Below are 115,343 nucleotides of genomic sequence, written 5' to 3' on the forward strand. Positions count from 1 at the left end.
GGCTCGGGAATTTCCCGATGGAACAACCGTCTTCGGCATTTGTTCCATTGACGCTACATATTGGTCCTCCTAGAGTCATCGCCATGATGACTCGTCTCCCATCCCCCTGCGTGTTGGCGCGCGTTTCGAAGCGTGCGTCGTATCGCGTCCTGCGCGAGTAGTCCGTCGCACCCCCAACGCGTAGCGCCGCGACCGGTTTCGCTTCGCGTGATTTTCCCCTGTCGCCCCATGCCTGACGACGCGCCCGCCGACTGCGCGTCGAGGTGTCGTGCGCCCTGACGTCCGAGCCTCCCGCAACGCCGCATCGGCTTGCAACGAGGCTCCGGCGTCCGGCGCCGAGGGGAGGCTGTTTTTCCGAATCGCAGCAAACCCAAAGCCCGAAGTCCTCACGCCCTTCAAGCCAAGACCATAAGACTCATGAAGACCACTCAACGCAAAACACTGAAATCGATGACCCTCGCCAGTGCCGCGCTGGCGCTGACGGCCGCCGCGACATCCGCGCTCGCGCAATCGAGCGTCACGCTCTACGGCCTGATCGAAGGTGCTGTCGTCTCGCAGAATCACGCCAGCCCTGACGGCGGCCGCGTCTATTCGCTGAACCAGTCCGGCGAGGGCTTCCTGTCGGCCAGCCGTTTCGGCCTCCAGGGCATCGAGGACCTCGGCGGCGGCATGAAGGCGCGCTTCGTGCTCGAAAACGGCTTCAATTCGCAAGCCGGAACGTTCGATCAACAGGGGCAACTCTTCGGACGCCAGGCCTTCGTCGCATTGCAAGGCGGCTGGGGTGAACTCGCATTCGGGCGTCAATACACGGGCGCCGTCGTCGCGATCTCCATGGTCGATCCGATCTTCATCGGTGCGCCGCCCACCAACTCGTGGCTCGTTTTCCTTACCGGCCAGCGCTATAACAACGCGCTCACCTGGACGAAAAAATTCGGCCCCTTCGGCATGAACCTGCAATACGCCTTCGGCGGCATCGCAGGGCAGGGCTCCGCGCGCTCGTCGGCCTCGGGCGGGGTGTCCTGGGAACAGAACGGCAACGTCTTCACCGGACAGTTGCAGCAGACGCACGACTCTCAGAGCCGTACCGCGAAAACCTGGTCGCTCGGCGCCAAGGTCAGCTACGGACAATGGAAATTCCACGCCGACTACCTGCAAAGCCAGCGCGACCCCGGGTTCGACGTAACCAACGGCGGCGTTGACTACGCGTCGATCACCAACATGAGCACCGCCGCAACGCCCACCACCGTGGCGGCCATCGGCTCGGTCTTCTCCGCCGCCCGACGCGATCAGTTCTTCACGCTCGGGGCGAGTTACCTGCTCAATCCGTCGTGGCAATTCATCGCCGCCTACATGTACGACAACACCAGTGCCGTGAACTTCAGCGGCAAGCGCCAAACGCTTTACGGCGTCATCGACTACTTCCTCTCGAAGCGCACCGACGTCTATTTTGCGACCGCTTACGAACGCGTCGACGGCGGCTGGGCGGGGCTGTTCGGCACGTCCACCACCAACTGGACCGGCGGCAACGGCGTGAAGCTCAACGGATACGATAACCAGATGAGCTATTACGTCGGCTTGCGTCACCGCTTCTGAGCGGCCGCCGGGCGCCGCGGGTCGTACGCTCGACGCCCGTCCTGCGCACGGGCGAGCAGCACGCCACGCGAGCCCGATATCGCCGCCGCAAACGCGTGCCGCGCAGCTCACGAGCCATGCTGCGCGGCACCGTGAAGGTCCTTGTTCCGCCTGGGCTTGAAGCGCCTCCGCGCATCGCCGGAAAATCCTCGCACAGGGCTTAGGTGTTTTCCCGATGGGACATTTTGTCCGTTTATTTGTTCTATTGACCGGACATTATGACACTTCCAGAATCGTCGCATGGATACCCCACTACCGCTGCCGAAGTACCACCAGATCTACCTCGTGTTGCGCGAGCAACTTCAGGAGGGACGTTTCGATCGCGACGGCGTGCCCGGCGAGCACCTGCTGGCCGATCAGTTCAGTGTGGCGCGCATTACGATCCGCAAGGCGATGGAGATGCTCGTGGCCGATGGGCTCGTGGTGCGCCGCCCCGGGCTGGGGACGTGGCCGCTGCATGCCGGACAACGCACCGGCGGCGGCAAGGGCCCCGGTATCTCGCGTGAGAAGGCGCATCTGACCGGTCTGCTCGAGAACATCGTCAACATGGGCCTGCGCACGAACGTAGCCGTGCTCGAATCGTCTGTGGTCGGTGCGAGCGACGCCGTGGCGGAGGCGCTCGCGCTCACCCCCGGCGCTCCGGTCTACAAGAGTGTTCGCGTGCGCAGCACGCAAGCCGGCCCGCTGTCGTACATCACCACGCACGTGCCGAAGGACATCGCCGAGATTCGCAGCGACGACCTCGAACGCAAGCCGCTGCTCATGCTGCTCGAAGAGGCCGGCGTCGAACTCGGTGGCGCGACCCAAACCATTTCCGCGCGCCTGGCCGATGCCATCGTGGCGCGCCACCTCGACATTGCCGTCGGCTCCGCGTTGCTCGCGGTCACGCGCCTGGTGCGCGACGTCGCCGACCGCCCGGTGCAACTACTGCAAGGCCTGTATCGCCCCGATCGCTACCAGTACCAGCTTCAACTCTCGCGCGTCGGCGACATCGACGCCAAGGTCTGGGTCAGCGAAGAACTGTCTGCCCAATTCCACTGATCAAGTCCGGAGACCCACACATGAGTTCGCGTCGCACGTTCCTGCGCCAATCCACCGCCATGGCCGCCCTGGCCGCCACCTCCAGCGCGCCGTGGTTGGCGCACGCCGCCGGAAAACCCGTCAAGATCGGCGTGCTGCACCCGGTCACCGGCGCACTCGCCTATTCGGGCCAGCAGTGCCGCCTCGGCGCCTTGCTCGCCATCGAGGACATCAACGCGGCCGGCGGCATCAAGTCGCTTGGCGGCGCACCCATCGAGGCCATGCTGGGCGACGCGCAATCGCGTCCCGAAGCCGGCTCGGCCGAAGTCGAGAAGATGAACGAAGCCGGCGTGTCCGCGATCGTCGGCGCCTACGCGTCGGCGATTTGCCTGGCCACCACGCAAACGGCCGCGAAGTACGGCCTGCCGCACGTGGTCGATGTCGGCGTCGCGGATCAGATCGTCGAGCGCGGGCTGACCAACACGTTCCGTTTCGGCCCTGGGTATCGCATGTGTTCGATGCGCGCGGTCGACGATCTCGCCGCGCTGAACAACGCGGCAGGCAAGCCGGCGAAGACCGTGATGATCGTGCACGAGGAATCGCTCTTCGGCACCGGCACGGCGGCGCTGTTACAGAAGGAACTTCCCGCGCGCGGCTTCGAGATCAAGGAAGTGATCAAGCACGCCAATCCGACGCGCGACTTCAACAATATCGTGCTGCGCATGCGCTCGGTCAATCCGGACATTGTGATTCCGGCGAACTACTACAACGAGTACGCCTTGCTGCTGCGCGCGATGAAGCAGCAGAAGGTGCGTCCGAAAGCCATCTACTCGGTGCTCGGTGGCGCGGCGTCGAGCTACAAGTTCCTCAAGGAGTTTCCGGACATCGCCGACGGCATCATCGACTGCAACCACTGGTTCAACCCGAAGGACCCGCGCGTGGCGACGCTCAAGAAGCGTACAGAAGCGAAGGGCGCCTACTTCAGCTATGAAGTGTTCATGACGTACACGGCCATGATGCTGCTCGCCGACGCGATCGAGCGTGCGAAATCAGTGGACCGCGCGGCCATTACGGCGGCGCTCGCGTCGAGCACGTTCAAGGATCACCTGATGCCTTACGGCCCGACGAAGTTCGAGAAGGGCCAGAACCTGGGGGCCCAGCCACTGCTCACGCAGGTCTCGGGCGGCGACATCAAGGTCATTCTGCCGGACAGCTACCGTCAGGTCGCGCCGGTCTTCCCCCTCAAGGCCTGACGCGATGTTCGACCCGGTCATTCTCCTGTCGGCCGTGCTCAACGGCCTGACGACCGGCGCGGTCTATGCGCTCATCGCGCTGGGCCTCACGCTGGTCTACGGCGTGCTGCACATCATCAACTTCGCGCACGGCGCGGCGTTGATGGTGGCGCTGTACGCGGTCTGGCTGCTCAAGGAAAAGCTCGGCATCGACCCGTACGTCGCGCTGCCGTTTGTCACGATGGGCATGTTCGCACTGGGCTACGCACTGCAGCGCGTGGTGATCGAGCGCGCAAGCCACGGCAAGGACGAGAACATTCTGCTGGTCACGCTCGGCCTGGCCATCGTGCTGGAGAACCTCGCCCTCGTGTGGTTCAAGTCCGACACCCATACGATCGACACGCCGTACACACTGGCCACGGTCGACGTTGGCCCCGTCATGCTCGCCGTGCCGAAGCTGATCGCATTTGGTGGGGCGCTCGCCGCGGCGGCCGTGCTGTTCTGGATCATGCGCGCCACCGATCTGGGCCGCGCGATTCGGGCCGTCGCCAAGGAAAAGCATGGCGCGAAGCTCATGGGCATTGACGTGGAGCGGGTGTACGCCCTGTCGTTCGGGATCGGCATGGCATGCGTGGGCGCGGCGGCGTGCTTTCTCATGCCGGCGTACTACGTGAACCCGCAGGTCGGTGGCGGTTTCGTGCTGGTGGCCTTCACCATCGTCGTGCTGGGCGGCATGGGGAGCTTCGTGGGCGCGCTGGTAGGCGGTTTGCTCATCGGCGTGGTCGAGTCGCTCGGCGGGCTGTGGCTCGGCGATTCGCTCGGGCAGATGGGCATCTTCGCCATTTTCATCATCGTCGTGCTGCTGCGTCCGCAGGGGCTGTTCGGTGCACGGGCATGAACCGGGGGAGCAGGAGCCAACGATGAAAGATCTTCGAATGATTGTGCTGTTCGGCGTGGCGATGGCCGCGCTGCTGCTCACGTTGCAGTCGGGCGTGTGGCTATCGTTCCTGATGATGACGTTTTACGCCGTGCTGCTCTCGCAGTCGTGGAACATGCTCGGCGGGTTCGGCGGCCAGTTGTCGTTCGGCCACGCGCTGTTCTTCGGCGTGGGGGCGTACGCCCAGGCCATTGCGCAGTTGCAATGGGGCTGGAACCCGTGGCTCGCCATGCCGTTCGCGATAGCGATGGGCACGGCGGTTGCCGTGGCGCTCGGCGCGGTGACGTTTCGTTATGGCCTGAAGGGGTCGTATTTCGCACTGGTTACGCTGGCCTTTGCCGAGGTGTTCCGCATTCTGGCCGTGTCGCTGCCCTTTACCGGCGCGGGTGTGGGCCTGATGGTGCCGCTGCGCCAGGGCGTGGGTAATTTGCAGTTTGCTTCCCCGCGCGGTTATGCGGCGTTGCTGCTGGTGTTCGTGATGGCGGCGCTACTGGTGACGGCCTGGTTGCGGCACTCGCGTTTTGGGGCGTGGCTGCAGGCCGTGCGCGACAACGAGAATGCGGCCCGCGCCGTGGGCGTGAACCCGCTGCGCGTGAAGCTGGGTGCGATTGCGCTGTCGGGCGGCTTCATGGCGGCGGCGGGCATGTGCTACGTGCAAATGTTCCAGTACATCGACGCCGGCATCGCGTTCGGCTCGACCATCTCGGTCGAGGCGCTGGTGGGTGCCATTGTCGGCGGGCTCGGCACGCTGTGGGGCCCGGTGCTCGGCGCGGCCGTCCTCTACGCGCTGGGTGAATTTACGCGCAACCTGTTCGGCGAATTGCCCGGCCTGTCGATGGTGATCTACGGCGCCGTACTCATCCTGATCGTGATGTTCCTGCCGCGCGGCATGACGGGCGCCGGGGCATCGATCCGACGCGTGCTCGGCATGGAACGCAAGGTCGTGGCGCAGGGAACTGCGGCGGACGAGACGCGTAACGCATCGCGTGAGGAGAACGCCCGTGTCTGACATTCTTCTGAAGGCCGAAGGCCTGTCCATTACGTTCGGCGGCCTGAAGGCGGTGCAGGACGTGAGCTTGTCCGTCAGGGCCGGCACGCTGACCGCCCTCGTCGGTCCGAACGGCGCGGGCAAGACCACACTGTTCGGTTTGCTGTCCGGCTTTCTGACGCCGGGCGCCGGACGCGTGGAGTTCCAGGGGCGCGACATCACCGGGCAGGCACCGTACGAGACGGCGCGCCAGGGGCTCACCCGCACGTTCCAGATCGTGCAGCCGTTCGGGGCGCAGACCGTGCGCGAGAACATCGCCGTGGGCGCCCATCTGCATCTGCGAGAGCGCCGCGCCGCGCTGCGCGACGCGGAGGAAATCGCCTACCGAACCAATTTGCAGGCGCAGCTCGACAAGCCGGCGGCGGACCTCACCGTGTGCGGACGCAAGCGGCTTGAGCTCGCGCGCGCGCTGGCCACCCGCCCGCGCCTGTTGTTGCTCGACGAAGTGCTCGCGGGGCTCAATCCAAGCGAGATCGACGAAATGATTCCCGTGGTGCGCGATATCGCCGCGAGCGGCGTGACGGTGCTGATGATCGAGCACGTCATGCGCGCCGTGATGAGCCTGGCCGAGCACGTCTGGGTGCTCGCGCAGGGCAAGCTGATCGCGTCGGGCACGCCTCGCGAGGTGACGACCGACCCCGCCGTGATCGAGGCCTATCTGGGGCATGGCACGGCGGCGCGGCTCGCTGCGCAAACCGGAGGTGCGCAATGACCCATCTGCTCGAAGTCGAAGGCCTGCGCACCGGTTACGGGCGTGTCGAGGTGTTGCGCGGTGTCGATCTCGCCGTCGGCGAAGGCGAGATCGTCGTGATGCTCGGCAGCAACGGCGCGGGCAAGTCGACGCTGAACAACACGCTGTCTGGCATCAATCCGGTCTGGGGCGGGCGGGTTCGCTTCGACGGGCACGATCTCACCGGCCGGCATTACCGCGATGTGGTCAAGGCGGGGCTGATCCAGGTGCCTGAAGGGCGCCGCATTTTCCCGAACCTGAGCGTTCGCGAGAACCTGTCGCTCGGTGCGTTTGCCCGTGCCCGCGCGTCGCGCGAACGCAGCCTGGAGAAGATGCTCGATCTGTTTCCGCGTTTGCGCGAGCGCATCGATCAGGCGGCCGGGACGATGTCCGGGGGCGAGCAGCAGATGCTTGCCATCGGCCGAGGGCTGATGGCGGAGCCGCGCCTGCTGATTCTCGACGAACCGTCGCTCGGCCTCTCGCCGCTCATGGTCGAGGAGCTTTTCTCGCTCATCGCGCGCTTGCAGCGCGAGGGCCTGTCGATCCTGCTCGTCGAGCAGAACGTGGGTCAGTCGCTCGAAACCGGGCAGCGCGGCTACGTGCTCGAGAACGGTGAGATCCGCCACAGCGGCACTTGCGCCGAGTTGCTTGCGAGCGACGATCTGCGGCGTGCGTATCTGGGAATGTAAGGGAATGACCGTGCCTCAAACTCTGACGCAAAAGCTGCTGGCTGCCGCGTGTGGCCGCGACACCGTGGCCGTGGGCGAGATCGTCACCTGCCGTGTCGATCTCGCGATGTTCCACGACTCCAGCGGTCCGCGCCGCCTGCAGCCGATGCTCGAATCACTCGGTGCGCAGCTGTGGGACAAATCGAAGGTCGTGCTCGTCATCGATCACTACGTGCCGGAATCGGACGACGAATCGCGGCGCATCGTGCGCATTGCACGCGACTGGGCGAGAGCGCAGGCACTGCCCAACGTGTACGACTCGGTAGGCATCTGTCACGTGGTGGTGCCTGAGCATGGCCACCTGCGCCCCGGCATGTTCTGCGTGGGCGGCGACTCGCATTCGCCGACCGGCGGCGCGTTCGGTGCGTACATGTTCGGCATCGGCAGCACCGAGATGCTCGGCGTGGCGGTGTCCGGCGAGATCTGGGTGAAGGTGCCCGACACGATCTGCATGCGCTGGGACGGGCGCCTCGCCGACGGCGTGAGCGCCAAGGACATGATGCTCCACATGATCGGTCGCTTCGGCATGAACGGCGGACGCTACCAGGCGATCGAGTTCTGCGGCGACGCCGTGCGCGCCCTGTCGATGCAGGAGCGCATGACGCTCTCGAACATGAGCGCCGAGCTTGGCTCGCAGGTGGGACTGATCGCGCCCGACGAGACGACCGTGGATTATCTGCGTTCGGTCGGCGTGACGGATCCCATCGACATCGCGCGCTGGCAAGGCGACGCCGATGCGCCAGCCGAACTGCATGTGTTCGACGCCGGATCGCTCGCCCCGCAGGTGGCGGCGCCGCATAGTCCGGCCAACACGCGCGCCATCGGCGAGTTCGCCGACGTTGCGGTCGACGTGGCCTATCTTGGTGCGTGCACCGGGGCGAAGCTCGACGACCTGCGGGCCGCCGCCCGCGTGCTCAAGGGCCGCAAGGTCGCCAGGGGCATGCGCTTCGTGGTGGCACCGGCGTCGGCGCGCGATCAGGCGCAGGCCGCGCGCGAAGGCGTGATGGACGTGCTCGTGCAGGCAGGTGCCCAGGTGCTCGCCAATACGTGCGGCGCCTGCGCGGGCTACGGCGGGTCGATTCCCGAAGGCGCGACCGTGCTCTCGAGCACGGCGCGCAACTTCAAGGGACGTATGGGTTCGGAGACGGCCCAGGTCTATCTGGGCTCCCCCTATGCGGTGGCCGCCGCCGCGCTCACCGGTCGCATCGCGGACCCGCGCGAACTGCTGGCGTGATGCGCGCCGGTCCTCCAGAACATTTTCACTGCCTCTCCTGAATCATGACAACGCCAACGTCTTCTTCCGGTCGACCCGAGGCGAGCGGCCACGCGACTGACGCTGACACACATCGCGCGTGGGTGGTCGGCGCCGATATCGATACCGACGCGCTCGCACCCGGCGCCTACATGAAGTTCGGCATCGACGAGATCGCACGCCACTGCCTGCATCGGGTGCGCCCGGAGTTCGCCGCGGGCGTGCGACCGGGCGACGTGCTCGTGGCCGGGCCGAACTTCGGCATTGGCTCGTCGCGCGAACAGGCGGCCGCCGCGCTGGTGCACCTGGGGGTGCGCGCGGTGATCGCACCGTCGTTCAACGGTCTCTATTTCCGCAACGCCTTCAATGTGGGGCTGTTGCTGCTCACCTGTGCCGACGCATCGCGAATCGCCGAAGGCGAGGACCTGCGGCTCGCGCCGCGCGAGGGCTATGTCGAGCGTGCCGATGGCAGCCGGCTCGCCTGCGAGAGCGTGCCGGGGTTCCTCCTCGACATGGTCGACGCGGGCGGCCTGCTCAATCTGCTCAAGCGGCGCAGCGCGGCATCCCAACCGACATCACACGGAGTTTCTTCATGCTAGATCCCGTCACCCTGGCGGTCCTCAAAGGACGGCTGGAGCAGATCGCCGACGAAATGGACGCGACGCTCTACCGCAGCGCCTTCAATCCCATCATCGCCGAGGCGCACGACGCCTGCCACGGCATCTACGACGCCGCGACCGGCGCGACCCTCGTGCAGGGCAAGTCCGGCCTGCCGGTCTTCGTCGGCGCGATGGCGTTCGCCGTGCAGGCGGCCGCGCGCACGGCCGCCGAGCGCGGCGGCATGGTCGACGGCGACGTCTGGCTCTTCAACGATCCGTATGAAGGCGGCACCCACGCGAACGACTTCAAACTCGTGCGTCCCGTGTTCCGCGACGGCGAGCTCTATTGCTTTCTGGCGTCCGCCGCGCACTGGCACGACGTGGGCGGCGCGGTGCCGGGCAACTACAACCCGGCCGCGACCGAATGCTGGCAGGAAGCGGTGCAGATCCCGCCGGTGCGCATCGTACGGCGCGGCGAGCTCGACGCGGACGTGCTCGCGATCCTCAAGGCCAATACCCGTTTGCCCGACAGCCTTTGGGGCGATCTGAACGGGCAGCTCGCCGCGCTCGAGCTCGGCGCGCGGCGTCTGGCCGATCTGCTCGACGAGTACGGCGACGGCACGGTGCAGGACGCGCTGGCGCAATTGCGCGAGCGCGCCGTGAAGCTCATGCGCGCGCATGTGGCCGCGTTGCCGGACGGCGAATACGTCTATCAGGACACGCTCGACAACGACGGCGTGCGCGACGAACCGCTGACGATCGCGCTGCGCATGCGCGTGGCCGGCGAGTCGCTCACGCTCGATTTCGCGGGAACGTCGCCCGCGTGCATGGGGCCGGTGAACATCTCGCGCGCGACCGCCATCGCCGCATGCTACGTGGCGCTCAAGCACCTGTTCCCGGACGTGCCCGCCAACGCGGGCGTGCTCGACGCGGTGCGCTTCGAGCTGCCCGACGGGTTGCTGATTTCGGCCCAGCGTCCGCGTCCGGTGGGCGGCTATACCGAGACCATCCTGCGCATGATCGACGTGATCTTCTGTGCGATGGCGCAAGCCGCGCCCGAGCGGGCGATGGGGCAGGCGTACGGCACCATCAATGCGCTCTCGATCGCCGGCTACCGCACCGACCCGGCGCGGCGCGGTCAGCGCTGGGTGATGTTCAGCTTCTTCGGCGGCGGCCACGGCGGACATATCGACGGCGATGGTCTGTCGCATGGCAACGCGCCGATCTCGACGGCCACCATTCCCCCGGTCGAGATTCTCGAAGCCGCGTATCCGGTGCGCTTCACGCAGTGGGCGCTGCGCCCCGATTCCGCCGGCGACGGACGGCATCGTGGGGGCCTGGGCGCCATCTACGAAATCGAACTGCTCGAGGACAGCGCGGAAGCGTTCGTGTTCGGCGAGCGCGGACGCTCGGCGCCGCAAGGCATTGCAGGCGGTGCGGCGTCGGTGCCCAACGTGTTTCGCTATCAGAACGACGGCCAGTGGCACACGCCGCCGATGGCTTCGAAGATGCTCGGCATCAAGCTCGCGCGCGGGGAGCGCGTGCGGCTCGAGACGCCGGGCGGGGGCGGCTACGGCGCGCCGGCGGCGCGTGACGCCGCGGCACGCGCGCATGACCGCGCGATGGGATATGTGACGACCGGCGCGAACGACGCGCGCGAGAAGGAGCAACAGGCATGAGCGAAGCATCAACGATCGTCGGCGTCGACGTGGGCGGCACGTTTACCGATTTGTTCGTCCTCGACGAAGCCGCCGGCGTGGCGCGTATCGTCAAGGTACCCTCCACGCGCGGCGAGGAAGCGCGCGGCTTCATGAACGGCATCGAGCGTGTCGACACGCAGGGACGCGGCGCGGGCGGCATCGCCACGATCGTGCATGGCACGACCGTGGGCACGAACGCCCTGCTCGAGCGCAAGGTGGCACGCACCGGCATCATCACGACGACCGGCTTTCGCGACGTGCTCGAAATGCGGCGCCGCGATCGCCCGGCCACCTGGGGCCTGCGTGGCAACTTCACGCCCATCGTGCCGCGCGACCTGCGCCTCGAGGTCGATGAGCGCGTGCTCGCCGACGGCACGGTCCATACCGACGTGGACATCGCCCAGGTGGAAGCGGCCGCGCGCCAGTTGCTCGAGGCGGGCTGCGATGCCGTGTGCGTGTTCTTCGTCAACGCCTACGCGAATCCGATCAACGAGCAGCGCGCCGTGGCCGCGGTCCGGACGCTGTGGCCCAACGGCAACGTGACGGCGGCGACCGAGGTGCTGCCCGAGATCCGCGAATTCGAGCGATGCTCGACAGCCACGCTCAACGCGTCGCTCCAACCGGTGGTCGGCAGCTATCTCACGCGTCTGGAGAGCGACCTGAAGGCGCGCGGCTTCGGCGGCGAACTGCTCGTGGTGCAGAGCAATGGCGGCATCATGTCGCGTCAGACGGCGTGCGATGTGCCAGTGCGCACGGCGCTCTCGGGGCCGGCTGCCGGGGTGATCGCCTGTGCGGCCATCGCGCGGGCCGCGGGCTTCGCCAACGTGGTGACGGGCGACATGGGGGGGACGTCGTTCGACGTGTCGCTCGTGGCGGGCGGCGAGGCGTCGCTCTCGGCGCAGACGTCCATCGAATTCGGCATGGTGGTGCGCTCGCCGATGATCCAGATCGAGACGATCGGTGCCGGCGGCGGCTCGATCGCATCGGTGGATGCGGGCGGCCTGTTGCAGGTCGGTCCCGAGTCGGCGGGCAGCATTCCCGGCCCGGCGTGTTACGGACGCGGCAACACACGACCGACGGTGACCGACGCCAACGTGCTGCTCGGGCGCATCGCCGCCGACCGGCCACTGGGCGGCGGCCTGCTCGCGAAGCTCGACGCGAGCCTTGCCGCCAGTGCCATCGACGAGCATGTGGCCAAACCGCTCGGCCTCGACGTGTATGCCGCCGCCGAGGCGATTCTCACCGTCGCCAACGCCAAGATGGCCGGCGCCATTCGCGTGGTGTCGATCGAGCGCGGCCACGATCCGCGCCAGTTCGCCTATATGCCCTTCGGCGGCGGCGGCGCGCTGCACGTGTGCGCGATGATGCGCGAAGTCGGTACGACCACGGGCATCGTGCCGCGCTACCCGGGCGTGACGTCGGCGCTGGGCTGCGTGATCGCCGACATGCGACATGACAGCGTGCAAACGCTCAACCAGCCGCTCGCCGCGCTCGATACGGCAGATCTCGTGGCACGCGTCGAAGCGCTGGCCGAGGCCTGCCAGGCGCGCCTCGACTCCGCCGGCGTGCGCTTCGAAGGCGTGCGCGAGATCGTCGAGCTCGACATGCTCTACGTGGGCCAGAGCCATACGGTGCGCGTGCCCGTCACGCGCGAGCAGCTCGATCGCGACGGCATTGCCCGGGCGTTCGAGACCGCGTACCGCGACGCCTTCGGTCGCGCGCTCGAGGGCATTCCGGTGCGCATCATGAACCTGCGCTACGCGCGCATCGGCGTGCGCCCGAAGTTCGACCTGGCCGTGCTCGCGCCGCAGGCCGGCGCGATGCCCGAGTCGCTCGGCACGCAGCGCGTCTATCACGCCGGACAGTGGTGGGACGCCGCGCGCTACGCGCGACTGGACTTGCCTGTCGACGCCACCGTGGCCGGCCCCGCGATTCTCGAGCAGTCGGATACCACGATCTGGCTGGAGCCGGGCTTCTCGGGACGCGTCGACGCCCTGGGCAACCTGCTGATCACGCGCGACGCCTGAGCGGCGCGCGCACAACGGAGTTCGCAATGACACAAACGACGTCCGGGCTCGACGCGACGCGCACCGCGCTTGTCATCGTCGACCTGCAGAACGATTTCATCGCCCCGGGCGGTGCCTACGACCGGGGCGGGGCGGCCACGCGCGAGGCGCAGGCATTGCCCGCGCGTGTCGCGCCGGTGGCCGCTTCGCTCAAGGCGGCCGGTGGCTTCGTGGCGGCGAGCCAGTTCACGCTCTGGCCGGATGCGTCGGGCGAGCCGATGATCTCGCCGCATCTGCGGCAGTTGCGGCCGTTCCTGCGCCGGGGCGATTTCGTCGCCGGCTCGCCGGGTCATGGCACGGTCGCGCCGCTGGCGTCGCACGTGGACGTCTCGGTGTGGAAGGTCGCCTACTCGGCCTTCTTCAACACGCAGCTCGACTGGGTGCTGCGCCGTGCGGGCATCGACACGGTCGCGGTGTGCGGCATCGTGACGAACGGCGGTGTTGCCAGCACGGCCCGCGACGCCCACATGCGCGACTACCGCGTGCTCGTACTCGCCGACGGTTGTGCCGCTCCCACGCCCGCCATGCACGACGCCGCACTGGTCGACCTTCGCACCGTGGGCGAGATCGTGACTTGCGAGGCCTTCGCCGGCCTGATTTCAGGATGAGCGGCGCGGCTTCGGCGAGCGCGCCCGTGATTCGGCGCGGACAGCCGCCGGTGGACGATCTGCCGCAGGTCAGCGTGGTGATCGTCGGCGCCGGTGCTTGCGGCCTGAGCGCCGCGCTGATGCTGCAGGATGCGGGCGTCGATTGCGTGGTGCTAGAGCGCGACGCGGTGCCCAGCGGTTCGACGGCGCTGTCGTCCGGCTTCATTCCGGCGAGCGGCAGCGAGGTACAGCGCGCCGCCGGTATCGACGACAGTCCCGCGCGTTTCGCGGCCGACATCATGGCGAAGACCGACGGTACCGCGGCGGCCCATCTCGTGCGCGCGTATACCGAGGCGTCGGGTCCGGCGATGGATGCGCTGGCCCGGCACGGGCTGACGTTCCAGATCCTCGATGGCTTTCTGTATCCGGGGCACTCCGTGCGGCGCATGCACAGCCTGCCCGAGCGCACTGGCGCGGCGTTGATGGCCGCGCTGGAACGTGCCGTGCAGGCAACCGACGCCGCGATCCTTACCCGAACCCTCGTGCGCGAACTCTGGGTCGACGAGACGGGGCGGGTGCGGGCGGTGGGCGGCGTGCGTCCCGATGGTGCCATGGAGTACCTCGGCTGCGACGTCCTGCTGCTTGCCTGCAACGGCTTTGGCGGCAACGCGGCGCTGCGCGCCGAATGGCTCCCCGAGATGGCCGACGCGGTCTACGGCGGCCACGAGGGCAACGATGGCAGCGCCTTGCTCTGGGGGCGCGCGCTGGGCGCGGCACAGGCCGACCTTGGCGGGTATCAGGGGCACGGGTCCTGGGCGAGTCCGCACGGCGTGCTGATTTCCTGGGCCGTCATCATGGACGGCGGTGTGCAGATCAATCGCGAAGGGCGGCGGTTTCACGACGAAACGCACGGTTATTCGGAAGCGGCGGTGCATGTGCTCGCGCAGCCGGGCGGCATTGCCTGGAACGTGTTCGACGCGCAAACGCTGGCGCTGGCGCGCACGTTCCCCGATTTTCAGGAGGCAGAGGCCGCCGGGGCGCTCAGGACATGCCCCGACGTCGAGGCCCTCGCGGCGACCATCGGCTGCGAGGCACACGTGCTGCGCGCCACGCTCGACAGTGTGGCGCCGGGCGTCGCGGCGGCCGACGGGCGCCGCTTCTCCCGCGCGCTCACGGCTCCGTACTACGCCGTGAAGGTCACCGGCGCGTTGTTTCACACGCAAGGCGGGCTCGACATCGACGCCCACTGCCGGGTGTTGCGCCCGGACGGCACCGCGCTGCCGAACCTGCTCGCCGCTGGCGGCGCGGCGCGCGGCGTATCGGGCAACGCGGTCTGGGGCTATCTGTCGGGCAACGGGCTGCTCTCGGCCGTCGCGGGAGGCTTCATCGCCGCGCACACGGCGATCGATGCGCTCGCCATCTCGCCAACTTCACAGGAGATTTCCCCATGACGACAACGTCGTCCCTGAAGGCGCGCCTGAACGAGGGCGTGCTGCTCGCGCCGGGCGTCTATGACGCACTCTCCGCGCTGATCGCGGCGCAGACCGGCTTCGAAGCGCTGTATCTGTCCGGGGCCTCCATTGCCTACACGCGGCTCGGGCGCTCCGACATCGGGCTGACCACCTACCCGGAAGTGGAAGACACGGTCGCGCGTATTGCCGAGCGGGTGTCGGTGCCGATCATCGTCGACGCCGATACCGGCTTCGGCAACGCGCTGAACGTCAAGCGCACGGTGCGGGGGTTCGAACGCGCCGGCGCGGCCATGATCCAACTGGAGGATCAGACCTTTCCGAAACGCTGCGGTCATCTCGACGGCAAGGGCGTGATTCCCGCACAGGAAATGGCAGGCAAGATTCGCGCGGCGGTCGATGCCCGTCATGACGCGAACACGTTGATCCTCGCGCGCACCGACGCGATCGCGGTGGAGGGGCTGGAGGCCGCGCTCGATCGCGCCGAGCAGTATCTGGCGGCCGGTGCGGATGCGCTGTTCATCGAGGCACTGCGCACGACCGAGCAAATGACGGCGGCATGCGAGCGTTTTGCCACGCGCGTGCCGTTGCTCGCCAACATGGTCGAGGGTGGCAAGACGCCGGTGCAAAGCGCACAGGCGCTCGCCGACATCGGCTTTCGCATCGTCATTTTCCCGGGGGGCACCGCGCGCGCCGTGGCGCATACGCTGCAGGGCTACTATGGCAACCTGCTCGCGCAGGGCACCACCGCCGCGTGGCGCGAACGGATGCTCGACTTCGACGGCCTGAACGCGGTGATCGAAACCCCCGCCTTGCTGGCCGACGGTCGGCGCTACGAGTAACAGCGTCTTCCCGGCGCGCCGAGCGCGCCGGGGAGAGGCCGTCGCGGGGTCAGACGACGCCGTCGGCGCGCAGCCGGGCGATCCGCTCGGCGTCGAAGCCCAGGCGCTCGCGAAGGATGTCGTCGCTGTGCTGCCCAAGCGTGGGCGGCGCGGTGCGCGCCTCGGGCGGCGTCTCGCTCATCTTCATCGGACTGGCCACGAGCCGGGCCGTGCCGCCAGACGGGTGCGGCAACGCCACCTCCATGCCGCGCGCCTTCACCTGGGGATGCGCGAAGACTTCCGGCAATGTGTTGATGGGCCCGCACGGCACGCCCAGCGCCTCGAGCTTGTCGATCCACGCATCCTTGCCGAATTTGCGCACCATTTGTGCGAGCAGCGGCACCAGCACCTCACGGTGACGCACGCGCGACGGATTGGTCGCGAAGCGCTCGTCGTCGGCCAGCGCGGGCTCGCCGCCCGCTTCCACGAACTTGCGGAATTGTCCGTCGTTGCCGACCGCGACGATGATCCAGCCATCGTCGCCGGTCTGAAACGTCTGATACGGCACGATGTTCGGATGGGCGTTGCCCCAGCGCACCGGGGCATTGCCGCTGGCCAGGTAATTCGTGTTGAGGTTGGCAAGCATGGCGACCTGTGTGTCGAGCAGCGCCATGTCGATGTACTGGCCCACGCCAGTGCGGTCGCGATGCGTGAGCGCGGCCATGATCGCCAGGCTCGCATACATGCCCGTCATCAGGTCCGCAATGGCGACGCCTGCCTTCTGCGGGCCGCCGCCAGGCAGCGCGTCGCGTTCGCCGGTCACGCTCATGAAGCCGCCGATGCCCTGAACGATGAAGTCGTACCCCGCGCGCGAGGCGTGCGGGCCGGTCTGGCCGAAGCCGGTCACCGAGCAGTACACCAGATCGGGCTTGACCGCCTTGAGCGACGCGTAGTCCAGGCCGTACTTCGCCAGTTGACCGACCTTGTAATTCTCGACGACGACGTCGCTTTGCGCCGCGAGCGCCCTGACGATCGCCTGGCCCTCCGGGCGAGAGATGTCGAGCGTGAGCGAGCGCTTGTTGCGGTTGGCCGCCAGGTAGTAGGCGGCTTCGGCGGTGTCGCGGCCCTCGGCGTCGCGCTGGTAGGGCGGGCCCCAACTGCGCGTGTCGTCGCCCACGCCGGGGCGTTCGACCTTGATGACGTCGGCGCCCAGGTCGGCCAGATTCTGCGTGGCCCACGGCCCGGCCAGCACACGCGAAAGGTCGAGCACCCGGATATGACTCAGCGCACCCATCGTTCGTAATCTCCTTCGTGTCGTTGTCGGTCCCGCATCGCGAATTCAGGAAAATCGCTTGCGGAACGATGTTTTGCAATGCGGAACTTGTGACGCAGAGTCTACGGCGTCGCACGGTGCGCTGACCAGCGTCGTTTCGCACTGCGGTTGGCGTGGCGACGCGGTGGGCGGGCCGATTTCCCGTATAATCAAAAGTTTGCAAAATATCCCGCCAGACGCCTTGTCTGGCCCGGTCCCCACGCTCTCACGCACGCTATGAAAGTCGCAGACATTCGGGAAAAATTCCTCAACTTCTTCGAGTCGAAGGGGCACACCATCGTGCGCTCGTCGAGCCTCGTGCCGTCCAACGACCCCACGCTGCTGTTCACGAACTCCGGCATGGTGCAGTTCAAGGACGTCTTCCTCGGTCTCGAGACGCGTCCGTACAAGCGCGCGACCACGGCCCAGCGCAGCGTGCGCGCCGGCGGCAAGCACAACGATCTGGAGAACGTGGGCTACACGGCGCGTCACCACACGTTCTTCGAAATGCTGGGCAACTTCTCGTTTGGCGACTACTTCAAGCGCGAAGCGATCCAGTACGCGTGGGAACTGCTCACGGAAGTCTACAAGCTGCCCAAGGACAAGCTGTGGGTGACTGTCTACAAGGAAGACGACGAGGCTTACGACATCTGGGCGAAGGAAGTGGGTGTGCCGACCGAGCGCATCATCCGCATCGGCGACAACAAGGGCGCGCGCTACGCTTCGGACAACTTCTGGCAGATGGCGGACACCGGTCCGTGCGGTCCGTGCTCGGAAATCTTCTACGATCACGGCGCCGATGTGTGGGGCGGCCCGCCGGGATCGCCGGAGGAGGACGGCGACCGCTACATCGAGATCTGGAACCTGGTGTTCATGCAGTTCAACCGCGACGAGCAGGGCAACATGACGCCCCTGCCCAAGCCTTGCGTGGATACCGGCATGGGGCTCGAGCGTATTGCGGCCGTGCTCCAGCATGTGCACAGCAACTACGAGATCGATCTGTTCCAGCACCTGATCAAGGCTGCCGGGCGTGAGACCGGCGTGACCGACCTGAGCGCGAATTCGCTCAAGGTGATCGCCGATCACATCCGCGCCTGCTCGTTCCTGATCGTCGACGGCGTGATCCCGGGCAACGAGGGTCGCGGCTACGTGCTGCGCCGTATCATTCGCCGCGCGATCCGCCACGGCTACAAGCTCGGGTGCACGAAGCCGTTCTTCTACAAGCTCGTGCCGGATCTGGTGGCCGAGATGGGCGTGGCCTATCCGGAACTGGCGCAGGCGCAGCAACGCGTGACCGACGTGCTCAAGCAGGAAGAGGAGCGCTTCGGCGAGACCATCGAGAACGGCATGGAGATTCTCGAAGGTGCGCTGGCGGATCTGGCCAAGCGCGGCGTGACCACGCTCGACGGCGAACTCGCCTTCAAGCTGCACGACACCTACGGCTTCCCGCTCGACCTGACCGCGGACGTGTGCCGTGAGCGCAGCATCACCGTCGACGAAGCCGGTTTCGACGCCGCCATGGCGCGCCAGCGCGAACAGGCGCGCGCGGCCGGCAAGTTCAAGATGGCGACCGCCCTCGAGTACACCGGCGACAAGACGCGCTTCCAGGGCTACGACACGCTCGCGCTCGAAGGCGCGAGGGTCACGGCGCTGTACGTGGACGGCACGAGCGTGGACAGGCTCGCCGCGGGCCGGCAGGGCATCGTGGTGCTCGATACCACGCCGTTCTACGCCGAGTCGGGCGGTCAGGTGGGCGATCAGGGGGTGATCACCACTGGCAGCGCGCGTTTCGGCGTGTCGGACACGCAGAAGATCCAGGCCGACGTGTTCGGTCATTACGGCACGCTGGAGTCCGGCGAGCTGAAGGTGGGCGACGCTGTCACGGCACAGGTCGATGCCGTGCGACGCGCACGCACCGTTCGCAATCACTCGGCGACCCACCTCATGCACAAGGCGCTGCGTGAAGTGCTCGGCTCGCACGTGCAGCAAAAGGGCTCGCTCGTCGATGCCGACAAGACCCGCTTCGACTTCGCCCACAACGCCGCGATGACCGCCGACGAAATTCGTCGCGTGGAAGACATCGTGAATGCCGAGGTGTTGGCCAATGCGCCGACGCAGGCGGCGCTGATGTCGTTCGACGATGCCGTCAAGGGCGGCGCAATGGCGCTTTTCGGCGAGAAGTACGGCGACGAGGTGCGCGTGCTCGACATCGGCTCGTCGCGCGAACTGTGCGGCGGCACGCACGTGAACCGCACGGGCGACATCGGTCTGTTCAAGATCGTGATGGAAGGCGGCGTGGCTGCCGGCATTCGTCGCGTGGAAGCGATCACCGGCGACAACTCGGTGCGCTTCGTGCAGAAGCTCGACGATCAGGTCAACGAGGCAGCGGCCGCGCTCAAGACGCAGCCGGCCGAACTCTCGCCGCGCATCGCGCAGGTGCAGGAGCAGGTCAAGTCGCTGGAGAAGGAACTGGCGGCGCTCAAGTCGAAGCTGGCCTCGAGCCAAGGCGACGAACTCGTCGGGAAGGCCGTCGACGTCAACGGCCTGAAGGTGCTGGCCGCGCAACTCGAAGGTGCCGACGTCAAGACGCTGCGCGAGACGATGGACAAGCTCAAGGACAAGCTGGGCAGCGCGGCCGTCGTGCTGGCCGCGGTCGACGGCGGCAAGGTCAGCCTGATTGCGGGCGTGACGGCCGACTTCACCAGCAAGGTCAAGGCGGGCGAACTCGTCAACTTCGTCGCCCAGCAAGTCGGCGGCAAGGGGGGCGGCCGACCCGACATGGCGCAGGCCGGCGGCACCGATCCGTCGCAACTGCCGCAGGCGCTGGCCGGCGTGCAGGGCTGGGTGGCCGGCAAGCTGTAAGCGCTGGCGGTCCGATCGGCGCGCCCGGCGTCGTCACGCAACGTCAGGAGCACAAGGCAAAACGCGCACTTCGGTGCGCGTTTTGCTTTCATGGGGCGCTCATTGCCCCTTTTTGCACAAGGGAACCTGCGCAGTGCTCGATGGTTTGCATGTAAAGTATTCGGCAAACCCGGCGCGCCGAACGAGGAGCGCCGCATGAGAATCCCCCCCCCACTCACGCCATGCCAGCCACACTCGCCGATTCCGAACGGTCCGTCCCGCCGCGCCAGCCTTCACCCGAGCGGGCGGCCTGGCGCATCGCCCTGTCGTGCATGCTCGCCCTCGCCATCGCCATGGGCATCGGCCGCTTCGCGTTCACGCCGATGTTGCCGCTGATGCTTCACGAGAAGCTCACCGACATCCAGCACGGCAGTTGGCTTGCATCGCTGAACTACGCCGGGTACTTCATCGGCGCACTGTCGTGCATGTGGCTGCGCTTCACGCCGACATTGATCATCCGGTTCGCGCTGGCGGCAACGGTTGTGCTCACGTTGGCCATGGGCTTGCTGGATTCGTTTGCCGTCTGGGCCGTGGTGCGCACGCTCGCTGGCGTGATGAGCGCATGGGCGATGGTGTTCTCGGCCGGCTGGGGTTTTCGCAAGCTGGGTGAGCTGCGCATGCCCAGCCTGGGCGGCGTGATCTTTGCCGGGCCCGGCGCGGGCATCGTGGTGACGGGCCTGCTCGCGAGCCTGAACGACAAGCTCTCCTGGCCCGCACGCGGCGGCTGGCTGCTGTGCGGCGGGCTGGCGATGCTCCTGCTCGCCGCCATCTGGCGCACGTTCGTCGCCGACGCACCTGCCGCCGTCAAGGCGTCGGACGGCGCCGCGGGCCATGCGACACCGCATGCGGTCAATCACGGCAGCGGCGAGAACGTGATTCCGGTCACGGTGCTCTACGGCTTTGCCGGGTTCGGCTACATCATTACGGCGACATTCCTGCCGGTGATCGCGCGTCAATCGTTGCCCGGTTCGCCTTGGCCCGATCTCTTTTTTCCACTGCTCGGCCTGATGGTGATTCCCGGCGCCATCATCGGCGCACGTGCGCCGCTCGCGTGGGACAACCGCCTGCTGCTCGCGGTCTGCTACGTGATGCAAGGCGCGGGCGTGGGGATCGGCATCGTTTTGCCGAACGTGGCGGGCTTCGCCCTGGGCAGCGTGCTCGTGGGCCTGCCATTTACCGCCATTACGGTGTATGCGGTGCGTGAATGCCGTCGTTTGCGTGGGGACAACGCCAATGGCCTGATCGGGCTGGTCACGGCATCCTATGGGATAGGGCAGATCGTCGGCCCATTGGTAGCCGCACCGCTGGTCGCTGCCACCGGCAGTTTCACGGCCGCGTTGCTGTGCGCGACCGGTGTGCTCGTGCTGGGCGCCGTCGGGTTCGTGTGGGACTGGCGGCGTTCGCGTGAACTCGCGCCCTGATTCGCATCTGAATTCCCATCGATTCTCCAAACGACAGATCCGGAAGCCTCGCGTATGTCCTTTACCTTACAGGCGGGCAGAAAAGCCGCCACGGCCATGAGCGACGCCGAGCGTCGGATGCGCGTCGATCTCGCGGCCTGTTATCGTCTCGTGGCCCTGCACGGCTGGGACGACATGATCTACACCCACATCTCGGCGATGGTGCCCGGCGAGCCCGGCCACTTTCTGATCAACCCGTTCGGTCTCGCGTTCGACGAAGTGACGGCGTCTAACCTCGTCAAGATCACGATGAACGGCGAGATCGTCGGGGAGAGCGAACATCCGGTCAACGTGACGGGCTTTGCGCTGCACGGCGCCGTGCACGCGGCGCGGGCCGATGCGGTCTGTGTCATGCATTTGCACAACACCGCGGGCATTGCCGTGTCGATCCAGCCTCACGGCCTGTTGCCGATCTCTCAGCACGCGCTGCGCTTTCACGAGCGCATCGGCTATCACGAGTACGAAGGTCTGGCGTTCTCGCCCGCCGAAGGCGAGCGGCTCGTGGCCTCGCTCGGTTCGCACCCGGCCATGCTCCTGCGCAACCATGGCACGCTCACGACCGGGCGTACGGTGGCCGAAGCTTTCGTGCTGATGGCCACGTTGATCAAGGCCTGCGAGATCCAGTTGCAGGCGTTGACGGGCGGTGCCGCGCCGCATCTGCCGAGCGTGGCTGTGCAGAACAGGACAGCGCTTCAACTCGAGGACGGCGGTGCCGTCGAAGGCGTGCTGGAATGGCCGGCACTGCTGCGCAAACTCGATAGAATGGACGCCACGTTTCGCGATTGAGCGCCGCTCGCGCGCAACGCGGGGGATGTCGGATCCCCAATTCCCGATTGCCATGATCACACAAGGAGAGAGACTGCAATGCCAACGTTTCATGTCGAGATGTTCGAGGGACGCACCGTCGAGCAAAAGCGCGCCTTCGTGAAAGCCGTGACCGAAGCTGCCGTGACGACCATCGGTTGTTCGCCGGAATCCGTGGACATCATCATCACCGACATCAAGCGCGAGAACTGGGCCACGGGCGGCACGCTCTGGTCGGATCCGCGTCCTGAGTGATCGCACGCCTGCCGGCAACAGGCAAAGTCATCGGCGGGGCGGGTGTCGCCCCGCTCGCCGTATCGAAGAGGTTGTCATGTCGCAAGTCCCGTCCGCATCGAACGCCCACGCCGCAGCCCATCGCGCCACGAGCGACGAGGCGATTTCAACGCCACAACATTTCGCGTCGGACAATTACGCGGGTATCTGTCCGGAAGCGCTGCACTATCTGATCGAGGCCAACGCCAGCGGCCATGAAGTCGCCTATGGCGACGACCGCTGGACACAGCGCGTGTGCGACGGCATTCGCCAACTGTTCGACACCGACTGCGAGGTCTTCTTCGTGTTCAACGGCACGGCGGCAAATTCGCTGGCCCTCGCGTCGCTCTCGCAGTCCTATCACTCCGTGATCTGTCACGAGCTGGCACACGTCGAGACGGACGAGTGCGGCGGCCCCGAATTCTTCTCCAACGGCGCCAAGCTGCTCACGGCCCGCGGACGCGAGAACAATGGCAAGCTCACGCCCGACGCCGTGGAGTCCGTCATCAATCGCCGCTCCGATATCCACTTCCCGAAGCCCCGGGTCGTCACGCTTACCCAGGCCACCGAGGTCGGCACGGTCTATACGGTCGATGAGGTCAAGGCGATCGCCGCCGTGGCAAAGCGGCGCAACCTGCGAGTGCACATGGACGGTGCGCGCTTTGCCAACGCCGTGGCCACGCTGGGCTGCCACCCCGGGGATGTGACCTGGCGCGCCGGTGTCGACGTCCTGTGTTTCGGCGGCACCAAGAACGGTCTGCCGGTGGGAGAGGCCGTGGTGTTCTTCAACCGGTCGCTGGCCGAGGACTTCGCCTACCGGGTGAAGCAGGCCGGGCAACTGGCGTCGAAGATGCGTTTCATTTCCGCGCCGTGGCTCGGCATGCTGGAAAACGACACCTGGCTGCGTAACGCACGCCATGCCAATGCGATGGCACAACACCTGGCGCAGCGGATTCGCGATGTGCCCGGCGTGTCGCTGATGTTCGAGACGCAGGCCAATGCCGTGTTCGCTGAGCTGCCGCTGCACGTCATCGAAGCGTTACGCGCGAAGGGGTGGCGCTTCTATACGTTCATCGGCGCGGGTGGCTGCCGCTTCATGTGCGCCTGGGACACGCGACCGGAGACGGTCGAACGTCTGGCGGCCGATATCAGGGAACTCAGCATGAGGACCTGAGCGCCACAAGCCCTCGCGCAGGGGGGGGCAACGATCGGGGACCGGCACGGTGAGCGACGTGGCGAACCGGGGGCGCCGCGCGAGATCGGTGCGGCCGCTCGCACGTCCTTCCTGCCGGTTCGCCCGGTGTTAGGCCTGACGTGGAGCCGGTACCGTGGGCGTGAGAAACCGGTGCGCGAGCGTGTGGTAGAACGACGGCGCAATGGTCTTCGACACCTGGGTCGACAGCAGCGCCACGGCCATCAGCGGAATCACCATCTGATGGCCATCGATCATTTCCATCACGATCACGAAAGACGTGATCGGCGACTGCGTGACGGCGGCGAGATACCCGACCATGCACAGGGCGGCCATCGCCGGGAGCGGCACCACGGATGTGAGATGCGCCATGACGTTGCCCAGACCTGCGCCGATGGCGAGCGACGGCGCAAAAATGCCGCCGGGAATGCCAGACAGATACGACACGCTCAGTGCCGCGAACTTCAGCAGGGCGTAGAACGGCGACAGCGCCGCGTGCGATTCGAGCAGGCCGCGTGCCTCGGCGTAGCCGCTGCCGAAGGTCGTGCCGCCGGAGACGATGCCGATCACGGCGATCGCCAGCCCGCAAAGGAAGGCAAACCGCACCGGATACGCGCGACGCAGGCCGACGAGCGGCGCCGGCATCCAGCGCGGTACGTTCAGCATCAGCCAGCCAAATGCCCCACCCGACACTCCAGTGAGCACACTTGCACCGATGAGCACCGGAACCAGCGCCAGGCTGAACTCGCTGAGGGCCTTGATCTGTCCGAAGTAAAGATAGTTGCCCTGCAGGCCCAGCGCCACGACGCCGGAAAAGATGATGGCCGTGATGAGCGTGCCGCTGCTGCGCGCCACGAAACTCCGGCTCAGCTCTTCGATCGCGAACACCACGCCCGCGAGTGGCGTGTTGAACGCCGCAGCCAGTCCCGCCGCGGCGCCCGCGAGCGTCAGTTGCCGTTCGATCTGCGCGCTGCTGCGCCGGTAGCCACGTCGCATCGCGTACATCAGCGAAGCCCCGATCTGGACCGTCGGGCCTTCGCGCCCGATGGTGAATCCGCACAGAATGCCGAGAAACGACACGGCGATCTTGCCTACCATGATGCGCATCGACAGTAGCGCCCGTGAAAGGCGCGCATCCTGCAGCGTGGCGATCACCTGCGGAATCCCGCTGCCTTCCGCGCCGCGGAAGAATTTCTGGGTCAGCCAGAGCGCCAGCGCGGCACCGAGCGGCGTAACCACGAGCGGCAGCCAGAAGCCGTGCGACAGCATGCGCTGGAACAGCTCGAAGCCGAAATCCACCAGCTTGGCGTATGCCACCGACACCAGGCCGACCAGTACCGCGCCGAGCCAGAACACACCGTAGTTGTGCCAAAGCCGTCGGGAGCGCTGCGCGCCACGTCGCGCCAGACGCGCGGCGTGCGAACGTGCATCGGACGCAGCGGACGCAGCGGACGTGCCCGACGAACCGGACGAACTGGACGAACTGGACGAGGGGGATGGATCCGGCGAAGCGGATTCGCCCCGGGGCGGCGGCGACGCGGAGGAGGGCGATGAAAGGCTGGCGTCCGGGGCTGACAGGGGCTTCTGCGGGAGATCTGACACGTGGCCGGGAGCGATAATTGAAAGACGTTGGCCGATTATACGCGTGAGGCCCTATGGGGTTGGTCCGATGAGGTCCCGGAATCTGCCGAATGTGCAGCGCGTCATGAGTTCATTTAAGATGTTCGGATTCGCCGAAAAACCATCATGAACGAACTCCATTTCTGTCCCCGCTGCGCATCGCCGCTCGACTCCCGCGACGTCGCGGGACGTATTCGCCGCGCTTGTCCCGATGCGGCTTGCGGTTTCGTCCACTGGGACAATCCGCTGCCGGTGGTCGCCGGTCTCGTCGAATACCGCGGTCAGATCCTGCTCGCGCGAAACGCCGCCTGGACCGAGGGGATGTTCGCGCTCATCACGGGTTTTCTCGAACGCGACGAAACCCCGGAGGATGGTATCCGCCGCGAGATCAAGGAAGAGACCAATCTGGACGCCAATGCGATCTCGCTGCTCGGTGTCTACGAATTCATGCGCAAGAACGAGCTGATCATCGCCTATCACGCGGTTTGCGACGGCGATATCCGCCTGTCCGAAGAGTTGGCCGAATTCCGCCTCGTCGCGCCCGAACGCGTGCGCCCCTGGCCTGCCGGCACCGGCCACGCGATCGCCGAGTGGCTGCGTCGGCGCAATCTTCCTGTGGAGTATGTCGAATCGGCCCGTCTGTCCATCGCCGGCTGATGAACCTCGGGCACATCGAGACATCGGGCGCGAGCATCGACTGCGGTAGAATCGGGGTTTGCGGGGGCATCCCGATACAAGATTCGAACGAGACTGAAACGAGGGACACAAGCATGGAATTCCAGAAAGAAGTCGACGCGAGCGGCCTGAACTGCCCGCTGCCGATCCTGCGTGCGAAGAAGGCGCTGGCCGAAATGCAAAGTGGCGAAGTGCTGCACATCATCGCCACGGACCCGGGCTCGGCGCGCGATTTCAGCGCATTTGCCAAGCAGACGGGCAACGAACTCATCGAGTCGCGCGAAGAAGGCAAGACGTTCCACTTCCTGATGCGTCGCCGCTGACCTCGAGCGGGCGCGCCGATTGGCCCGCCTGTGCGCACGCGGGTCGCCGCCCGGTCGCAAGACGCGCCATCGCCCGCAGCGGGCACAAAAAAGCCGACGGACATGCCGTCGGCTTTTTCATTGGCGCACACACAGGACGATCCTCGCGTCACACGAGGTCGCCATGCACCTCGCGCAGATACGCTCGGAAAGCGTCCTTGAGCTCGGGGTGACGCAACGCGAACTCCACCGTGGCCTTCAGATATCCGAGCTTGCTGCCGCAGTCGAAGCGCTTGCCCTGATAGCGGTAGGCGAGCACGACTTCATCCTGCATGAGCTTCTGAATGGCATCGGTGAGCTGGATTTCCCCGCCAGAGCCCGGATCGATCTCGCGAATGCAGTCGAAGATGCGCGGGCGCAGCACGTAACGGCCCACCACACCCAGGTTCGACGGCGCATCCTCCGGTGCCGGCTTCTCGACGATATTCGTGAGCTTGACGATATCCTTCTCGCCCCACTCGTTGCCTGCGACGATCCCGTACGAGCGGCTTTGCTCGATCGGGATCTCTTCGACGCCGATGATCGAGTTGTGATACTGGTTGTAAAGATCGACCATCTGCTTGAGCACCGGCGGCTGGCCGTCGAGCAGGTCGTCGGCGAGGATGACCGCGAACGGTTCGTCGCCCACCAGTTTCTCGGCGCACAGCACGGCGTGGCCCAGGCCGAGCGCCTTGGGCTGGCGCACGTAGAAGCAATCGATGTGCGGGGGCTTGATCGAGTGCACCACGTCGAGCAGTGCCTGCTTGTTCTTCGCCTCGAGTTCCGCCTCGAGTTCGAAGGCCGTGTCGAAATGGTCCTCGATCGCGCGCTTGTTGCGACCCGTGACGAAGATCATTTCGGTGATGCCGGCGGCCGCCGCTTCTTCCACCGCGTATTGAATCAGCGGTTTGTCCACGACTGGCAGCATTTCCTTCGGGCTGGCCTTGGTGGCGGGGAGGAAGCGGGTGCCGAGGCCCGCCACGGGGAACACGGCTTTGGTCACGACGGTTTTCATTGGTATCTCCCTGATGGATTCAAAGCGTCTCAGGCAGGCAGGCGGGCGAGCTGCGCCTGCAATTTGCCGAGAACGGCTTCAAAGTCGACCAATCGTTGCTTCTCGAGTTCCACGACATTTGCCGGCGCGCGTGCCACGAAGCTCTCGTTGGACAGCTTGCCGTGGCATTTCGCGATCTCGCCTTCGAGACGCTTCACTTCCTTGCCGAGACGCTCGCGCTCGGCTGCCACGTCGATTTCCACCTTCAGCGCGAGCTTGTTGGCGCCCACCACGGCCAGCGGTGCGCCGGCGGCTTGTGCGTCGAGCGTCGCCTCGTCGGCCAACACCTGCACTTCGGAGAGCTTTGCCAGCGTTTGCAGATAAGGTGCGATGGACGTCAGGAAGTCCACGTCACCCGCGACGAGCAGCGGCACGCGCTGCGCAGGCGACAGGTTCATCTCGCCACGCAGATTGCGACACGCGTCGACCGCAGCCTTCAGTTGCTGCATCCACGCTTCGTCGGCTTCGTCGATCTTGCTCATGTCAGCCGCCGGATACGGCTGCACCATGATGCTGGCTTCGCCCGCGACCTTGTCCGCCGGATAGCGGCCGGCCAGCGGCGCGACCTTCTGCCAGAGCGCTTCGGTGATGAATGGAATGATCGGGTGAGCCAGGCGAAGCACCGTCTCGAGCACGCGCAGCAGGGTGCGGCGCGTGGCGCGTTGCTGCGCCGGCGTGCCGTTCTGGATCTGCCACTTGGCCAGTTCGACGTACCAGTCGCAATACTCATCCCACACGAACTTGTAGATCGCGCTGGCGATGTTGTCGAAACGATAGTCGGCAAAGCCCTTCTCGACGTCGGCTTCCACGCGCTGGAGCAGGGACACGATCCAACGGTCGGCGCGCGAGAAATCGAGCTGGCCGTCAGGGCCGCAATCGCCCACGCAAGGGGCCAGGCCGCAATCCTGGCCTTCGCAGTTCATCAGCACGAAGCGCGTGGCGTTCCACAGCTTGTTGCAGAAGTTGCGATAGCCTTCGCAGCGCGCGAGGTCGAAGTTGATGTTGCGGCCGAGCGTGGCCATCGACGCGAACGTGAAGCGCAGCGCATCGGTACCGAACGGCGCGATGCCGTCCGGGAATTCCTTGCGCGTCTTCTTCTCGATGCTCGCCGCCTGCTTCGGATTCATGAGGCCGGTGGTGCGCTTGGCGAGCAACGCGTCGAGCGACACGCCGTCGACGATGTCGATCGGATCGAGCGTATTGCCCTTCGACTTGGACATCTTCTGACCTTCGGCATCGCGCACCAGACCGTGCACGTAAACCGTCTTGAACGGCACCTTGCCGGTGAAGTGCGTGGTCATCATGACCATGCGCGCCACCCAGAAGAAGATGATGTCGAACCCGGTGACCAGCACCGACGATGGCAGGAAGTGCTTCAGTTCCGGCGTTTCCTGCGGCCAGCCAAGCGACGAGAACGGCACCAGCGCCGACGAGAACCATGTGTCGAGCACATCCTCGTCGCGCTTGAGCGGGCCGGTCGAACCGGCGGCGCGTGCCTTCTCGAGGGCTTCTTCCTCGCTGCGGGCGACGAACACGTTGCCGGCTTCGTCGTACCACGCCGGGATCTGGTGGCCCCACCAGAGCTGACGGGAAATACACCAGTCCTGGATGTTCTCCAGCCACTGGTTGTACGTCGTGGTCCAGTTCTCGGGGACGAACTTGATTTCGCCGCTGCGCACGACGTCGAGCGCGGTCTCGGTGATCGACTTGCCCGGATGGAACGTGCCCTCGGGCGCCGGCTTGCTCATGGCCACGAACCACTGGTCGGTGAGCATCGGCTCGATCACCGTGCCGGTGCGGTCGCTACGCGGCACCATCAGCTTATGAGGTTTGACGGACTCGAGCAGGCCCTGGGCGTCGAGATCGGCCACGATCTGCTTGCGCGCGTCGAAGCGGTCCAGGCCGCGGTACTTTTCCGGCGCGTTGTCGTTGATCTTCGCGTCGAGCGTGAGGATGTTGATCTGCGGCAGGTTGTGGCGCTGACCGACGGCGTAGTCGTTGAAGTCGTGCGCGGGCGTGACCTTGACCACGCCGGTGCCGAACTCTCGATCGACGTAATCGTCTGCGATGATCGGAATTTCACGCTCTGACAGCGGCAATTTCGCCGTCTTGCCGATGAGATGCCGGTAGCGCTCGTCTTCCGGATGCACCATCAGCGCGGTGTCGCCGAGCATCGTTTCCGGACGCGTGGTGGCGACCGTGAGCGAGCCCGAACCGTCGGCGAGCGGGTAGCGGATGTGCCACAGCGAGCCGTCTTCTTCCTCGCTCACCACTTCCAGGTCGGACACGGCGGTGAGCAGCGTCGATTCCCAGTTCACGAGACGCTTGCCGCGGTAGATCAGGCCTTGCTCGTACAGCGTGACGAACACGTCGCGCACTGCTCGCGACATCTTTTCGTCCATCGTGAAGTACTCGCGGCTCCAGTCGATGGAGGCGCCCAGGCGTCGCACCTGGCGTGTGATCGTGCTGCCCGACTGTTCCTTCCACTCCCAGACGCGCTCGACGAACTTTTCGCGACCGAGGTCGTGGCGTGAGACCTTCTGGGCATCGAGTTGGCGCTCGACGACGATCTGCGTGGCGATGCCCGCGTGGTCGGTGCCCGGGACCCAGAGGGTGTTCGCGCCCTTCATGCGGTGATAGCGGGTCAGGCCATCCATGATCGTCTGGTTGAACGCGTGACCCATGTGCAGCGTGCCGGTGACGTTCGGCGGCGGCAACTGGATGCTGAAATCTTCGCGGGCCTCGTCGAAAGTCGGCCGGGCATAGCCGCGGCGCTCCCATTCGGGGCCCCAGTGGGCTTCGACGTCCTGCGGCTCGAAGCTCTTGGCAAGCGTATTGTCGCTGTCGCTCATGGATTGGATGGACCGTGTAATGCGTGAAACCCTGAATTATAAAAGATTCGGTGCCATTTCCGCGCCGCAGCAGGATTTATAATCGGGCTTCACTCGAAATTCCTTCCCGACATGCCCGATCTGCTCGCCAACCTGAACCCCGAACAACTGGCCGCCGTGACCCTTCCGGACGAGCCGGCCCTCATTCTGGCAGGGGCGGGTTCCGGCAAGACGCGCGTGCTGACCACGCGCATCGCCTGGCTGATCCAGCAGGGCCATGTGAGCCCGGCCGGTATTCTGGCGGTGACCTTCACCAACAAGGCCGCCAAGGAAATGCAGGCCCGTCTGGGCGCGATGCTGCCGATCAGCACGCGCGCGATGTGGATCGGCACCTTCCACGGTCTGTGCAACCGCATGTTGCGCGCCCATTTCCGCGACGCCGGACTGCCGCAGAGCTTCCAGATTCTCGACCAGGCCGATCAGCTCTCGGCCATCAAGCGGATGATGAAGGCGGCCAACGTCGACGACGAGAAGTATCCGCCGAAAAACCTGCAGTATTTCATCAATAGCGCCAAGGAGCAGGGCCTGCGGCCGCATGAGGTCGAGGCCAACGACGCCTTCAACCAGAAGTTCGTCGAGCTGTATTCCGCCTATCAGGAGCAATGCCAGCGTGAGGGCGTGGTCGATTTCGCCGAGCTGCTGCTGCGCTGCTTCGAGCTGCTCAAGCACAACGAGCCGCTGCGCGTGCATTACCAGACGCGCTTCCGGCACATCCTCGTCGACGAGTTCCAGGACACGAACAAGCTCCAGTACGCCTGGCTCAAGATGCTCGCGGGTTCGAACGCGGCGGTTTTCGCCGTGGGCGACGACGATCAGAGCATCTACGCGTTTCGTGGTGCCAACGTCGGCAATATGGCCGACTTCGAGCGCGAATTCCGGGTGCGCCACCTGATCAAGCTCGAGCAAAACTACCGTTCGCACGGCAACATCCTCGATGCGGCCAACGCGCTGATCTCGAACAACGCACGGCGGCTGGGCAAGAACCTGCGCACCGATGCGGGGCATGGCGAGCCGATTCGCGTCTACGAGGCGCCGACGGATCTCCAGGAGGCGAGCTGGCTCGTCGACGAAATCAAGGCGCTGGTCGCCCAGGGACTGTCGCGGCAGGATATTGCCATCCTGTACCGCAGCAACGCCCAGTCTCGCGTGATGGAGCACGCGCTCGTGGGCGCGGGCATCGCTTATCGGGTGTACGGCGGCCTGCGCTTTTTCGAGCGTCAGGAAGTCAAGCACGCGCTCGCCTATCTGCGCCTGATCGAGAATCCGAACGACGACACCGCCTTCGCTCGCGTCGTGAATTTCCCGACGCGCGGCATCGGCGCTCGCTCGCTCGAGCAACTGGCCGACGCCGCGCGTCTGTACAACTGCTCGATGTACGCGGCGGTCCCGTACATGACCGGCAAGGCAGGGACCCATCTGACAGCGTTCGTGCGTCTGATCGAGCAGATGCGTCACGCCACGGAGCGCCTCACGCTGCCCGAAGTCGTCACGCATGTGATCGACGCGAGCGGGCTGGTGGCGCACTATCAGACGGAGAAGGAAGGCCAGGATCGCATCGAGAACCTGCAGGAACTCGTGCACGCCGCCACGGCGTTCATTGCGGAGGAGGGCTACGGGCTCGATGCCCCGGCACGACTGATCGCGATGCGTCCGGCGTTGCCGGGTGCGCCGGACGTGCTGGCGTCGCCCGACGGCGTGGTCGACGCCGATACGCCGGTCGAGATGACGCCGCTGGCCGGATTCCTGTCGCACGCCTCGCTCGAAGCGGGCGACAACCAGGCGGAAGCCGGGCAGGACGCGGTGCAGCTCATGACCGTGCATGCGGCCAAGGGCCTGGAATTCACGGCTGTTTTCGTGACCGGCCTGGAAGAGGGCTTGTTCCCGCACGAGAACAGTGCGCTCGAACTCGACGGGCTCGAAGAAGAGCGCCGGCTGATGTACGTGGCGATCACGCGCGCGAAGGAGCGCCTCTACCTGTCGTTCACGCAAAGCCGCATGCTCCACGGTCAGACGCGATACAACATTCGCTCGCGCTTTTTCGACGAAATCCCCGAGGAAGTCCTCAAGTTCCTCACGCCGCGTGCGCAGCCGGGCGGCCGCCTGCCGCAGGCCGAGCCGGCGTGGGGGCGTGACTGGTTTGCGCGTCCGAGCGCGCCGAAGCAGGACGAGTGGGCGGCCACCCGGTCGGAAAAGGCGCTGGCCGATCGCTCGCGTGCCTCCGAGACGGGCTTCAAGCTAGGGCAGGGCGTTTTCCACACCAAGTTCGGCGAGGGCAAGATCATCGGGCTGGAAGGCACGGGCGACGAAGCGCGGGCGCACGTGAAGTTCGGCCGTCATGGCGAGAAATGGCTGGCGCTGGCCGTGGCGAAGCTGCAACCGATCGAGTGAGCCCGGGAGGCGGGCGCCCGCATCAGGCCCCCACGGAGCCCGAATGATGAAAAAAGGCACCCACGGGTGCCTTTTTTCGTGGTCGTTCGAACGCTTACGCCTCGGGCGGTGCGACGTTCGGATCGATGGCGCCGATTTCCTGGACGCCAAAACAGCCGCGATAGCTTGCGTAAAAGGAGCAATACAACACGGCCGTGAAAAGGATCGAATACGGCATGAGCACGAGCATTGCGTACTGGTGAACGCCCATGGCGGCCATCAGGAGCGCGAAGACGAGCGGCACGACGGTCGCCACGACGGCCGTGCAAAGGCCGTAGACGATGAATGCGCGCAGGTTGCGCACGCATGCCGTCCAACTGAAGAACAGCGCCTTGATGGGCGGAATGTCGTGCCAGGCGACCAGCACCGGCGCGAACCAGAACATCATCGCGACCGGAATGTAGGCCACGGCGGCGGCAAGCATCGCCTGGCCCATCGAACCGCTCATGAGCGATTCCTCGCTGATGCGCCCGCCAAAGAGCATCTTGCCCAGCAGGTCGCCGCCGTCGAACACGGCCGAGAACAGGAACACGAAGGCCATGGCGACGATGTAATAGCCGCCGAGCATGAGCAGGCGGCGCGAGACTTCCTTGCCGTGGCCACGGAAGCCGTCGAGCAGTACCGGGGGCAACACCGGCTTGTTCTTGATGATGTCGCGGCAGGCCGCCATGAAGCCGACGGACAGGCCGGGGATGAACAGCAGCGGCAGGAAGGCGCCCACGATCGGCAGGATCGACAGCACCATCACGCCGAACAGGTAGGCGAAGAGCAGCGTCAGAATGGCGAGCGGATTCTTGCGGAACAGCCAGATGCCCTGGCGTAGCCACACATAGCCACTCTTCGGCGGGACTTCAAGCAATTGCATAGGGTTCGAATGACTCCGATGGGGCGTCGGGTTACAGCCAGGGAATGGAAACGGCTTCGATGCGCTGGCGCAGGATTCGTTCGAAATGCCGGGGGTCGTGCGGCTTGAGCATCTCGGCGGCTCGCGGTAAATGAAAATCATACAGGCGCGAGAGCCAGAAGCGCAGCGCGCCCGCGCGCAGCATGTCGCGCCAGTGCGACGCCTCGCCATCGGTGAGCGGCCGCACGGTCTCGTAGGCGCGCAGCATGGCATGCACCCGGGCGTCGTCGAGTGCGCCGCTCGACAGGTCGCAGCACCAGTCGTTGACCGTCACGGCCAGATCGAACAGCCACTTGTCGCAACCGGCGAAATAAAAATCGAAGAATCCGCCCAGCCGCGGCGAGCCGTCCGGCGCGGTGTCGAACAGGACATTGTCGCGAAACAGATCGCAGTGGCACGGCCCGGCCTGCATCGCGCGATAGTCGTCCGACGCGAAGAAGGCTTCCTGATGCGCCATTTCGCTCTCGAGCAGTGCCCGCTCGGCGTCGCTCAGGAAGGGAAGCACTTCGGGCGCGGCCTCGCGCCACCACGGCAGGCTGCGCAGGTTGGCCTGCTCCAGCGTGTAGTCGCGGCCCGCGAGGTGCATGCGCGCGAGCATCGCACCAACGTGGGCGCAGTGCTCCGGCGTCGGGGCGAGTTCGGAGCGGCCGGCGAGCTTGGTGACAATGGTCGCGGGCTTGCCGTTCAATTCGCCGAGAATTTCGCCTGCGCGATCCGGCACCGGGTCGGGCACCGGCACGGCGTGATGCGCCAGATGCCCCATCAATTGCAGATAAAACGGCAACTGCGTGGCCGTGAGCTTCTCGAACAGCGTCAGCACGAACTCGCCGCGCTCTGTCGTCAGGAAGTAATTGGTGTTCTCGATGCCGGAACTGATGCCCCGGAAGTCCAGGACTTTCCCCAAATCGTAGCGTTGCAGCCACTGTGCGAGCTGCTCGGGCGAGACGGAAGTGAAAACGGCCATGCGTGCGTTGAGAGGAGGTGTCTCAGACAAACGGCCCGCGCATCGGCAGCGGGCCGTGGGTTCGAGACAGACAGAAAGCAGGCGCGCCGCGCTTCGGTACGCGGCGCGCGCAAGGGCGTCAGATTACCAGAGACGTCAGAACTTCAGACCCACGGACGGCAAACGGTCGTTTTGCGACGTGTTGTCGCGCGAGCGCGGCGCGTTGTCGGGCGGCGTGGTCAACTGGTAGTTGGTCCCGAAGCGCGAGTGGACGTCAATCTCGGTCGGCTTGCCGCGATCTCGGTACTCGGTCACGGTCGTGCCCTGATCGTTGACGTAGAAGGCCGGTTTGCGCTCCTGGTTCACATCGACGGACGAATTGCTGGAGGCCGCGGCACGGGCGTCGGCTTCGCGTTTGGCGGCTTGCGCGGCGGTTTCCTTGCCATTCTGGGCAAACGCATGACCGGCGAGCAACAGGCCGGCACCGAACAGCAGGGGCAGGGCACGGGAAAAGCGCATTTTCATCATTATTCTCCGAGGGCGGGAACCTGCGGGTGCCGTGCGGCGCAAGCCGGATGCGTGCGGCGGGTTCCAATATGTTCATTCTATCAAACGTCCCTCGCTTCGCATCGTGAAATCGCGCGGAATCCACCGTGGTGACTTGCCTGCGGCGCTTCCATGCGCCAACGCGGCGGAGTGCCGCGGCCATCGCAGTGAACGACGACTGTGCCGCGAAGCTTTTCCATATTTCCTGCGGTTATATGTAAATCACGAAACCATCGTTTTCGTGGTGATTGTGTTCTGTCATGCTGCGGCATTGTCCAAATGGGCGGCCACGTGCCGCCCATCTGCATTCCGGAGTCCGAAAGTCATGTCGTCTTCTACTGCCTCGGCCGCCATCAAAGCGGCCCCGCCTTCACCGTCTTCCTCCTTCAACGCCCGCCCGCTCGTTGCCGCGCTCGTGCTGATCGCCGTGGGCATCGCTTACCTGCAAGCCACGGTTGGACCCAGACAGGCCGCACTCGCCGGCGTGGGGGCTTTGCTCGGCGTGACCCTGTACCACGCGGCGTTCGGCTTCACGTCGGCCTGGCGTGTCTTCATCGCCGACCGTCGCGGCGCCGGTCTGCGCGCGCAGATGATCATGTTGGCCGTCGGCGTGGTGCTCTTCTTCCCCGCGCTGGCCGACGGCACGCTGTTCGGCAACAAAGTGGCCGGTTTCGTGTCACCGGTGGGCGTGTCGGTGGCGTTCGGCGCGTTCATGTTCGGTATCGGCATGCAGCTCGGCGGCGGTTGCGCGTCGGGCACGCTGTACACGGTCGGCGGTGGCAGCACACGCATGATCGTCACGCTCGCGGCTTTTGTCGTCGGCTCGGTCCTGGCCACGGCGCATCTGCCGTGGTGGGAGGCGCTGCCGCACATCAAGCCGGTCTCGCTGGTGAAGGCCTGGGGCCTGTGGCCCGCGCTCGTGGCGAATCTGGCGTTGTTTGCGGCGATCGGTGTTTTCACACTCTGGGCGGAAAAGCGTCGCCATGGCCGTATCGTCGGTGTGCCGATGACGCGCAGCGCCAAGGGCAAGCCCACGCTGCTACGCGGCCCATGGCCTTTGCTCTGGGGGGCGCTGGCACTCGTGCTGCTGAACTACGCGACGCTGGCGTTGGCCGGTCGTCCGTGGGGCGTGACATCGGCGTTTGCGCTCTGGGGTGCGAAGGCCTTCATGGCGATGGGGATCGATGTGGCGTCGTGGCCGTATTGGGCCAAGCAGGCGAATGTCCTCAATGCGCCGGTGGCGCAGGACGTCACCACCGTCATGGACATCGGCATCATTCTCGGCGCGCTTGCCGCAGCGTCGATCGCCGGCAAGTTCGCGCCGGTCTGGAAGATTCCGGTGCGCTCGCTGATTGCGGCGGTCGTGGGCGGCCTGCTGCTCGGCTATGGCGCGCGTCTCGCGTATGGCTGCAATATCGGCGCCTACTTCAGCGGCATCGTCTCGGGCAGCCTGCACGGCTGGCTGTGGCTCGTCGCGGCATTCCTGGGCAATGTGCTGGGCACGCGCCTGCGTCCGCTGTTCGGTCTCGAAGTGGAAACGACGCCGCGCGAAACCGGCTGCTGATCAGGGGCGGGCACATCGCCCTGTGCGGCTGACCGGTCGTCGAGGATCGGTCGGCAATGAAAAAATACGGCGCCTGCGAGAGTCTCGCGGCGCCGTATTCGCTTGGAGGATCGCCAGTCGGCGGGCCGCTCACAGATAGAACATCTTCTCGCTCGTTTCCGTCTCGGGTTCGATGTGACCGTCGTAGAACGCGAAAACGGCCTTGAGGATTTCGTCCGGGTCGTCGATGACCTGAACCAGATCCAGATCCTTCTCTCCGATGAGACCCATCGGCAGCATGGTCGAGCGCACCCAGTCGAGCAGGCCCTTCCAGAATTCGGTGCCCACGAGAATGACGGGCACGTGGCGCGATTTCTGTGTCTGGATGAGGGTCAGCACTTCGGACAATTCATCGAGCGTGCCGAAGCCGCCGGGCATGATCACGAAGGCGTCCGAGTTCTTCACGAACGTGACCTTGCGCGTGAAGAAGTGGCGAAAGCGCAGCGAGATGTCCTGCCACTGGTTGCCCTTCTGTTCGTGCGGCAGTTCGATGTTCAGACCCACGGTCGGCGATGCCCCGCCGTGGGCGCCCTTGTTGGCCGCTTCCATGATGCCGGGGCCGCCGCCGGAGATCACCGCAAACCCGTTGTCGGAGAATTTGCGGGCGATGGTCATCGTCAGTTTGTAGAACGGCGACTTCGGTTTGATGCGTGCGCTGCCGTAGATGCTCACGGCCGGTCGGATCTCGGAGAGGTACTCGGTAGCCTCGATGAACTCTGCCATAATCGTGAACATCTGCCACGACGCGCGCGCCTTTTTGGCAGTGGCGCGCTCATGGTCTGCCAGCATGCGCAGACTCGGTATTTCTTTTCTTCTCTTGGTCATATGTCGGAACAGCAAAGTCTGGAAGGTAAGACGCTCTTATTGGTCGATGGTTCGAGTTATCTGTATCGAGCCTATCACGCCCTGCCGGATTTGCGCGGCCCCAACGGCGAACCCACCGGAGCCCTTCACGGCATCGTCAATATGCTGCGCCGCATGCGTAAAGACGTACATGCAGAGTATAGCGCCTGCGTTTTCGACGCCAAGGGCAAGACGTTTCGCGACGATTGGTACCCCGAATACAAGGCGCATCGACCGGCGATGCCCGACGATCTGCGCGCGCAGATCGAACCCATCCACGAGGCCGTGCGCGCCATGGGCTGGCCGCTGCTGATGATCGACGGCGTGGAAGCCGACGACGTCATCGGCACCCTGGCCAAACAGGCCGTTGCGCGCGGCATGCGCGTGGTCGTCTCGACCGGCGACAAGGATCTGGCACAACTCGTCAACGAGCATGTGACGCTCGTGAACACGATGACGAACGAGACGCTGGACATTGCCGCCGTGACCGCGAAGTTCGGCGTGCCGCCCGAGCGCATCGTCGACTACCTGACACTGGTGGGCGATACCGTGGACAACGTGCCGGGTGTCGAGAAGTGCGGCCCCAAGACGGCCGTGAAATGGCTCACGCAGTATGGCGATCTCGACAACCTCGTGGCCAATGCCGAGCAGGTGAAGGGCGCGGTCGGCGAGAACCTGCGCCGCGCGCTGGACTGGCTGCCGATGGGACGCAAGCTCGTGACGGTGGCCGTCGATTGCGATCTCGCCCCTCAGGTCACCTCCATCGAGGCGAGCCTCCAGACCCAGCCCGAAGATGCCGAGACGTTGCGCGACTTCTTCGCGCGCCACGGCTTCAAGACATTGCTGCGCGAAGCGCAGACCGCGGTGGCGGCCCAGGCAGGGGAGGCGGCGCCGGCGCCAGTCGCCGACACCATCGAGCGTCGATACGACGCCGTGCTTACGTGGGAGCAGTTCGACGCGTGGCTCGAGGTCATCGAAGCCGCCGACCTTACGGCGTTCGACACCGAGACAACGTCGCTCGATGCGATGCAGGCGCAGCTCGTCGGCCTGTCGTTCTCGTGCGAGCCGGGACGCGCCGCCTATATCCCGGTCGCCCATCGCGCGCCGGGTGAAGTCGAGCAATTGCCGCGCGACGAAGTGCTTGCCCGTCTGAAGCCCTGGCTGGAAAGCCCGGAGCACAAGAAGGTGGGGCAGAATCTGAAGTATGACGCGCATGTGCTCGAGAATTACGGCATCAAGCTGGGCGGCATCGCCCACGACACGCTGCTCGAGTCGTACGTGCTCGAGTCGCATCGTAACCACGACATGGACAGCCTCGCGTCGCGCCATCTGGGCGTGACGACGGTGAAGTACGAGGATGTGTGCGGCAAGGGCGCCAAGCAGATCGGGTTCGACGAGGTGAGTGTCGAGCGCGCGACCGAGTACGCCGCCGAGGACGCTGACATCACACTGCGCCTGCATCGCGCGCTCTACCCCGATGTCGCGCGCGAGGCCACGCTCGAATTCGTCTACGCCAACATCGAGCTGCCGACCGCGCGCGTGCTCCAGCGCATGGAGCGCAACGGGGTGCTTGTCGATACGGCGCGCCTGGCCGCGCAGAGCGACGAAATCGGCCACAAGCTCATCGCGCTCGAAGCCGAGGCGTTCACGCTCGCCGGGCAGCAGTTCAATCTGAATTCACCCAAGCAGATTGGCGACATCTTCTTCACTCAGTTGCAGTTGCCTGTCGTGAAGAAGACGGCGAGCGGCGCACCGTCGACCGATGAAGAAGTGCTTCAGAAGCTGGCCGAGGATTACCCGCTGCCGAAGGTGCTGCTCGAGTATCGAGGTCTGGCCAAGCTCAAGTCGACGTATACGGACAAGCTGCCGAGGATGGTCAATCCGTCGACCGGCAGGGTGCACACGAACTACGCGCAAGCCGTGGCGATCACGGGGCGTCTGGCATCGAACGATCCGAACCTGCAGAACATTCCGGTGCGCACGCCCGAGGGCCGGCGCATTCGCGAGGCATTCGTGGCGCCCCCGGGCAGCCAACTGGTCTCTGCCGACTATTCGCAGATCGAACTGCGCATCATGGCGCACATCTCGGGCGACGAAAGCCTGCTGCGCGCCTTTGCCAACGGCGAAGACATTCACCGCGCCACCGCGGCCGAGATCTTTGCCGTCACGCCGCTGGAGGTGTCGTCCGAGCAGCGCCGCTATGCCAAGGTCATCAACTTCGGTCTGATCTACGGCATGAGTGCATTCGGCCTGGCGGCGAACCTCGGCATCGAGCGCGACGCCGCCAAGCAATACATCGACCGCTACTTCATGCGGTATCCGGGCGTGGCGCGTTACATGGACGAGACTCGCAAGAGCGCCAAGGCACGCGGGTACGTGGAGACGGTGTTCGGGCGCCGCCTCTGGCTGCCGGATATCAACGGCGGCAATGGCCCGCGCCGTCAGGCGGCCGAGCGTGCCGCCATCAATGCGCCCATGCAGGGAACGGCCGCCGATCTCATCAAGCTGTCGATGATCGCCGTGCAGCGCTGGCTGGACGACAGCGGCATGCAGACGCGTCAGATCATGCAGGTGCACGACGAACTGGTGCTCGAGGTGCCCGATCACGAACTCGCGGAAGTCCGCAAGCGATTGCCGGAGCTGATGTGCGGTGTGGCGAAGCTGCGCGTGCCGCTCGTGGCGGAAGTCGGCGTGGGCGAGAACTGGGAACAGGCGCACTGACGCTGTGGCGCGCTGTGGCGATCAGCGGCACGCAATAGCGGGAATAGGGTGGGCGGAATACCCGAAGTTCGTACTCTGCGGTAAGGTAATCGCTATCGCCGGTCGAGCAGACGCCGACCGGCCGGACGGTTTTCCAGGCACGGGGAGTTATCGTGAGTGTGCATCGTATCGTTGTGGTCGGCGGCGGCGCCGGCGGTCTCGAACTCGTCACCCGGTTGGGGGACAAGTACGGGCGTGGCAAGGACGTTCGGATTACGTTGGTCGATCGTTCGTCTTCGCACATCTGGAAACCGTTGCTGCACGAGGTCGCGGCCGGTGTGATGGACACGGCGACGCATCAGCTCTCCTATGTCGCGCAAGCCAATTGGCATCACTTCGAGTTCGCGGCGGGCGAGATGATCGGCCTCGATCGGGAGGCGAAGACCATTCGCCTGGCGGCGCTACCCGCGGCGCCTGACGAAGGCGAGGGCGATCTCCTGCCCGAGCGCACGCTACCGTACGACACCCTCGTGCTGGCCATTGGCAGCACGACCAACTTCTTTGGTGTGCCCGGTGCGCAGGAAAACACCATCGCGCTCGATACCGTCGAGCAGGCCGAACGCTTCCGTCGTCGCCTGATGGCGGCTTGCGTACGCGCTCAAAACGCGGCCGAGGAATCGCCGTCGCCAGGCGCTGCGAACGCAGTGAACGGTGCGGACACGACGACGGATGCCGCTGCCGCCGGGGTACGGCGCTCGACGCCGCCGCCGGCGCGTCCGAAGGTCAATCTCGTCATTGTGGGGGCGGGTGCCACGGGCGTGGAACTGTCGGCCGAGCTGCGCAATACCGCTGAAGTGCTGCGTTCCTACGGGCTCAAGCTCGACCCGCGCAAGGACGTGCGTATTACCATCATCGAATCCAGCCCGCGCATTCTGAAGGCGTTGCCCGAGCGTGTTTCGGGCGCCGTGGCCGGCCTGCTCGGCAAGCTCGACGTCGATATCTTGTGCGGCGATTCCGTGGCCGAGGTCCGGAAGCACGAAGTCACGACCACCGGCGGCAAGGTGCTGCCGGCCGACATCACCGTCTGGTCAGCGGGAATTACGGCGCCGGCGGTGCTCGGCACGCTGGGGCTTGCCGTCAATCGTCTGAACCAGATCGAAGTGCTGCCCACGCTGCAGAGCAAGTCCGATCCCGACATCTTCGCCTTCGGCGATTGCGCCAGTTGCGAGTGGCCCGAGCACGGATTCGTGCCCCCGCGCGCGCAGGCCGCGCACCAGCAGGCGAGTTTCCTGGTGAAGGCCATCGACGCGCGCCTGAAGGGGCAAGCCCTGCCGACGTTCACCTATCGCGATTTCGGCTCGCTCGTGTCGCTGGGCAAGTTCAGCGCGGTGGGCAACCTGATGGGCGGGCTGATCGGCGGCAGCATGTTCATCGAGGGGCTGTTCGCACGGGTGATGTACACGTCGTTGTACCGCATGCACGTCGCGGCGCTGCACGGCGTGTGGCGCATGATGCTCGACACGGTGGCCAATCGCCTGCGTCGCTCCACCGTCCCGCGTGTGAAGCTGCACTAGTTCCGGGTAATATCCGAACGTCCAGCCTTCGGGCCGGCGACCCGTCTCGCCTTTTCAATTCTCTCTGGAGTGCGACATGACGCAAGCGGATCTCGATAGTCTCGTGCCCGAAGTGGCGCCGCGCAACCGCCGTGATTTCCTGAAGGCTGCCGTGGGCTCGGCGTTCGCGCTGGCGGTGTTGCCGGTGTCAGCGGAAACGATCACAACCGACACTCAGGGACTCGACGCGGGCGAGACCCTGCTCGAAGTGCCGGGCGTCAAGATGCCGGTGTACTACGCCAGGCCCGCCGGCAAGACGCACCTGCCGACGGTGATCGTCGTCTCCGAGATCTTCGGCGTGCATCAGCACATCGCCGATATTTGTCGTCGCTTCGCCAAGCTTGGCTACTTTGCGCTTGCGCCCGAACTGTTTGCGCGGGCCGGCGATCCGCAGTCGCTCGGCACGATCGCGGAAATCCAGTCGCAGATCGTTGCCAAAACACCGGACAATCAGGTGCTCGGTGACATCGATGCCACGGTCAAGTGGGCCGTCGCCAATGGCGGGGACGAAAAGCGCCTCGGGATCACCGGCTTCTGCTGGGGCGGACGCATCACCTGGCTGTACAACGCCCACAACCCGAACGTGAAGGCGGCGGTGGCCTGGTACGGACGCATCGTCGGCGACAGGAGCGCGAACTTTCCGGTCAACCCGATCGACATCGCCGGCAAGCTGCACGGACCGCTGCTCGGCCTGTACGGGGGCAAGGACACGGGAATTCCGGTGGCGAGCGTCGAGCAGGCCCGCGAAGCGCTGGCCAGGGGCGACGCCGCGTCGAAGGCGTCCGAGCTCAAGGTGTTCCCGAACTCCGGTCACGCCTTCTTCGCGGACTACCGGTCGAGCTACGTCGAGGCCGATGCCCGGCAGGGGTGGAAGGATGCGCTGGACTGGTTCCGCAAGCACGGTGTGGCCTGAGCACGCGACAGCGCAAGGCAGGGACGACGCGCCATTGCCCGCCTGTTTGCCTGTCACGGCAAAAGCTGGTTAAATCGCCGGCTTGCCCGCGGGAGAACGACCATCGACGCCACTTTTCTTTTCATCGTTATCGCCACGCTTGCCTCCGGCGTGCTGAGCCTTGCCGGCGCGGCGTCGCTGCCCCCGGGCGTGCTCTCCAGGCTCATCGACAAGATGGTGAGCTTCTCGGCGGGAGTGCTGCTCGGCACGGCGCTGCTGCATCTGTTGCCGGAGAGCCTTGAATCTCACGTCGACGCGCACGTGATCACACGCTGGCTCCTGGGCGGGTTGCTCGGGTTTTTTTTGCTGGAGAAGCTGGCGCTGCTGCGCCACAGTCACCACCACGAGGGCGACGGACATCATCACGAGCATGGGCACGACGCCCACGAAGCCGGCAAGGGGGGCTGGATGATCCTGGTCGGCAGTGCGATCCACAACTTCGCCGACGGCGTGGTGATCGCGGCGGCCTTTCTGACCGATCCGCGCCTTGGCGTGGCCGCGACCGTGTCGATCACGGTGCATGAGGTGGCGCACAAACTGGGCGACTTCATGGTGCTGCTCAATGCGGGGTTCAAGCGCCGCAAGGCCCTGGTGCTGACGTTGGCGTCGAGCCTGACGGCGTTGCTCGGCGGCGTGCTCGGCTACTTCATGCTCGACCGCCTGCAGGGCCTGATCCCCTATCTGCTGGCGCTCGCGGCGAGCAGCTTCCTCTATATCGCCGTGTCGGATCTGATGCCGCAGATGCAACGCCGCACGTCGCCGCGCGACGCACTGCCGCAGATCCTGCTGATCGGCGTAGGTCTCGCCCTGGTGATCTGGCTCAATGGGCACGATCACGACCACGGACACGGACACGGGCACGATCGGGACGAGCCGGGCAGCGCGCTCGCCATGTCCGCGCCCAGGCATTAGCGGCTAGCCGCCAGCCAGCGTTGGCCGGAGGGCGGTATGGCTTCCGGGCAACGCGCTCGGCCGGCTGCCGGGCAGAAGCAAAAATGGGCGTCCCTCGGGACGCCCATTTTCGTCGGTGCGCGTTCGCACGAAATTACGTGCGACACGCGGCTCAGGGTTGCGCGCCTGTCGCGACGGGGCGTCGCTTGTCGGCGCACCATTCGCTCCACGATCCCGCATACAGACTCGCGCCGTGCAGTCCGGCCACCTCCATCGCCAGCAGGTTGTGGCAAGCCGTCACGCCGGAGCCGCACTGCGCGATGACGCGCTCGGGCTGGCGCTCCTTGCCGAGCACCTTCATGAAATCCTCGCGAAGCGCGGCCGCGGGCTTGAAGCGCCCGTCGGGCCCAAGGTTGTCCTTGAAGAAGCGATTGACGGCGCCGGGAATGTGGCCGCCGATCGGGTCGATCGTCTCGTTCTCGCCCCGATACCGGTCCGGCGCTCGCGCGTCGACCACGAGCCGCTCGTGCGAGCTCAGGTTGCGCTCGATCGCGGCGGCATCGGCGGTCGTGGCGAGCGGCTCGCCGGGAGTGAAGTCGCCCGGCGGCGGGGCTTCCGGCGGGGCGGCATCGAGCTTGAAGCCCGCCGCCTGCCAGGCCTGCAGGCCGCCGTCGAGCACTGCCACCGACTCGTGGCCCAGCCAGCGCAGCAGCCACCAGAGCCGCGCCGCGTACATGCCGCCCTGTGCGTCGTAGGCGACGACCTGCTGCTTCCTCGACAACCCGCACGCGGCGAGCTGGCGCACCAGCGCATCGCGCTCGGGCAATGGATGACGCCCATTCTTGCCGGTCGTCTTCCCGGAAAGGTCGCGCTCGAGGTGAGCATAGAACGCGCCGAAAATGTGGCCTTCGACATAAGCCGCTTCGCCGGCCGCCGGGTCGGCGAGATCGAAGCGGCAGTCGAAGATGACCACCGGGGCGCCGCCACCGGCGGCGGTTTGCATCAGCGCGTCGAGATTTTGCGGACTGATGAGCGTGGTGAAGTGCGTGTGAGTCATGACATCTCCGCAGACGGGCGTGGGGGAATCGTTCAGCGGGAACGGATCGGGTTGCCTGCTTGCCGGAGCGAGTGCCCGGGCGCAATGGCGCGAGCGATCAGGCCGTCGGCTGCGGCCGTCGCAGCGCCGTCATGCCGCTCGCCACGATCAGCAGCATGCCGATCCAGCCGGCCAGCGCGGGCCAATCGCCCCAGACAAGCATGCTGATCAGTGTAGCGAAGATTACGCCGGAATATTGCAGATTCGCAGTGACCAGCGTGTTGCCCAGGCTGAACGCCCGGGTGAGCGCCGTTTGCGCGATCAGCGCGGCGATACCGATGCCCAGCATCAGGCCGGCGCCGCGCCAGGTGAGGGCGTGGACGCCGTCGATCGCCACCCAGCCCAGACCGAGCAGGACGCCGCCGAGCGAAAAATAGAACACGATGCGCCAGTCCGGCTCGCCGGCGGCGCCGAGTTCCTTGACCTGCATGTAGGCGACGGCCGAGAACACGCCGGAAATCACGCCTGCCACGCCGCCACCCCAGGCCTGGCTGTCGATCGTCGGTTGCAGCAGCAGCGCAACGCCCACAAAGCCCGCGAAGATCGCGGCGACGAGGCGGAAATCGGTGCGCAGGCTGCCACGCATCGCCGCCGTTGCCATCACGATCAGCGAGATCCAGATCGGCGACATGTAGTTGAGCGTCATCGCCGTGGAGAGCGGCAGTTGCGTCAGCGAAAAAAACCACAGGCCCAGCGATATCACGCCGGCCGTGCTGCGCTTGATGTGGGAGCCAAGGTGGCGAGTGCGGATCGTCTGGCCTCGCGCGCGGGCGATCACCAGGAGCACGATCACGCCGATCAGGCTCCGATAGAGCACGATTTCGCCGGTGTTGTATTCGTTTGCCGCCAGCTTGATGCAGAGCCCCATCAGCGTGAACATGAAGGCGGAGACCAACATCCAGAGCGATTGCATGGCAAATGGGGTGAATTGGGCGAATAGGGCCGGTGATCGGCCACAAAGTGCAGGGCCGACGCGGCGCGCGGGGTGTGCGGTGCGTGAGCGACGCTTGCTGCACACGGGATGACCGGGCGGTCATGGCTGAAGCATGGCGACGATTCTAACGAAAACGGCGGGCGCATGGCCCGCCGTTCGGCGAATTTTCGGCAAATATTTAATTCAGTCTCGCCCGCGCCACACGTTCACCCGAAAATGTCCGTGGCCCGGGGCGACGTCTCACGCGGCGAGACGTGCGCGTTCCCGGTGCTTCAGAAGTCCCCCATCTGGCGACGGAGGAATTCGTGGAAGTGCTGCATGCCGTCTTCCATCGGGCTCTGGTAGGGGCCGACTTCCGACACGCCGCGCTCGTACAGGGCGCGACGACCGGCATCCATGCGCTCGGCAATCTCGTCGTCCTCGCGTGCCGTCTCCATATAGGCGGCTCGTTCGGCTTCGATGAATTCGCGCTCGAACAGTGCGATCTCCTCGGGGTAATAGAATTCGACGATGTTGGTCGTCTTCTGCGGCCCTCGGGGAATCAGCCACGATACCACCAGCACGTGTGGATACCACTCGATCATCAGGTGCGGGTAGTACACCATCCAGATCGCGCCGAAGTCAGGCGGAACGCCTTCGCGATAGCGCAGCAGCACGTCATGCCACTGGCGATAGATCGGGCTGCCGGGCTTGGCGAGGCCTTCGTGCACGCCCACCGTCTGCACGCTGTACCAGTCGCCGAATTCCCAGCTCAGGTCTTCGCACGAGACGAAGCTGCCCAGCCCGGGGTGGAACGGCACGACGTGGTAGTCCTCGAGGTAGACCTCGATGAACGTCTTCCAGTTGTAGTTGCATTCGTGCACTTCGACGTGATCGAACATGAAATTCGAAAAGTCGAGATGATGCTTCACGCCCAGACGGGCGAGATCGGCCTGCACATCGCGGCCTTCGGCTTCGAACAGCAAGCCGTTCCAGCGTTGCAGCGGGAACTTGGCGAGGTTCAGGCAGGGCTTTTCCGGGAAGTGCGGTGCGCCGAGCAGTTCGCCCTTCGTGTCGTACGTCCAGCGATGGAGCGGGCACACGATGTTGGGCGTGTTCCCGCGACCATTGAGCATGACCGCCTGACGATGACGACAGACGTTCGAGAGCAGTTCCACGCCGCCTTGCCCCTGTGCGCCGTTGCGCACGAGCATGCGACCTTCCTGCTCCGCCGGGAGGGCGAAATAGTCGCCCGCTTCCGGCACCATCAGTTCATGGCCCACGTAACGCGGGCCGTGTTTGAAGAGGACTTCACGTTCGCGAGCAAGGAGCGCCTCGTCGAAATACGTGTAGACCGGCAATTGGCTCGAGGCCGGTTTCAATTGCAAAGCGCTGCTTAGATTGGACATTCCCACTCCCGTCTAGCTTGAAAGCAGTGAACAACCCAACCATCGAAAATTCGATTTAGGGGAACCGACGATTATACCCGGTATGTGTCTCAGGGGGCCGCTAAGTCCATGATTTACGTTAAATAATGTCCGGAAATTGTCATCCGGACCGGATTTCAGGCAATTTACGCTCTGCGAGCTAGTCCGCTTTTGCCGTAAAATGGAACATTCGACCCGAATTTTGCGTTTATGGCCAAGACTGCAAAGTCGCAAGACGCGGCGCCCGAGGTGCCGCAGGACCTGCCCGAGACCTACGAGGCTGCGCTTGCCGAGCTGGAAAAGCTCGTCGGGCGCATGGAGGGCGGTGAGCTGGGGCTGGAGGAATCGCTGGGCGCCTATCGGCGCGGTGCCGTGCTGGTGAAGTATTGCCAGGGCCTGCTCGAGAAAGTCGAGCAGCAGGTCAAGGTGCTCGAAGGCGAGACGCTCAAGCCGCTCGAGCCGTCGACGCGCGACGAGTTCTGACCGGCATCCGGCGGGACAAGGCAAGACCCACGACCCAAAGCGCGCCCGGGCTGCCCGCGGCGACGCAATAACACGCACGACCCGGTCGGGTACGTGCAGGACGAAGACGATGGCGGATCAGAATATCAAGGCCTGGATGCAGGCGGTGCAGGCCCGTGTGGAACAGGCGCTCGACGCCGCGCTGCCGCGTGCGGCCGACGGCGGCTCGGCCCGGCTCAATGAATCGATGCGGTATGCCGTGCTCGGCGGCGGCAAGCGGGTACGTCCGCTCCTGTGCTTTGCGGCCGGTGAGGTGACGCAGGCCAGCGAGACCGCGCTTGCGCGCGCTGCCTGCGCTGTGGAAATGATCCATGCCTACTCGCTGGTGCACGACGATCTGCCGTGCATGGACGACGACGATCTGCGCCGGGGCAAGCCCACGGTGCACGTGCAGTACGACGAAGCGACCGGTCTGCTGGCGGGCGATGCGTTGCAAACGCAGGCATTCGTGCTGCTGGGCGAGGCGACCGGCGACCTGAGCGCGGCGCAGTCGCTCGCGCTGGTGCGCGAACTGGCGCTCGCTTCCGGTGCGCTCGGCATGGCGGGTGGCCAGGCGATCGATCTGGAGAGCGTGGGCATCAAGCTCACGCAGTCGCAACTGGAAAACATGCATCGGCTGAAGACGGGTGCGCTGCTGCGCGCGTCGTTGCGCATGGGCGCCATTTGCGGCCGAGCGCTGTCGGACGACGAAACGGTGGCGCTCGATGCGTACGCCGCCGCCGTCGGTCTCGCGTTCCAGGTCGTCGATGACATTCTCGACACGACGGCCGATTCGGCGACGCTGGGCAAGACGGCCGGCAAGGATGCCGCCAACGACAAGCCGACCTATGTGTCGCTGATGGGGCTGGAGGGCGCGCGCGCCTACGCGGAAAAGTTGCGAGCGGATGCCCATGCCGCGAGCGCATCGCTGGGTAACGCGGATCGTCTGCGTGCGCTGGCCGATTACGTGGTGGATCGCATCAACTGAGCGTCATTCCGTGGGAATGGCGGGACAGGGAAGTTTGAGACGGCCTCCGGTGGCAGGAATCACGGGATCCGGAGGCGGTTGGCAGTAGAACTAGCAAGGGGCAAGGAGGGTCGGCGCGGTCTCCCCACAGAGCGCACCGGCAGGAGATCGGAACGGGTGCTCTGGGGGCGCCGGCCGATAAAACGCCTATCTATGGAACGACGATGTACGAACTGTTAAATACCATCGATGACCCGGCCGCGTTGCGGCGTCTGGAGCGTCGTCAACTTGCGCCGTTGGCCGAAGAGCTGCGCGCCTTCGTGCTCGAGAGTGTGTCGCGTACGGGCGGTCACTTGTCGTCCAATCTCGGTACGGTCGAGCTGACGATTGCGCTGCACTACGTCTTCAACACGCCGGAAGATCGCATCGTGTGGGACGTGGGTCACCAGAGCTACCCGCACAAGATCCTGACCGGGCGTCGCGAGGCCATGGGCTCGCTGCGTCAGCTCGGCGGTATCTCGGGTTTCCCGAAGCGCGACGAATCGCCGTACGACACCTTCGGCACCGCGCATTCGAGCACGTCGATTTCGGCGGCGCTCGGCATGGCGCTCGGTGCGCGCACCAAGGGCGAGGATCGTTTCGGCATTGCGGTGATCGGCGACGGCGCCATGACGGCGGGCATGGCCTTCGAAGCCATGAACAACGCAGGCGTACACGAGGACGTGCCGCTACTGGTCATCCTGAACGACAACGACATGTCGATTTCGCCGCCCGTCGGCGCGCTCAACCGGTATCTGGCGCGTCTGATGTCGGGCCGCTTCTACGCCGCCGCGAAGAAGGGCGTGGAGAAGGTGCTGAGCGTGGCGCCGCCCGTGCTGGAACTTGCGCGCAAGTTCGAGGAGCATGCCAAGGGCATGGTCGTGCCGGCCACGATGTTCGAGGAGTTTGGCTTCAACTACATCGGCCCGATCGACGGGCATGACCTCGATTCGTTGATTCCGACGCTCGAGAACATCAAGAATCTGAAGGGGCCCCAGTTCCTGCACGTGGTCACGCGCAAGGGCTATGGCTACAAGCTGGCGGAAGCCGATCCGGTGCTGTACCACGGCCCCGGTAAATTCAACCCGGCCGAAGGCATCAAGCCGAGTACGAGCAGCAAGAAGACCTACACGCAGGTGTTCGGCGACTGGCTGTGCGATATGGCCGCCGCCGACAAGCGCATCGTGGGGATCACCCCTGCCATGCGCGAAGGCTCGGGCCTGGTTGAATTCGAAAAGCGTTTCCCGGATCGCTATTACGATGTCGGCATCGCCGAGCAGCACGCGGTGACGTTTGCCGGCGGCATGGCGACCGAAGGGCTCAAGCCGGTGGTGGCGATCTATTCGACGTTCCTGCAGCGCGGTTACGATCAACTCATTCACGACGTCGCGCTGCAGAATCTGCCGGTAATGTTCGCGCTCGACCGTTCGGGCCTCGTGGGCGCGGACGGCGCCACGCATGCCGGCGCCTACGACATCGCGTATCTGCGTTGTATCCCGAACATGGTCGTGATGGCGCCATCGGACGAAAACGAATGCCGTCAGATGCTGTACACGGGCGTGCAAATCGACGGCCCGTCGGCCGTGCGTTATCCGCGTGGCGCGGGCACGGGTGCCGCCATCGAGCAGACGATGACGGCGCTGCCGATCGGCAAGGGGGTTGTGCGTCGCGAGGGTCAGGCCCCAGCCGGGCGTCGCGTGGCGATTCTCGCCTTTGGCAGCATGGTTGCGCCGGCCATGGCGGCGGCGGCACAACTCGATGCCACGGTCGCCGACATGCGCTTTGTCAAGCCGATCGACGACGCGCTGATCGCACGCCTCGCGCAGACGCACGACTATTTGGTGACGGTCGAAGAGGGCAGCATCATGGGCGGTGCAGGTTCGGCCGTGGCCGAATCCCTGCTTGCCGGTGGGGGCGCCCGCCCCGTGCTGCAATTGGGGCTGCCCGACCGCTTCATCGATCACGGCGATCCGGCGTTGCTGCTGGCGGCAGAAGGACTCGACGCCGCCGGCATCGCCAAGTCGATCCGCGAGCGTTTTGATCTCGAGCCGGTCGAAGCCGCGTCGGCAGGCAACGTCACGACGAAGCTCGTCGCCTGAACGTCCGCTCGTGCCGCGCATATGAACGATCCGGCAGCGATGCCGGATCGTTTCGTTTTGAATTTCGCATTTCTCATCCCGTGCCGGGGGTCTCCGGCACGTTCCCGATGACACGCGCCGGAGGCCCGCGAGCCGTGCGTCGGACACGTTTGCTCATTGCCTCCCCCCGAAGTCGGCTCGCCGGCAAAGAAGGAAGAATTCGATGAACCAGATGAACCCCGCTTTCGTCATGCCCGACGTGCAGAGCACGGTCGATACCCGGCAGATCCCGATCCAGCGCGTTGGCGTGCGTGGTGTGCGTCATCCGCTCACGGTGCGCCTGGCCGATGGCGATCCGCAGGCCACGATCGGCATGTTCAACCTCGACGTGCATTTGCCGGCCGACCAGAAGGGCACGCACATGTCGCGCTTCGTGGCGCTGCTCGAGGACAATCGCGAACCGATGGATGTCGCGTGCTTCCGCGCCATGCTCGGCGGCATGCTCGAGAAGCTGGAGGCGCAAGCCGGACGCATCGAAGTCACATTTCCGTACTTCATCAACAAGACGGCGCCTGTGTCGGGGGTGCAAAGCCTGATGGATTACGAAGTCACGCTCACGGGCGATGTGCGCGACGGTCAGACCCGCGTGTGGCTCAAGGTGCTCGTGCCGGTCACCAGTCTTTGCCCGTGCTCGAAGAAGATCTCGCAGTACGGGGCGCACAATCAGCGCTCGCACATCACGATCGATGCCGAGATCGACGGCGACATCTCGGTCGAAGCGCTGGTGAAGATGGCGGAGGAGGAGGCATCGTGCGAACTCTGGGGGCTTCTCAAGCGCCCGGACGAGAAGTACGTCACCGAGCGTGCATACGAGAATCCGAAGTTCGTCGAGGATCTGGTGCGCGACGTGGCAACGCGTCTTAACGACGAGCCGCGCATCGTTGCCTACGTGCTTCAGGCCGAAAACTTCGAGTCGATCCACAATCACAGCGCCTACGCCGTGATCGAGCGCGACAAGCGCACGAACGCCTGACGCGGTTGCGTCCGCAATGACGCGCCGAAGACAAAAAAACCGCTCCCAGGAGCGGTTTTTTCATGCGCATTCGCGACCGCCCGTTGCCGGTTGTGGGCGGGCCCGTGCCGCGTCAGGCGGTGCGAACGATGTCGGCGAGGTCCCAGCGTGGGCGGACGGTGTAGGCATACTCGCTGTCGGCTTCATCGGGCCAGTGCTTCAGCCGCATGGCGCCCGCGAAGGCAATCATTGCGCCGTTGTCAGTGCAGAACGCGAGATCGGGGTAATGGACGCGGTATCCGCGCCGGCGCGCCGCTTCGTCGAGTCCGGCGCGGAGCTGTGCGTTGGCGCCCACGCCGCCGGCCACGACCAGCGTCTTCATGCCCGTTTGCTTGAGCGCAGCCATCGACTTGGCCACGAGCACGTCGACGATGGCGTCGACGAAGCCGCGTGCAAGATCCGCTTTCGCCTGCTCGCAGACGTTGCCGCCGAGATTGCGCACCTGCGTGAGTACGGCGGTCTTCAGGCCGCTGAAGCTGAAGTCGAGGTTGCCCGAGTGCTTCATCGGGCGCGGCAAGTCGAAGCGGCCAGGCGTGCCGAAGTCGGCCAGTCGCGAGACCGCGGGGCCGCCCGGGTAGCCCAGTCCAAGCAGCTTGGCAGTCTTGTCGAACGCTTCGCCGGCGGCGTCGTCGAGCGTCTCGCCAAGCATGGCGTACTGGCCGAACGCCCGCACTTCCATCAACTGCGTATGACCGCCGGAGACCAGCAGGGCGACGAACGGAAACGCGGGAGCGTCGGGGGCGAGCAGCGGCGAAAGCAGATGGCCCTCGAGATGGTGCACGCCGACGACCGGGCGATCGAGCGCGAACGCAAGGGCGTTCGCCACGCTGGCGCCCACCAGCAGGGCACCGGCGAGTCCGGGACCTTGCGTGTAGGCGATGGCGTCGATGGCGCTCAGCGGCTTGCCGGCCTGCGCCAGTACGTCCTCGGCAAGCGGTAACGCACGGCGGATATGGTCGCGCGATGCCAGTTCGGGCACCACGCCGCCGTATTCACGGTGCATGGCGATCTGCGAATGCAGGGCGTGCGATAGCAGGCCGGCCTCGGTGTCGTAGAGGGCGAGCCCGGTTTCGTCGCAGGAGCTTTCAATGCCTAGAACCAGCATGGCGGAAGGGGTGCATGCAGCAATTTGAGGGACAACCGGGAAGTATACCAGCGGGCCCTGCCGCCTGCCGGCGATTGCCGTATCCCTGCTTGGGGGCATCGCGCCTCACGCTGAGCGGATGCGCGTTTCACTGCATCAAACCCGTGAGGATGCCGCAGCAAGACTTTCGTTGCGCTCGTGTTAAACGGCCAGATCCGCGCTAAGTCCGCGCTAAGTGTCCTGCCTCAGAATCCGCATTCGGGAGCGACGGCAATCGGGCCGTCGGCAGACCCATCGACGTTTTCCGTCGATGGAAGAGAGGTCGTCATGAATCAAGCCGTCACGCGCTACGACACTGCGTCGCGCTATCTGCACTGGTTGACCGCGGCGTTGTTGGCCGCACAATTCGTCGTCGCCTGGACGATGCCCGACATCACGCGGCAAACGCCCGCCATCGGACTCGTGGCATGGCACCTGTCACTCGGCGTGACCATCCTGGGGCTGGTCGCGATCCGGCTCATGTGGACGCGTGTTCGCAGCGCGCCGTCCGGCGGCGTGCGGTCGCGCCTGCAGGCGCTGGCCGCCCTGGCGCACAAGGGCATCTACGCGTTGCTGGTGCTCGTGCCCGTGCTGGGCTGGATCAATGCCTCCTCGCGCGGCTACGGCGTCTCGCTGTTGGGGGTGGTGCCGCTGCCGGCGCTCGTGGCGAGAGGGTCTTCCTTCGGTCACAGCATGGGCGACGTCCATTCGTTGCTTGCCTACGGCTTGCTCGGCGTCATCGGCTTGCACGTTTGCGGCGCGCTCTATCACCACTGGGTACTGCGCGATGGCACGCTGCACAAGATGCTACCCCTTCAGAAACAGCCGAAACCCGGCGCCTACCAATAACGTGGGACAACCTGGCCGCGACGGCGCGGCCATCGAATCGTCAATTCCATGGAACACCTTAACGACACGCTTTTCCTGATGCTCAATGCCGGCGCGACGCCGGCTCCATGGGCGCTGGCGGTCGCGACGTACCTGGCGCAGTACCTGATCGCGCTTGTGCCGATCGGCCTGGGCGCGATGTGGTTGCACGCCGATGCTTCACGACGACGTGCGCTGGTCACGGCCGCGGTGGCCGGCGCCGCGGGTCTGGCGATCAATCAGATGATCGGCTGGGTGTGGGTGCATCCCCGCCCGTTCATGGTGGGCCTGGGTCACACTTATCTCTCGCATGCCGCCGACAGCTCGTTTCCGAGCGATCACCTGACGCTGATCTGGTCGGTGGCGTTCGCGCTCCTGCTGCACCGGCGCACGCGAGCCGCCGGGGTGGCTGCGGCACTGTTGGGGTTTCCTGTCGCCTGGGCGCGAATTTTTCTCGGCGTACACTTCCCGATGGACATGGCGGGCTCGACCATTGTCGCCGTCATCGCGAGCTGGCTGGTGGCCCGGCGCATGCCCTGGCTGGTGGCGCCCGCGTATTGGCTGGCCGTGGCCGCGCATCAGAAGGTGTTTGCGCGATGGATTGCGCGCGGTTGGGTGAGGGCGTAGGCTCGCCATCACGACGAATCGGTGATATCGCTTGCGGAGTGTGACGCGTGACGGGCTGGTCCAATACGGCGGAGAAACACCTTCATGGTCTCTTTGAGGCGAGCTTGTGGATCAAAGCGCTCTTCGCGGTGTGCGAGATGGTCGCCGGGGCGGCCGCGTACTTCATCTCGAGTCACGTCGTCCTGTCGTTCGCGTTGCGAATCACGGGGCATGAACTCCGTGAGGATCCTCACGACGTCCTCGCCAGCGTCTTGCTGCATGCGGCTCAGCATCTGTCTGTTGGTTCGCAGGCGTTCGTCGCCGTTTACCTGCTCGCGCACGGCGTGCTCAAACTCTGGTTGATCGTGGGCCTGCTGCGCGAACGGCTCTGGATTTTTCCGGTTTCCGTCGTCATATTCGCGTTGTTCATTGCCTACCAGTTGTACCGGTACGCGCACACCCATTCGGTCTGGCTGTTATTGTTGTCGTTACTCGACCTTGGCGTCATTGCGCTGACCTGGCACGAATTTCGCCGAATCCGGGGCAGGATGCCGGTCCTGACCTCCTGATTGCCGGTTGGATTGCCGGCGTCTGTCGTGGGGCGCGGGAGGAGGGCGAAGCCGTCGGGCCCGGGGGGAGGGGCGTCGCGCTGATTTGTCACCGCATCGTCACGGATCGCCTCCTGAATCGACCGGACGGGTGCCGGGGGCGACATCGGATCATTGAGTTCCCGGCCGGTTCCTGTATCATTCGCCCCTTCTCGCGGCGTCCGTCTGCCGCAATCTAAGATTCTGATAAATATACCAATTTTGTTTTGTCCTGGTCGTACGCCCAGGCAACGCGCGCCATGGAAAAGTACGATGTAGCGATTGTGGGCGCCGGCGCGGCCGGCCTGATGTGCGCGGCGGTGGCCGGGCAACTCGGGCTGCGCGTGGTGCTTGTCGATCATGCGACGCGCCTTGCGGAGAAGATTCGCATCTCGGGCGGCGGACGTTGCAACTTCACCAATATCAATGCCGGACCGGGAAACTATTTATCCGAGAACCCCCGGTTCTGTCGTTCCGCGCTGGCACGCTACACGCCTCGAGACTTTCTGGCGCTGCTCAAGGACCACCGAATCGCGTGGCACGAAAAGCATCGCGGGCAGCTCTTCTGCGACGAAAGTGCCGAGGACATCATCGAGATGTTGCGCAAGGAGTGTGCTGTGGGCCATGTTCACTGGCGCATGCCCTGTGCGGTGCACACCGTGGCTCACACGGACGCGGGCGGCGCCCATCGTTACCACTTGACGACAGATGCCGGGCATATCGCTGCAAAACGGCTGGTCATTGCGACGGGTGGCCTGTCGATTCCGAAAATCGGGGCCACCGACTGGGGGTATCGCATCGCGCGGCAGTTCGGGCTGGGCATTGTGGAGCCGCGTCCGGCGCTGGTGCCGCTGATGTTCGACGCCGCGACGTGGGCGCCGTTTGCGGGCCTGTCGGGATTGTCGCTCGAAGTCGAGGTAAGCACGGGCAAAGGCAAGGAGGCGGGGAGCTTCCTCGAGGATCTGCTGTTCACGCACCGGGGGTTGTCGGGTCCGGCCATTCTGCAAATCTCCAGTTTCTGGACACCGGGGCAGCCGATCACCCTCGATTTGGCGCCATCGTCGGATATCGAGGCGGCATTGTTCGATGCCAAGGCCTCATCCAGGCGTCAGCTGGCGAACCTGCTGGCACAGTGGGTGCCGGCGCGCCTGGCCGACGCATGGGTGGCCAATAGTGGTCTCTCGCCGCAGGCGCGTGTGCAGGAGCTTCCCGACAAGGCATTGCGCTCGCTGGCGCAGGCCTTTTCCGGCTGGACGCTCAAGCCGTGCGGCTCGGAAGGTTGGCGCAAGGCCGAAGTCACCCGTGGTGGCGTGGATACGCGGGCGCTTTCGTCCACGACGCTCGAGGCGCGATCGCAGCCAGGACTGCATTTCATCGGGGAAGTCGTCGACGTGACGGGATGGCTCGGCGGTTACAACTTTCAGTGGGCCTGGGCGTCGGCGGTGGCCTGCGCGCAGGCAATGTCCGAAAGCGTGCGGGCCGAGCGGACGGGCCAGGACGCCCTGTCGTAGACGGCCGCGATGGCGCTGTGATACGCTCTCCCCTTCGTGGAGACGACGCGCTCAAGGTGCCGCGGTCTCCGGCGAGCCCGCTTGTGATCGCGTTCGCGGTCGTCCGCCAAGCGGGTTTTGTGCTTTCTGCCCCCGCTCGTTCCCGGCGCCGCGTCTCTGGCTGCGGCTGCGAGCGGCGAGTGTCTGACGGCGGCCGTCCTTTTCTTTGAGGCGGCATGCACTACACTGAAACGTATTCGAATTCCGGAACCCCTGCTCATGAGTCTGAAAGAACGCATCAACGAAGACATGAAGACGGCCATGCGTGCCAAGGCCGCGGACAAACTGGGGACCATCCGGCTGTTGCTCGCCGCGATCAAACAGAAGGAAGTCGACGAGCGCATCACTCTCGACGACACGGCCGTCGTTGCCGTGGTCGACAAGCTGATCAAACAACGCAAGGATTCCATCAGTCAGTTTCAGGCTGCCGGCCGCACCGATCTGGCCGACAAGGAGGCCGCCGAACTCGAAGTGCTCCAGGTCTACATGCCGCAGCAGCTTTCGGCGGAAGAAGTCGCGCAGGCCGTCAAGGCAGCGGTAGCCCAGACCGGCGCCGCCGGTCCCCAGGACATGGGCAAAGTCATGGGGGTGCTCAAGGGGCTGTTGGCCGGGCGTGCCGACATGACGGCCGTGTCGGCGCAGGTGAAGGCCGCGTTGGCTGCGTAATTCGGTTGCGCGGTACGGCGCCGTCGCAGGGACGGTGCGGGGCCGCGTTGCGATGGCATCGATCCAGTGATTCCCCAGTCGTTTTTGCAGGACTTGCTCAACCGCGTCGATATTGTCGAGGTGGTGGGCCGTTATGTGCAGTTGAAGAAGGGCGGGGCGAACTTCATGGGGCTGTGCCCCTTTCATAATGAGAAGTCGCCCTCATTTACGGTAAGCCCCACCAAGCAGTTCTATCACTGCTTCGGATGCGGCGCGCACGGCAGCGCGATCAGCTTCCTCATGGAGCATGCCGGGCTTGGTTTTGTCGAAGCTGTCGAGGAGTTGGCCCGCAACGTCGGGCTGGATGTGCCGCGTGAGGCGCCGATGCCGGGCGCGCCGGCACCTGCCGCGCAACGGGCGCAAACCCTCGGGCTGGTCGACGTGATGACGCGCGCGTGCGATTACTACCGCAAGCAGTTGCGCAGCGCGCCGGCCGCCATCGACTATTTGAAGCGACGTGGCCTGACGGGCGAGATTGCCGCGCATTTCGGGCTGGGATACGCCCCGGACGCCTGGCAGAACCTGGAGGCCGCGTTCCAGAATTACCGTGACGATCAGCTGCTCGATGCGGGTCTGGTCATCGAAAGCGAGAAGGGCGAGGCAGGTGGCGCCAAGCGTCGCTACGACCGGTTTCGCGACCGGATCATGTTTCCGATCCGGAATACGAAGGGGCAGGTGATTGCGTTCGGTGGGCGCGTGCTGGACAAGGGCGAGCCCAAATACCTGAATTCGCCGGAAACGCCGTTGTTCAGCAAGGGCAGCGAGTTGTACGGATTGTTCGAGGCGCGGGCGGGCATTCGCGACGCGGGCTACGTGCTGGTGGTCGAAGGCTACATGGATGTGGTGGCGCTGGCGCAGCTCGGTTTTCCGCAGGCTGTGGCGACGCTGGGAACGGCCTGCACGCCGATGCACGTGCAGAAGTTGTTGCGTCAGACCGAGACGGTCGTGTTCAGCTTTGACGGCGATGCGGCCGGGCGTCGGGCAGCTCGTCGCGCGCTGGAGGCGTGCCTGCCCCATGCCGACGACAACCGGAGCTTCAAGTTCCTGTTCCTGCCGAGCGAGCATGATCCGGACAGTTACGTGCGCGAATACGGTACACAGGCGTTTGCGGACGAGGTCTCGCGGGCCATGCCGTTGTCGCAGTTCCTGATTGGCGAAGTGACGTCCGGCAAGGAAATGCATCAACCCGAGGGCCGGGCGCGGGCGCTGTTCGAAGCCAAGCCGCTGTTGCAGCAAATGCCGGCGAACGCGTTGCGGGGGCAGATCCTGCACGCATTGGCCGAGCGGGTGGGCAGCTCGATCGAGGAAGTCGCTGAATTATGCGAACTGCAGATCGGCGCGGCCCGTCGCCACAACGCGTGGGACAAGACGCCAGCCAAGCGCGAAAAACGCCGCGTAGTGGGTACGGAACACCGTGCCTTGCAGAATCTGTTGATGTTTCCGGTGCTCGGAAACGAACTGACCGAAGAAGAGACCAAGATATTACGGGAAGTGCGTCATCACGCCGAGATATTCTCGGAAGTGCTCTCGCACTGCCACGAGATGGGGGCGCAGGCGGATTTTCGCTTCATGTCGGATCGTCTGCGAGCATCGCCGAACTGGGCGAGTTTTGACGACATCATCCGCGAAATTCTGTCTTTCGAGGAAAACGCCCGTGATTTGCTGTTGTTCGATCCGGCCGACGAGGCGCAGGTCGAGCGTCGTGAGGAGCAGATATCGCTGCGGCTTGCCGAATTGCGCAGCGCCATTCGGCGGCTGCAATACGACGGGCTGTGCGAGGAACTGGAGACGATTTTCAAGCGGACGTCACTGACGGCCGATGAAATGCGCCATGCTCAGGCGCTGTCGCGACAACGCGACGAATTGAAGCGGTTGCTGGCTACGGCCGGCACAGGAGGCGCGCGAAGTTGAGGTAAGCCCGCGTGCTATAATGGAAAGTTTTCAGTGGGCTGTTTTCTGGCAAGCGAGATCGCTATGGCAAAGATGACAACGACCAGCGGAAAAAAGACGGTTATCCCTTCACCGAAGGCAAAGCGCGCGACGAGCGCGGCGGCGGCATCAGGTGGGAAGGGGGCGTCTCGCTCTGCGACGGCTGGCGTTGGAAAGAAAGCCGGTGCGGTAGCGCAAGCCTCGAAGAAGACGGCCAGCCAGGCAAGTTCGGCGAAACGTACTACGCAAGATAAGGCAGCCGCCGGCGCAATGAAGACGACCGGCAAGACGGCTGCGAAGGTGACCGATGTCACCAAGCGCAAGAGTGCGACCGCCGCGAAGGTGGGGGCTGCGAAAGCGGCCAGGCCGACGGTGAAGTCCGAGCCGCCCGTCAGACCGACGAAGGCAGCAAAGGCGGCAACGGCCACCAAGGCGACGGCAGGCGGGAAACCGCAGGCCCGACAACCCGCTGAAAAAAGCGCGAAGAGCGCAACTACCGCCAAGGCCACGAGCCCGGCGGGCCGCAGTACACCTGCGACGCAGGCCCCACGCAAGACCGGGGCTTCCCGCAAATCCGAAGCTGTAGAGGTCACGCCGGTTGCCGTCGTGCCGCCCGTCCAAAAGACGCGAGGCCGTGCCGCGAAGACTGCTGCTCCGGAGCCGCAAGGCGTCGCAGAGAATACTTACGATCAACCCGTGAACGAAGATCAGACCAAAGTGGAAAAGCAGAAGGCGCGTGATCGCCGGGCAAAAGAGAAAGCACTGCTCAAGGACGCATTTTCCTCGCACCAGCCCGGTACGGCCGAGGAACTTGAGGAGCGTCGTGGCAAACTGAAGGCACTGATCAAGCTGGGCAAGGAGCGAGGCTTCCTGACCTTTGCCGAGATCAATGACCACCTGCCCGACGAGCTGGTGGAAAGCGAGGCGCTCGAGGGCGTGATCGGCACGTTCAACGACATGGGCATTGCTGTGTACGAGCAGGCGCCCGATGCCGAAACGCTGTTGCTCAACGACAATGCGCCGAACGCCGCGTCGGACGACGAAGTCGAGGAAGAAGCCGAAGCGGCTTTGTCGACCGTCGACTCCGAGTTTGGTCGCACGACCGACCCGGTGCGGATGTACATGCGCGAAATGGGCACGGTCGAGCTGCTGACGCGCGAAGGGGAAATCGAGATCGCCAAGCGCATCGAGGAGGGCCTGAAGCACATGGTGCAGGCCATTTCCGCGTGCCCGACGACGATCGCCGAGATCCTGGCGATGGCCGAGAAGGTCGAGCGTGAGGAAATGCGCATCGACGAGGTGGTTGACGGCCTGATCGATCCCAACGCGGAAGCCGAGGCGGCGGCCGCTTCCTCCGACGACGAGGACTTCGACGCGGATGCCGACGCCGAGGCGGAAGAAGAGGAAGAGGAAGCCGAAGAGGAAGACGACAGCAGCAGCGGTGGCGCGGGGGCTTCGGCTGCGCAGGTCGAGCAGCTCAAGCGTGACTCGCTGGCCAAGTTCGCCGTGATTGCCGACTGGTTCGGCAAGATGCGCCGTGCCTTCGAGAAGGAGGGCTACCAGTCCAAGCCGTACGTGAAGGCTGGCGAGGCGATCCAGGCCGAGTTGATGACGATCCGCTTCACGGCGCGCACGGTCGAGCGTTTGTGCGACACGCTTCGTTCGCAGGTGGACGAAGTGCGCAACATCGAGCGTGCGATCCTGAACATCGTGGTCGACAAGTGCGGCATGCCGCGCGCGGATTTCGTGTCGCGTTTTCCGGGCAACGAAACGAATCTCGACTGGATCTACACGGTCGTGGCCGATAACAAGGCGTACAGTTCGGTGGTTGAGCGCAACGTGCCGGCCGTGCAGGAACTTCAGCAGAAGCTGATCGACTTGCAGGCGCGCGTGGTGCTGCCGCTGGCCGAATTGAAGGACGTTAACCGCAAGATGTCGGAAGGTGAGCGCCGCGCCCGCAAGGCCAAGCGCGAGATGACCGAAGCCAACTTGCGTCTGGTGATTTCGATTGCGAAGAAGTACACGAACCGTGGCCTGCAGTTCCTGGATCTGATCCAGGAGGGCAACATCGGCCTGATGAAGGCGGTGGATAAGTTCGAATATCGTCGTGGTTACAAGTTCTCGACGTATGCGACGTGGTGGATCCGTCAGGCCATCACGCGTTCGATCGCGGACCAGGCGCGTACCATTCGTATTCCGGTGCACATGATCGAAACGATCAACAAGATGAACCGGATCTCGCGTCAGATCCTGCAGGAAACCGGTGTCGAACCGGATCCGGCGACGCTGGCCGAGAAGATGGAAATGCCGGAGGACAAGATCCGCAAGATCATGAAGATCGCGAAGGAGCCGATCTCCATGGAAACGCCGATCGGTGACGACGACGATTCGCACTTGGGTGATTTCATCGAGGATACGGGCACGGTAGCGCCTGCTGACGCCGCATTGCATGGTAGTATGCGCGACGTCGTGAAGGACGTGCTCGATTCGCTGACGCCGCGTGAGGCGAAGGTGCTCCGCATGCGTTTCGGCATCGAGATGAGCACGGACCACACGCTCGAGGAAGTGGGCAAGCAGTTTGACGTGACGCGTGAGCGTATTCGTCAGATTGAAGCCAAGGCGCTGCGCAAGCTGCGTCACCCGAGCCGTTCCGACAAGCTCAAGTCGTTCCTCGAAGGCAATTGATTGCTGCTGAGCGAGCGCCGGTAGTTGAGGGCCGTTAGCTCAGCGGTTAGAGCAGGGGACTCATAATCCCTTGGTCGCTGGTTCGAACCCAGCACGGCCTACCAAAGAAGCAAGAAAGCCCCTGACGGTGACGTCAGGGGCTTTTTTAATTCAATACGTTGCGAGGAAATTCTTCTCCGGGTGCCCACGATCATTCCGATGGGGAGAGCATGCCGGTAGCGTGATCCCCCCAAAAAAGCATCCGATGCACCGGCGGCGACACCCTCGGACGCCATCGCCGCTCGTGCTCACGTCTGGGCGTCGAACACTTCGCGTGCGACACGGAAGCTGTCGATCGCCGCAGGCACACCGGCGTAGATCGCGGCTTGCAGGAACACCTCCGTGATTTCCTCCTTCGTCACACCGTTGGTCAGCGCGCCGCGCACGTGTAGCTTCAGTTCGTGCGGACGATTCATGACCGTGAGCATGCCCAGATTCAGCAAGCTCCGGGTGCGCCGGTCGAGACCCGGGCGATTCCATATCTCGCCCCAACAGTACTGCGTCACCAGTTCCTGCATCGGGAGGTTGAACGCATCGGCCGACGCAATCGACTTGTCCACGTACTCGCTGCCGAGCACCTCGCGGCGTGTCTTCAGCCCCTTCTCGAACAATTCCGGATTCATTGAATGTCCTCCCTCCATTTCCGTTGGGGCAATTACTTCGCCTTGGCCGCGGTCGCCACCCACTGATCCATCTGCGCCTTGTTGGCGGCGATCCACTCGTCCGAGAGTTTCGCTATCAGCGCCGGCGAGCCGCCTTCCTTGCTGATGGTAGCCTCCCACTGCGACCACGTCTTGCCTGGGAAGCGGATCTGCTCGATGAGCGCCTTCACGGCGGGGTTAGCGGCAATGAACTGCTTGTTTGCGACCGAGCCCCAGTTCCAGGACGCCATCGCCATGCGGCACGGATTCGCCCCGCCCGCGCACCCCTCAACGTTGTTCACGAGCGCCGAGCCCTTGTTGGGGACGTTCGGCGGCAGTGCGTCAGCCGGGGTCGGCAGCCACACCACATCCACGCCCGGCACGAGCGCGTTCGTCACCCATGACGGACTCCATGCGTAGAAAAATGCCGGCTTGCCCTGTCTGACCTTCGTGACCGCCTCGACCATCAGCGCTTCGTACTTTCCTCGCACTGCCTTGACCGTCGGCTTCAGGCCGAACTTGTCGAGCTGGTAATCGACGACATCGCCGCAACTCCAGCCCGGATCGCAACTGATCAGCTCGGCCTTGCCGTCCTTGCCGAAGAGTCCGGCGATCTTCGGATCCTTCATCTGCTCGAGACTGGTGATGTGATACTGCAGCGCCGTCTTCTTGTCGATCAGATAGCCGTTGATGCCGTCGCCCGCGATGAGGCCCGAGCCGACGATCATCGCCTGCGACGCCACCGCGCGGAAGCCCGGTTCACGTTGCGGGAAGTTCACGTCGGTGGCGATGTCGATATCGCCTTGCGCAACCGCCTGAAAGAACAGCGTCGTATTCATCGTACTGAGCTTGACGTCGTACCCCAGCCCCTTGAACGCCTTCGTGACGATCTGGGCGACGACGTAATTACCGCCGAAGCTGTCGCTTTGCGCGTAATGGATCGTCTTTCCCGTGCCCGGAAGCGTCTGCGCATGCAACGCGCCCGCCGCGACCAGCGAAAACGTGAACGAAGCAACCGCCTTTGCGAATCCTTTCATTGCTGCTCTCCAAGACCTGTTCGATCTTTCCGATCGTCGAGTTATCGGCCCGCGGGACTTGCGCCTGCGGGCTCGGGTGCCGATCCCTGACACCGTCGTCATGGCCGGCGTTTCTGTGATGCCAAACGTACGAACCCCTGATGCTCCCCCGCTTCGTTCAGAGCGCTTCACGCGTATCCGCCGCACGCGCCGTCGGCGGCACCTCGGCCCCCACCCGACGCTCCCCACGAAACAATCGCGAGATCACCGCCCGAAACGTCTGCTGATCGCGCGGCTTCGTGCGTGCGAGCTTCTGTGTGAACCGGTCGAGCATCATGGCCAGCAACACGATGGCGATGCCTCCGACAGCCGCGCGTCCCACATCGAGACGCCCCAGCCCCTGCAGCACCACCAGGCCGAGACCTTCCGCGCCGATCATGGCCACCACGACCGACATCACCATCGCCGTGAGCACGGTCTGGTTCAGGCCACCGAGAATCGTCGGCACCGCGAGCGGCAATTGCACCTCCCACAGCAACTGACGCCTGTCCGCCCCAAACGCTAGACCGGCTTCCACGATTTCATGCTCGACCATGCGAATGCCCAGATGCGTGAAGCGGATGAGCGGTGGCATCGCAGCCGTCACCACGGCGACTTCGCCCGGCACGTTGCCCACGCCGAAGAGCATCACCACCGGCACGAGATATACGAACGTCGGGGTGGTCTGCATGATGTCGAGCACCGGACGCACCACCAGCCACGCACGCTCGCTGCGCGCGCTCCAGATGCCGATGGGAATGCCAATGAGCGCACAGAACAGAATGGCGGTCATGATGAGCGAGAGCGTCGTCATCGCTTCGCCCCACACCCCGAGCATGGCGATGACCACGAACACGACGGCGCTGAATACCGCCACGCCAAGACTGGCCAAACGCCAACACAGCAGGAACGCGATCACGACCATCACCGGGAACGGCGCGGCGTGAAATACGCTGTCGTTGAACGTCAGCAACCGCTCGACGGGCCATTTGATGACCAGGAACAGCGGACGCATGTGCAGCGCCATCCATTGCACGCCCTCCTGAATCCATTGATCGAAGGGGAATACCGCAAGTTGGTCGGCATTAAGCATGATGGTCTCCTGCGCCGGCAGTGGCGCCAATCCGGGCAAGCAACTGCCCCACGTCCAGCACTCCGATCAGCTTGCCGTCGTCGTCGGTCACACCCATCGGTCCGTCGGATTTGAAACGCGCGGCCACATCGACCAGGCGCATGTCGGCCGGCACGCATGGCAACCCGTGCTCGCATTGGGCGAGCACCGCGGGCACGGGCGCCATCACCGAACGCGCATCGAACAGGCGGGCACGGTCGACGTCACGGGTGAACGCCGCCACGTAGTCGCTGCCCGGATCCAGCACGATCTGTTGCGGCGTGCCTTCGCGCACAAGGCGACCCTCCGACATGATGGCGATGCGCGTGCCGAGCTTCAGCGCTTCCTGAAAGTCATGCGTGATGAACAGAATGGTCTTGTTGAGCGTGTGCTGAAGACGCAGCAGCTCGTCCTGCATTTCCGTTCGGATGAGCGGATCGAGCGCGCTGAAGGCTTCATCCATGATGAGAACGTCCGCTTCGGTGGCGAGCGCGCGGGCCAGCCCCACGCGCTGCCGCATACCGCCGCTCAGTTCATGCGGCATGTGATACGCCCAGCACGCCAGTCCAACCACGCACAGCACTTCCTCGGCGCGGCGGCGCCGCTGCGCTGCCGGCATGCCACGCAGCTTGAGCCCGAACTCCACGTTTTCGATGACTCGGCGATTCGGTAGCAGCGCGAAGTGCTGGAACACCATCGAGATGCGATTGCGACGCACCTCGCGCAGCCCGCCCTCGTGAAGCGCGCACAGGTCCTCACCGTCGAGCAGAATCCGGCCGTCGGAGGGCTCGTTGAGGCGGTTGATGCAACGCGCGAGCGTCGATTTCCCGGAGCCGGAGAGCCCCATGATCATGTAGATCGCACCGGACGGAACCGTCAGGGAGACGTCGTCGAGTCCCACGACCTGACCGAGCGTTTCGAGCACCTCGGACTTGCGTTTGCCATCGCGCAACATGGCCAGCGCTCGCGCCGGCTTGTCGGCGAAGACCTTGTACAGGTTTTCGATTCTCAGTCGGTCAGTCATGGCCAACCTCCTTTGGGTCCGTAGAATGATGGTCCGTGGCAGCCTGTGGCGTGAACGCCATGAGCGGGGAAAAATCGGTCGGTACCAGAATGCGGTTCTCGGCGGTTTCGATCAATTCGGACAGACGCGGAATAAACGCCTGCCAGCGCGTGTCTTGCGCCAGGCGCGCGCGACGCCTCGCACGCTCGTCCAGGCTCGGATACGCCCAGAGATGGGTCACCTGACTGAGCACACCGATCTCCGTCGTGAAATACCCGACGAGATGCCCGAGGATGGGCTGCTGAATCGCCAGCCCCTCGGTCCGCACGAGATTCAGGTAGCGACTCATGCAACCGTTGCGAATGCGGTAAATGCGCTCTTCGACGATCATGCTGGGGGTCCCTTCTTTTCCGGGTCATCTACAAGGAAATCCCGCAACAGCCCCGCGACCGGCGCGGCCGCTTCGACCAGAATCGAATGCCGCATGCCCGGCAGGATGGCGAGTTGCGAGCCGACGATGCACTCATGCATAAAGCGGGCCATGCGCGGGTTCGAGCCCTGATCGTCTTCGCCGGTGATGATGAGCGTCGGCACTCGGATCTGATCGATGAACCCGCCGAAATCGGTCTCCGCCAGCACGCGGTAGGCCGATGCATAACAATCCGGATCGTTCTGCGCATTGCGATTGCGCAGATAGACGATCCGCTCCGGATGTCTCGCCTGAAAGTCTTCCGTCAGCCAGCGAGACAGCGAGGCGTCGTAATGGGCGCCACGCTCGCCACCCTGCAACGCGGCGAGCCTCGCGAGCACGCGCTCGCGCTCCTCTTTGGTCCGGCCCGATACCGTGGCGAGCAGCGCGAGACGACGCAGGCGCGTCGGATACGAGAGCGCCAGCCGCTGTGCGATCAGCCCGCCCAGCGAGAAGCCCGCGAGATCGAACGTGGCGAAGCCCACGTGATCCGCAAGGGCCAGTGCGTCGGCGACGAAATCGTCGATCTCGTATCGTCCCTTCACCCGCGACGAGCTGCCGTGACCGCGCAGATCGAAGGTGAGGATGCGGAAGTCGTCGGCCAGCAGGGTGGCCACGTCGTCCCAGGCTTCCTGGTACGATCCCACGCCGTGAATGCACACGAGCGGGCGGGGGCCTCGCCCGAGCAGGCGATAGGCCAGCGTGACATCGCCGACTTGCAGCGTCCGTGCGGGCGAATCGTTGGGCGGTTCGGTCATGGCGCGCGCACTCATGCGTCAGCGGCCCGCCGATGCCAGCGCGGCCGGACGCCCAGACGTCTCGGCCAACTGTACCGCCGCAGCCGCATTGGCCTCCCTGGTGCGACCTGCTTCACGCGCGGCGAAATGGGGCATCACTTCGTCGATGAACAGACGCAGCGTCTTTACCTGCAACTCGAACGGCAGATTGAACGACAGGCCGAGGCAGAACTGGTCGACGCCTTGCTCCTCGTACACTTCGAGCTTGCGCACGATCTCGTCCGGCGTGCCAAACATCAGGTTTTCTCGGATTGCCGCCGGATCGTAGTTGGCTCGCCCGACAACCGACTCGTACGGCACGGCTTCCGGGAAGCCGTTCTTGACGGTGCCGATGTTCTGCATCAGGTTCTCGAACGTGCGGCCGAAATCCACGCTGTGACGCACGGCGATTTCCCAGTCCTGCGGACGGTCGTACACGCAGGTGCGGCGCAGCATCATGAAGCGCGGTCGCGGGCGTTCCGGATGATCGGCCACTGCCTTGCGGAATTTATCGCCCAGCACGGCGACTTCGGAGACAGGAGCGGCGAGCGGCGTCGACAGGATGTTCGCGCCCACACCGACGGCCCAGTCGAAACTGCCCGGATCACGTGTTGCCACCCAGATCGGCGGATGCGGCTGTTGCAGCGGCTTGGGCACCGACGTGGCGAGCGGGAATTGCCAGTAATGCCCGTCATGCGCGTAATCGCCTTCCCACAACTTCTTCACCGCCGGCACCAGTTCCTTCATGTACGCCACGCCTTCCTGCTGCGGAATACCGCCCGCCATGCGGTCGAACTCATACTGATACGCGCCGCGCGCGATGCCGAATTCGAGGCGCCCGCCCGTCAGGTGGTCGCACATCGCGGCCTCGCCTGCGAGACGAATCGGCGACCAGTACGGTGCGACGATGGTGGCCGTGCCCAGACGGATTTGCTCGGTGTGCTGCGAGAGCCACGTAAGCGTGATGAACGGGTTCGGCGAGATGGTGCATTCGATGGTGTGGTGCTCGGCGGTCCACAACGTCTCGAAGCCGCCTTCGTCGGCGATGCGCGCGAGGTGCAGCATGTTGCGCACGGCGTCGTTCATCGTGTCCTGCGGCGAGAAGCGCTCCATGCTGAGCGATACGGAGAATTTCATGGGTAGATCTCCAGGGGGTTTTCGTTTGTGTATTGCGGGCGATCAGCGCAGGCGGATCACGAACGGATCCTGCATCGCCCCCGAGTAATCGATCACGACGTTCTTCAGACGCGAGAACTCGCGCATCACTTCGAAGCCGCCGCGACGGCCGTAGCCGCTGTGCTTGGTGCCGCCGTTGGCTGACATGTAAGCCGCCGAGCGATAGGTATTGATCCAGACCGTGCCCGCCTCCACGTCGCGGGCGAAGCGCATGGCGCGGTCGATGTCGCGCGTCCAGATGCCGGCGGCCAGGCCATACTCCGTGGCATTTGCCAGCCGGATGAGTTCGGCTTCGTCCGAGAACGGCACGACACCGACGACCGGACCGAAGATCTCCTCCTGCATGAAGCGCATTTCGTTGCGCGCATGCGTCATGACGGTCGGCTCGTAATACCAGCCACCGGCGAGATCGTCGCGTGCCGGGCGCTGACCGCCGGCGGCCACGCGCGCCCCTTCCTGAATGCCCGAAGCCACGTAGCCCTCGACCTTATCCAATTGCGCGGCCAGCGCCAGCGGTCCGATGTCGGTGTCTTCGTGCGTCGGATGCCCCACACGCACCCGACGCGTGCGCTCAACCAGCGCCTCGACGAAACGGTCGTGCACGGACGCCTCGACGAAGCAGCGTGACCCGGCCACGCACGTCTGACCGGCGGCGGCGAACACGCCCGAGACGACGCCGTTCACGGCGCGCTCGATGTCCACGTCGCCAAACACCACGTGCGGCGACTTACCTCCGAGTTCCATCTGACAAGGCACCAGATTTTGCGCAGCGTTGCCGGCAATCTTGCGCCCGGTCACGGTGCTGCCCGTGAAAACATATTTGGCGATGCCGGGATGACGCGTCAGCGCGTCGCCGGTGGTCATGCCGTCGCCCGTCACCACGTTCACGACGCCCGGCGGAATACCGGCTTCGATCGCCAGTTCGGCGAGCGCGAGCGTGGACGCCGTCGCGTGCTCCGATGGCTTCACCACGATGGTGTTGCCAATCGCAAGACAGGGTGCGAGCGTGCCGGTGAGCATCATCAGCGGCGAGTTCCACGGAATGATCATGCCGACCACGCCAATGGGCTCGCGCGTGTTGAAGTTCAGCGTGTCGAGCTTGTTGACGGGGATGGTGTCGCCTTGCAGCTTGTCTGCCATGCCCGCGAAATACGAATACGAATCGGGAATCGCCCGCATTTGCGCACGCATTTCCTTGAGCAGCTTGCCGTTGTCACGGCACTCGATGGCGGCGAGCGCTTCGGCGTTGGCGAGCACCAGTTCGCCGAGCTTGCGCACGAGCTTGCCACGCTCGGTTTGCGTCATGCGCCGCCAGGCGGGGTTGACGAGCGCCGCTTGTGCGGAGCGTACGGCGCGGTCGACGTCCACCGCATCGGCCTGCGCAAACTCGTACCAGGGGCGGCCGGTCGTCGGGTCGTAGCTCGGAACGTACACGTTGCTATGCGGCGCGGCGAACTGCCCGTCGATAAACAGTGACTGGCGAGAGCCTTCCAGCGTTTGTACCGTCGTATGCATCAGTTGACTCCAGCGTCAGGCTTGGAAAGGTTGGGTCCACGGCTGTGCATCGCTGACCATTGCGATGCGCCCACCGTCGTGAGAATCCATGTAAATGCCGAAGTGTCCTCCGGCGGTTTCGCGAACGTAGCGACGCACCATCGATCGAATTTCGCGCGACGCGATGTCGTCGTAGGGCAACTGGTCGAACGGGAAGAAGCGGAAGTTCGGCGGCAGCTCGTCGTGCGAGAGCGGTTGCGCGAGTCGCGCCCGGTACATCAGATAGCCGGGATCGTTCTCGGCGGTGTCGAACACCGAGTAAAGAAAGGTGTCGTGCGGCACCAGTTCGAGTTCACCGCCACCGGCGAGCGGCAGGCGGCCGCTCGCGAGGCGGCGCGGCGCGCTGGGCAACACCCATCCGCCCTTGCCGTCCTGCGCGAGCAGCAGGCTTCCGTTCGCGTCGATCAGATAGCCGACAATCATGTCGTGCGACGACAGCCAGCCCGGCGGCAACGGATCTTTCACATGAGCGTAGCGACCTCGGCAGAAGCCGAGCGGCGCGGCCGGGCTGGTACCGAAGGCCTGAATCTGGCCGATCAGGATGACGTGATCGCCGGCGTCGACGCGGTTGTGCACGATGCAGTCGAACCACGTCAGGCAGTCGGTCAGGACCGGTGCGCCCGTGTGGACGACGTCATGCCCCACTGTCGTGAACTTCTCCGCGGACTTCGATGCGAACAGGTTCGACACGTCGGTCTGGCCGTCATGTAGCAGGTTGACGGCGAAGTGTTCCGTGCGCTGGAACACCGGGTAGCTCGCCGCACGCTTGCCGATGCACACGAGCAACAGCGGCGGGTCGAGCGAGACGGACGTGAAGGAGTTGGCGGTCATGCCGCGCGGGCGGCCTTCTTCGTCACGCGTCGTGACGACGGTCACTCCGGTCACGAATGTTCCGAGCGCGCGGCGTAGCGCCACCGGGTCGATGGCGGAAATCGCGGGGGCGGTGCCAGCGCCGGCCGCCGGCGTCTTGCGCTGTTGGGTGACAGCTTGCATGTCGTTTACCTCGAAACGTCATTACGTTGAGGTCAACGATATGCGAGGACATTTTTGTCGGCTTCCGTCGAATCGCAGGAGGCGCGAAGTGATTTACTCTCGATTGCGCGGCAGGGTTTTCATGGATGCGCTCGCCAGACGCCCGCCGCCATGCGGGCTCGACGTGGCCGGCATGGCTTTTGACTTCGGCCCTTCGGGGGATGGCGCCGCCCCTGGTGTGACGGGAGCCGCGCGCTTCGTGAGCGCGTGCAGCTGAATTGCGAGCTCAACCGCGAAGCGACGCTCCGGTGTCTCCACGTCGATGCCGAACAACTCCTGAATGCGGGCGAGGCGGTACCGCAGCGTGGTGACGTGCAGTCCCATCGCGTCGGCGCACGGCTGACTGCGGCAGCCGGAGCGTACGTATTCCGTCAGCGTCTCGAGGTACGGCGATCCCGACTGTCGGTCGTGTTCGACGAGCTTGCCGATGGTGCCTTCCACAAAACCGTGGACGTCGGACGAATCGGCCGCTCCCATGAGCATTGGCAGGGGGCCCAGGCCCGGCATGTCCAGCGGGCCGCTGCGACCAAACTTGCGCGCCACCCGAATCATGCGCCAGCAACGCTCCCATTCGCGCGCGAGCGGCTCCAGTCCTTCGCAGAGATCGCTCATCACGATGATAGGCTCGCGTCCCAGCGACCGTGCCAGCGCCTCGCTCATGCGCTTGGCGAGCCGGGCGAGTGCGGTGGCGTCTGCCGAACCGTCCTGCGGCGCCAGACACACCAGACCGCCTCCGATCGTCACGATATGCATCGGCACATTCAACTGACGGGCAAGCAATTCGACCGTGCTATGGCTTTCCAGCGAGAGATGCCCGGCGGCGCGGCCCGAGGCCACACTGGTTCGCTGATCCGGATAATCGACGACCATCATGCGCAGCGGCGCATCGAGGGCGACGCCGAGATGGCGGGCGCGGCTAATCAAATCGCCTTCATCTCGCCAGCGGCGCTCCACAATCTCGAAGAACAACTCGGTGAGCGTGCGTGTCTCGAACCGGAACCGCACCACGCTGCGCATCAGTTGAACGCTCAGCGCAAAGCGGGCGCTCTCCAACAGCAACTGCTGGAGGTCGCTCAGCGCGTCGTCGCCGAACGTGAGCAGCGCGCCGACGAGGTCGTCGTCGACGGTCAACGGTTCAATGCCCGCGCCGAAGGTGACCTGACCGGGTGGACGTCCCAGCGGCACGTCGAGGCGGGTCTGACGGTAGCGTTGCAGGGCGTCGCGCACGTTAGCGCTGAGCTCCCGCCCCTGTGCGCCGGACAGCCAGCGTATCCACGCCGCATCGTCCATCAGCGAGGGAACGGGCGACGCCGACGCGTGCCATTGATTGGCGAGGAAGTCGATGACGAGCACCGGGCGTCCGATCAGATCGCTCAGCGACGACGTCAACTGATCGAACGAGCCGCCGGCGAGCACATCGCCCAGCAACGTGCGTTGCGCTTCGAGCGTGCGTTGCAGACGCTCGTGCGCCATCACTTGCGCGCGCTGCCGGTGAGCCCGCTCCACCGCAATCGCGCCGAGGTGCACGACCGTCGCCATGAAGGTGAGGTCGTCCTCGCCGACGTCGCGGACCTTGCGCGATGCGACCGTCAGCACCATCGGCCGGCCTTCCGTATCGCGCGAGGCCATCGGCAGTACCAGCACCGTCCGGTAGCCGCGCTCGCGCGCTTCGCGCCGGTAGCCGGGGAATTGCGTGTTCTCCAGTGCATCGCGGATATAGACGGGTTCATTCGTCTGCAAGGCGATGAGCGACGGACTGGTCGCCAACTCCCAGCGGTCTTCGACATGCTGCGGCAGCATGCTCGTCTCGAAGCGCGTGATCACCAGCCCGTAGCCATGGGCGAGATCGATGCTCATGACGGAGCCGAGATCCCAACCGCCTTGCTGCACCGCACCACGCACGAGATCGCGAAACAGTGCGTCGATGTCTTCGTCATTGCTGATCTGACTGGCGACATGGCGCAATGCCATGAGCCGTTGGTGATGTTCCGGCATTGCGTGCCTCCTTTCTCGCCCAAAAAATCTACACCAAAGCGTCGGAAGAAAAAAAACATCTTCCGACGTTCCGGCGGAAGACCGGCCGCATCGGGCGCAATAGCATGAGTCTCATCGGCAGGCCACGGATGTTTGCCACGTTTTCCCCAGGCGCCCGGATCGCCGCGGCGCACACCCTTCGAGCCGCTTCGCCGCACGAGCGGCAGGTCACGGCATCTGTACCGCAATGCAACAGGAGACACTCGTGAAACAAGAGCTTCGCAAGATCGCAACGTACGTCGAGACCACCTACCGTGAAGGCGGCAAGGCCGCCGAGACGCCGGTAACGACAGTCGTCGTCGCCGCTGTCATTCGCAATCCATGGGCCGGTCAGGGATTCGTCGAGAATCTGCGTCCGGAAATCGTGCGTCTCGCCCCGGAGCTTGGCGCGCTCATGACGCAACGTCTGGTCCATGTCATCCCCGGGGAGCGCGTGGAGGCATATGGCAAGGCGGCTGTCGTCGGCACGAACGGCGAAATCGAACATGCCTCGGCCATGATCCACACGCTGCGCTTCGGCAATCTGTTCCGCACCGCCGTGAACGGCACGGCCTTCCTGCCGTTCACCAACACGCGCGTCGGCCCGGGTACGCTGGTGTCGGTGCCGATGATTCACAAATCGGAAACGGGCAAGCGTTCCCACTTCATCACGGCGACGTTCCAGATGACGGATGCCCCTGGCCCAGACGAAATTCTGCTGGCGATTGGCGCGTCCGACGGCGGCCGCGTGCATCCGCGCATCGCCGACCGCTTTCAGGACATGGAAGAGATGGCGAATGACGCTGTCACCGCGGCCACCACGGCCTGAACGAGCGCCACGATGCCGCCCGTCATTGCCTTCCTTAGCCGGATGTCCGCGGACTATCAACGTCCGTACCTCGACGCCCTGCGCGCCGCGCTGCCCGGCGAGATCGTCGCGCCGCTGGCCGAACTGTCCGCGTCCCAGCGCGAGCGGGTGTCCGTTGCCATCGTCGCGAATCCGGATCCCGCGGACTTGACCGCCCTGACGGGCTTGCGATGGATTCAGAGCCTTTGGGCCGGCGTGGAATCGCTCATCGCGGCGCTCCCGTCGGACAGTCCGCCGATCACGCGGCTGATCGACCCCGAGATGTCGCGCACGATGGCCGAGGCCGTGCTGGCGTGGACCTACTACCTGCAACGCGACATGCCCCGCTACGCGCGTCAGCAAGCGCAGCGCGTTTGGTTGCAGCACGCCTATCGGAAGCCGTCGCAGACGGCGGTGGGATTGCTCGGACTCGGTGAGCTCGGGCAGGCAGCCGCGGTACGATTGCGCGACGCCGGGTTCGTCGTGCACGGATGGAGTCGTTCGCCGAAGACGCTGGACGGCGTCGAAACGTACGCTCGCGACGATGGACTGTGCGCCATGCTCGCCGCAAGCGACATCGTCGTCAGCCTGATTCCGTTGACGGCGCAAACCCGAGGGATGCTGGACGCGGAGCGCCTCGGTCGCATCAAACCGGGCGCCTCGCTCATCAATTTCTCGCGTGGCCCTGTGATCGTGGCGTCCGACTTGCTCGACGCCCTCGACCGGGGCCACCTCACGCATGCCGTGCTCGACGTGTTCGACACCGAACCGCTGCCGCTCGATTCGTCGTTCTGGGAGCATCCGCGCGTGACCGTGCTGCCGCACATTTCGGCACCCACGGATCATGAGACGGCAGCGCGAGTGATCGCCGAAAACATCCGCGATTTTCGCGAAACGGGACGAATTCCCGGCAACGTCGACCTGGCGCGAGGTTATTGAGCATGCATCGCGATCAAGAGGCTCTCGCACTTCCGCCGCGTGTGTATCCGACGGTCGATCTTCTTCAGGACGGCGTCCAGCATGGCTTTCTGAAAGTCCCGCACTCCAACGATGCGAGTGCGTGGGGCGCCGTGATGGTGCCGATCGCCGCCATCCACGAACTGAACGACACCGGGCAACAAGCCCGTTGCGACGCCGCGAAGGTGAAACGTTGCGACGTCATTGCGCGCGTTCACGACGTGACACGGACGGGCGTCGCACCAGTGGAGTACCGTGCGAGGCGCGATGGCATGCTCATCGGCCGACATTTTCCGGGCCGGATCGGCATCGGTGACACGCTCTGCGTTCTGGCCGACGTGCTGCCGAACGCATAGCGTCAGCGACTCGCGTACGCCTCAGTCCTCTCTCCAAAGCGTTCCCCCCCATGGTGAAACTCGACCGTTTCGACATCGCCATCCTCAGCGTGCTGGCCCGTGAAGGCCGAATTACCAAATCGCGTCTGGCCGAGCTGATCCACCTGTCCGTTTCGCCCACGTGGGAGCGCGTGCAGCGGCTCGAAGCGGCGGGGGTGATTCGTGGCTATCGCGCCGACGTCGACTGGAGCGGCGTGATGCACGTCAGCCGTATCATCGTCGAGATCACGCTCGCGCGGCATACCGCGCATGACATGAACCGATTCGAGGCGCGCCTGTGCGACGCGCCCGAGGTCGTGCAATGCCACGCCACAGGTGGCGGCGTCGATTACATCGTTCACGTACTCGCGCGCGACATCGATCATTACCAGCGTTTCATCGACGACCTGCTGATGGCGGACTTGGGCATCGAGCGCTACTTCACCTACGTCGTCACCAAAGTCGTCAAAGTCCAGGCGCACACAGTTCCGGGCTGGGTCGACGCCGACTGATTACGGTCCGCGAAATCTTTCGCGTCAGGCACGGCTAAATCAGAAGAAAACCGACGTCCGCACGATCGGAACAGAAAAAACAGCGGGCCGTCGCCACCGACAATCTCTTCATGACGAACGAACGCCATGTCAGGAGTTTGCCGATGTTGCTCGACCATCCGGTGCTTTTCAAATCACTGTGTTACGTCGACGGACGCTGGACGCATAGCGACGCCGCCGCGTCCATTGCCGTCGTCGATCCGGCCGATCAATCGACGCTCGGCCATGTGCCGATGCTCACGCGTGAGCAAATCGGCGTCGCGGTCGATGCCGCCGAGCGCGCCTTCTCGACGTGGCGCTGGACACCCGCTGCCGAGCGCTGCGCCGCGCTACAGCGCTGGCACGCGTTGATCCGGCAGCACGCCGAAGACCTTGCGGTGCTGCTCGCCCATGAGCAGGGCAAGCCGCTCCATGAAGCGCGCGGCGAGATTGGCTATGGCGCATCGTTCATCGAGTGGTACGGTCATGAGGCCCGCCGTCTCGACGGTCGAACCATTACGTCGCACATCGAAGGTGCGCAATTGGGCACCGTGCGCGAGCCGGTCGGCGTCGCGGCGCTCATCACGCCATGGAACTTTCCTTTCGCGATGATCACGCGCAAGGCCGCCGCCGCGCTGGCGGCCGGTTGCACTGTCGTCGTGAAGCCCGCACACGAGACGCCGTTCAGCGCGCTTGCACTCGCTCAGTTGGCCGACGAAGCCGGGCTGCCGCCGGGGCTTTTCAACGTGGTGCTGGGTGAGCCGGACATGGCGATGCGCGCGCTCGTCGGCGACGCTCGCGTGCGTGCCGTCAGCTTTACGGGCTCGACACGCGTCGGCCAACGGGTGGCGCAGGCCGCAGCGGCGAGCGGCGTCAAGAAGCTCGCCCTCGAACTCGGTGGAAACGCGCCGTTCATCGTGCTGGACGATGTGGATATCGATGAGGCGGTACGCATCGCCGTTGCCGCCAAGTTCCAGACGTCCGGACAGGACTGCTGCGCCGCGAACCGGATCTTTGTCGCACGCTCGCGCTACGGGGTGTTTGTAGATCGGTATACGCAAGCGGTCGCGCGGTTACGCGTCGGTCCGGCGTTTTCCGCGAACGTCGATGTCGGGCCACTCATGCATCAGGCGGCGTTCGAGACGACTGCGGCCCGCGTGGAAGACGCCCGCCGAAAGGGCGCCCAGGTCACCGTCGGCGGCGAGCCGCATCCGCTCGGCGGCTGGTTCTACCGCCCGACCGTCGTTGCCGACGCCGCTCCCGGCATGCGCATCTACGACGAAGAAAACTTCGGCCCGATTTCCGCCGTGTGCGCGTTCGACTCGCTCGACGAGGTCGTCACCCGGGCCAACGACACCGAGTATGGCCTTGCCGCATACGTCTGCGGACGACGCGTGGACGAGATTTTTACTCTGATCCGCCGCCTCGATTTCGCGATGGTAAGCGTCAACGGCGTGAAGTTCACCGGCGCGCCGGTGCCGTTCGGCGGCATGAAGGCGTCTGGCCTCGGCCGCGAAGGCGGCGTGGACGGGTTCGAGCCGTTCACCGAAACCAAGTACTTCTGCCTAGGCAATCTCGGCATCCCGGTGCATCGCACCTGATTCGCTCGTCCGCATTCTATTTGGCTTCATTGACATCAAGGAGACGTCCCATGCCCCCCTCGACCGAGCAATTGTTCGCACAGGACCGCGCGCACTTCATGCACCCGTCCACGCACGCCGCCGATCATGCCAGCGGCACCCTGCCGGGCAAGATCATCCGCACGGCGCAGGGCATGCGCATCGAGGACCATGAGGGCCGTCGCTATCTCGATGCCTTTGCCGGCCTCTATTGCGTGAACATCGGCTACGGCCGCACGGAAGTGGCCGACGCCATCCACAAGCAGGCGTCGTCGCTTGCCTACTACCACACGTACGTGGGCCACTCGACCGACGCCATCATCGAGTTATCGAAGCGCATCATCGACTGGTCGCCCGACGGCATGAAGAAGGTCTATTACGGCTTGTCCGGCTCGGATGCGAACGAGACGCAGATCAAGATCGTCTGGTACTACAACAACGTGCTCGGACGTCCGCAGAAGAAGAAAATCATTTCGCGCGAGCGCGGCTATCACGGCTCCGGCATCGTCACGGGCAGCCTGACCGGGCTGCCGAGCTTCCACCAGCACTTCGACCTGCCGGTCGATCGGGTGCAGCACACGATTTGCCCGCACTGGTACCGCAAGGCACCGGCCGGCATGAGCGAGCAGACGTTCGTGGCGCATTGCGTCGAGGCGCTTGAGAAGCTGATCGCCCGCGAAGGTGCCGACACCATTGCGGCCTTCATCGGTGAGCCGGTGATGGGCACCGGCGGCATCATCGCGCCGCCTGCCGGCTATTGGGAGGCGATTCAGGCCGTGCTGCGCCGCCACGACATTCTGCTCATCGCCGACGAAGTCGTATGTGGCTTCGGCCGTCTCGGGTCGCCAATGGGCTCGCAGCACTACGGCATGACGCCGGATCTGATCACCATCGCCAAGGGGCTGACGAGCGCATATGCGCCGCTCTCCGGCGTGATCGTGGGCGAGCGCGTTTGGGATGTGATCGAACGCGGTTCGCGCGAGAACGGCCCGATGGGCCACGGCTGGACGTACTCCGGACACCCGATCTGTGCCGCGGCGGCACTCGCCAACCTCGACATTCTGGAGCGCGAGAATCTGACGCAGAACGCGGCCGACGTCGGCAAGTACTTCGGCGAGAGATTGCGTGCGGCGTTCGACGGGCATCCGCTCGTGGGGGAGGTGCGTGGCGTCGGCTTGCTGGCGGCGATCGAGTTCATGGCGGACGGCGCGGCGCGTCAGCCGTTCGACGCCGCGATGAAGGTCGGCCCACGCGTGTCCGCCGCCGCACTGGCCCGCGGCATGATCGCGCGCGCCATGCCGCACGGTGACATTCTCGGCTTCGCCCCGCCGCTGATCGCCACGCGGGCGGACGTCGACGAGATGGTCAGCATTGCTCGCGCAGCGGTGGACGACGTTGCAGAGCAGGTGCTGCGGTAACGCATGCCTCTCCACGAGAAGCAGCACGTCGTGCACGTCGTCTCCATCGGTTCGTAGGATGACCTCGAATTTCGGCGAGTCTCTAATGGGATGACATGGTGGCCCGCGCTCAACACGCCGCGGGTCTCGACTCCGTTCCCCAACATTCCGATGAGGTGCCGCGTATGTCCAACGAATCGCTGATCGATGCCGATCGCCAGTTTCTGATTCACCCGGTTGCCGACTACCGCGCGCATGAGGCGCAGGGCGCGACGGTGCTCACCAGCGGCAACGGCGCCTGGCTGCACGATGCGGACGGTAACGCCTTGCTCGACGGCTTCGCCGGTCTGTGGTGCGTCAATACCGGTTACGGACAGCCGTCCATCGTCAAGGCGGCGACGGAGCAACTAAACCGGCTGCCCTACGCGACAGGCTATTTCGGCTTTGCCTCCGCACCCGCCATCACGCTTGCGCGGAAACTCGTGGAACTGACGCCGCCGTCATTGCAACACGTCTATTTCACGCTAGGCGGTTCGGATGCCGTCGACGCCGCCGTGCGCTTCATCACGTATTACTACAATGCCATCGGCAAGCTGGCCAAGAAGCATTTCATCGCGCTCGAGCGCGGGTATCATGGGTCGTCGTCCACCGGTGCCGGACTGACTGCACTGCCTGCCTTCCATCGCAACTTCGATCTGCCGCTGGCGACGCAACATCACATCCCGTCGCCCTATCCGTACCGAAGCGCTACACCCGACGACCCGCAGGCGATCATTGCCGCCTCGGTCGCCGCGCTCGAAGCAAAGGTCGGAGAACTCGGCGCGGAGCACGTCGCGGCGTTCTTCTGTGAACCCGTGCAGGGCTCCGGCGGCGTGATCGTGCCGCCCAAAGGCTGGCTGCGCGCCATGCGCGACGCGTGCCGACGCCTCGACATTCTGTTCGTCGCCGACGAGGTCATCACCGGTTTCGGGCGTACCGGCCCGATGTTCGCCTGCGAGGCGGAAGAGGTCTCCCCCGATCTGATGACGCTCGCCAAGGGACTGACCGCCGGTTATGCGCCGATGGGCGCGGTGCTGATGTCCGACGGCATTTATCAGGCCATTGCCGACGCGACGAAAGGCTCTCCCGTAGGGCATGGTCAGACGTACTCTGCGCATCCGGTGAGCGCGGCCATCGGTCTCGCATGTCTGAAGCTCTATGTCGAAGACGGCCTGCTGGCAAACGGTCAGGCACACGCCAAGACGTTTGCCGACGGGCTCGACGCACTCCTCGAACATCCCCTCGTCGGTGACTCGCGTCATCGCGGATTGCTCGGCGCGCTCGAACTCGTCGCCGACAAGACGACGCGCCGGCGCTTCGATCCGTCACTCAAACTCCATGAGCGCATCGGCGCGGCGGCGTATCGCAACGGTGTGATTTTCCGCGCCTTCGGCGACAACATCCTCGGCTTCGCGCCGGCCCTGTGTTACTCGGCGGCCGACTTCGCTGAACTGTTCGCCCGCGTTCGCGCCACGCTCGACGACGTACTCGAGGCGGCCGACGTGCGCGCCGCGCTTCATGGCTGAACCGCACAGCCGCGCTTGAACCCGCATCCAGTTCGCCCCATTCCGGAGACTCGCTCGTATGTCGCTTTCCCTGTCACGCCCCGATTTGATGCGCCGCCAGAACCTGATCAACGGCGAATGGGCCGATGCCCGCGATGCTTGCCGCTACTCCGTGCACAACCCGGCCAGCGACGCGTTGCTGGCGGAGGTGCCCGACAGCACGGCCATCGATGCGCGCGCCGCGACCGACGCCGCCTACCGTGCGCTTCCCGGCTGGCGTCACAAGCTGCCGCGCGAACGCGCCGAGGTACTCAGGCGCTGGCATGCGCTGATTCTCGCGAACGGCGACGATCTGGCCACCCTGATCTCGCTCGAGCAAGGCAAGCCGCTTTCCGAGGCTCGCGGCGAAGTGGCGTACGGCGCTTCGTATGTTGACTGGTTCGCGGGCGAGGCGACACGCGTCTACGGCGATATCATTCCGCAACAGCAACCCGGCAAGCGCATGACCGTGGAGAAGGAGCCTGTCGGCGTCGTCGCTGCCATCACGCCCTGGAATTTCCCCCTCGCGATGATCGCGCGCAAGATTGCGCCGGCGCTGGCCGTGGGTTGCACGGTGGTCGCCAAACCCGCCGAGGACACGCCGCTCACCGCGCTCGCGCTGGCGGCACTCGCCGTCGAGGCCGGCGTGACGCCGGGGGTACTCAACGTCATTACGGCGTCGCGCACGCGCGGCATCGATGCCGTCGCGGACTGGCTGGCCGACGATCGCGTGCGCAAAATGACTTTCACCGGCTCGACGGCCGTGGGCATTCATCTCGCGCGCGAATCGGCAGGCACGCTCAAGAAGCTCTCGCTGGAGCTCGGCGGCAACGCCCCGTTCATCGTATTCGACGATGCCGATCTCGAGTCGGCGGTCGTGGGTCTGATGGCGTCAAAGTTCCGGAATGGCGGACAGACCTGCGTCTGTCCGAATCGCGTGTATGTGCAGGCGGGCATCTACGAACGGTTCGCTTCGACGCTGGCCAGGCGGGTGGAGGCGTTGCATGTCGCGCCCGCGAGCGATGCCCATGCGCAGATCGGACCGATGATCAATCCTCGGGCAGTCGAGAAGATCGGTCGCCATGTCGAGGACGCGCTCTCGCACGGCGCACGCGCGCTGACCGGTGGCGCGACGCTGCCGTTGCTCGGGCCCAACTACTTCTCACCGACCGTGCTGGTCGACGTGAACGACAGCATGCTTGTCAGTCAGGAGGAAACGTTCGGGCCTGTGGTGCCGCTGTTCCGATTCGAGACCGAGGATGAAGCGATCCACCGAGCCAACGACACGCCTTTCGGGCTGGCGGCATACTTCTACACACAGGACATGCGTCGCGCCCAGCGGGTCGCACGACGTCTCGAGGCCGGCGTTATCGGCATGAACGAAGGCGCCGTGTCGAGCGAAGCCGCTCCGTTCGGGGGGGTAAAAGCGTCCGGCTACGGACGCGAGGGATCGAAGTACGGGCTCGACGATTACGTGTCGATCAAGTACGTCTGTCAGGGCGGGCTGGACTGATCCGCGGCTCGCGGATCACCTCTTTTTGTCTTGCAACCGGCGATTCGGATGGGGGCAGGGCAGGGCGCACCGAATCGCGGTCAGCGTCATCGATGACGGCAGGTTGTCCTTCCGATGACCGCATGACGCCCCGCCATGGCCCCTGAACGCTTCGACGTGGAGCAGCGTCCGGCGTCTTGCGCTGCGGCGGAAAACGCCTAGGTCAACAACAACGTCGAGATCCGCTTTTCCGGTTCCTCGATACAACTCAGTGCAACAGGCAAGACGGGATTCGCCGAGGAACCGTTGTAGAAGAGCTGCACCATCTCCAGAAGGCGTGTTCCTTCCAAGGGGAGAATGGCGAGATCGGAAGCCGAGATCTTGCCCGAGATGCCGCTCGTCAATGCATCTTCCTCGAAGCGCGCCTGCTCGAGTTGATGAAACACCTCGCGAGCGCGCCTCGCAAATCTCTCGTCGTTTGAGGTGATGTGGCAGGACTTCGTGAGCGCGGCAATGAATATCGCCCGCTTGAAGTCGCCTTTCAGCGACGCTTAGCCCTTGTATGTGCTGATCGAGACGTTGGGTGAATCCGACGACAACGACCGACGAGCGCTCGAGCAGTCGTTGGAACGGATGCTGGAGGAGGGCGTCGTGCAGGACGTGATCATCGCGCAGACCATCGAGCACGCGAAGCAGTTGTGGGCGTACCGCGAGACGGTCGGCGAGATGCTGTCGATGCTGAAGCCGCACGCCGCGTTCGATGTTGGCATCCCGATGGACAGGATGGAGCGATTCGTCGAGAGCGCGCGCGTGCCTGACCGAACGCTTCCGAAACCAGACACATCTGTTCTTCGGACATCTCGGCGACGGGAGCCTGCACGTTCTCTCCGGGCACCGGCGCCGACCGGTAAAGGCGACGCGGGTATTCGCGGATCGACATCGTAATGCGGGATCGCAATGCCGACTCCCTCCAAATGCGGGGCATCGCGTTGCGCATGGGCTCGCGCTACGATTCCACGATGATTCCACGATTTCGGCGCGGCGCATTTCCCGGAATCCCAGGTGACATCGTCCAGGAAATCGGCACCCCGTCGCGGAGGACGGGGTGCCGTCGATAACTCGCATTCCTCAAAGGCCTAAAGCCGTCACCGGGGCTCATTGGCAGGGTTGCCTTCCGATCGCCGCATCAGGCGAGCAACGACGTCATTTCCCCGCCAGATCCACCGGCGACCAGCGCCCTTGGTCATAACGCTCAAAGCCTGCCTGCTCGAAGCGCCAGAGGTGGAGCCAGCCATTGTCCAGCAGGTGGCGCACGACTTCGTGCTTGCCGATCACCGTGTCGATCGACGCCTGCGGCGCGTCGACGACCACGGTCAGCCGCACGGGCTCATGCATCCATCGCTCGCCGTCGTGCAGCGACTGCTGCGACAGGCCGATACGCAGATCGCCGCCGTTGCCCTCGAAGACGCCAAGGCTGCCCCCCACGACGTTATGCAGCAGCTTGTTGCCGCTGCCCAACCGAAGCGGATCGCAGGTCGACGCATGGTATTGCCAATTGATCCAGTGCGTCACCAGCATGGGGGCCGTCATCAACAGTTCGAGCACGCTGCCGTCGGCGTCCCGACTGGCGTCGTAATCGTGCAGGAAGCTACGCCCGTCGAGCATCACGCCGCGGCTTCTGTCCCGTGGCGCGATCAGAAACGCCGCGTTGCGGGCAAGCCCCCATTCGGGCCGCGTTTGCGCGCCGTCGTTGGCGCGACGCTGCAACCGCGCCAGCAGCGTGTGATGCGCTGCGCGAGGATCGAGCTTCAGGCGCGTGGCGCGTTCGCGGCGCACCTGATCGCAAGCCTGGGCGAAAATGGGCTGCAAACGCGCCCAGCGATCCCGCGCCGCTTGCGGCAGCAGATCCAGATCGAATCCCTCGAGTTCATCGGTGGTGGTGTTGTGCAGCACAGCCACGAAGCGAGTCGCCTCAGGTATCGCGAGGTGCTGCGCGCGCAGGCCGTCGCGCACCGCCGGGTCATTGAGCAGTTGTGCCAGGCTGCGCGCATTCACTTCACCGGTCTGGCCGCAGCAGGCGCCGCAATCCAGGGCCGCCGCATGAGCATTGTTGGCGGACTGACTGCCGTGTCCAACGAGAAGTACCAGCGGCGCCAGGTATCGGTCCAGACCCATCGCGTGAAGCACCCGCGAGGCCAGGGCCACCTTGGACGCCAGGTCCATCCCCTGGAGTTGCGGGCGGCAGATGGGGCGGTAACGGGAGGGTATGCCTGCCAGGTCGTCTCTGGGGCGCGCTTGCCGGCCCGGTTGAAGCCAATTGCCGAGTTTGCCGAGATAGCCCAGTCCGGCGGCCTCCACGAAGGAAAAGGCGGCGCCCGGCCACCGACTGGCCGCCTGCCACTGATCCGCCATCGCGAATCGCGATCGACGCACATGGCTGACAACGCGCTGCCGCTCCTCGTCCGCCGCGCGCTGCGCCGGATCGGCGCTGACAATGCCGTCGGTCACCTCGATTGCCGGTGCGAGCAGGCCGGGCAATTGGGGACGCCGTGCCGGCGTGGCCAGGGGCGTGTAGGCGATCGGCAACCCGAAGAAGCCGGCACATCCGAGCGTCTGGATGCCCGGCGACACGGCCTCGAGGGAGCGGCGCAAGGGTTCGCTGCGCACGTCGATGCAGAAGGCCGCCTGGACCTCGATGTCCGTTGGCGCCGGACCGCGGGGGTTGGCGGCGGCCAGGCGCTGCGCCAGCTCGCGCTGATAGCCGATCTCAAGGGCCAACTGCCATGCCTCGTCGATCAGCAGCGCCTGCTCCGTTTCCTCCAGGATGCGCGGGGCCGAGCGCCATGCCGCGTGCAGCGCGGCAAACGCATGCCTCGCGGCCGCGTCATCCTTGCATTCGAGCAGCAGTGCACCCCAGGCCAGGCGGATCGCCAGCAATTCGCGCAGATGGGCATCGCGCCCGCCGGCCAGTCCGGCCTCCCAGCCCAGGTAGGCACACCACGACGCCCAGCCGTTGACCGTCAGGAGCACCGATTCGAGATAGTCCGCCCACACCGCTTGCGGCAGCCCAAGACGCTCCATGACCCAGCGCTCCGCATCCTGCGCTTTGGCAGGCAGGGCACCGGTGGCCTGCCCGATGCGCGGCAGGCCCATCAAAATGCCGATCCCGTGGTCGTGCTGCAAAGTGTCGCGCCAGAAGGCATAAAGGCCCTGCTCGCGCTCGGGTTGCCAGCTTGCCTGCTGCGCATCGAAGAAGGCGGCGCAGGTCTGGCTGACCTGATGCGTGATGGCCTGCCGCCAGGACAACCGCGCATGGCGCTCGGGGTCGTTGTCGAGCACGTCGATCAACAGCGGCAATTGCGCCTGCGGCGCGCCGGACTCAAGTGCCGCGACGCACTGTTCGGGCGTGAGCGCGGCCGACTGGGCCGCAGGCAACTGATGCAGCGCAACGGCCAGATCCGCCGCCGTGATGCGGCCCTCGCGCCAGGCTTGCCGTTGTCGATCTCTCGGCGGAAAGACCTGGATGCCGCCAAGCACGGCCATCCGGGCGGCCACACGGCGCACGGGCATGCCGATGCGCGACCAGTGCGGATTCACGGCGATGGCGCGGTCCAGCGGCCATGCGGGGGCAATCGCAGCGCACGCTGCATGGCAGGCGCGCTCGATTTCGGCGTACCGCGCCTGTGGGTCATCCGCGGCGGACACCGTAAGGTCGAGCGCGGGGGGCGTGTCGTTGGTCGAGGTATTCATCGTCACACTTTCCTTGTCGTCAGTTCAGCGCCGGGCTTCCGCCAGCCGCGAGGCGAGCGCTTTGGGGCTGGCGTGTGCAGCCGCTGCCTGCGCCCACCTTGCGGGCCAGAGCAGCAGCGCCAGGCGCGTGTAACCCTCGTCCAGATAGAAGCCGGCGTAGCTCCAGCGACGCCAGCAGGCGGGCAGGGAAGCCCGGTGTTGCAGGCGTGCCTGGCAGAGATACAGAGCCGCCATGAAGGTCAGCGTGAGAACGCCCAGCCGATGATCCGGCGCATCCTGAATTCCGAGGGGCAGGACGTGTGCGGCCATTGCAGCCAAGGTCAGGCCCGATACGATAAGGAGTCCGAACAGGATCTGGATCAGGCGTGCTGCGGCGCGAGCCGGCGCGGAAGTCAACCACAGTAGCGGTGCCCAGGCCAGTCCCAGCACCACGCACCACCACCAGGGCCAGACGGCGATGCCGGTTACCGTCATTGCCAGGAACACGATCGACGTCGTCACTGCGGGGGCCAGCACGAGACTGCCGGTCATGGGGGCGGCAATCGTGTGCATTGCGCGAGTGCGCGTATCGCGCACGACCGACGAGGCGGACAGGAAGGCATGCGCCTTGTACAAGGAGTGACCGATCAGATGCAGCGCCGCGAGCGTGTAGAGACCCAACGCGCATTCGGCCAGCATGAAACCCATCTGCGAGACGGTCGACCAGGCCAGCCGAACCTTGATGCTGATACGAGTCAGCGCGACCATGCTTGCCAGTACGGCTGTCGCCAGAGCGAGCAGCAGCAACAGATCGCGTGCCGCGTCGGCTTTTTCCAGCATCGGTGCAAAGCGAATCAGCACGAAGCCGCCGAGATTGACCACGCCGGCATGCAGCAGCGCTGACACCGGGGTCGGCGCTTCCATCACCTGGATCAACCAGCCATGTACCGGCAGCAAGGCGGTGCGCAACGTCACCGCGAGCACCAGCAAGACGGCGCTTGCCTGCAGGGGCAAGGACAGACCATGCTGCGCGATGTGTGCCCACAAGTCCGTCAGCGAACCGCTTCCCACCTGCTTCCAGGTCAGCGCTGTCGCGCCCAGCAACATGACGTCGGCCAGCCGATCGGCAATCCGCTTTTTGTGCGCCGCGAGCAGGGCAAAGGGGCGATCCGGGTAAAAGCACAGCAGTCGCTGCAGTGCCAGGCCGACCGCCGCCCAGGCGGCGATCAGCACCAGCCAGTGATCGGCGAGCAGAAGCAGGTGCACGCTGGCCAGAACGGTGGCCAGTGCGCCGAGATAGCGGGGCTGGTTCGCTTCCCCTTCGAGGTAGCGGGCAGAGAACGCCGCGATGACGGTGCCCAGCAGTTGCACCAGCAACGCCAGCGCCAGGCCAAAGCGCGTCGTCGTCAAAACACCCGGCCAAATCGCCTCGCCGGCGCTGACCAACAGCGACATGCCCGTCGAGACGAGTGCGGCCGACGACACCATCAAAAACACGCGCCACTGTCGCCGGGTCGTCCGCGAGCCCAGCCATGTCGCGCCGATCAGTGCAGCCATCAGCGCCGGTGGCGTGAGCACGCAAACGATGCGCAAAACCTCGGGAAAATCCATTGCATGACCCTCTTGAATTACGGTGCGAGGATGATGCTTGCGATAAGAGGTTCTGTAAAATAGATTATAAAGAACAAATTGTTATCAAAAAACGAACAATGGATCTGAATCAACTTAATTTCAATCATCTCTACTACTTCTGGCGCGTGGCCAAGCTCGGCCATCTGACCCGTGCGGCGGAGCGGTTGCATACCTCGCAATCGGCGGTCTCGGCGCAGATTCGACAGTTGGAGGAGAAGATTGGCGACGATCTGTTTGTCCGGGCGGGGCGCCGGCTGACGTTGACCGATACCGGGCAGTTGGTGCTGGCGTACGCCGACAACATTTTTGGGCTGGGCGAAGAGCTGTTGGGGCGCTTGCATGGGCGCTCGGCGGGCATTACGCGCTTGCGCGTCGGCAGCGTGGCCACACTGTCGCGCAACTATCAGGAGAACTGGATTCGGCCATTGCTCACGAACCCGGCCGTTGTGCTCACGCTCGAATCGGGGTTGATGGAGGGGTTGCTGACCCGGCTCATCCAGCATCAACTCGACGTCGTGCTGGCCAACGAGACGGTTCCGGCCGACCCGGATCGGCCATTGCACTGCCAGTTCCTGGGCAGCCAGGCAATCTCGCTCGTGGGACCTGCCAGCGTGTGGGCGTCGAAAACCCTTCGGATCCCGGAAGATCTCGATGACGTCGACATCGTATTGCCCGGCCCGCGCCACGCGTTGCGCGGTCAATTCGACGCGCTTTGCGCCACGGCAGGTGTCAGTCCCAGACTGCGGGCCGAAGTGGACGACATGGCGATGCTTCGCCTGATTGCCCGCGACAGTGGGTGGTTGACCGTCTTGCCCGAAGTGGTCGTGCAGGACGAGCTGCGAACCGGATCGCTCGTCGTGGTGGGGCAATCGACAGCGCTGCAAGAGCACTTCTACGCCATTACGGCGCCAAGGCGGCATCGCATCGAAGTCCTGGAGCAGTTGCTCGCCGGCAAGCGCGACGTCCACAACGAGGTCTCTCGCAAAACCTCCCGGCGCTAGCGCGTCAGCACGAATGCCCTGGCTTTCGCGCTTCCACGACCCCCGCGATCAGACCCCTTTGTCCCTCTCTGCCGGCCTTGGGCGCCGTCGCCGTCCAGCCAATCGCGCTGGCGCGACGTGCGCTGCGCTGACCGGTTCCGCCGTCCTGCCGCCGGCAGCGCAGTTTCCTCCCGAGAGGTGTTGATGAGTTAAAATTCAAACTCAATTTAATATAAATCCAAGAATTTGAGTTTGTTTATTGACTCTTATTTTTCCGTGAGTTAAGGTTTGCGCACAAGTAGCAGATCAAGCGGGAAATTTGTCTGAGACGGAGGACACGGTGAGTTCAGTTCGGCGTTATCGAAGCGGCGAGGCCGCAAAGCTCGTCGACATGCCGGCCGCCACACTGCGGATCTGGGAGCAGCGTTATGGCGTGATTTCTCCGCCCACGAGCGCTTCCGGTCAGCGCCTGTATTCCGACGTGGACGTGAGTCGGCTCAAAACGATCAAGTCGCTGGTCGATCAGGGCCATGCGATCGGCGCCATCGCGCACTTGGACAACGAGCAGTTGAGCCGCTTGGCGAATGGTTCCGCCGTCGTGGCGCCCGCGGTCGACGTGCCGCACGGCGCGAACCTGTTCGTCGTGGGCTTCGGCGAGGTCGCGACGTCCGCCATGCCCGACGGCGTCACATATCAGGTGTTTTCGCGAGCCGAGGCGATTCCTGACGCCGACGCCACGCCCGGCGCTGCCAGCGGCATGGTCGTAAGGGTTGAGGCGTTGCACGAAGACACCGTGCTGTCCATCGTCGCGGCTGCGCGCAGGGCGCACTGCGACCACGTGCTCGTCGTCTATGCATTCGGCACGCGGCGGGCCGTCGATCTTGCCCGTCTGGAAGGCATTCGTCTGATGCGCACTTCCGGTGCTCTGCTTCATGCCGACGAGCTTCTCTCCGATTTCGTGCAGTCTTTGGCGCGCAGCGACACTCGCGGGTCGGCCCGCCAGCGGCTCTGGTCGAGATTGCCGCGCCGGTTCGATGAACAAACGTTGACGCGGCTGACCCGGCAGTCTTCGACGATCGCGTGCGAATGTCCCAAGCATATCGGCGAACTGCTGCTGCAGATCGCCGCCTTCGAGCGCTACAGCGACGAATGCGTGTCGCGCTCTTCCGCCGACGCCTTGCTTCACCAGCATCTGGGCGATGCCGCCAACCGTGCCGTGGCGCTGTTCGAGGACGCCCTGGCGGCGGTCGTCGAGCACGAGGGCTGGTCGGTGCCGGCAACCGTTCCCGCACTACGGCGCGGCGAGCGCTGAAACACGATTCGCATTCGGACCCTCTTCCATCGGGAGCATTTCATGGGCGCAGTCATCGATTCACAGCAGGCCATTACGCAGGGCCCCCAGGAGGGGATCCCGCTGTCGCAGGCGATCCGTCAGCGTCTTCGCAGTGCCGGTGTCCGTTTTCATGCCAACGACAATGTCGCTGCCTACCTTCGCGAGGGCGACGTTGACAGGCTTCAGGACGAAGTCACCGTGCATATCGAGAATGCGCTTCGCGCACTCGTCATCGATGTCGACAACGACCACAACACCCGGGACACGGCCAAACGTGTCGCGAAAATGTTCGTGAGGGAAGTGTTCTCGGGGCGCTACGAGCCGCCTCCGGCGATCACCGAATTCCCGAACATCGGGCAGTTGAACGAGCTCACGCTGATCGGGCCGCTTCGCGTGCGCAGCGCCTGCTCGCACCACTTGTGCCCGATCATGGGGCACGCGTGGATCGGCGTGCTGCCCAACGCCGATTCCAATTTGCCTGGATTGTCGAAATATGCCCGGCTGCTCAACTGGGTCATGGCGCGGCCACAGATTCAGGAAGAAGCGGTCAAGCAGATCGCCGATCTGCTCGAGGAGAAGATCGCGCCGGACGGCCTTGCCGTCGTCATGGAGGCGGATCACTTCTGCATGCACTGGCGCGGGACGAAGGACGACGGCGCACGCATGGTGAGCAGCGTGATGCGCGGGCGATTCCTCGAGGACTCCGCGCTTCGCCGGGAATTCCTGGCGTTGATGGCGTCGCGTTCGCGGTAGGCGCGCGCCGCGGCCCGATCCATTATCGAGATGTCGCCATGACAATCGTCGACGTCACTCAGCCCGCTCCGCCCAGTGCCGCCAAGGCCCGGGGTGTCGCGCCGGCGCTCGGCCCGGTAGGCTCGCCGCCGCAGACGCTCGGATTCAAGGTGCCGGGCGCCCGCGCGCGATCCGCGGCCATCGACAGGGACGCCCTCGCGCACCTGCTCGCGAACGCTCAGCGTGGCGACGCGCAAGCGTTCGCGCAGTTTTACCGGCGAACGTCGTCGCTGATCCTCGGGGCTATCCTGCGCATCGTCAACGGCCGCGCCGAAGCGGAGGATATTCTGCAGGACATCTACATGGCACTCTGGCAGCGCAGCGTCGTGTTCGATGCGCAGCGGGGCGACGTCCTGCCGTGGATATTCACCATCGCCCGCCACAGGGCGATCAATCATCTGCGTGGACAGAAGCATCTCGTGGCGGACGACGCCCTGATGGCATCGCTTCCCTCGGACGCCGCGTCGCCCGACGAGATCAGCCAGACAAGGCGAGCCTCGCGACAACTGAGCGATGCGCTGTCCACACTCTCGGCGCAACAGCGTCAGGCGATCACGGTCGCCTATTTCGGTGGCTTCTCCTATACCGAACTGGCGCAGGTCCTCGGCGTGCCGGAGGGCACGGCGAAGAGCTGGATCCGTCGTGGTCTGGCTTCATTGCGCCAGTTGCTCGATCGATAAGCCGCCGCCTTGCGCCGCGGGGGCGCATCTTGCCATGCATGCTCACGCCGAACCATCGACTCATACCCTGCGCCTGGTGCTGGGAGATCAATTGCATCCGGGCCATCGCTGGTTTTCCCGGGTGGACCCAGCGGTCGTCTACGTATTGATGGAGGTGCGGCAGGAAACCGACTACGTGTTGCACCATGCCCAGAAGATCATCGCCATATTCGCCGCGATGCGTGACTTTGCGCGCCACCTGCGCGCCGGTGGGCACCGCGTGCGCTACGTGGCACTGGATCATCCGAGCAACCGTCAGTCCATCACGGAAAATCTGGCCGCACTGGCCGATCGCTATGGCGCCTGCCGGGTCGAGTGGCAGCAGCCGGACGAGTGGCGGCTGGACACACAGCTCAGCGACTGGGGCGCCTCTCAACCCCTGGACTGGGCGGTGGTGGACAGCGAACATTTCCTGACGCAGCGTGACGAGCTTGCCGCGCTCATGGGTCATCGCAAGCAGTGGCTGATGGAGCACTTCTACCGGCACATGCGCCGCCGCTGGCATTTGCTGCTCGACGCCGACGGCGGCCCGCAAGGTGGTCGATGGAATTTCGACTCGGACAACCGCAAGCGCTGGCCGGGAACGCCGCCAGAGCCGACGGACTGGCGCCCGCGGCACGATCACCGGGCGCTGTGGCAAATGCTGCAGCGCGCAGGCGTACGCAGCTTCGGTGATCCGCAGGCCGACGCGATGCGCTGGCCGGTCAACCGCACGGAGGCGCTGGCCTGCCTCGATGCGTTCATCACGCACGCGCTGCCGCACTTCGGAGACTATGAGGACGCATTGGCCGCCGACGCGCCACGCCTGTTCCATTCGCTTCTGTCTTTCGCCCTCAACGTCAAGATGCTGCATCCGCTGGAAGTGGTGCGGCGTGCGGAGGCCGCCTATGCTGCGGGCCGGGCGCCGCTTGCCGCGGTGGAAGGCTTCGTGCGTCAGATCGCGGGGTGGAGAGAATACGTGCGCGGCATTTACTGGGCGAGGATGCCCGACTACGCGTCGCACAACGCCCTGAATCACGAAACACCCTTGCCAGACTGGTTCTGGAGCGGCAACACCCGCATGCGCTGTCTGCACCTGGCCATCACGCAGTCTCTGCAAACCGCGCATGCGCACCACATCCAACGGCTGATGGTGATCGGCAATTTCGCCTTGCTCGCCCGACTCGATCCGCAGGCGCTGCATCGCTGGTATCTGGGCATCTACATCGACGCATTCGAGTGGGTGGAGCTGCCCAACACACTTGGCATGAGCCAGCGCGCCGATGGCGGACTGATTGCCACGAAGCCCTATGTGAGCAGTGCTGCCTACCTGCGGCGAATGGGCGATTACTGCCAGGGCTGTGCTTACGATCCCATGCAAAAAACCGGTGCGCGCGCCTGCCCGTTCAACGCGCTTTACTGGGATTTCTTTGACCACCATGCGCCCACGCTGCAGGACAACCCGCGCCTCGCGATCGTGTTCCGCCAGTGGCAAAAGATGGACGACGCGCAGCGCGAGGCACTACGTGCGCATGCCGCGCAGTTGCGCGAGCGACTGGACACCTTGTAACGCCCGGCGTTGGGAGAGCAAACCGATGAAATCCCTGGTATCCGGTTACCGCGCTATCGTACTTGGCGCCTCTGGCGCTATTGGCGCTGCGATTTGCCACGCACTGCGAGACGATCCCCGCTGCGCAACCGTGCTGGCACTGGGGCGCACCAGCGTGCCAGCCGTCGACTTCGAGGCCCCGCCGAGCATCGCGGATGCCGCCGCGTCCGTGGCCGAACAAGGTCCGTGGCACCTCATGATCATTGCCACTGGCATGCTCCAGGGGCCGACCGGCACGCCCGAGAAGCGACTCGCCGACCTGAGCGCTCGGCACATGACGAGCAGCTTCGCCGTCAATACCATCGGACCCGCGCTGGCCATCGCGCATTTCGCCCCACAGCTTGCGCGCACCGAGCGCAGCCTGGTGGCCGTGCTCTCGGCCAAGGTGGGCAGCATCGGGGACAATCGCCTCGGGGGCTGGTACAGCTACCGTGCGTCAAAGGCGGCGCTCAACATGGTCGTCAAAACCGCGGCGATCGAGCTGGCACGTACGCACCCGCAACTGGTCCTCGCGGCACTGCATCCCGGCACGGTGGACTCGGCGCTGTCCGCTCCGTTTCGGGGGGCGCAGATCGGGCGCGCGCCGGGCGCCGCCGCTCGGGATCTGTTATCCGTCATCGACAACTTGCAACCCGAGGACAGCGGCGGCTTTCGTGCGTACGATGGCCAGCGCTTGCCCTGGTAGCGGGGGGGAGGCCGGGGGGGGCGGTGGTCCCGACGATCGCGCCGATCCTGGCGGTTCAACGCATGTCGGTACGCGTCAGCGGGCATTGAGCGCGCGGATGCGCAACAGCGCGATCATGCTCAGCACCGCGGCGCCCATCAGGTAGAAGCTCGGCGCAAGCTTGCTGCCGGTGGCCTCGATGAGCCACGTGATGATGAACGGCGCGAAGCCGCCGAAAATCGTCACCGCCAGGTTGTAGGCAATCGACATGCCGGTCGTGCGGGTTTGCGTCGGGAAGAGTTCGCTCAGCAGCGCCGGCATCCCGCCGTAGTACATCACGCTCGCCACCCCGATGCCGATCTGCACCGCGATCATTGCGCCGAACGTCGCATGCAGGTCGAGCAGGTAGAACGCGGGCCATGAAAACAGCAGGATAAGTACGGCGGACGCGAGCATCATGCCGGTACGTCCGTGCTTGTCGGACAGATGACCGACGAGTGGGGCGCCCACGGTCTGGATCACGCCGGTGGCGATGATGGCCGAAAAAACCGTCGACGCCGACACCCCAAGTTGCTTGACTGCATACGTCGGCATGAACAGGATCAGGTAGGCCGAAACCGTGGCGAGGATCACCACGCCGATGGCGAGCAGCAGTCGCTCCTTTTGGCTCGCGAATGTCTGTGCAAGCGGTGAGTGCGGTGTCTCGGTCGCCAGGAATTCCGGCGTCTCGTCCATGTGCGTTCGGATGTAATAGGCGACCGGGCCGATCAGCAGGCCGAACAGGAACGGAATGCGCCAGCCCCAGCTTTGCATCTGGGCGTCGCTCAGATTGCCGGTAAGCACCGCGCCGAAGAGCGATGCGAGCAACGTCGTCATCCCCTGGCTCGACGCCTGCCAGCTCGCGAAGAATCCGCGGCGCGAGGGCGACTGCTCGGCAAGGAATGCGGTGGCGCTGCCGAATTCGCCGCCTGCGGAGAACCCCTGGATCATGCGCGCGAGGACCAGGCCCACCGGTGCGAGCACCCCGATGGAGGCGTATGTCGGCATGACACCGATGATCAGCGTACCGATCATCATCAACAGGATCGACAACGTCAGCGCGGCCTTGCGCCCGGCCTTGTCGGCGTACACGCCGAGCACGATCGCGCCGAGCGGGCGCATGAAGAACGACACGCCGAATGTGCCTAGCGTGAGCAGCAGCGAGACGGTCGAATCGCCCGCGGGGAAAAACAGTCGGGAAATCGTGACGGCAAAAAAACCGTACACGACGAGATCGAACCACTCGAGCGCATTGCCGATGGTGGCGGCGGCGATGACGCGCCACATGGGCGGGGCCGTCTTGGCATTGGCGGGCAGGGCAACAGACACATGATTCATGGCGAATCCTTGATGGGCGAGAAGACTTGCTGAAGCGGCGCGGATGAACAACGAAGCCGGGAGGAGAGGCGATGTCGCAGTTTCACCGCGCTGTCCGCCGTTGGCTGGGGCGCGGGGGGAGGGCGTGACGTCATGTCGCCGCCAATCCGCAAATGGCCTGGAGCACGGCGACCCGGCTCTGCCCGAGGACCATGCCCTTCCATGCGTCGTGATCGCAATAGAATGCCTCGCGCACGCGTTGACGCAGGCCCGCGGCCACGTCGGCCGGTGCGTCGGGGTGCGCGCGCAGCCACGCCTCCCCGCGCAATGCGTCGATGACGGCCTCGAACGGTTGAGTCCCGTACTCCATCGCCATCAGGGTCGCGCGTGCGTCGGGGCAGCATGCATAGATCGTCGAGGCCAGTTGGCCCGTGACGTCGACCGATGCCGATGTGCCGGCGAACGGCACGGCGATATCCGCACCCCACCACCGCCGCGCGCGCTCGACTTCCACCTCGTTGCGACGGCCCGCGAAAATCTTCTCGCCGTGGCCTTGCGGGCCAAGCCCGGTGTGATAGTCGATCCAGCCGATATCGTCATAGCGCGCGGCTTGCGTGCGCAAGACATAAGACAGTGTCTGCAGCGAACGACTTTGCGCCTGCCCGCCGTAGAACAGCCCGTCGGCATGGGTGTACTGTCCGCTCGATACTGCATTGCGAAAGCGCGGCATGCCCTGCTGCGCGATGTACTCGGCGATGGCACGCTCGTTCTGCTCGGTGGGCGGCCACTCGGCGGGCACGAGCCAGTCGTGGACCTCGGCATAGTCGGCGTTGACCGGCAGCGGCGCGGCGCCAAAGGCCTGCGCGTTGCGATTCAGGTCGATGTTGTCCTCGTTGGTTCGGCTGCTCCACGAGAATCCGAACGGGTTCACGGCATGGACCAGCAGCAGCGCCACGCCTGCCTCGGCGGCGCGCGCGAGCATGGGAGCGTCGTTGAGCAGCGCCAACTGGCAGCCCGAACCGCAGTGCCCCTCGGCGCCGTGCGTGGCCGACGTCAGGATCAGGAGCCGGCGGGCATTCGGGGGCGCGATCATCGCCACGTCGGTAAAGAGCGCCTCGCCTTGAGCGCCGCGCGCGTCGACCGGGTAGGCGTCGATCTCGTCGGTGTGTTGCCGCGCCGCACTCAGGAAGCGATCGCGCGCCACGGCGTAGGTCGAAGAAAAGTAGCGCTCGATGTCGTGCGAAGTCGTCATCCTCATCCTCCTCGGACACGCCCCCCGGCTGGCGCCGGACCGCGTATCGGTTGTTGTCGTGACTCGCTCGCGTGCTCGCACCGCGTCGACCCGGAGCGCGAGATGGCGAACGGAGCAGGAGGATCTTAGCGCCGCAACCCTATAGCAAAAAGATAAGAAATTTATTCCTGATATCAGGATTTGTTATCACGTCGCCGGAACCGATTCCGGGCGCGCGGCGCCTTGCGGATCGGCTCAGGGGATGGCTTCCCCCGGGCTCGCGGCGGCCTCGGCCAGACAGGTCATCAGGCAGCGAGCGGCGGGCGTGGGCTGAGACTGGGGACGCGTCACGAGCGAGAGGCTGGCCATCGGCAGTGGCTCCGTCAGGTGAAGCAGGCTCAGATTGGCGATGCGCTGGCGCCGGTCGAGCACCACGCGCGAGAAGATGCCCAGCGCATCGGAATTCTCCATGATGCTCAATGCGGTGACGATCGAGCGGCACGAGATCACGTCCTGCGGCGGGCTCAGGCGGTGGTCGCGGAACACGCGGCTCAGGTAGTCGGTCGCGCTGTCGCCGATGCCCGGCACGAGCCATAGGCTCTCGCGCAGTTCGGCGATCGATTTCGCGCCGCGCAGGGGGTGTCCCTTGCGACCGGCAACGACGAGTTGCATCGGCAGCAGGACGGTGCGGTCGAATCCGTCCGTGGCGCCGCCCCCGAACTCCGTGAGTACGGCAAAGTCCAGCCGTCCGGCTTCGAGCAGGTCCTGGGTGTGCGGCGGCGCGGACTCGCTGATCGTGAGGGCGACTCGCGGCATGCGCTCGCGAAAGCGCTGCAAAGCCTGCGGGAACATCGACAGCGCCGCGGTCGACGAGATCGCGATGTTCAGGCTGCCGCCCGCGCCGTCGCGCATCTGATCGAGTTCGTCCTGCGCCTTGCGCGCTTCCTCGAGAATCAGATGGGCACGTCTGAGCAATGCGTGACCGAACGCGGTGAGTTCGATTCCCTTGCTGCCACGATGCAGCAAGGGCGTCTGGACGTTGCGTTCGAGCTCGCGCATGATGCGCGTGACCGCCGGTTGCGAGAGTCCCAGCACGCGCGCCGCGCTGCGAATGCTTTGTTGCTGGGCGACGATCGTGAAGGCATGCAGATGCTGAAGGTTCATGCGGGTGTCTCGCGCAAGCGCCGGTCGGTGCATGACACCGGCCGGCGCATCGTCATCGTTTTCCTGAGCGGCATCGGCGGATGCCCGTATTCGGTACTCGGGAAATGATATCGCGAGACGCCCTGCGTCCCGATGGCTCGCTCAGGCGGACGCGGGTTTCACGTCGCGGCGATCGAGCGCCGGCCCGACGCCGGGCTTGACCTGCAGCATGGCGATCACGCCGATCGCCGTGGCCACCGAGGTGGCCACGAACATCGACGAATAGCCGTACTTCGCCGAGAGAATGCCGGCGAGCGTGGGCGCCAGCACCGACGCGATGTTCGCGATGAAGTGCATCAGGCCGCTGAACGTACCGACGCGCGTGGGTGCCGTATCGATCACCACCGCCCAGTAGACCGAGTTCGGCAGTGCATTCAGGGCGTTGCCCAGCGTCATCAGCGCGATCACGGCCCACACGCTGTGCGCTTGCGACACCATCAGGAAGCATAGCGTCGTGCACGTCAGGGCCGCGGCCGCAAACCAGCTGCGTGCGATCACGAGCTTGCCCGTCTTGCGATACAGCCAGTCGGAGATGCGCCCGCCGAGCAGCACCGTCACGCACGCGCCCGTCCACGGAATCATGCCCACGTACCAGAGCGACGACAGCGTGAAGTGGAACTCGTCGGCGAGATACTTGGGTGTCCAGGTGAGCAGCATGAAGTTCACGTAGATGAACGCGAAGTAGCCGATCGAGTTGAACACCAGCGTCTTGCTTCGGAAAAAGCTCCACCACGGCATGTCGCTGGCCGCGGCGGCCGCCGTCGTGGTTTGCGCCGGGCGCCCCGCCTGAATCAGCGCCACCTCGGCCGCGTTCACGCGCGGATTGTCCTCGGGCCGGTTCGTATAGACGCGGGCGAACAGCGCGATCAGCACGAAGCCCGCAATGCCTAGCACGACATACATCGTCCGCCAGCTATCGGTGAGCAGCAGCAAGCCGACGGCTACCGGCGCTGTGAGCAACGCGCCAAGCGGCGTGCTCAACAAGCCGATCGACACGGCGAAGCCTCGCTCGGATGGCGACGCCCAGGCCGACATCGTCTTGTTGATGATGGAGTAGGCCGGACCCTCGGCAAAGCCGAACAGCACGCGAATCGTGGCGAATCCGGTCAACGCCGAGCCGCCGAACATCGCAATGCCGATGTCGCCCGCCCAGATCATCGCAATGGCGAAGGCCGACCAGGCAATGCCCGCGATGACCCACACCTTCTTGGCGCCCAGCCGATCCGCCAGCGCGCCGCCGAACAACGCGCCGAACATGTAGCCGTAGCCGAAGTAGCCGAGCACGGCGCCCCAGCCGGCGCGATCGAAACCATATTCGGCCGTGATCTGCCCGGCCGAATACGAAATCGCACCCCGGTCGATGTAGTTCACCAGCGCGATCACCACGATCAGCGCGAACACCGCGAACCGGTATCGCGTCGCCCCAGCGGCCGGATGGCCCACCGTTGTTGGTTGCATGACGTCTCCTCGATGTCGAATTGGCTGCGAAGCACCCGATGCCCTTCGCAAACGATTGTCGATTATATATAATGCACAATGCATATCAACCGAAATCAAAAACACGTCCGTCCCATTTACCTCATCGACTTCGATCAACATGTCCCAATCGCTTCCCGTGGTTGCCGTCGCCTCGCTTGGCGGCACGATCAGCATGACGCCCTCCGACGCCGCGGGCGGCGTCGTTCCCACCCTCGACGCCGAGCAACTGGCCCGCTCGGTGCCGGGCCTGTCGGAGGTCGCGACGATCCGCACGGCGTCGCTTCGCCAACTGCCCAGTGCGTCGTTGCGCTATGACGATCTGATGGAGACGCTCGCGTGGGCGGAAGCGCAGGTCTGCGACGGGGCTGCCGGGGTCGTGCTTACGCAGGGCACCGACACGTTGGAGGAAACGGCCTTCCTGTTGGATCTGTTCTGGAAATTGCCCGCGCCGCTCATCGTGACCGGTGCGATGCGGGCGCCGCAGGCCGCCGGCGCTGACGGTCCCGCGAATCTTCTCGCGGCGGTGCGTACGGCGACGCATTCGGACAGTGCCGGGCGAGGCGTGCTGGTGGTCATGAACGACACGGTTCATTACGCGCGCTGGGTGAGCAAGGGGGATTCGCTGGCGGTCCAGGCGTTCGTGTCGCACGACGGCGGCGTCGCCGCGCGCGTGGTGGAGGGCCGTCCGACGTTCTTCCACGCGCCGCCGGCGCGCCCGGCGCCGCTGGCGCGTCCGGTGCGTGCGTGGCCCAAGGTGGCGTTGGTCACGGCCGTGCTGGGTGACGAGGGCGAGCTCGCGGAGCTGGCCGTCAAGGCCGGTTACGAAGCGGTGGTGATCGCGGCGCAGGGGGCAGGGCACGTGTCGTTCGGCTTCGCCGGGCGCATCGGCGAGCTGACCGCGCAGGTGCCGGTTGTGATCGCCAGCCGCGCCTCGGCCGGCGCCACGGCGTCGCAGACATACGGCTACGTGGGCGCAGAAATCGACCTGGTCCGGCGCGGTGCGCACATGTCCGGCTGGTTGTCGGCGCTCAAGTCCCGCCTGCTCGTGAGCGCGCTGCTGGCCTCGGGCGTGGGGGCCGGCGAGGTGGGGGAGGCGCTGGCAAATTGGAGTAAACTCACGCGTCAATAATCTTCACACGGCACCCCATTGAAAAGCACGTCCTCCGCCGCCTCCGTCGCTTCTTCCGCATCGGCGGGCACGACCGGTCGTCGCCGGCTCACGGCCTATCAGTACGCCATCGAGACACTGCGCACCGAGATTCTCCAGGGCCGGCTCAAGGCGGGCGATCGCCTGCGGCAGGACGACCTCGCGCGCCGTCTGGAAATGTCGACCACGCCTGTGCGTGAAGCCCTGCGCACGTTGGTTTCGGAGGGATTGGTGTTCTTCGACGTTCACCGGGGCGCCGTGGTGCGCGGACTTACGGTGGACGACGTCAATGAGCTTTACCGCCTGCGCAAGACGCTCGAGCCGATGATGGCCGAGCAGGCGATGGCGACGATTCGCGAGGACGATATCGCCCGGGCGCAGGCGTTGCATGCGGAAATGCTTGCGACGTCCGACGTCGTCAAGTGGACCGAACTGAACCAGGCGTTTCACGCCGCGCTGTGGGCGTCGCAGGACGATTCGCGGCTGGCGCATCTGATCAAGACGCTGCGCGACGCCTCCGGGCCGTACATTGCGCTGTCGCTGTACATGCGTCCCGTTCACGTCGAGGTGAGCAATCAGGAGCACCAGAAGATGCTCGACGAATATCGTGCGCGCGACGTGGCCGCTGCCCGTCGTCATACGGAAGACCATCTCGACGCAACGTTGCGCATCATCGTCAAGGCGATCGAGCAATCCGAGGCCGCCGCCGCCGCCCAGGGCTGACCGGCGCACGATCGCCGCGCACGCGGACGGCGTCGGTTATCCTCGTGCCGCGCCTTCCCGCCACACGACTGTCGTCACGCAGTCTCGTCGCGATCGCCTTCGCGCGAATTCGATACTCCTTCGCACCCCTGAAGTTTCGCGATCCGTAGGGATACGTGGATGAATGCGGGCCAACGCCTGTCGAATTGCGGGTTAACACCTAAAGTAATCCCGTCGGCTGCCGTTAGTGCTTGGGTGGAACCCACCACCTCGTGGAGCCGGTGGCCTGGGCGCCGGTCTCCTGTCATTGACCCCCCAATCGCCGCAGGCCCGCCTGTCCAGACAGCATGACAGTATCTTCGCTTAGAACGCGCATCATCCTGATCGCGTGTGCCACCGTGATCGGTGCGCTGATCCTCTCCGGCATGACCACCTATGTCATCGTGCGCAACAGCATGATGGCGACCATCGCCAACACGCTCGACGCCGTCGCGCGTGGCAACACCCTCGCCGTGGAACGTTGGGCGGCGGCCAAGGGCCAGTCGGTCGTGGGCACTGCCGCCGCCGTCGAAAAAGGCGAGCAGGGCGTGGCCCTCACCAGGCTGCTCGGCGCGACGAATGGCTTCCCGATCTCCAGCATCGGCTGGAACGACAAGTCGTACTTTTCGAGCGGCCCCACGCCGCCCGACTACGATCCGACCGTGCGTCCCTGGTACAAGGGCGCCACCGCCGCGGGCAAGCTGACGGTCGTCAAACCCTACGCGGACATTGCCTCGGGCAAGCTTTACGTTTCCTTCGCTGCACCGATCGTGCGCGATGGCCAGACGCAGGGCGCGGTGAGCGGTGCCGTACCGCTCGACGCCGTGCAGGAAGTCGTAAAGGCCGTGCATCCCACCCCGTCGAGTCTGGCGTTCGTCGTCTCGCGCGACGGCCTCGTGATCGCCCATCCCGACGAGAAGTTCATGCTCAAGTCGTCGAGCGATCTCGCGCAATCGCTCACGCCCGAGGCGCTTGCGGCGCTCGAACGGGCCGGCGAACCAATGGAAGTCGGGCTGGGCGGCGCGGACAAGCTGCTCAAGGTGCAGCCGGTGCCGGGCACGGACTGGCTGTTTGTCGTGGCGCTCGACAAGGCCGAGGCGACGGCGGGCCTGTCGCGCGTACTCAGCGCGACGATCGTCACGCTGATCGTGCTCACGCTTTGTGCGATCGGCATTGCCAGCTTCTTCACTTCGCAGGCGTTCCGCCGTCTGTCACAGGTGCGCGACGCGATGGACACCATCGGCTCGGGCGGTGGCGATCTCACCCGACGGCTCGATGTCGTCGGTCAGGACGAAGTGGCGCAGATCTCCCGCTCGTTCAACGCGTTCGTCGACAAGATCAGCGCGGTCATGGTCGACGTGCGCTCGGGCGTGCATGGCATGACCTCGGCCACGAGCGAGATCGAAATGGGCAACCGCGATCTGTCGCAGCGCACGGAAGCCTCGGCCGGGACGTTGCAGGAAACGTCGGCGGCGCTCACGGAGCTGACCGCCAGCGTGAAGCAGACGGCCGAGGCGGCCGAGCATGCAACGCGTCTGGCCAACGACGCGAGCGAAGCGGCCGCGCGCGGCGGCGATGTCGTCACCGGTGCGGTGACGACGATGAGCGAAATCGCCCGGTCGTCGGAGCGCATCACCGAGATCATCGGCGTGATCGACGGCATCGCGTTCCAGACCAACATCCTGGCGCTCAACGCGGCGGTCGAGGCGGCGCGCGCCGGCGAACAAGGTCGCGGCTTCGCCGTGGTCGCCGGCGAAGTGCGAACGCTTGCGCAACGCAGCGCGGCGGCGGCGCAGGAGATCAAGACGCTCATCGAGGCGTCGGTGCAAAACGTCAGGAGCGGCACGCAGCGCGTGCAGGCGGCGGGCGACACGATGGGCGAGATTGTCGAGGGCATCGTGCGCGTGCGCCGCCTGATCGGCGAGATTCACAGCGCGATGACGGAGCAAAGCGCCGGCATCAGTCAGATCGATCGCAGCGTGGCGGAAATGGACCAGTCCACGCAGCAGAACGCGGCGCTGGTGGAGGAGTCCGCCGCAGCGTCTGCCATGCTCAGCGAGCAGGCCCGCAATCTGGCCGAGACGGTGGCGCTGTTCCAATTGCGTGAGCCCGGCCGGCATGGTGTGACGATCATGCGCAACCCGGCCGGCGGATCGCGCGAAGCCCGTCGAGGTCCACCGGCACTGGCCGCCTGAGGCCTGCGTTCGCGCATGACCTGATCCTCAATGGACGAGCCCGGTGCCGCGAGTGCCGGCGCTCGCCCGCACGCCGAAATTGCCGCACAATGGAGCGCACACCGGCGGGTCTCCTCAGTTTCCGCGCTTTTCCCTCTTCCTGTTCCCGCCGGCCCGTTTCCAATATCGTCAGGAGATAAGGCATGGCGAACCAGCAATATTCTGGCGGATGCCATTGCGGCAATCTGCGATTCACCGCAAATGTTGACCTGTCCAAAACAATTGCGTGCAATTGTTCAATTTGTAAAAAGCGCGGATTGATTCTCGCATTTACGGCGATGGATGACTTCTCGCAAACGGCCGGCACGGGAAAGGCCAGGGAATATCTGTTCAACAAGCACGTCATTCGTCATCAGTTTTGTCCTGAATGCGGGGTCGAGGCATTTGCGTTCGGTGAAAAACCGGACGGCAGCAAGATGGCGGCGGTCAACGTGCGCTGCATCGACGACATCGATCTCGATACCGTCCATCCCACGCCCTTCGACGGCGCCAGCAAGTGATCCGGTCGCGCAACATTCATCGCGCGATGACGCACGGAGAATGTTGCGCTTGCATTCGTATTTTTGATGGCGGATTAATAAATATATTGTGTCGCATACGATCGGGGACCGGCTTCCGTTTTCATGAATTTTTCGATGTCGGTGCGAAACGGGTATTCCTTTTCATGTGGCGCGGCGTGATTTCCTAGTGTTGGAAATATATTGAAAACCATAAGGTGAGAATCAGGGGGGAATTGGCTCAAGATCGTCGAATGCCCGCTCGTTAATCAGTGCGATTGTTCGGTTTTTATCGCATTGGAGCAGGCATGAGGTTCTTGGGAAGTCTCAAAATCGGCACACGGCTGAGCATCGGGTTCGCGATCACGCTGATTTTGTTGTGCATTGTGGGTGGCACGGCCGTGTTTCAGGCGTCGCGCATTTACGCGGGTACCCGTGATCTGGCGGATAACTGGCTGCCGAGCGTGCAGACGCTCGGTGAGGCGCAGGTCGCCGCCAACGCCACCCGTCGTGCCACGCTGGCGATGCTGCTGACGACAGTCGACAGCACGCGTGTCGACGAAACGAACAAGCGTCGCGCGGCGATCGACATGATGACCGGGACGCTCGAGCGCTACAACGGCATGGTGGCTTCCGACGAGGATCGGCGCGCCTACGACGCCGTGCGTGAAGCCTGGCGCAACTACCTCGCCATCGATAACCGCATTGCCGAACTGTCCACGGGCGATGACGACGCGAAGGGGCAGGCGCGCACGCTGGCCATGACCGATGCGGTGACGGCGTTCGCAGCACTCGGCCAGCGTCTGGCCGAGCACGTGGCCGTGAACCGGGCCGGTGCCGTGGCTGCGACGGACGCCGCCGCCACCAACTACCACACTGCCTTTGTCGCCGCGCTCGTGCTGATTCTCCTGGCGCTTGGCGTGAACACGGCGATCGCGCTGCTCATCACGCGTTCGATCACGGTGCCCGTCGGACGCTGCGTGGACATTGCACAAACGGTGGCGCGCGGCGATCTGACCTCGCGCATCGAAGTGCAGGGCAAGGACGAGCTCGCGCAATTGCTCGGTTCGCTGCGCGACATGAACACGAAGCTCGCGAGCGTTGTCGGTCAGGTGCGCAACAGCAGCGAGAGCATTGCCACCGGCTCGGCACAGATCGCCGCCGGCAACACCGATCTGTCGGCGCGAACGGAACAGCAGGCGGCGTCGCTCGAGGAGACGGCGGCGAGCATGGAGGAGCTGACCACCACCGTGAAGCAGAACGCCGACAACGCGGAACAGGGCAATATGCTCGCGACCAACGCATCGCATATTGCGCAGCGTGGCGGCGAAGTGGTGCGTCAGGTGGTCGAAACGATGCGCGAGATCTCGGAAGGGTCGGCACGCGTCTCGGATATCACGAGCGTGATCGAGGGGATCGCCTTCCAGACCAATATTCTCGCGCTCAACGCGGCGGTGGAGGCGGCGCGCGCGGGCGAGCAGGGTCGAGGTTTCGCCGTGGTGGCGGGCGAAGTGCGCACGCTGGCGCAGCGCAGCGCCAATGCGGCGAAGGAGATCAAGGAGCTGATCGACGCCTCGACGCGTCAGGTCAGCGACGGCGCCAAACTGGTCTCGGAAGCGGGCACTACGATGGACGAGGTCGTTCACGCGGTGAAGCGCGTGACCGACCTGATGGCGGAAATTGCTGCGGCATCCACCGAGCAGCGCACCGGCATCGAGCAAGTCAATCAGGCGGTCATGCAGATGGACGCCGTGACGCAACAGAACGCGGCGCTGGTCGAGCAAGCGTCGGCCGCCGCCCAGTCGATGGCCGCCCAGTCGAGTGGCCTGCGCGAACTGGTGTCGGTGTTCCGTGTCGATGGCGGTGAAAATGCGGCGCTCCCGTCGCGACGCGCCTCGTCCGGCCAGGCGCCGCGGGACGCACGCGTTGCCCAGGTGTCGCACCACGCCCAGCCCGGGCGGCTGAGCGCCTGAGTTCACGTCGGCGGCAAGAAAAGGCGGCCCGCCTGCGCATGCCGGCGAGCCGCGAATGCCGAGGCGCTCTCACCAGCGCCCGGCCCATGGAACCGCATGCGTCCCATGTGCTGTGCGGCATCGACTTGCCGGTTGGCGTTGTCGATGCCGGCGGAATCGGTCCGCGCTCAGCCGAAGCCCCGGTGAGCGGCCGGCACCGACGCCCCCTGCGTCACTTCCCCGCGAGCATCGAGCCGCGCTCGCGCAGATTGATGTGCAGGTCGAAAGCGCGCTCGAGCGCGTGCGGCGTCTGTCCGCCATAGCGCAGTGCGTCGCGATAGTAGTCGCGCAGCACGTCGCGGTAACTCGGGTGGGCGCAATGGTCGATCACCAGGTTCACACGCTCGCGCGGCGCGAGTGCGCGCAGATCGGCGAGACCCTGCTCGGTCACGATAATGTCGACGTCATGCTCGTTGTGGTCGACATGCGGCACCATGGGAACAATGCTCGAGATCTTGCCGTCCTTGGCGATCGACTTCGTGGCGAAGATCGCCATGCGGGCATTGCGGGCGAAATCGCCCGAGCCGCCAATGCCGTTCATCATGTGCGTGCCGCCCACATGGGTGGAATTCACGTTGCCGTAGATATCCGCTTCGAGCGCGGTATTCAGCGCGATCAGACCGAGACGACGAATGACTTCGGGATGGTTGCTGACTTCCTGTGGTCGCAGCACGAGTTTGTCGCGATAGCGCTCGAGGTTCTTGAACACGCGGTCCTGAACAGCTTGCGATACCGTGATCGACGACCCCGATGCGAACACCATCTTGCCCGCGTCCATGAGTTCGAAGGTCGAGTCCTGGAGCACCTCGGAATACATCGTGAGATCCTCGAAGGGCGATTCGAGGAAGCCCGTGAGTACCGCGTTCGCGATCGTGCCGATGCCCGATTGAATGGCGGGCAGCGTGCGCGGCAGGCGTCCGCGCGAGACTTCGTGCTGGAAGAACTCGATCAGGTGGCCCGCGATCCTCTGCGTTTCGGCGTCGGGCGGCAGTGCGTTCGATGCGCTGTCGGGCGTGTCGGTAATGACGATCGCCGCAATCTTCTCCGGGGCGATCTTCACCACGTTCGTGCCCACTCGGTCGCGCACGTCGACGATAGGCAACGGCGCGCGGTGCGGGCGCTGGCCCGGAATCCAGATGTCGTGCATGCCCTCGAACGCGAGCGGTTGCGCGAGGTTGATCTCGACGATGACCTTGTCCGCGAGAATCGCGAAGCTCGCCGAATTGCCGACTGACGAGCTCGGCACGAGTCCGCCGTCCTCCGTGATGGCCACGGCTTCGATCACCGCCACATCGAGCCCGCCGAACTGGCCGGCACGCAGGAACTCCACCGTCTCCGACAGATGCTGGTCGACGAACATGACCTCGCCGCGATTGATCGCGCCGCGCAACGTCGTGTCGACCTGGAACGGCAGGCGCTTGGCAAGCACACCGGCCTGCGTGAGCGTCTTGTCGGAGTCGTGCCCCAGCGATGCCCCGGTGATCAACGTGATCTTCATCGGGTGGGCCTTTGCCCGCTTCGCCAGCGCAATCGGCATGTCCTTGGCGTCGCCGGCGCGGGTGAATCCGCTCATGCCGACCACCATGCCGTCGCCGACCAGCTTCGCGGCATCGTCGGCGCTCATCACCCGGTCGCGCAGCGACGCCAGGCGGATGCGATCTTCAAACATCGTGACGCTCCTCGTCTCTCTTATTCGAATCTCTTGAATTCGGCGCGTGGCCCGGAGATTCTCGGGCGCGGTTTGCGCTTGACTCGAAGTGTATTGACCCATCGGTCACATTTCCAATATATTGAACATCGTGTTTTCATACTTTTCATGTATCGGCGGCGCAAAGCCCAATGGGCGCGGGCCGCGAGGGGAGCCGTCGTGGAATTGCGGCATTTGCAATATTTCATTGCCGTGGCCGAGGAGCGTCATTTCACGCGGGCGGCGGCGCGCGTAGGCATTCAGCAGCCGCCGTTGAGCCTGCAGATCCGACAGTTGGAAACGGAATTGGGCGGTGCGCTGTTCGTGCGCCTGCCGCGCGACGTCGTGCTCACGGAACTGGGCGAGGCCTTCCTGCCGGAGGCGCGGCAGATCCTCGAACGGGTGGCGCGCGTCAAGCGCCGGATGCAGCAAATCTCGCGTGGCGAGGCGGGACATATTCGCATCGGGTTTGCTGGCGCGACGTATTTCGAGCCCCGTATTCCCGCCTGGATCCGCGACTTTCGGGCGCGTTATCCAGACGTCCAACTGCATCCTCAGCAGAGCAACACGGCGAATTTGCTGGCGGCGTTAGGGGACGAGACCGTCGATGCGGCGTTTGTGCGAACGCCGTTCGAGTGGCCGCCTGGCATTGTGAGTTTGCCCGTGGCCGACGAGCCGATGGTGTTGGTGCTGCCGCTCGGGCATCCGATGTGTGCACACGAGCGCGTGCCTTTGTCGGCATTGGCGAACGAGGAATTCATTCTCCTGCCGCGCGACATCAGTCCGGCGTTGTACGACCGCACGATTGCCGCGTGCGAATCGGCTGGATTTCGGCCGAAGCTCGGCCAGGAGGCGCCGCAGATCACGTCGATCGTGCCGATGGTCGCGGCTGGCTTCGGCGTGTCGCTGGTGCCGGCGTCGGTCAGTCAGATTCGTACGCCGGGCATGGGGTTCTGGCCGATCGAGGGCAAGGTGCCGCTCGCGCCGATCAGTCTCGCCTATCGTGAAGACCACGGGTCGGCGGCACTCGAGCGCTTTATTGCGATGCAGCCGGCAGACTCGCCAGACAGTGACGACAGCGCACGGCCTGACGTCTGACGTATTCGCCGCAGTAAGGGCACGCCTTTTCGTCGGGGCGCACCTCCGCACTACTGTTCGCACCCGGCGTATCCGGCGCGCGAGCCCGAACCACCGGGGCAAGGACCATGCCGGTCTTGCCGCGCGTGGACGCGCTCGCATCGTGGGCGTCGTAGCCGCGCTGACCGGCGCTGGCGACGTCTGCGTCGCTCGCACTTGCCCAGCCGTTGGCACGCAGGCGGTTCACGAGCAGGGGGTGAATCAGCAGCGAGTAGAGCAGGCAGGTGGCGGGCAGCGAGAGCGCGAGCGCCGATTTCCAGATCAGCGCCGGGCCGATGGCGAGCGCGATCCACACGAGCGCGTGCCACGTGAAGCCGTAGGCCAGCAGGTAGAGCGGGCCGAGGAAGAAGGCCGCGACACACGACAGGTACGTGATCTCGACGACATCTCCGTTCGCCGGATTGCGAAATTTGAGCGTCATGGCGAAGCCGTGAGGATGAAGGCGTAGGGCGCCACCTTAACCGAGTGCCGACCCCAATTCGTCCCACTGCCGAATGTCCGCCGGATACCCGCCGGGCGGGGCTTCGGGGCTGGTGGTGCCGGGGCTTCCCGGACGTTGGCGGGGCCGCGCCGGCACACGTGTGGCAATCCGATACATCGGCGTGGCAGTGCGCTACACTTCGGCCATGCCCCCGCTGGGATGCGGGGCGTCACGTGGACGGCATACGCCATGCAAACGCTAAGAAGGCTGGCTCGCTGGCTGCCGGTGCTGGCGGGGGCGATCGCCGGCATGCTGATCATGCTGGTGGTGGGACAGATCGTGCAGACGCGCATCGACGACTTTCGGCTGCGCGCGTACGTGCAGGACATCATGGGCTTCATGAGCGACGCGTCGGTTTCAAATCGCGACGCACTGCAAAGCGCCATGTACAGCGGTGCGGTGCCGTGCACCGACGAGGACATCATCGCACTTCGTCGCATCGCCATGCGCAGCCCCTATTTCCACGACATCGCGCGCGTGCACGGCTCGCGCCTGCTCTGCTCCGCGGTGGCCGGCCGGCTGGCGCCGGCGCCCGAGCTTCCTCCCCCGATTCATGAAACCCGCAATGGCCTGAAGCTCTGGCATACGCTCACGGGCATCGTCACGCCCGGCGTGCGCGTCAATGCGGTCGGGCTTGGCGATGTGGTCGTGTTCAGCCCGCCGGCGCTGCCTGACCGACTCGTCACGCCCGCCAGGGGCTTCGCCTCGGTGGCGTCGACGAGCGACATGCGCTTCCAGTTCTGGCGTGCCGGCCTGTTCGAGGACCAGCAGCGCATCCGGCCGGGCGAGACGTCGCGCTGGCTCGATATCGGGATCGTACGACGCTACTCGACCTGCTCGAACCGAGCGGACGTGTGCGCCTCAGCCGTGTACGTGTCGTCGAGCCTCGTCGGCAATCCGGCAGGCCTGGCGCTGGCGCTCGCGATCGGCGGGCTGGGCGGGGGATCGGTCGGCTTGTCGTGGCGAGCGCGAAGGCGGTACCGAACGTCCATTGACTGGGTGACGCAGCAGGCCGCGGAAACCGGAGGCATTCACCTGGTCTATCAGCCACTGGTGCGCCTGAGCGATCGCAAAGTGGTGGGGGTGGAGGCGCTCGCGCGGCTCAACGACAACTCGGGCGCGCCGATTTCCCCCGATATGTTCATCCCGATCGCGGAGCGGCGCGGTGTGCTCGGGCTGATCACCCGACAGGTCGTGCGCCATGCGCTCATCGAGATGCACGGGCGTGCGCTGGCCGACCCCGAGTTTCACATCAGCATCAACCTTGCTGCGGCGGACGTCGTCGACCGCAGTTTTCATGCCTACCTGAACCACATGGCGGCATCATTGCGTGTGCCGCGCGCACAGATCGCGCTGGAGATCACGGAGCGCTCGACCGACAACATGAAGCGGCTGCGAGAGGCGCTCGACCGGCTGCGTACGGATGGCTACCAGATCCATATCGATGATTTCGGCACCGGCTTCTCCAATCTCGCGTATCTGTCGACATTGAATGTCGACGCGCTGAAAATCGACCGCATGTTCACGCACGCGATCGGGAGCGACGCGGTAGGCAGCGCTATCGTCGATCAGATTTGCAAGATGGCGGCGTTGCTCGAAGTGGACGTCATTGTCGAGGGCATCGAAACCGAGGCGCAGGTCGATTACATGCTCGCGCTGGCGCCGCGTGCCATCGGGCAGGGCTGGTTGTTCGGCAAGGCCGTGCCGGCGGATGCCCTCGGCTCGGGCGTCGTCGGCACACGGGCGCCGGAGGCGGTCGATGCACCCGGCGAGCGCGCGTGACCCGGAGCAACGATGCGGGTGGACGGCCTTCTGACGACGCTTGCGGCAAGGGGCGTGTGCTCGGGCGACGCCTGACGCGGTCCGGCCCTTTGGCGCGCGCGCATCAGGCAAATTACCGAGAATAACGACACGGATTCGGGACTAGAGTGAAAACACCGTGGTCATGATGTGCCCCCGACCTCCACGGACTGTCCGGCTCGCCGTTTTGGCGAGCCGCTTTTTTTTCCGATTGTCGGCCGGTATTGTTGAACATGTTACGATTTCCGAAAAAACAGCATTGGCGGGCAGTTCCATAGCTGTCGCTTTACGGAAGGGGACATATGACCGACTCATTTCATTTTTCCTGGCACTACGTGAGCCACACGCCACCCCGGCGTCCGTTTGAACTGGCCGGCGCCGTGACGCCGCGCGCCGATGAACGCTTCGACGGCGCCGTCGACGCGTATTGCGATGGCCACTACATCGGGCGCTGCGAATTCTCGAGCATCAGTGCACCGGACGCGTCGTCGGCGGCTGCACAGATTCGAAAGCGCATCGAGCAACGCATCGAAGATCGCGTTGCCAACGAGGGCGCGACCGCTCCCGCTTCAACTTCCTCGCACTGAGCGCGGCGCCACCCGCCGTCGCTAGCTTGCATTCGTCACAACGTCGTCGTTGCGTCGTGTCCGCACGAGCGCGCTCCATACCCATTGGGTATGCGCGATGCGGGCAGTGGCCGGCGCGCGCCCTATCTTTTCCCGTCCTTGCATCGTCCTCGCGGAAGTCTGCGTTGCACAGATCCGGCGCGCAAAAAAAACGGCCAGCGCGTTGCTGGCCGTGAAATCCACCAGGAGGAGGTGGAGGAGACAGGTGCAACTATATCAGGGAAATCCCTAGACGGGTAAACCTTCTTTAAAAAAATCTGTAGAAAAACCACAACTGCGACAATTCGTCGCTTTTCGATCGGCAAATCGCCCCTGAGAAGCCGTTCCCGCGGCCCTCATTGTCTTCCGACCCACTTGCGACGAAACGCGTAGGCCGCATCCCCTTCCGGCATGGAGAAAAACCACAGATCCGTCCCGCATCGTGCACCGCGCGAGCGGTCGCCGGATCGTTTCCGGCGCCGGGGTCGCCACCCTTGGCATCCCTCGGGAATCTAAGTGTTTACACCGAGCATCGATTTACGTTCGGCGGGATAAAATTCCGCAAAGCGTAATTTCCAGGGCGGGGCGTTGCCAATCACTGTCGCGCTCGACCTTGAAATTGCCTGTCGACCCGATGGGAGGCGGCAGCGTGCCCGGCACGAGGCTACGAATAAAAGCACCGGCGCCTCGACCGGAACGCAATGACACGAAGTTGCGAGAACGTTTGGAGACAGAATGAAAGCAGCACAAGTGAATGTGGGCGCGCTGATCGACGAGAGTCGTCTTGGCCCGTACCAGTGGTGGGTAATCGTGTTGTGCGCGATGTGCCTGGTCGTGGACGGCTTCGACGTGCAGGCCATGGGGTACGTCGCGCCGGTCGTGATTCGTGAGTGGGGCATCGCCAAGGAGACGCTCTCGCCGGTGTTCGGCGCGGGGCTGTTCGGCATGTTGGTCGGGTCGCTGACCTTCTCGGCGCTGGCTGACAAGCTGGGCCGACGCCCGGTGCTGATCGGCGCCACGCTTTTCTTCTCCGTGTGCATGCTCGTCACGGGCTTCGCCAATACCATCACCGAGCTGGTCGTATGGCGTTTTGCCGCGGGCCTGGGCCTGGGCTGCATCATGCCCAACGCAATGGCGCTGGCCGGTGAATATAGCCCGCGTCGCATTCGCGTGTCGCTCATGATGATCGTGTCGTGCGGCTTCACGCTGGGCGGCGTGGTCGGCGGGCTCATCACCGCTGCCATCATTCCGAGCCTGGGCTGGCGCGCGGTGTTCTACATCGGCGGCGCGATTCCGCTGGTGCTGGGCCTGCTGATGTGGATCTCGCTGCCGGAATCGATTCAGTTTCTCATGTTCAAGAAGAGCGACAACGCGCGCATCCGCAAGCAATTGCTGCGCGTTGCACCCGGCGCCGACGTGCCGGTCGGCGCACAGTTCGTGCTCGACGAGCAGAAAGCCAAGGGCGTGCCGTTCATCGAATTGTTCAAGGACGGCCGCGCACGGGTGACGCTGCTGCTGTGGGTCATCAATTTCGCCAACCTGCTCGACATGTATTTCCTGTCGAACTGGCTGCCGACGGTGATCCGCGACGCCGGTTACTCGACGCAGGTCGCCGTGATGGCCGGTACCGCGCTGTGGGCGGGCGGCGTGATCGGTACGCTGTTGCTCGGTCGCGTGATCGACCGTGTGGGCTTCACAAGCGTGCTGGCCGTCACGTTCCTGATCGCCATTGCGGCCACCGCGGCCATCGGCAATCCGGTAGTGATGGTGTCGATGGTGGCCGTTTTCATCGCGATCTTCTTCGCGGGCTTCTCGATCATCGGCGGGCAACCGGCGCTCAATGCGCTGGCGGCGACCTATTACCCCACGTCGCTGCGCTCCACGGGCATCGGCTGGAGCCTGGGTGTCGGTCGGATCGGCTCGGTGCTCGGTCCCGTGCTGGGGGGCGCGTTGATGCACCTGCAATGGTCGTCCTCGTCGCTGTTCCTCGCGGCGGCCGCGCCGGCATGCGTGTCGTTGATCGGCGTGCTCGCCATTGCCCGTACCCAACGCGGCGATCGGGGCAATCTGCGCACCGCGACGGCGGGTTGAGGGCGCCTCGTTGCCGGCGTAGGGGGACCGTCAAGGGCGGCATGAGCAGTCATGAGCAATCGTTAAGGGTCCGATAACCATCGAGTATGAAAGTGCGACGCCCGCCAGCGTTATCATGGCGGGCGTCGTTCATTTTGCGGCGGCGCTTGCGATGCGCCACGTGTCGCGTTGAATAACCAGAACGACAATGACATCGACGTCCGAACTCTCTCCAGCGTTGCCGTCCGAGCGCGTGCTGCTCGGCATTCTTGGCCTGTTCATGATGATCGCGCCGGCCTCCACCGACATGTACCTGCCGGGGCTGGTGACCATGCGGCATGAGCTGGACGCGAGTGCGGCCGCCGCGCAACTCACGCTGTCGTACTTCTTCCTCGGCTTCGCGTTCGGGCAACTGCTCTGGGGGCCGCTGGCCGACCGCTTTGGCCGGCGTCGCCTGATGGCGGCGGGCATCGCGCTGTACATCTTCGGGAGCATCGGCTGCGCCTTCGCCGACAGCATGGATCACATGATGGTGTGGCGCTTCGTGCAAGCGCTGGGCGGCTGTGCGATGCCGGTGATCGCGCAGGCCATCGTGCGCGACATCTACGGTCCTCGCAACAGCGCACGCGCCTTCTCGATCATGCTGCTGGTGATGAGCGTGGCGCCGATCGTGGCGCCGCTCGTCGGCGGCCAGATGCTGCGATTCACCTCCTGGCGCGTGATCTTCGGGGTGCTCGCCGTGTTCGGCGCGGTGGCGATGCTTGCGCTGTGGCGCCTGCCGGAGACGGGGGCGGTGCACGCGCGTCAGGCGGGCGGTCCGCGCGCGGTCGCGGCGTCGTACTGGCAACTGCTGCGCGATCCGCATTTCGTCGGTTACATGCTCGCGGGCGGGGCGATCTTCGGCGCGTCGTTCACCTACATCACGGGTACGCCGCTCGTGTACATGGAGTACTTCCACGTGTCGCCGCAGTTCTTCGGCGTGTTGTTCGGCATCAACATCGTGGGCATGGCGGGCATGACGGTCTTTAATTCGCGCCGCGTCGGACAATTCGGGCCCTATCGCCTCATGCGCGTGGGGATCGTCGGCTGCGCGATCGTCACGTCGGTGCTGTGCGCGACGGTGTGGCTGGGCTTCGCGCTGCTGCCGCTCATGGTGATGATGCTGTTCCTGTTCATGTCGCTGCGCGGCATCATCACGGCCAATTCGGTCGCGGGCGCGCTGGCCAACCACCCGACGCGCGCAGGCGCGGCGGCGGCGTTGGTGGGTAGCGTCCAGTATGGCTTCGGCTTTGCCGCGGGCGGGCTGCTCGGGCTGTTCAACGATGGCACGCCGCGTCCGCTGGTGGCCGTCATGTGTGGCTTCGCGCTGCTCGCGCTCATCGCATTGCTCACCATGCTGCGTGACCCGCACGGTGCCCGTGCGCATTGACGTATCGACCCACCCGTAGCGTGCTCGGGACGAAAAAGGGGGGCGCCGCAGCGCCCCCTTTGCTTTGCCTCGAGCGCGGCCGCGCGTTACAACGCCAGCACCAGCTTCTTGCCGCAGGCGCGCGAGCAGCACGACATCATCTTCGTGTTGGCGTCGCGCTCCGCGCGCGTGAGCACCACGTCGCGGTGGTCCACGTCGCCTTCGAGGACCTGCACTTCGCACGACCCGCACAGCCCTTCCTCGCAATCGCTCTGCACATCGATGTTGGCCGCGCGCAGCGTCGTGAGCAGTGTCTGGTCCGCCGGTACCGTCAGCGTGATGCCCGAGTCCTTGAGCGTGACCTCGAACGCATGCTCCTTCTCGGGATCGAGCGTGCCAAGCTGCGACTGGAAATGTTCGACGCGCAACGTGTCGTCCGGCCAATGGGCGCAGCAGTCGGCCAGCGCATCCAGCATGCGCACCGGGCCGCAAGCGTAGACCTGCGTACCGGCTTGCGGCGTGGCGAGCAAGGCGACGTAATCGGCACGCTGGCCTTCGTCCTTCACCCACAAGTGCAAACGCTCGCCATGCAGTGCCCGAAGCTCGTCGACGAGCGCCATCGTGCGTCGGCTTCGGCCGCTGTAATGGATCTCGTAATCCATGCCGAGCGCCTTTGCACGCCGGGCCATTGCGGCAATCGGCGTGACGCCGATGCCGCCGGCCACGAAGATCGCGCGCGGCGTGGTTTCGTCCAGGCGGAAGTGGTTGCGGGGGCCGCGTACCCGCAGCCGATCGCCGACCTTGACCTGCGTGTGCATCCAGTTCGATCCGCCGCGGCCCTGCGGCTCGTGCAGCACTGCGATTTCGAACGCACCGACGTCCGTCGGGTCGCCGCAAAGCGAGTATTGACGCGAGAGCCCGGTATCGCCGCATTCGACGTCGATGTGCGAGCCGGGCGCCCAGCGCGGCATGGCACGGCCGTCGGGCGCCACCAGACGCAGCTTGACGATACCGTCGGCCACGGGCGATACCGACTCGACCACGACCGGACGCGTCACGCTGTGGCCAGACGGTTCGCCAATGCGCACCGGCGAATGCCGCGCCAGAATGGACGGATCGCGCCGCTCGGGATTCTGCGCCGGATCCCACTCCACCCAGAGATGCTCGGGGCCGCGGAACGACGTGTTCGGCACGTAGGTGAACTTCTGCTCGGCGAGCTTCATGTGCGGCAGCCGACGC

The 115,343-nt window shown here is 65.1% G+C and carries 95 protein-coding genes, 1 tRNA gene and 2 pseudogenes (1 of these 98 only partly in view); 65 read left to right on the forward strand and 33 right to left on the reverse strand.

Annotated elements, in window-relative coordinates:
* Positions 1-417: 417 nt before the first annotated feature.
* The 14 genes from PMO31116_RS13240 to PMO31116_RS13305 all read left to right on the forward strand — a co-directional run bounded on the left by PMO31116_RS13240 (position 418) and on the right by PMO31116_RS13305 (position 15,842).
* The gene (locus PMO31116_RS13240; protein WP_246185275.1) at positions 418-1,593 is read left to right on the forward strand and encodes a porin; all 1,176 of its coding nucleotides are present in this window, start codon (positions 418-420) and stop codon (positions 1,591-1,593) included.
* 279 nt (positions 1,594-1,872) lie between these two features.
* The gene (locus PMO31116_RS13245; protein WP_150567121.1) at positions 1,873-2,673 is read left to right on the forward strand and encodes a GntR family transcriptional regulator; all 801 of its coding nucleotides are present in this window, start codon (positions 1,873-1,875) and stop codon (positions 2,671-2,673) included.
* Positions 2,674-2,693: 20 nt separating this feature from the next.
* On the forward strand, positions 2,694-3,905 hold the full coding sequence (locus PMO31116_RS13250) for an ABC transporter substrate-binding protein (protein ID WP_023595244.1): 1,212 nt from the start codon (positions 2,694-2,696) through the stop codon (positions 3,903-3,905).
* Between the two features lie 4 nt (positions 3,906-3,909).
* Positions 3,910-4,782: a branched-chain amino acid ABC transporter permease gene (locus PMO31116_RS13255; RefSeq protein ID WP_150567122.1), complete on the forward strand. Its 873-nt coding sequence runs from the start codon at positions 3,910-3,912 to the stop codon at positions 4,780-4,782.
* A gap of 22 nt (positions 4,783-4,804) precedes the next feature.
* A complete protein-coding gene (locus PMO31116_RS13260) occupies positions 4,805-5,830 on the forward strand; it encodes a branched-chain amino acid ABC transporter permease (protein WP_150567123.1) in 1,026 nt (341 codons plus the stop codon).
* Positions 5,823-6,581, forward strand: coding sequence for an ABC transporter ATP-binding protein (locus PMO31116_RS13265; RefSeq protein ID WP_023595247.1), 759 nt, complete (start codon positions 5,823-5,825; stop codon positions 6,579-6,581). The genes PMO31116_RS13260 and PMO31116_RS13265 overlap by 8 nt, the downstream gene beginning before the upstream one ends.
* Entirely contained in the window at positions 6,578-7,288 is a 711-nt protein-coding gene (locus PMO31116_RS13270) for an ABC transporter ATP-binding protein (protein WP_150567124.1), read from the forward strand. Before PMO31116_RS13265 ends, PMO31116_RS13270 begins: the two co-directional genes overlap by 4 nt.
* 4 nt (positions 7,289-7,292) lie before the next feature.
* Positions 7,293-8,561, forward strand: coding sequence for a 3-isopropylmalate dehydratase large subunit (locus PMO31116_RS13275; RefSeq protein WP_174971284.1), 1,269 nt, complete (start codon positions 7,293-7,295; stop codon positions 8,559-8,561).
* Positions 8,562-8,605: 44 nt separating this feature from the next.
* Entirely contained in the window at positions 8,606-9,178 is a 573-nt protein-coding gene (locus PMO31116_RS13280; protein ID WP_023595250.1) for a LeuD/DmdB family oxidoreductase small subunit, read from the forward strand.
* Positions 9,172-10,857, forward strand: coding sequence for a hydantoinase B/oxoprolinase family protein (locus tag PMO31116_RS13285; protein ID WP_150567126.1), 1,686 nt, complete (start codon positions 9,172-9,174; stop codon positions 10,855-10,857). Before PMO31116_RS13280 ends, PMO31116_RS13285 begins: the two co-directional genes overlap by 7 nt.
* Positions 10,854-12,905, forward strand: a complete 2,052-nt coding sequence (locus PMO31116_RS13290; protein ID WP_150567127.1) for a hydantoinase/oxoprolinase family protein — start codon at positions 10,854-10,856, stop codon at positions 12,903-12,905. Before PMO31116_RS13285 ends, PMO31116_RS13290 begins: the two co-directional genes overlap by 4 nt.
* A gap of 26 nt (positions 12,906-12,931) precedes the next feature.
* The gene (locus PMO31116_RS13295; RefSeq protein ID WP_150567128.1) at positions 12,932-13,552 is read left to right on the forward strand and encodes a cysteine hydrolase family protein; all 621 of its coding nucleotides are present in this window, start codon (positions 12,932-12,934) and stop codon (positions 13,550-13,552) included.
* Positions 13,549-14,982, forward strand: coding sequence for an FAD-dependent oxidoreductase (locus PMO31116_RS13300; protein WP_150567129.1), 1,434 nt, complete (start codon positions 13,549-13,551; stop codon positions 14,980-14,982). The genes PMO31116_RS13295 and PMO31116_RS13300 overlap by 4 nt, the downstream gene beginning before the upstream one ends.
* Complete coding sequence (locus tag PMO31116_RS13305) at positions 14,979-15,842, forward strand: isocitrate lyase/PEP mutase family protein (RefSeq protein WP_023595255.1); 864 nt, start codon at positions 14,979-14,981, stop codon at positions 15,840-15,842. Before PMO31116_RS13300 ends, PMO31116_RS13305 begins: the two co-directional genes overlap by 4 nt.
* A gap of 49 nt (positions 15,843-15,891) precedes the next feature.
* On the opposite strand, the gene PMO31116_RS13310 is transcribed toward PMO31116_RS13305, so the two are convergent.
* Positions 15,892-17,115, reverse strand: a complete 1,224-nt coding sequence (locus PMO31116_RS13310; protein WP_150567130.1) for a CaiB/BaiF CoA transferase family protein — start codon at positions 17,113-17,115, stop codon at positions 15,892-15,894.
* A 255-nt stretch (positions 17,116-17,370) separates the two neighbouring features.
* Between PMO31116_RS13310 and alaS the strand changes: the two genes are divergently transcribed.
* The 5 genes from alaS to PMO31116_RS13335 all read left to right on the forward strand — a co-directional run bounded on the left by alaS (position 17,371) and on the right by PMO31116_RS13335 (position 23,745).
* Positions 17,371-19,995, forward strand: coding sequence for an alanine--tRNA ligase (gene alaS / locus PMO31116_RS13315; RefSeq protein ID WP_150567131.1), 2,625 nt, complete (start codon positions 17,371-17,373; stop codon positions 19,993-19,995).
* A gap of 221 nt (positions 19,996-20,216) precedes the next feature.
* Positions 20,217-21,455 carry a YbfB/YjiJ family MFS transporter gene (locus PMO31116_RS13320; RefSeq protein WP_150567132.1) on the forward strand — a complete coding sequence of 413 codons (1,239 nt, stop codon included), beginning with the start codon at positions 20,217-20,219 and terminating at the stop codon, positions 21,453-21,455.
* A 54-nt stretch (positions 21,456-21,509) separates the two neighbouring features.
* Positions 21,510-22,280, forward strand: coding sequence for a class II aldolase/adducin family protein (locus PMO31116_RS13325; protein WP_150567133.1), 771 nt, complete (start codon positions 21,510-21,512; stop codon positions 22,278-22,280).
* Between the two features lie 78 nt (positions 22,281-22,358).
* Positions 22,359-22,553 (forward strand): 4-oxalocrotonate tautomerase, encoded by a 195-nt coding sequence (locus tag PMO31116_RS13330; RefSeq protein WP_150567134.1) that lies wholly within the window; start codon positions 22,359-22,361, stop codon positions 22,551-22,553.
* 142 nt (positions 22,554-22,695) lie between these two features.
* Positions 22,696-23,745, forward strand: coding sequence for a threonine aldolase family protein (locus tag PMO31116_RS13335; protein ID WP_150567276.1), 1,050 nt, complete (start codon positions 22,696-22,698; stop codon positions 23,743-23,745).
* A 129-nt stretch (positions 23,746-23,874) separates the two neighbouring features.
* On the opposite strand, the gene PMO31116_RS13340 is transcribed toward PMO31116_RS13335, so the two are convergent.
* Positions 23,875-25,170, reverse strand: a complete 1,296-nt coding sequence (locus tag PMO31116_RS13340; protein WP_150567277.1) for a chloride channel protein — start codon at positions 25,168-25,170, stop codon at positions 23,875-23,877.
* A 339-nt stretch (positions 25,171-25,509) separates the two neighbouring features.
* Between PMO31116_RS13340 and PMO31116_RS13345 the strand changes: the two genes are divergently transcribed.
* Together PMO31116_RS13345 and PMO31116_RS13350 are read left to right on the forward strand one after the other, a co-directional pair.
* Positions 25,510-26,040: an NUDIX domain-containing protein gene (locus PMO31116_RS13345; RefSeq protein WP_150567135.1), complete on the forward strand. Its 531-nt coding sequence runs from the start codon at positions 25,510-25,512 to the stop codon at positions 26,038-26,040.
* A 113-nt stretch (positions 26,041-26,153) separates the two neighbouring features.
* Positions 26,154-26,381, forward strand: coding sequence for a sulfurtransferase TusA family protein (locus PMO31116_RS13350; RefSeq protein WP_010806302.1), 228 nt, complete (start codon positions 26,154-26,156; stop codon positions 26,379-26,381).
* Positions 26,382-26,529: 148 nt separating this feature from the next.
* On the opposite strand, the gene galU is transcribed toward PMO31116_RS13350, so the two are convergent.
* Both galU and PMO31116_RS13360 read right to left on the reverse strand, forming a co-directional pair.
* Positions 26,530-27,414 carry a UTP--glucose-1-phosphate uridylyltransferase GalU gene (gene galU, locus PMO31116_RS13355; RefSeq protein ID WP_150567136.1) on the reverse strand — a complete coding sequence of 295 codons (885 nt, stop codon included), beginning with the start codon at positions 27,412-27,414 and terminating at the stop codon, positions 26,530-26,532.
* A gap of 29 nt (positions 27,415-27,443) precedes the next feature.
* Positions 27,444-30,305 carry a valine--tRNA ligase gene (locus PMO31116_RS13360; RefSeq protein ID WP_150567137.1) on the reverse strand — a complete coding sequence of 954 codons (2,862 nt, stop codon included), beginning with the start codon at positions 30,303-30,305 and terminating at the stop codon, positions 27,444-27,446.
* Positions 30,306-30,416: 111 nt separating this feature from the next.
* Here PMO31116_RS13360 and PMO31116_RS13365 point away from each other — a divergent pair, with 111 nt between their 5' ends.
* On the forward strand, positions 30,417-32,732 hold the full coding sequence (locus tag PMO31116_RS13365; protein WP_150567138.1) for a UvrD-helicase domain-containing protein: 2,316 nt from the start codon (positions 30,417-30,419) through the stop codon (positions 32,730-32,732).
* Between the two features lie 94 nt (positions 32,733-32,826).
* Here the strand turns inward: PMO31116_RS13365 and PMO31116_RS13370 are convergent, their stop codons facing one another.
* From PMO31116_RS13370 to PMO31116_RS13380, 3 genes are all read right to left on the reverse strand, one after another.
* The gene (locus PMO31116_RS13370; protein ID WP_150567139.1) at positions 32,827-33,636 is read right to left on the reverse strand and encodes a BPSS1780 family membrane protein; all 810 of its coding nucleotides are present in this window, start codon (positions 33,634-33,636) and stop codon (positions 32,827-32,829) included.
* 31 nt (positions 33,637-33,667) lie between these two features.
* Positions 33,668-34,639: a homoserine kinase gene (locus PMO31116_RS13375; protein WP_150567140.1), complete on the reverse strand. Its 972-nt coding sequence runs from the start codon at positions 34,637-34,639 to the stop codon at positions 33,668-33,670.
* Positions 34,640-34,774: 135 nt separating this feature from the next.
* Positions 34,775-35,143 carry a hypothetical protein gene (locus tag PMO31116_RS13380; protein WP_025248917.1) on the reverse strand — a complete coding sequence of 123 codons (369 nt, stop codon included), beginning with the start codon at positions 35,141-35,143 and terminating at the stop codon, positions 34,775-34,777.
* Between the two features lie 346 nt (positions 35,144-35,489).
* Between PMO31116_RS13380 and PMO31116_RS13385 the strand changes: the two genes are divergently transcribed.
* Positions 35,490-36,728 (forward strand): YeeE/YedE family protein, encoded by a 1,239-nt coding sequence (locus tag PMO31116_RS13385; protein WP_150567141.1) that lies wholly within the window; start codon positions 35,490-35,492, stop codon positions 36,726-36,728.
* Between the two features lie 129 nt (positions 36,729-36,857).
* Here the strand turns inward: PMO31116_RS13385 and PMO31116_RS13390 are convergent, their stop codons facing one another.
* On the reverse strand, positions 36,858-37,592 hold the full coding sequence (locus PMO31116_RS13390) for an LOG family protein (RefSeq protein WP_150567142.1): 735 nt from the start codon (positions 37,590-37,592) through the stop codon (positions 36,858-36,860).
* Between PMO31116_RS13390 and polA the strand changes: the two genes are divergently transcribed.
* From polA to PMO31116_RS13410, 4 genes are all read left to right on the forward strand, one after another.
* Complete coding sequence (gene polA / locus PMO31116_RS13395) at positions 37,593-40,331, forward strand: DNA polymerase I (protein WP_150567143.1); 2,739 nt, start codon at positions 37,593-37,595, stop codon at positions 40,329-40,331.
* 158 nt (positions 40,332-40,489) lie between these two features.
* Complete coding sequence (locus PMO31116_RS13400; RefSeq protein WP_150567278.1) at positions 40,490-41,884, forward strand: NAD(P)/FAD-dependent oxidoreductase; 1,395 nt, start codon at positions 40,490-40,492, stop codon at positions 41,882-41,884.
* 76 nt (positions 41,885-41,960) lie between these two features.
* Positions 41,961-42,836: a dienelactone hydrolase family protein gene (locus PMO31116_RS13405; protein WP_150567144.1), complete on the forward strand. Its 876-nt coding sequence runs from the start codon at positions 41,961-41,963 to the stop codon at positions 42,834-42,836.
* 150 nt (positions 42,837-42,986) lie between these two features.
* Positions 42,987-43,787, forward strand: coding sequence for a ZIP family metal transporter (locus PMO31116_RS13410; RefSeq protein ID WP_246185276.1), 801 nt, complete (start codon positions 42,987-42,989; stop codon positions 43,785-43,787).
* A gap of 151 nt (positions 43,788-43,938) precedes the next feature.
* On the opposite strand, the gene PMO31116_RS13415 is transcribed toward PMO31116_RS13410, so the two are convergent.
* The 3 genes from PMO31116_RS13415 to PMO31116_RS13425 form a co-directional block, all read right to left on the reverse strand.
* Positions 43,939-44,823: a sulfurtransferase gene (locus tag PMO31116_RS13415; protein ID WP_150567146.1), complete on the reverse strand. Its 885-nt coding sequence runs from the start codon at positions 44,821-44,823 to the stop codon at positions 43,939-43,941.
* Between the two features lie 97 nt (positions 44,824-44,920).
* Positions 44,921-45,775: a DMT family transporter gene (locus PMO31116_RS13420; RefSeq protein ID WP_150567147.1), complete on the reverse strand. Its 855-nt coding sequence runs from the start codon at positions 45,773-45,775 to the stop codon at positions 44,921-44,923.
* 293 nt (positions 45,776-46,068) lie between these two features.
* Positions 46,069-47,184 carry an aromatic ring-hydroxylating oxygenase subunit alpha gene (locus PMO31116_RS13425; RefSeq protein WP_150567148.1) on the reverse strand — a complete coding sequence of 372 codons (1,116 nt, stop codon included), beginning with the start codon at positions 47,182-47,184 and terminating at the stop codon, positions 46,069-46,071.
* Positions 47,185-47,412: 228 nt separating this feature from the next.
* On the opposite strand from PMO31116_RS13425, the gene PMO31116_RS13430 reads away from it, so the two are divergent.
* From PMO31116_RS13430 to folE2, 4 genes are all read left to right on the forward strand, one after another.
* Positions 47,413-47,685 (forward strand): exodeoxyribonuclease VII small subunit, encoded by a 273-nt coding sequence (locus PMO31116_RS13430; protein ID WP_150567149.1) that lies wholly within the window; start codon positions 47,413-47,415, stop codon positions 47,683-47,685.
* A 109-nt stretch (positions 47,686-47,794) separates the two neighbouring features.
* Positions 47,795-48,691, forward strand: a complete 897-nt coding sequence (locus PMO31116_RS13435; protein WP_150567150.1) for a polyprenyl synthetase family protein — start codon at positions 47,795-47,797, stop codon at positions 48,689-48,691.
* A gap of 203 nt (positions 48,692-48,894) precedes the next feature.
* Entirely contained in the window at positions 48,895-50,808 is a 1,914-nt protein-coding gene (gene dxs / locus PMO31116_RS13440) for a 1-deoxy-D-xylulose-5-phosphate synthase (protein WP_150567151.1), read from the forward strand.
* A 202-nt stretch (positions 50,809-51,010) separates the two neighbouring features.
* Entirely contained in the window at positions 51,011-51,820 is an 810-nt protein-coding gene (folE2, locus tag PMO31116_RS13445; RefSeq protein ID WP_150567152.1) for a GTP cyclohydrolase FolE2, read from the forward strand.
* A 112-nt stretch (positions 51,821-51,932) separates the two neighbouring features.
* Here folE2 and tsaD read toward each other — a convergent pair whose 3' ends face one another.
* Positions 51,933-52,964, reverse strand: coding sequence for a tRNA (adenosine(37)-N6)-threonylcarbamoyltransferase complex transferase subunit TsaD (tsaD, locus tag PMO31116_RS13450; protein ID WP_150567153.1), 1,032 nt, complete (start codon positions 52,962-52,964; stop codon positions 51,933-51,935).
* A 306-nt stretch (positions 52,965-53,270) separates the two neighbouring features.
* Here tsaD and PMO31116_RS13455 point away from each other — a divergent pair, with 306 nt between their 5' ends.
* The 6 genes from PMO31116_RS13455 (at position 53,271) to dnaG (ending at position 59,208) form a co-directional block, all read left to right on the forward strand.
* The gene (locus PMO31116_RS13455) at positions 53,271-53,831 is read left to right on the forward strand and encodes a cytochrome b (RefSeq protein WP_150567154.1); all 561 of its coding nucleotides are present in this window, start codon (positions 53,271-53,273) and stop codon (positions 53,829-53,831) included.
* 48 nt (positions 53,832-53,879) lie between these two features.
* A complete protein-coding gene (locus PMO31116_RS13460; RefSeq protein WP_150567155.1) occupies positions 53,880-54,476 on the forward strand; it encodes an undecaprenyl-diphosphatase in 597 nt (198 codons plus the stop codon).
* A 47-nt stretch (positions 54,477-54,523) separates the two neighbouring features.
* Positions 54,524-55,024 (forward strand): DUF2127 domain-containing protein, encoded by a 501-nt coding sequence (locus PMO31116_RS13465; RefSeq protein WP_246185277.1) that lies wholly within the window; start codon positions 54,524-54,526, stop codon positions 55,022-55,024.
* Positions 55,025-55,302: 278 nt separating this feature from the next.
* On the forward strand, positions 55,303-56,553 hold the full coding sequence (locus tag PMO31116_RS13470; protein ID WP_150567156.1) for a BaiN/RdsA family NAD(P)/FAD-dependent oxidoreductase: 1,251 nt from the start codon (positions 55,303-55,305) through the stop codon (positions 56,551-56,553).
* Between the two features lie 258 nt (positions 56,554-56,811).
* Positions 56,812-57,258: a GatB/YqeY domain-containing protein gene (locus PMO31116_RS13475; RefSeq protein ID WP_150567157.1), complete on the forward strand. Its 447-nt coding sequence runs from the start codon at positions 56,812-56,814 to the stop codon at positions 57,256-57,258.
* A 66-nt stretch (positions 57,259-57,324) separates the two neighbouring features.
* Positions 57,325-59,208 carry a DNA primase gene (dnaG, locus tag PMO31116_RS13480; protein WP_150567158.1) on the forward strand — a complete coding sequence of 628 codons (1,884 nt, stop codon included), beginning with the start codon at positions 57,325-57,327 and terminating at the stop codon, positions 59,206-59,208.
* 14 nt (positions 59,209-59,222) lie between these two features.
* On the opposite strand, the gene PMO31116_RS24350 is transcribed toward dnaG, so the two are convergent.
* The gene (locus PMO31116_RS24350; protein WP_343038616.1) at positions 59,223-59,513 is read right to left on the reverse strand and encodes a hypothetical protein; all 291 of its coding nucleotides are present in this window, start codon (positions 59,511-59,513) and stop codon (positions 59,223-59,225) included.
* On the opposite strand from PMO31116_RS24350, the gene rpoD reads away from it, so the two are divergent.
* Both rpoD and PMO31116_RS13490 read left to right on the forward strand, forming a co-directional pair.
* Positions 59,497-61,911, forward strand: coding sequence for an RNA polymerase sigma factor RpoD (gene rpoD / locus PMO31116_RS13485; RefSeq protein WP_343038617.1), 2,415 nt, complete (start codon positions 59,497-59,499; stop codon positions 61,909-61,911). The genes PMO31116_RS24350 and rpoD overlap by 17 nt on opposite strands.
* Before the next feature lie 28 nt (positions 61,912-61,939).
* A tRNA-Ile gene (locus tag PMO31116_RS13490) sits at positions 61,940-62,015 on the forward strand.
* A 183-nt stretch (positions 62,016-62,198) separates the two neighbouring features.
* On the opposite strand, the gene PMO31116_RS13495 is transcribed toward PMO31116_RS13490, so the two are convergent.
* The 10 genes from PMO31116_RS13495 to PMO31116_RS13540 form a co-directional block, all read right to left on the reverse strand.
* Positions 62,199-62,573: a carboxymuconolactone decarboxylase family protein gene (locus PMO31116_RS13495; protein ID WP_174971287.1), complete on the reverse strand. Its 375-nt coding sequence runs from the start codon at positions 62,571-62,573 to the stop codon at positions 62,199-62,201.
* 32 nt (positions 62,574-62,605) lie between these two features.
* Entirely contained in the window at positions 62,606-63,628 is a 1,023-nt protein-coding gene (proX, locus tag PMO31116_RS13500; RefSeq protein WP_150567160.1) for a glycine betaine/L-proline ABC transporter substrate-binding protein ProX, read from the reverse strand.
* A gap of 157 nt (positions 63,629-63,785) precedes the next feature.
* Positions 63,786-64,739 carry an ABC transporter permease gene (locus PMO31116_RS13505; protein ID WP_150567161.1) on the reverse strand — a complete coding sequence of 318 codons (954 nt, stop codon included), beginning with the start codon at positions 64,737-64,739 and terminating at the stop codon, positions 63,786-63,788.
* Entirely contained in the window at positions 64,732-65,781 is a 1,050-nt protein-coding gene (locus PMO31116_RS13510) for a quaternary amine ABC transporter ATP-binding protein (RefSeq protein ID WP_150567162.1), read from the reverse strand. The genes PMO31116_RS13505 and PMO31116_RS13510 overlap by 8 nt, the downstream gene beginning before the upstream one ends.
* Complete coding sequence (locus PMO31116_RS13515) at positions 65,774-66,151, reverse strand: NIPSNAP family protein (protein ID WP_150567163.1); 378 nt, start codon at positions 66,149-66,151, stop codon at positions 65,774-65,776. The genes PMO31116_RS13510 and PMO31116_RS13515 overlap by 8 nt, the downstream gene beginning before the upstream one ends.
* Complete coding sequence (locus PMO31116_RS13520) at positions 66,148-66,987, reverse strand: alpha/beta fold hydrolase (protein WP_150567164.1); 840 nt, start codon at positions 66,985-66,987, stop codon at positions 66,148-66,150. The genes PMO31116_RS13515 and PMO31116_RS13520 overlap by 4 nt, the downstream gene beginning before the upstream one ends.
* An 18-nt stretch (positions 66,988-67,005) precedes the next feature.
* Entirely contained in the window at positions 67,006-68,142 is a 1,137-nt protein-coding gene (locus PMO31116_RS13525) for an LLM class flavin-dependent oxidoreductase (protein WP_150567165.1), read from the reverse strand.
* Between the two features lie 42 nt (positions 68,143-68,184).
* Entirely contained in the window at positions 68,185-69,696 is a 1,512-nt protein-coding gene (locus PMO31116_RS13530; protein WP_150567166.1) for an aldehyde dehydrogenase, read from the reverse strand.
* 15 nt (positions 69,697-69,711) lie between these two features.
* The gene (locus PMO31116_RS13535; RefSeq protein WP_150567167.1) at positions 69,712-70,728 is read right to left on the reverse strand and encodes a flavin reductase; all 1,017 of its coding nucleotides are present in this window, start codon (positions 70,726-70,728) and stop codon (positions 69,712-69,714) included.
* 93 nt (positions 70,729-70,821) lie between these two features.
* A complete protein-coding gene (locus tag PMO31116_RS13540) occupies positions 70,822-72,762 on the reverse strand; it encodes a helix-turn-helix domain-containing protein (protein ID WP_150567168.1) in 1,941 nt (646 codons plus the stop codon).
* A 244-nt stretch (positions 72,763-73,006) separates the two neighbouring features.
* Here PMO31116_RS13540 and PMO31116_RS13545 point away from each other — a divergent pair, with 244 nt between their 5' ends.
* The 8 genes and pseudogenes from PMO31116_RS13545 (at position 73,007) to PMO31116_RS13580 (ending at position 81,600) form a co-directional block, all read left to right on the forward strand.
* Entirely contained in the window at positions 73,007-73,609 is a 603-nt protein-coding gene (locus PMO31116_RS13545) for an amino acid synthesis family protein (RefSeq protein WP_150567169.1), read from the forward strand.
* Between the two features lie 12 nt (positions 73,610-73,621).
* Positions 73,622-74,566, forward strand: coding sequence for a 2-hydroxyacid dehydrogenase (locus PMO31116_RS13550; protein ID WP_150567170.1), 945 nt, complete (start codon positions 73,622-73,624; stop codon positions 74,564-74,566).
* 209 nt (positions 74,567-74,775) lie between these two features.
* Positions 74,776-74,940 (forward strand): annotated as a pseudogene (locus PMO31116_RS24355) (N-alpha-acetyl diaminobutyric acid deacetylase DoeB); the annotation flags it as partial.
* 50 nt (positions 74,941-74,990) lie between these two features.
* A complete protein-coding gene (locus tag PMO31116_RS13560; RefSeq protein ID WP_150567172.1) occupies positions 74,991-75,470 on the forward strand; it encodes an Lrp/AsnC family transcriptional regulator in 480 nt (159 codons plus the stop codon).
* Positions 75,471-75,613: 143 nt separating this feature from the next.
* A complete protein-coding gene (locus PMO31116_RS13565; RefSeq protein ID WP_150567281.1) occupies positions 75,614-77,089 on the forward strand; it encodes an NAD-dependent succinate-semialdehyde dehydrogenase in 1,476 nt (491 codons plus the stop codon).
* Between the two features lie 50 nt (positions 77,090-77,139).
* Entirely contained in the window at positions 77,140-78,525 is a 1,386-nt protein-coding gene (locus PMO31116_RS13570; RefSeq protein ID WP_150567173.1) for an aspartate aminotransferase family protein, read from the forward strand.
* A gap of 164 nt (positions 78,526-78,689) precedes the next feature.
* Positions 78,690-80,069: an aminotransferase class III-fold pyridoxal phosphate-dependent enzyme gene (locus tag PMO31116_RS13575; protein ID WP_150567174.1), complete on the forward strand. Its 1,380-nt coding sequence runs from the start codon at positions 78,690-78,692 to the stop codon at positions 80,067-80,069.
* A 58-nt stretch (positions 80,070-80,127) separates the two neighbouring features.
* A complete protein-coding gene (locus tag PMO31116_RS13580; protein ID WP_150567175.1) occupies positions 80,128-81,600 on the forward strand; it encodes an NAD-dependent succinate-semialdehyde dehydrogenase in 1,473 nt (490 codons plus the stop codon).
* Positions 81,601-81,797: 197 nt separating this feature from the next.
* Here PMO31116_RS13580 and PMO31116_RS24085 read toward each other — a convergent pair whose 3' ends face one another.
* Positions 81,798-82,025: a hypothetical protein gene (locus tag PMO31116_RS24085; protein WP_246185280.1), complete on the reverse strand. Its 228-nt coding sequence runs from the start codon at positions 82,023-82,025 to the stop codon at positions 81,798-81,800.
* 118 nt (positions 82,026-82,143) lie between these two features.
* Between PMO31116_RS24085 and PMO31116_RS24090 the strand changes: the two genes are divergently transcribed.
* Entirely contained in the window at positions 82,144-82,524 is a 381-nt protein-coding gene (locus tag PMO31116_RS24090) for an FAD-linked oxidase C-terminal domain-containing protein (protein WP_246185290.1), read from the forward strand.
* Positions 82,525-82,782: 258 nt separating this feature from the next.
* On the opposite strand, the gene PMO31116_RS13595 is transcribed toward PMO31116_RS24090, so the two are convergent.
* Both PMO31116_RS13595 and PMO31116_RS13600 read right to left on the reverse strand, forming a co-directional pair.
* A complete protein-coding gene (locus PMO31116_RS13595) occupies positions 82,783-85,329 on the reverse strand; it encodes a YbcC family protein (protein ID WP_150567176.1) in 2,547 nt (848 codons plus the stop codon).
* A 24-nt stretch (positions 85,330-85,353) separates the two neighbouring features.
* Positions 85,354-86,919 carry an NADH-quinone oxidoreductase subunit L gene (locus PMO31116_RS13600; RefSeq protein ID WP_150567177.1) on the reverse strand — a complete coding sequence of 522 codons (1,566 nt, stop codon included), beginning with the start codon at positions 86,917-86,919 and terminating at the stop codon, positions 85,354-85,356.
* Positions 86,920-87,017: 98 nt separating this feature from the next.
* Here PMO31116_RS13600 and PMO31116_RS13605 point away from each other — a divergent pair, with 98 nt between their 5' ends.
* From PMO31116_RS13605 to PMO31116_RS13630, 7 genes and pseudogenes are all read left to right on the forward strand, one after another.
* On the forward strand, positions 87,018-87,941 hold the full coding sequence (locus tag PMO31116_RS13605; RefSeq protein ID WP_150567178.1) for a LysR family transcriptional regulator: 924 nt from the start codon (positions 87,018-87,020) through the stop codon (positions 87,939-87,941).
* Positions 87,942-88,260: 319 nt separating this feature from the next.
* Positions 88,261-88,467, forward strand: a pseudogene (locus PMO31116_RS24425) (MerR family transcriptional regulator); the annotation flags it as partial.
* Positions 88,468-88,473: 6 nt separating this feature from the next.
* On the forward strand, positions 88,474-89,232 hold the full coding sequence (locus tag PMO31116_RS13610; protein WP_246185281.1) for a MerR family transcriptional regulator: 759 nt from the start codon (positions 88,474-88,476) through the stop codon (positions 89,230-89,232).
* 42 nt (positions 89,233-89,274) lie between these two features.
* The gene (gene folE, locus PMO31116_RS13615; protein WP_150567180.1) at positions 89,275-90,006 is read left to right on the forward strand and encodes a GTP cyclohydrolase I; all 732 of its coding nucleotides are present in this window, start codon (positions 89,275-89,277) and stop codon (positions 90,004-90,006) included.
* A gap of 38 nt (positions 90,007-90,044) precedes the next feature.
* Positions 90,045-90,725 (forward strand): RNA polymerase sigma factor, encoded by a 681-nt coding sequence (locus tag PMO31116_RS13620; protein ID WP_150567181.1) that lies wholly within the window; start codon positions 90,045-90,047, stop codon positions 90,723-90,725.
* Positions 90,726-90,759: 34 nt separating this feature from the next.
* A complete protein-coding gene (locus PMO31116_RS13625; RefSeq protein ID WP_150567182.1) occupies positions 90,760-92,313 on the forward strand; it encodes a cryptochrome/photolyase family protein in 1,554 nt (517 codons plus the stop codon).
* Between the two features lie 25 nt (positions 92,314-92,338).
* Entirely contained in the window at positions 92,339-93,037 is a 699-nt protein-coding gene (locus PMO31116_RS13630) for an SDR family NAD(P)-dependent oxidoreductase (RefSeq protein WP_150567183.1), read from the forward strand.
* Between the two features lie 75 nt (positions 93,038-93,112).
* On the opposite strand, the gene PMO31116_RS13635 is transcribed toward PMO31116_RS13630, so the two are convergent.
* The 4 genes from PMO31116_RS13635 to PMO31116_RS13650 form a co-directional block, all read right to left on the reverse strand.
* Positions 93,113-94,393: an MFS transporter gene (locus tag PMO31116_RS13635; RefSeq protein ID WP_150567184.1), complete on the reverse strand. Its 1,281-nt coding sequence runs from the start codon at positions 94,391-94,393 to the stop codon at positions 93,113-93,115.
* Positions 94,394-94,523: 130 nt separating this feature from the next.
* Positions 94,524-95,624: a M14 family metallopeptidase gene (locus PMO31116_RS13640; RefSeq protein ID WP_150567185.1), complete on the reverse strand. Its 1,101-nt coding sequence runs from the start codon at positions 95,622-95,624 to the stop codon at positions 94,524-94,526.
* 234 nt (positions 95,625-95,858) lie between these two features.
* Complete coding sequence (locus PMO31116_RS13645) at positions 95,859-96,767, reverse strand: LysR family transcriptional regulator (protein WP_150567186.1); 909 nt, start codon at positions 96,765-96,767, stop codon at positions 95,859-95,861.
* Between the two features lie 141 nt (positions 96,768-96,908).
* Complete coding sequence (locus PMO31116_RS13650) at positions 96,909-98,264, reverse strand: MFS transporter (protein ID WP_150567187.1); 1,356 nt, start codon at positions 98,262-98,264, stop codon at positions 96,909-96,911.
* Between the two features lie 139 nt (positions 98,265-98,403).
* Between PMO31116_RS13650 and PMO31116_RS13655 the strand changes: the two genes are divergently transcribed.
* The 5 genes from PMO31116_RS13655 (at position 98,404) to PMO31116_RS13675 (ending at position 104,877) form a co-directional block, all read left to right on the forward strand.
* On the forward strand, positions 98,404-99,414 hold the full coding sequence (locus PMO31116_RS13655; RefSeq protein WP_150567188.1) for an asparaginase: 1,011 nt from the start codon (positions 98,404-98,406) through the stop codon (positions 99,412-99,414).
* 18 nt (positions 99,415-99,432) lie between these two features.
* On the forward strand, positions 99,433-100,155 hold the full coding sequence (locus tag PMO31116_RS13660; protein ID WP_150567189.1) for a GntR family transcriptional regulator: 723 nt from the start codon (positions 99,433-99,435) through the stop codon (positions 100,153-100,155).
* A 326-nt stretch (positions 100,156-100,481) separates the two neighbouring features.
* Complete coding sequence (locus PMO31116_RS13665; protein ID WP_150567190.1) at positions 100,482-102,368, forward strand: methyl-accepting chemotaxis protein; 1,887 nt, start codon at positions 100,482-100,484, stop codon at positions 102,366-102,368.
* A gap of 182 nt (positions 102,369-102,550) precedes the next feature.
* On the forward strand, positions 102,551-102,907 hold the full coding sequence (locus PMO31116_RS13670) for a GFA family protein (protein ID WP_150567191.1): 357 nt from the start codon (positions 102,551-102,553) through the stop codon (positions 102,905-102,907).
* Positions 102,908-103,212: 305 nt separating this feature from the next.
* Positions 103,213-104,877, forward strand: coding sequence for a methyl-accepting chemotaxis protein (locus PMO31116_RS13675; RefSeq protein ID WP_150567192.1), 1,665 nt, complete (start codon positions 103,213-103,215; stop codon positions 104,875-104,877).
* A gap of 211 nt (positions 104,878-105,088) precedes the next feature.
* Here PMO31116_RS13675 and scpC read toward each other — a convergent pair whose 3' ends face one another.
* Positions 105,089-106,585, reverse strand: coding sequence for a succinyl-CoA:acetate CoA-transferase ScpC (gene scpC / locus PMO31116_RS13680; protein WP_150567193.1), 1,497 nt, complete (start codon positions 106,583-106,585; stop codon positions 105,089-105,091).
* Between the two features lie 198 nt (positions 106,586-106,783).
* On the opposite strand from scpC, the gene PMO31116_RS13685 reads away from it, so the two are divergent.
* Positions 106,784-107,701 (forward strand): LysR family transcriptional regulator, encoded by a 918-nt coding sequence (locus tag PMO31116_RS13685; protein WP_150567194.1) that lies wholly within the window; start codon positions 106,784-106,786, stop codon positions 107,699-107,701.
* Here the strand turns inward: PMO31116_RS13685 and PMO31116_RS13690 are convergent.
* A complete protein-coding gene (locus PMO31116_RS13690; RefSeq protein ID WP_150567195.1) occupies positions 107,640-108,161 on the reverse strand; it encodes a C1 domain-containing protein in 522 nt (173 codons plus the stop codon). The two genes, PMO31116_RS13685 and PMO31116_RS13690, sit on opposite strands and share 62 nt — an antisense overlap.
* Positions 108,162-108,410: 249 nt before the next feature.
* Here PMO31116_RS13690 and PMO31116_RS13695 point away from each other — a divergent pair, with 249 nt between their 5' ends.
* From PMO31116_RS13695 to PMO31116_RS13710, 4 genes are all read left to right on the forward strand, one after another.
* Positions 108,411-110,003, forward strand: a complete 1,593-nt coding sequence (locus tag PMO31116_RS13695) for an EAL domain-containing protein (RefSeq protein ID WP_174971291.1) — start codon at positions 108,411-108,413, stop codon at positions 110,001-110,003.
* A 320-nt stretch (positions 110,004-110,323) separates the two neighbouring features.
* Positions 110,324-110,608, forward strand: a complete 285-nt coding sequence (locus tag PMO31116_RS13700; protein ID WP_150567197.1) for a hypothetical protein — start codon at positions 110,324-110,326, stop codon at positions 110,606-110,608.
* 753 nt (positions 110,609-111,361) lie between these two features.
* Positions 111,362-112,717, forward strand: a complete 1,356-nt coding sequence (locus PMO31116_RS13705) for an MFS transporter (RefSeq protein ID WP_150567198.1) — start codon at positions 111,362-111,364, stop codon at positions 112,715-112,717.
* A 187-nt stretch (positions 112,718-112,904) separates the two neighbouring features.
* Positions 112,905-114,125 (forward strand): multidrug effflux MFS transporter, encoded by a 1,221-nt coding sequence (locus PMO31116_RS13710; protein WP_150567199.1) that lies wholly within the window; start codon positions 112,905-112,907, stop codon positions 114,123-114,125.
* Positions 114,126-114,211: 86 nt separating this feature from the next.
* On the opposite strand, the gene PMO31116_RS13715 is transcribed toward PMO31116_RS13710, so the two are convergent.
* Positions 114,212-115,343, reverse strand: partial view of a cytochrome P450/oxidoreductase gene (locus tag PMO31116_RS13715; RefSeq protein ID WP_150567200.1) — the end only. It continues 1,214 nt past the right edge of the window; 1,132 of the gene's 2,346 nt are visible here — the last part of the coding sequence; its start codon lies beyond the right edge, outside the window; the stop codon is at positions 114,212-114,214.

Origin of the sequence: Pandoraea morbifera (assembly GCF_902459575.1) — a bacterium.
GTDB lineage: Bacteria > Pseudomonadota > Gammaproteobacteria > Burkholderiales > Burkholderiaceae > Pandoraea > Pandoraea morbifera.

Coding starts and splice junctions, on each gene's coding strand:
- PMO31116_RS13515 (WP_150567163.1), bottom strand. CDS start 66,151: ATGATCGTCGAAGAGCGCATTTACCGCATTCGCAACGGTTGCATGAGT.
- PMO31116_RS13285 (WP_150567126.1), top strand. CDS start 9,172: ATGCTAGATCCCGTCACCCTGGCGGTCCTCAAAGGACGGCTGGAGCAG.
- PMO31116_RS13595 (WP_150567176.1), bottom strand. CDS start 85,329: ATGAATACCTCGACCAACGACACGCCCCCCGCGCTCGACCTTACGGTG.
- PMO31116_RS13670 (WP_150567191.1), top strand. CDS start 102,551: ATGGCGAACCAGCAATATTCTGGCGGATGCCATTGCGGCAATCTGCGA.
- PMO31116_RS13530 (WP_150567166.1), bottom strand. CDS start 69,696: ATGCATACGACGGTACAAACGCTGGAAGGCTCTCGCCAGTCACTGTTT.
- PMO31116_RS13240 (WP_246185275.1), top strand. CDS start 418: ATGAAGACCACTCAACGCAAAACACTGAAATCGATGACCCTCGCCAGT.
- tsaD (WP_150567153.1), bottom strand. CDS start 52,964: ATGCTGGTTCTAGGCATTGAAAGCTCCTGCGACGAAACCGGGCTCGCC.
- PMO31116_RS13300 (WP_150567129.1), top strand. CDS start 13,549: ATGAGCGGCGCGGCTTCGGCGAGCGCGCCCGTGATTCGGCGCGGACAG.
- PMO31116_RS13370 (WP_150567139.1), bottom strand. CDS start 33,636: ATGCAATTGCTTGAAGTCCCGCCGAAGAGTGGCTATGTGTGGCTACGC.
- PMO31116_RS13425 (WP_150567148.1), bottom strand. CDS start 47,184: ATGTCCAATCTAAGCAGCGCTTTGCAATTGAAACCGGCCTCGAGCCAA.
- PMO31116_RS13535 (WP_150567167.1), bottom strand. CDS start 70,728: ATGCAAGCTGTCACCCAACAGCGCAAGACGCCGGCGGCCGGCGCTGGC.
- PMO31116_RS13405 (WP_150567144.1), top strand. CDS start 41,961: ATGACGCAAGCGGATCTCGATAGTCTCGTGCCCGAAGTGGCGCCGCGC.
- PMO31116_RS13320 (WP_150567132.1), top strand. CDS start 20,217: ATGCCAGCCACACTCGCCGATTCCGAACGGTCCGTCCCGCCGCGCCAG.
- PMO31116_RS13280 (WP_023595250.1), top strand. CDS start 8,606: ATGACAACGCCAACGTCTTCTTCCGGTCGACCCGAGGCGAGCGGCCAC.
- PMO31116_RS13505 (WP_150567161.1), bottom strand. CDS start 64,739: ATGCTTAATGCCGACCAACTTGCGGTATTCCCCTTCGATCAATGGATT.
- PMO31116_RS13475 (WP_150567157.1), top strand. CDS start 56,812: ATGAGTCTGAAAGAACGCATCAACGAAGACATGAAGACGGCCATGCGT.
- galU (WP_150567136.1), bottom strand. CDS start 27,414: ATGAAAACCGTCGTGACCAAAGCCGTGTTCCCCGTGGCGGGCCTCGGC.
- PMO31116_RS13390 (WP_150567142.1), bottom strand. CDS start 37,592: ATGACCAAGAGAAGAAAAGAAATACCGAGTCTGCGCATGCTGGCAGAC.
- PMO31116_RS13665 (WP_150567190.1), top strand. CDS start 100,482: ATGACAGTATCTTCGCTTAGAACGCGCATCATCCTGATCGCGTGTGCC.
- PMO31116_RS13560 (WP_150567172.1), top strand. CDS start 74,991: ATGGTGAAACTCGACCGTTTCGACATCGCCATCCTCAGCGTGCTGGCC.
- PMO31116_RS13260 (WP_150567123.1), top strand. CDS start 4,805: ATGAAAGATCTTCGAATGATTGTGCTGTTCGGCGTGGCGATGGCCGCG.
- PMO31116_RS13380 (WP_025248917.1), bottom strand. CDS start 35,143: ATGAAAATGCGCTTTTCCCGTGCCCTGCCCCTGCTGTTCGGTGCCGGC.
- PMO31116_RS13435 (WP_150567150.1), top strand. CDS start 47,795: ATGGCGGATCAGAATATCAAGGCCTGGATGCAGGCGGTGCAGGCCCGT.
- polA (WP_150567143.1), top strand. CDS start 37,593: ATGTCGGAACAGCAAAGTCTGGAAGGTAAGACGCTCTTATTGGTCGAT.
- PMO31116_RS13625 (WP_150567182.1), top strand. CDS start 90,760: ATGCATGCTCACGCCGAACCATCGACTCATACCCTGCGCCTGGTGCTG.
- PMO31116_RS13520 (WP_150567164.1), bottom strand. CDS start 66,987: ATGACCGAACCGCCCAACGATTCGCCCGCACGGACGCTGCAAGTCGGC.
- dxs (WP_150567151.1), top strand. CDS start 48,895: ATGTACGAACTGTTAAATACCATCGATGACCCGGCCGCGTTGCGGCGT.
- PMO31116_RS13255 (WP_150567122.1), top strand. CDS start 3,910: ATGTTCGACCCGGTCATTCTCCTGTCGGCCGTGCTCAACGGCCTGACG.
- PMO31116_RS13470 (WP_150567156.1), top strand. CDS start 55,303: ATGGAAAAGTACGATGTAGCGATTGTGGGCGCCGGCGCGGCCGGCCTG.
- alaS (WP_150567131.1), top strand. CDS start 17,371: ATGAAAGTCGCAGACATTCGGGAAAAATTCCTCAACTTCTTCGAGTCG.
- PMO31116_RS13580 (WP_150567175.1), top strand. CDS start 80,128: ATGTCGCTTTCCCTGTCACGCCCCGATTTGATGCGCCGCCAGAACCTG.
- PMO31116_RS13525 (WP_150567165.1), bottom strand. CDS start 68,142: ATGAAATTCTCCGTATCGCTCAGCATGGAGCGCTTCTCGCCGCAGGAC.
- PMO31116_RS13430 (WP_150567149.1), top strand. CDS start 47,413: ATGGCCAAGACTGCAAAGTCGCAAGACGCGGCGCCCGAGGTGCCGCAG.
- PMO31116_RS13605 (WP_150567178.1), top strand. CDS start 87,018: ATGGATCTGAATCAACTTAATTTCAATCATCTCTACTACTTCTGGCGC.
- PMO31116_RS13540 (WP_150567168.1), bottom strand. CDS start 72,762: ATGCCGGAACATCACCAACGGCTCATGGCATTGCGCCATGTCGCCAGT.
- PMO31116_RS13510 (WP_150567162.1), bottom strand. CDS start 65,781: ATGACTGACCGACTGAGAATCGAAAACCTGTACAAGGTCTTCGCCGAC.
- PMO31116_RS13650 (WP_150567187.1), bottom strand. CDS start 98,264: ATGCAACCAACAACGGTGGGCCATCCGGCCGCTGGGGCGACGCGATAC.
- PMO31116_RS13310 (WP_150567130.1), bottom strand. CDS start 17,115: ATGGGTGCGCTGAGTCATATCCGGGTGCTCGACCTTTCGCGTGTGCTG.
- PMO31116_RS13675 (WP_150567192.1), top strand. CDS start 103,213: ATGAGGTTCTTGGGAAGTCTCAAAATCGGCACACGGCTGAGCATCGGG.
- PMO31116_RS13290 (WP_150567127.1), top strand. CDS start 10,854: ATGAGCGAAGCATCAACGATCGTCGGCGTCGACGTGGGCGGCACGTTT.
- PMO31116_RS13415 (WP_150567146.1), bottom strand. CDS start 44,823: ATGACTCACACGCACTTCACCACGCTCATCAGTCCGCAAAATCTCGAC.
- PMO31116_RS13250 (WP_023595244.1), top strand. CDS start 2,694: ATGAGTTCGCGTCGCACGTTCCTGCGCCAATCCACCGCCATGGCCGCC.
- PMO31116_RS13645 (WP_150567186.1), bottom strand. CDS start 96,767: ATGAACCTTCAGCATCTGCATGCCTTCACGATCGTCGCCCAGCAACAA.
- PMO31116_RS13570 (WP_150567173.1), top strand. CDS start 77,140: ATGCCCCCCTCGACCGAGCAATTGTTCGCACAGGACCGCGCGCACTTC.
- PMO31116_RS13575 (WP_150567174.1), top strand. CDS start 78,690: ATGTCCAACGAATCGCTGATCGATGCCGATCGCCAGTTTCTGATTCAC.
- PMO31116_RS13655 (WP_150567188.1), top strand. CDS start 98,404: ATGTCCCAATCGCTTCCCGTGGTTGCCGTCGCCTCGCTTGGCGGCACG.
- PMO31116_RS13305 (WP_023595255.1), top strand. CDS start 14,979: ATGACGACAACGTCGTCCCTGAAGGCGCGCCTGAACGAGGGCGTGCTG.
- PMO31116_RS13330 (WP_150567134.1), top strand. CDS start 22,359: ATGCCAACGTTTCATGTCGAGATGTTCGAGGGACGCACCGTCGAGCAA.
- PMO31116_RS13350 (WP_010806302.1), top strand. CDS start 26,154: ATGGAATTCCAGAAAGAAGTCGACGCGAGCGGCCTGAACTGCCCGCTG.
- proX (WP_150567160.1), bottom strand. CDS start 63,628: ATGAAAGGATTCGCAAAGGCGGTTGCTTCGTTCACGTTTTCGCTGGTC.
- rpoD (WP_343038617.1), top strand. CDS start 59,497: ATGAAGACGACCGGCAAGACGGCTGCGAAGGTGACCGATGTCACCAAG.
- PMO31116_RS13695 (WP_174971291.1), top strand. CDS start 108,411: ATGCAAACGCTAAGAAGGCTGGCTCGCTGGCTGCCGGTGCTGGCGGGG.
- PMO31116_RS13385 (WP_150567141.1), top strand. CDS start 35,490: ATGTCGTCTTCTACTGCCTCGGCCGCCATCAAAGCGGCCCCGCCTTCA.
- PMO31116_RS13375 (WP_150567140.1), bottom strand. CDS start 34,639: ATGGCCGTTTTCACTTCCGTCTCGCCCGAGCAGCTCGCACAGTGGCTG.
- PMO31116_RS13640 (WP_150567185.1), bottom strand. CDS start 95,624: ATGACGACTTCGCACGACATCGAGCGCTACTTTTCTTCGACCTACGCC.
- PMO31116_RS13495 (WP_174971287.1), bottom strand. CDS start 62,573: ATGAATCCGGAATTGTTCGAGAAGGGGCTGAAGACACGCCGCGAGGTG.
- PMO31116_RS13275 (WP_174971284.1), top strand. CDS start 7,293: ATGACCGTGCCTCAAACTCTGACGCAAAAGCTGCTGGCTGCCGCGTGT.
- PMO31116_RS13630 (WP_150567183.1), top strand. CDS start 92,339: ATGAAATCCCTGGTATCCGGTTACCGCGCTATCGTACTTGGCGCCTCT.
- PMO31116_RS13345 (WP_150567135.1), top strand. CDS start 25,510: ATGAACGAACTCCATTTCTGTCCCCGCTGCGCATCGCCGCTCGACTCC.
- PMO31116_RS13455 (WP_150567154.1), top strand. CDS start 53,271: ATGAATCAAGCCGTCACGCGCTACGACACTGCGTCGCGCTATCTGCAC.
- PMO31116_RS13705 (WP_150567198.1), top strand. CDS start 111,362: ATGAAAGCAGCACAAGTGAATGTGGGCGCGCTGATCGACGAGAGTCGT.
- PMO31116_RS13700 (WP_150567197.1), top strand. CDS start 110,324: ATGACCGACTCATTTCATTTTTCCTGGCACTACGTGAGCCACACGCCA.
- PMO31116_RS13420 (WP_150567147.1), bottom strand. CDS start 45,775: ATGCAATCGCTCTGGATGTTGGTCTCCGCCTTCATGTTCACGCTGATG.
- PMO31116_RS13620 (WP_150567181.1), top strand. CDS start 90,045: ATGACAATCGTCGACGTCACTCAGCCCGCTCCGCCCAGTGCCGCCAAG.
- PMO31116_RS13270 (WP_150567124.1), top strand. CDS start 6,578: ATGACCCATCTGCTCGAAGTCGAAGGCCTGCGCACCGGTTACGGGCGT.
- PMO31116_RS13635 (WP_150567184.1), bottom strand. CDS start 94,393: ATGAATCATGTGTCTGTTGCCCTGCCCGCCAATGCCAAGACGGCCCCG.
- folE (WP_150567180.1), top strand. CDS start 89,275: ATGGGCGCAGTCATCGATTCACAGCAGGCCATTACGCAGGGCCCCCAG.
- PMO31116_RS13245 (WP_150567121.1), top strand. CDS start 1,873: ATGGATACCCCACTACCGCTGCCGAAGTACCACCAGATCTACCTCGTG.
- PMO31116_RS13690 (WP_150567195.1), bottom strand. CDS start 108,161: ATGACGCTCAAATTTCGCAATCCGGCGAACGGAGATGTCGTCGAGATC.
- PMO31116_RS13710 (WP_150567199.1), top strand. CDS start 112,905: ATGACATCGACGTCCGAACTCTCTCCAGCGTTGCCGTCCGAGCGCGTG.
- PMO31116_RS13565 (WP_150567281.1), top strand. CDS start 75,614: ATGTTGCTCGACCATCCGGTGCTTTTCAAATCACTGTGTTACGTCGAC.
- PMO31116_RS13550 (WP_150567170.1), top strand. CDS start 73,622: ATGCCGCCCGTCATTGCCTTCCTTAGCCGGATGTCCGCGGACTATCAA.
- PMO31116_RS13295 (WP_150567128.1), top strand. CDS start 12,932: ATGACACAAACGACGTCCGGGCTCGACGCGACGCGCACCGCGCTTGTC.
- PMO31116_RS13460 (WP_150567155.1), top strand. CDS start 53,880: ATGGAACACCTTAACGACACGCTTTTCCTGATGCTCAATGCCGGCGCG.
- PMO31116_RS13325 (WP_150567133.1), top strand. CDS start 21,510: ATGTCCTTTACCTTACAGGCGGGCAGAAAAGCCGCCACGGCCATGAGC.
- PMO31116_RS13365 (WP_150567138.1), top strand. CDS start 30,417: ATGCCCGATCTGCTCGCCAACCTGAACCCCGAACAACTGGCCGCCGTG.
- scpC (WP_150567193.1), bottom strand. CDS start 106,585: ATGTTTGAAGATCGCATCCGCCTGGCGTCGCTGCGCGACCGGGTGATG.
- PMO31116_RS13600 (WP_150567177.1), bottom strand. CDS start 86,919: ATGGATTTTCCCGAGGTTTTGCGCATCGTTTGCGTGCTCACGCCACCG.
- PMO31116_RS13360 (WP_150567137.1), bottom strand. CDS start 30,305: ATGAGCGACAGCGACAATACGCTTGCCAAGAGCTTCGAGCCGCAGGAC.
- folE2 (WP_150567152.1), top strand. CDS start 51,011: ATGAACCAGATGAACCCCGCTTTCGTCATGCCCGACGTGCAGAGCACG.